The following is a 91,077-nucleotide window of genomic DNA, read 5'->3' as shown; positions in this document are numbered from 1 at the left end:
TACAACCTTGGCGGGACCAATCACACCTTCTACGCTTCCGCGGACATCTGCCAGAATTGCCACACCAACCTCACCGCGGACACAATCCAGGGGCCCGTCGAAGAGCAATTGATTCAGCTGCAGGACATGATCGAGAACGCTCTCTACAACCTGATCGATGAGCTCACCGAGGCGGGCAACACGATCGACGTCAACGGTGACGCGACCATCACCGATGCCGGTCAGATCGCCGAAATCGAGTTCGGCGAAAGCCACGGCCGGCAGGCGATGGCGCTCGAGCTCACCGACGGCACCTCCATCGGCTTGACGCGCATGTCGGACATCGACGTCGTGCCGCCGATGGGCGAAGCCCTCGATCTCTACCGCCACGCCAACCCCTTCCTGATCAAAGCGGGGTGGAACTACAACCTGCTGCACTCCGACGGCAGCCTCGGCGTCCACAACCCGCTCTTCACCTTCGAGATCCTCGACAGGTCGACCGCCGCACTCGCGAGCGGGCTCGAACCCTGCGCGCCCGACGCCGACACCATGTGCCTCCAGGGCGGGCGCTTCAAGGTCGAGGTCACCTGGAGAGACCAGGACGGCAACACCGGTTCCGGCATGGTCACGGAGTGTGGCTCCGACGACTCGGGCATCTTCTACTTCTTCAGAGAGGACAACTGGGAGATGCTGTTCAAGGTCCTCAACGGCTGTTCCGTCAACGATCACTACTGGGTCTTCTTCGCCGCCACCACCAATGTCGAGTTCACGACCCGGGTCACCGACACCCTGACCGGGTTCGTCAAGACCTACGGCAAGAGCGGAGAGGAGATCGAGTACAACAACCCGCTCGGGCAACCGGCCAACGCGGTGACTGACACCACCGCATTCGCGACCTGTCCGTAGGGGTCGGATCAATCCATCATAAGGGCCGCCTTCGGGCGGCCCTTTTTCGTGCAGCCGATCCCGGCCCGGCTCGCACACCGCATCAATTGAGATGTCGTCTCGTTCATCGAATTCTCTGCTACGCTCGGGTCATGATTCCCGCACCCGAAAGACATCGGCGTCGGGCGATGCGCCTCTGGTGGTTTGGCGCCCTGATCTCACTTGTGATGCTGCTCGCCCAACCTCTTTGGCGCGACGATCTCGAGCAGTCACAACGCACTCCATTTGACAACACCGGAACGGGGCACGCCGAGCAGTGGCGCTTTCTCCATGAGGCGGCGCCGCTGATCCCACAGAATTCCTCATTCACCGTTGTCGCCGGCGATCGTGATGTCGAAATGAGCCTTGCCATGATGTCGGTCGGACTGCTTGCGGAATCTCGGCTGATGCCGTCGTCGTACTACGGCGAAAAGGTCCCTGCCGGTGCGTCCGCCCGTTTCGTCCTCGTGTACGGCGACTCCCGGGGCACCAGGAAGGGTGAGACGTTCGTCGCGTCGGTTCCTGGAGGGACCCTCCGAGAACGCCTGACATTCCGACCATGACGCTAGCAGTCTTTCTGGCGGCAATCATTGGCGTGCCCTGCGCCGTGGGCCTTCCGGTCGCCTTTCATCGAACTTTGAGAGGCTACTCGTTTGCAGCCAGGACTTCGCTGGCATGGGCAACCGGTTCGCTCGCCGTTGCGGCCATCCTGACGGTAGAATCCGCCTTCGGTTTCCGTTGGTCACCATGGTTCATCATCTTCATTACAGTCCTCACACTCGTGGCCGCTCTTCTGACGACACGAACGGAAACCCCGATGCTTCCCGCTCCTCGGACAACGGTCGGATACGAAACCCGGGTGGTGTCGGTCACCATTCTTCTGATTGCAGCTGCCGGCCTTTTGTCCTTTGCCGCCGGCGCGGCAACGTCCGCCGATCTGTCGTATTTCTGGGGAGTCAAGGCCGTTCATTTCGCGCTCGAGCGGGGCATCGATTTCGATCTGCTGCGGCAGCCGTACATGATTCACCTCCACCCAAACTACCCTCCCCTGTGGCCGGTCCTCCTCGGATGGGGCTCGATGATTGCGGGATCGATGCCATGGCTCGCGATTTCGTCGCTCACCTGGATATGTCTGAGTGCTGCAGCCGCGGTGATCTTCTCCGTTCTCGAAACTCGCCTCGGAATGCCCGCGGCAGCTGTCGTGACCTGTTTCTGGTACGGCGTGCTGATGTCAATGGCGACGGCCTCGTTTTCCGGCGGGAACGCCGACGGTTTTCTATTGCTCTGCGTTTCAATTGCCCTCGTCGTCATTCTGACGGAGCCCGCCAGCGGTCCGCGGCAACTGCGCTGGGTCGCAGCGATCGCTCTGGCGGGAGCCGTCTTCACCAAGAGCGAAGGTGGTGTCGTGGCAGCCCTGATCATCGGCGGCACTACGACGCGAGACCTCATATGGAAGAGGCCGCGAGTTGTCCGAGAGGCGTTGACCCTGATCTCACCGGCGTTTGTGGCCCTGGCGATCTGGGCGGCCGTGCGGGTCACCCACGATCTTCCCCTCGCTGACCCGATTCGTGAAAAGGCCTTCGTCATCAGCTTCGTCAACATCGATCTGGTCCTCCGCGTCTGCGGCCGGCTGCTCGCCACGGGGCCTGCCGCAGTCGGCTGGTTCGTGCCGCTGATCTCCTTGCTGCTGATGGGATGGAGGCCACTCTCTCGGGCGCTACCGGGTCTGGCGACCGCGTTCGGAGTCCCCCTCTTTGCCGTCATCTACTATCTTCATGCCGTCGGCGACCCCTTGGAACTCATCGTGTGGACCTTTCCGCGCCTCATCCAGACCGCGGTTTCGGCCTGGATCCTCGGTCTCGGGGTGGTCGTCTTTTCGGCTGGCAACGACGCGACGCACGGCGCAGGTATCCGCGAGGCGATTTCATGAGGCACCGTCACCTCGAGCTCATTCTCGACCTCACGAGCCGGTGCAACATCCGATGCACGATGTGCTGCTTCTCCTCCACGGACCTGCTCCGTTTCAGACCATACGATCTCGAACCCGGAGCGAACGGTGATATGAGTGGGGCGGTTTTTCGAACAATTGCCTCAGATCTGCTTCCGCTCACCCACACGCTCGGACTCGGCTGCTCTGCCGAACCTCTGCTCCATCCGGATTTCTCGAGGTGGCTGCGCACGTGCCATGGTCACCGCGTTCCGAATATCTGGTTGCAGACGAATCTGTTGGCCCTCACCGAGGCCAAGGCGCGTGCGATCGTCGAAAACGGGGTACGCACTGTTGCCGTCTCGATCGACGGCACGACCCGGCAGACCTACGAGAAGATTCGTGCCGGTGCGTCCTGGCAGCGACTCCATTCACGCCTCGACCTGCTGAAGCGGGTCCGAGCCGCTGGATCACGTCCGCAGCCCGAGCTGCGCGTGACATTTACCTGGATGCGGTCGAACCGGGACCAGCTGAGATCGCTGCCCCGTTTTGCGGCTTCAATCGGAGCGCATGAGATCGACGTCCGATTCGTTGTCCCGACCGAAGGTGTCGACAACCGTGGCGAACTGCTCAGCTATGTTGAGCGAGCAGAGCTCATGGAAGAGCTCTGGCGTGTGGCGCGTGAAGCGACCTCGCGCGGCCTTCGCTTGAGCGCATACCCGGCAATGGACCCGGAGCCAAACACACGGCGGTCGGTGGCTGGAAAGATCACACACAAGATCTGGTTGATCAGTTCCGGAATCCAGGGTGCGGATAGCTGGCGTCGAACCCTCCACGAACTGCTCAACGGGTGCTCGTTTCCCGGCAGACTTCTCCTCATCCGCCCAAACGGGGCCGTTCTGCCGTGCCCATTTTGGGAAGCGGAACCCATCGCCATAGTTCCTCGTGATGGCTACCGGGAAATTGCGGAATCAGACCGTCTCAGGGACATATCGAAGGGGCTCCGAATGGGATGTCCGGTGGGCAGTTGCCAGACCTGTCACATGAAAAAAGACGCGTTCTTCAGACCTTTCGTGAAAGAGAACGCCGGGTTCGCCGGCGTGCGTTGATACGGGGGTCGACGGTTGACCGCCGACCCAGATGACGGACCGGAATCAACGATTCTTCCTACTTCCCTCGTACATCTCGAACTTCAAAAGGCGACACTCGATCGGGCCATTGAAGAGAGGGATGCGCCGAGAGGGCTTGAGTCCGATGACCTTGGCGAGCCGCGGCTCGCCGGCGAGAATCCACGCCGTCGCGCCGGTCGCCTGCTTCTTGAGGCTGTCCCCGAAGCGTCGGTAGAATCCGTACAGCCGGTCGACCTCACCCACCCTCTTGCCGTACGGTGGGTTGGCCACGATCATCCCGCCCGAACCCCACGGCAGCAGCAGATCGAGCGCGTCGCGCTGCTCGACCTCGACCCAGGGGTCCATCCATGCCGCCTTGAGATTGCGCCGCGTCGACCGGACCGACCGATCGGCACGGTCCCGCGCAACAATCGGCTGAGACGCATCACGATGACCGTGACTCGCCTCGTGCTGGACCTCTCCGAAAGCCCTCGAATCGTGTGCAGCCCATTTTTCGAAGGCGAACTCGCGGTGCAGGCCGGGTGGGGTCCCGGTTGCGATCAAAGCCGCCTCGACCGCAAATGTACCTGTACCGCACATCGGGTCGAGCAACGGTTCGGAGCCGTCGTACCCGGCGAGCAAGAGAATCCCCGCGGCCAGAGTCTCCGCAAGGGGAGCCGGCCCACCCCGTGGCCGGTAGCCCCGATGGGACAGCGGCTCGCCGCTGGAATCCAGGCTGAGCGTGCTGGCACCTTTCTCGACCAAACGCAGGTGGAGGCGGATGTCCGGGTTTTCGCGATCAACGTCGGGCCGCCGACCTCGCCGTTCCCGCAGCCGGTCGACCGCCGCGTCCTTCACTACCTGGCCGGCGAAGTTGGTGTTGCGGAAGGCGCGATGCCGCCCGACGACTTCGACCGCCAGGGTCTGGCCGTCGGCAATTACCGCCTCCCAGGCGATCGACGCCGCCAGGTCGTAGAGACCCTCCCGCGACCTGACTTCGCCGCGCACCAGAGGCACCAGCACCCGCATCGCCGTTCTCAACCTGAGATTGACGTCGTAGACAGTCCGCAGATCCCCGGAGAACAGGACCGAACCACGGTCCGGCGCGACACCACCGGCACCCAGGACGCGTAGCTCGTCGGCCAGCACCGTCTCGAGCCCACGAGCGCAAGTCGCAACCAGCGACTGATTCCTGCCGAGCTCGATCATGGCCGCACACTACAGAAGCGCATTGCCGAGGACAAGCGATCAAATACACGAATCTGGAATGAGGAGTTAGGAATGAGGAATTCCCAGCCCCCCTCCCGTTCTCTGGGGGTGAGGATGGAAAATCCGAAATTCGAAATTCGAAATCCAAAATGCGATTTGCCAAGTAGGCGGCATTCCTAATTCCTCATTCCAAATTCCTCATTCCTAATTCCTCATTCCTAATTCCTCTCAATGAACTCGATGGTATACCCGTCCGGATCCTTAACGAACGCAATGACGGTCGTGCCGTGCTTCATCGGACCCGGTTCGCGAGTCACCTCGCCGCCGTACTCGCGTACCCGGTTGCAGGCGCCAACAATGTCATCGGTGCCGATGGCGATGTGACCAAAGCCTGTCCCAAGCTCATACGAAGTGGTGTCCCAGTTGTGGGTGAGCTCGAGAACGGTGTTCGACTCCTCGTCACCGTAGCCGACGAACGCCAGGGTGAACTTCCCCTCCGGATAGTCGTGCTTGCGGAGGAGTTCCATCCCCAGCGCCTCCGTGTAGAAAGCAATCGACGTGTCGAGATCACCGACGCGAATCATTGTGTGTAAAAGCCTCACGTTCACCTCCGGTTTGAATGAGGAATTAGGAACGAGGAATCAGGAATTCCCAACCACCCCCCCCATTCTCTGGGGGCGCGGGTGGGAAATCCGAAATCCGAAATACTGTCGGCGGGTGCGCGGGATTCCTAATTCCTAACTCCTAACTCCTAATTTGGCATCAGTAGTCGCTGGTCATGATGAACACCGGTGCGCCTTCGAAGCGCGTGTACTTTGGCCGCAGGCGTTCGGTGTTGTAGAACTTGCCCACGTCCACGACTTTCTTCCGGCTCGTCACCACATCGATTGGCACGTTGTCGTAGCGACCGTTGCGCACATTTACCAGACGACCGGACACTCCATCCAGAATCAGGTCCATCGCGAGGTTGCCGAAGGCCATGGGCACCACCGAGTCGAGAGCGTCCGGGTCACCCGAGCGCACCAGGTACCCGAGCCGCTGGTTGATGACATTGACCCGACGGCCGTTGTTGAACTTCGGCGAACACTCACGCAGGGCCCTGGCCACACGATCGCCGACGCCGCCCAGCTTCTTGTGGCCGTACATGTCCTTCTCCTGATCCTCGTACACCATCTCTGACTCACCGGTGAAGGTCGCACCCTCCGAAACCAGCACAACGCTGTATTTTGAAGGGTTCTTTTCGCGGTCCCGGGACAGCAGCTCGCACAGGTGCTCGATGTCGAAGGGGTGCTCCGGAATGACGCAGCGGTTGGCGGCACCGGCCATCGTTGGCAACAATGCGGTGAAGCCCGCGTACCTTCCGAAAACCTCGATCACCAGAAACCGCTCGTGACTTCCGGCAGATGTCCGCAGGGCATGGGTCATTGCGATCGTACGGGTGACGCAGGTCGAGAATCCGATGCAGTAGTCAGTGCCTGGAACGTCGTTGTCCATCGTCTTGGGAAGCGCGATCACCGGCACGCCTTTTCTGTGCAGATGGACACCGTAGGAGAGTGTGTCGTCGCCGCCAATCGGTACCATCGTGTCGATCCCGAGATACTCGATGTTGGCCAGCACCTCCTCCGTGAGATCGTTGACGTCCTCCGTGTAACGACTTCTGAGGTGATCCGGAAGGGCAGTCTGCGGCACGTGTGACGGTCGGGTTCTCGAGCTGTGAAGGAAGGTCCCGCCCGTCCGGCCGACCTTGTTCACGACCTCTTCGGTAAGGTCTATAACGTAGTCGGACCCGTTCTTTCGATCACGATCGATTTCGATCAATCCGGCCCATCCGCGGCGAATCCCGAGAACCCTGAAGCCTTCACGAAGGGCCCGCACGGTGACGGCTCGGATGGCCGGGTTGAGACCAGGCACATCGCCACCACCAGTCAGGATTCCGATCGTTCCACGGTACTTCTTCGTTTTCGGCATTTCACTCTCCTTGAGCATCGCGACGCGCCGCCGAACCAATGAAATCGGCTCGCGCATGCTCGAATTTAGCTCGGTTTTTTCCTCTCGACCAGCCGCCAACGCACGGTGCCACCGGCACCAAGGGGCACCACCTCGGCATCACCGAAGTCGAATTCGCTTGGCACGCTCCACTCCTCCCGAACCAGTGTGACGAAGCCTTCATTCCGTGGCAGGCCGTAGAAATCCGCACCGTGAAACGACGCGAAGCCCTCGAGAAAATCGAGGGCACCCGCCTCTTCGAAGACCTCGGCATAGAACTCGATGGCAGCGTGGGCAGAAAACATGCCCGCGCATCCGTGCGCGCACTCCTTTGCATTTCGAGCGTGGGGTGCGCTGTCGGTTCCGAGGAAGAAGCGCGGGCTGCCGCTGGTGGCTGCCCAGAGCAATGCCTCCCGATCGGTGTCCCTCTTCAAAATCGGGAGGCAGTAGTGATGTGGGTTGATGCCGTTGTTGAAGATCGCGTTTCGGTCGAGCATCAGGTGATGCGGGGTGATCGTGGCTGCCACGCCGGAACGTGCCTGGAGCACCCATCCGACCGCTTCTGCCGTGGTGATGTGTTCCAGGACCACCCTGAGACCAGGCACCCGATCGATGAGAGGCGAGAGGACGTTCTCGATGAAGACCATCTCCCGATCGAAGATGTCGACCCCAGAATCAGCGACTTCTCCGTGGACGAGCAACGGAAGGCCGTGGTCCGACATCGCCTCGAGGACAGGCAGCACCCGCTCGAGGTCGGTCACTCCGGCGTCCGAGTTCGTCGTGGCACCCGCGGGATAGAGCTTGACACCCGCCATGATTGCATCCGCCGCGGCCTCGATGATCTCGGAAGGCGGCGTCTTGTCAGTCAGGTAGAGGGTCATCAGCGGTTCGAACGGTAGTCCCTCCGGAATTGCATTGCAGATGCGTCGTCGGTAGGCGCGAGCATCGGCGACGGTGGTGATCGGCGGTCGCAGATTGGGCATCACGACAGCACGGCCGAAGGTCCGCGCGCTGTGAGCGACGATGTCCTTCATCGGCTCTCCATCACGAAGATGGAGGTGCCAGTCGTCCGGGGTGGCGATCCGAAGCTCCATTAAAGCCAATCCTCCGGCATGATCGCATATTTTGACAGAGGAACCGATAGAATGCAGAATCCACAAGAAGCGGGTGCAACATGGCGGGTATCACGATCGACGAACTCGAGAAGGCGGCGCGGAATATCGAGCGCATTTCCACCTTCATCGGCGAACGTCGTGACTGGAAGGTCGGGGATGGTGGCGAGACCATGGCCACGGCGATCAGAGCTCGAGCTGGGGCGTTGGCCGAGATTCTGGCGGAAAAGATCGGTGAAGATCCCGATCCCGAGATTCAGGTGGATCTGCCGCCAAAGCTTGCTCCAGCAGCCGAAATTTCAGCCGACCGCCTGGCAAAATTCGACCAATTCCTCGGACAGCTCACGGGGTGGTTCGCCGCCCAGGAACCCGCCAAGGCGCCGGGAGACTGTAGAGAAGCCATCCACTCGATCCACAGCTCGCTCGCCTTGATGTGTCGTGTAACGGACGACCTCCTGGAGTCGATGGCCGCCGATGAACCGATGCCGGCCATCGCCGGCAGATACGTCGACGGTATCGGCTCGTCCCAGGACCTGAAAATCGATCCGAGCGCACGGTTGGTGCTCGAGGACACTGAAAACAAACCGCTCCTGCAGACTTTCAAAGGCATCTCAGAGCTCACCGACGAGACCAAGGATCTGCTCGGAGATTTCCTCGCTTCGCAATCCATCGAACTGGAACCCGACGATCTGCGACGTCTGCATGACAGGCTCCTGAAATGGATCGAGGGAGTCCCGCTGAACCAGGTCCTGGTCGTCAAGGCATCCGGGTTGTACGGCAAGCCCAGCATTTTCTCTTCCTACCAGCCAAAAGGGAACATCGACGCGGCTGACGAAGAGGACAGCACGTAAGACTGGAGAAGAAACTGATGTCACCACGCATCTCTCCAATCACGACGTTGATCAACCGCTATCTGCCGCGGATGCGATATCCCTACCTCTTCTTGATTCTCGGAGGTCTGTTTCTGGTCGATCTCGTGGTTGCGGACCCTATACCTCTGATCGACGAACTGACGCTGGCCATCCTCACCTTCATCGCCGCCACCTTCAAGAAGCGAGGTGAGCCCGACCCAGAGCCGCGGGACATCACCCCTGCTGATGAAATCGACCCAACTCTCAGTTCAGGTGAGAACTCGCGCCCACCGGACGACGGGTAGGATCACCTTCCTCGACCAGCTGCAACGACGAGATCACCAGAGAAGCGTCCGCCCCCTCAAGTTGGGCCCGAACTCTCACGACGTACAGGCCCCGGCGGCCGTGGAGCGGTATCCGGATGCGACCTGACGCCCCTTGCGCAGCATCCATCGTTCTCCGTGGCGCATCGACGGTTCCGGCACCGTCTTCGGCGTTGCGTGAAACCGACACCTCTGCACGGCCGGCGCCGGATGGAAACCGGAAGCGCATTTGAAGTGCATCGGTCCGCTCCTCCAGGCTGACTGGAATCTCGAGGATCCCCGATCGCCTGATCGTCGCTCGCCCTGTTTCCAGATCGACCAGGACCTGGCGGATGTTGTCGAAAGCCGATGTGCCGGCTTCGTGTTCGAGGAAGAGTCCGAGCTTGCGAACCAAAAGCGCCCGACGTTTCCGCGGCACCCCCGCTCGATCCGGAAATGTCAGTGCAAACCGGTTGGATCCCGGCGGCACGGCCCCGACCGGAAGCTCGAATCGGAGCCATTGCCAGCCGGTGACTGTGTCAAGGGTTCCGCAGTCGGTCCCATTGACAGTCAAATGCAGCGAGCGGACGGGCCGTCTACCGCCCGCCGGCAGGCACTCCAATACCAGGGCTCGATACCCACCAGAATGGAGGTCGAGCTCGATCTCGGCCGATTCTCCCTTGGCCCACACACCACGCTTTTCCGGGCGCATCCAGGCGCCTTCCTCGAGCACCGGCGCCGGCAGCAGCTCGACCGAAGGGTCCGAGCGGTCCGGTCGGAAATCGATGACCGGTTCCTCTGCTGTGAATCGCGCATCACCCGGCTCTCCGAGCTGCGGGGGCGGAAGAGGCTCCTCACGGACTGAGTGAACAAGGTCGACGATCGCCACCCCGAGGAAGAGCGCGATCAGGATGAGCGGTAAGGGACGGCACAGCGGGCGAAGATCCATCACCCGTTCGACTTCGCGATGTCGTCGGCAGCCGCCAAGATTTCGAGGAAGTCGGCCAACTGATAAGCGGAGGCTTCCGCAGCCTCAGCGAGGGTTTCGAGAACGGCCGCAGCAGCTGTGACCGTCGCCGGGGCCGTCGCACTGTCCTCCACGACAGCATCGGAAACCCATCCCAAAAGCACCCACAGGAGCAGCTCTTCGAACGACTCGCGATGGAACCACAGGACATCGTCGTGGCGATTGACGCGCAGCTGGCGGCGGCCGGATTCACCGTCCACAAGCGTGGCCAGGACCGAACCCAGACCCTCCAGCCCCGACCCCCGCGGTCTCCGTTCGACAGATTGGATCATAAGATCAACTATTTCCGCCACGCGCCTGGCATCGCCCTCGGAGCGACCGAGGGCCACCACGACGTCGACCAATGTCGAACGCAGGTGCCAATCGGCGTAGAGCTGACGGGTCGCTTCCGACCTCTTTCCGACGCCCGCGATTTCTCCCAGGTGGCGGGCGATGACCCAGGTCACGACCATCGCCCAACTCGCCGGATCTTCGAGAGCATCCCCGAGCTCGCCAATCCAGCCGTTGTCCCGTCCGTGATCCTCGTCGTCCCGAGCAAACCGTGCAAGATCGAACACGGTCTCAAGCTCGGTGAGGATGCGGCTTTCGGTCAGCGCTCCACCTTTCGCGTCATCCTTGCCGGCCTCTTTCTGGACAGCCTCGAGCAGCTCGCCGACCTCGGTGCGTGCGACATCGAAGAACTCGGACTCCGCACTCTTCGAGTGTTCGCTCGAGGCCAATCGCTCGAGCGTCTCCGGGGAGAGCATGCGTCGAAATGGCTCGAGGATGGCTGCCGCCCGCCACTGTCCTAGGGCGTCATCGACGCTTCGCACGCCGCGGTTCTGCAGATGACCAGCGAGTTCGCCCCAAGGGTGGTCATCATCCTCAGCCACCTCACGAAAATCGACAAGGCAGTGAAGGCGATACGCGTCGAGCTCGAACCGGAAACCGGCCCGTCGGAGTTCGCAGCACGACTTCACGTGTTCGAGACCCGAGATGGCATCTTTGAATATCACCCAACTGCCGTCGCCTTCGGGCAGCCGCAGACCGTCCGCCAGAGATCTCCGCACCAGGTTCTTCTGCTCGGAATCCGTGCTCTCGACAACGGCAGTGGATTCGAGCAGCCGTCCTCGCGTCTCACCGAAACGGTTGTTGTACACGACCAGGCTTCGCTCTCCACCGATGTCGTTCGAGTAGGCAAAGACGTTTTCGTCGACCGTCCCGTCTTCGGTCAGGAAGTCGTACAGCAGGAAGCGATCAACCTCCGCAAAAAAATGACGCCGCCGCAGAAGCGGGAAGAGCTGGAGCTCGTGCCGCCAGACAAGCCCGTCATTCGTCGACTCGTCCCAACGCGGTCGCTGAAATTCCATCCCGTACTTTTCGGCCAGGCCTTCGATCTGGCCGTGGCCGAACATCGGCAGTCCCGGCATCGTGGCCATCAGGGTTGCCACGCCGAAGTACTTGTCCTCGGTGCCGAACTGGTCAATCGCCGTCTTCTCGTCGGGATTCGACATGAAGTTGACGTATCGCTTGAGGATCCGAGGGTCGAACTCGAGAGTGGATTTGATCAGCTGCCGGTATTCGGCGTTGCGCTCGTCGCGCAACATGTTCATGAATGCCGAGTTGTATACCCGGTGCATGCCGAGGGTGCGCACGAAATATCCCTCGAGGAGCCAGAAAGCCTCGGCCAGTAAAAGGGTGTCGGGCGCCTCCTCGGCCACCCGATCGACGACCTCTCGCCAGAATTCGCGAGGCATCGCTTGGTCGAACTCCGCGCGAGTAAGGGAAAACTGGGCCCGCGAGGGCACCGCGCCCGCGGCTCCGGGCTCCGGGAACCACAGGCGATGGTAGTGCTGTCGCGCCAGCGTCATGGCTGCATCGAAGCGTATGACTGGTGATCGCCGGGCCACCGCCAGGATGGTCTGGATCACCGCCTCGCGAACCTCGGGCTTGAGGTAGTCGAGCTGAGCGGTGTCGTTCCACGGCATCGAGGTGCCGTCATTGCCGTGATAGACGAATCGTTCATCGCCTGTCTCGCGGTCCACCCGCTTGAAGACCACCGCCGCATCGGAGCGGTCCCAGTAGTGGTCCTCGATGAATATCCCAACCCTGGGATCGTCCGACAGATCCGGCCCGTTGAAGCTGTACGTCGGATAGGGTGAGTGGTCGAGCGACAGGAACCAGTCCGGGTGATTGATGACCCACCGAGAATCGATGCCCATGTGGTTGGGGACCATGTCGGTCGAGAGGCGGATGCCGTACCGCCACGCCCGCTCGCTCAGGTTTTCGAAGGCGGCTTCACCGCCGAGCGCATCTGCGATCCGGTAGTCCTCGAGTGAGTACGCGGATGCGACCGCGTCTTCATCACCCATGCGGCGCTTGATTCTCTCGGACGCCCGGCTTCGCTCCCACACCCCGATCAGCCACAAACCTGTAAATCCCCAGTTCGCCAGACGCTCGAGCTCGGAGTCGGGGATACCGTCCAAGGTGGTGATCGTGGCCCCGCTGGAGCGGCTCAGCTGCGCCAGCCAGACATGGGCGTTCTTCGCCAGCAATACCAGCCGAGGCATCCAGTCGCGGTCTGCCGAATATCTCTCGCCGGTCTCCGCGAGAATGCCGTAGTCCGGCGGTTCGACCACCCCGGGTCCGGCCGGAAACCACGCCCGATGCTCCTCGGCCAGGAAGTCGAGGCCACCGAGAATGCGGGCGAGGTCGGGACCCAACAGCTCCGCCCAGGAAGTGCGGATGAACTCGAGCTGCCCCTGCAGGGAGTCCGGGGCGGCCCGAACCGGCGCCAACAGGAGGTCCAGCAGACTCTCGCCTCTCGGGCCAGAGGATTCCGCTGCCGAGAGAAAAGAATCGAGACGCCGGACGGCCTCGCCATACGCGGTGGACTCTCGGAGACTGCTGTCGTCAAAAAACTCGCGGTAGGGCGCAAAGGCCGGGTTCCGGTTTGCGAGCGACAACAGAACCAGCTCTTCGAGGACCGCCTCCCGGTGAGACTCACCGGCCGTCTCGCCCTCGAGGAATTCTCTTGCCGAAATATCTCCGCCGTACACGGCCGTCGGGGGGAACTCCTCGACGAATGCCCACAACAGCTGCTCCAACGGGCCGGCCCCAATACTCCCGGTCAACAGTTCGACTGCCTCGGTCCAGAGTTCAGGAGATCTCTCTCGGCGATGGCGGGCGATCAGGAGGTGGAGGGCCTCGTCGATCAGGCCCAGAGCGTAAATGTCGCTCGCGCCGACCGCGTGCTCCGGCGGCCGCCGTTGGTTGATGCGATGGGCGAACTCCCTCGCAGCGCGGAAATCGGCGAACACCACGTTGCCGGTGGAAGAGAAAAGTGTGTCGTCAAGTCCATATGCATCGCGCACTGCACGCGCGACGTGGAATTCTCGAAGGGCGCCGTTCCAGGATCGGTTCAAAAGGGTGTTCATCTCAGAATCCGCGCACATCATACAGGCGCACGGAGATTTCGGAATTCGGAATCCCCGCCCACACCCCCAATGAGAAAGACGCGTCGCCTGATCGACATTCAGAATTCAGAATTCAAAATTCAGAATTCTGACCTTCGAGATTTGCATCGCGAATCTCGAAGGTCAGCGGGCAATGATCGGACACGTCCCAGAAAGTGCCGTCTTCTCCTCCGGGCCGGGAAATGAACTCACCGCACTGCCATCTCGAGCAATGGAGCCACACCTCGAGGGGCGCGGCAATCATCTCCGGCCCGAAGCCACGGACAAACACGTGATCTATCAGGGAAGGCGTCTGGACACCGTCGCGGTCTCCCGGACCTTCCCAATACGAGGTGCAGCCGAGCGAATTCTCCAGTCGTTCGAGTCCGACTCGGCCGAGTACTGCGTCGACCGACTGGAGTTCTCCCTCGACACCGCCGCGGGGTGAGCCGATCGTGTTGAAGTCACCGAGGACGACGAAGTCCGGATCGCCAATCTCCTCGATCCGGCCCTCGATCCAGGCGGCCAATGCCCGATTCTGGCTCCTCCGCTGGCCGAAGTTCCCGGGCCCGGACTCCAGATGAACGACCACGACAGTGAAATCAACGCCACCGGCGCGGCGGCTCCGCAGATATCCGGCGAACGCCGGCCTCATTCCGGGATCGAGCGCGAGCCCAACGATGTCAACCGGGGTTCCAACCAGCTCGAGGGCCGAATCGTCCCACGCGATTGCGAGGTGCTGACCGAATCTCCCCCCGCGGGCGGAGTATCTGACCTGCATCGGCCTCCCAGCGCAGGCGCGCTCGAGGATCGGGCCGAAACGACGGATGTCGTTGACCTCCTGGAGGCCGAAGAGATCCGCCTTCAGGCCACCGAGCACAGCTTCGAAATCACAGATGTTCGTGCGGCGGGAATACCCGAGATCAGCCTCCTGAGGACGCTCGTCGAGGGGAAAGTTGCGCACGTTCCACGAGGCGATGCGGAGTGTTCCCTCCGCGGCGGCTTCGGCGGGCACCTCATTCGCCGATACGGATGGACCGGGAAATCCCGCGCACCGCAGCCGATCCCGCATTACGATTGCAAGAGCGACGATCAGAAGGATCGTGGTTACGACGCCTACAACAAGTGTTTTTGAACGGCTCACCATAGGAGGCAGTTTCACCGCCCCCCTCCTCGGGTGCAAGGTTCAATCACCTTGGACTCCAAAAGATGCTCAATCTCAATTTGATACTGACAATGCGAATTCGAGTTCGAGCATCCGCAAGAGTTTCAAACACTTGTAAACAAAGCATGAATCATGTTCTGATCTTGAACTAATATAACTAATTGTCTATTCGATCATTTGTATTGACAATCAATTGAAAAAGCTTCACTCTGTCACAGTCATGCAATGGTTGAGACTCCCGTTTCCCGATCTGCATAAACTCGATTCCACAATCAGTCAATCTCAAAACGCACGATTGTCGCACTCCACTGTTGACGAGTGCCCCGAATCGTGTGCACGACAGATCGAAACGACCCCCACACGGCGCAGAAAAAACCACTCTTCTCATGTGTTTCTACGCAGTCAGATGTCGGCGAGCCGGCGCGATTGTGTGAATCGTGCGGAGTACAGCAAGGAGGCAGAATGATGTTTACGATCACAAAGACCCTGGTGATTCTGGCGACGGCGGGAGTCACGACAGTACCGATGGGCCAGAGCCCGGGGATGGTGAAGGCGCACGAGTCGATCAGAGCGCCCGCGTCGGCCAGGAGATCGTCGGGTCGCCTGGCACCCAGTCATCCGAGGGTCCAATACACCAAGAATCAGAAAGAGTTCTACCTCACCGAGAAACAGCTCCAATACATCCGGCCGGGAATTCACGTCACGGTGGAGGACATCCAAATCCCGGCGGATCGCCACCCGGTGGTCGAGATCAGCTTCGCTGACGACATGGGAGCGCCGCTCGATCGTGCCGGTGTCCAGACGCCGGGGCCGATCAGCTTCAGCTTCATTCTCGCCTGGTACGACGCCGTTCGGCGCGATTACGTCGCCTACACCACGCGGGCCCAGACCAGCCCGATCACAGGTGACACCGCCGATCAGGCCTCGACCGACCGAGGCGGCACTACCGAAGACCTCGAGATGGGCCGCCTCCGATATATCTTCGCCACCGAGCTGCCCGAGGGCTACGACATGTCGGTGACCCACACGCTCGGCATCTACGCAACCCGCGATCTGAGGGACACACCGCTCGAGACCCGACAGTACGACAACGTCGAGTTCGACTTCGTGCCTGACGGGGGCGACGTCGTCGACCAGTGGCAAGGCATGCTCGACGCCACCTGCAACGGCTGCCACGAGCAATTGGCGTTCCACGGCGGGACCCGCCGGGAAGTCAAGCTCTGCATGTTGTGCCACAACAAGCAGACCTGGGATCCGGACACCGGCAACTCGGTCGACTTCAAGCAGATGATCCACAAGATCCACACGGGAGCCGACCTGCCGAGCGTTCAGGCCGGTATCCCCTACCAGATCATCGGCCACAACCAGTCGGTGAACGATTACTCAGAGGTGGAGTGGACGCAGGACATTCGCAACTGCGACACCTGCCACGCTCCGGACACGCCCGAGAGCTACATCTGGTATGCCCGGCCCAACCGCGACGCCTGCGGCTCGTGCCACGACGATATCGTGTGGGAGACTGGCGAGAATCACCCCGTGGCCCAGACCGACGACAGCCTGTGTGCCGCCTGTCACGTGCCCGACAGTGGAACCGAGTTCGACATCTCGGTCATGGGCGCGCACACGATTCCGGCCCAATCGATGCAGCTCGCCGGCCTCAACATGGAGATCACCGACGTGACCGATGTCGCTCCTGGCAGCGCGCCGACCGTGTACTTCCGCCTGACCAACGACGACGGGACGCTGGTCGACCCGATCTCCGGCCTCCGCACCCTGACCCTGAGGATGGCCGGTCCCATCGGTGACACCATCGACCACTCGATCGACATCTCGGTCGACGGGCGCGACGCGACCCTGGTCGGTGACGAGTACATGATGGCCTTCGAGGACCCGATCCCCGAGGACGCGACCGGCACCTGGGGCTTCTCCGCCGATGTCCGCCGAACCTCGGTGATCGACGACCTCTCGTTCGAGGGTCTCGAAGTGACAGAGGGCGCGATCAACCCGATCTTCTACGCCGCGGTGACCGACAACGAGGCGATGCCGCGGCGCGAAGTGGTGGCGATCGACAACTGCAATGTTTGCCACGGCGCGTTGTCGCTGCACGGCGGCCAACGCTTCAGCATCCAGGAGTGCGTCTTTTGTCACCGACCTAACAACAGCGACGAGGAGGTCCGCCCTGAGGAAGAGCTGCCGCCTGAGTCGATCGACTTCCGTTGGCTGATCCATCGTCTCCACACCGGCGCAGAGCTGAGCGCAGATTTCACGGTCTATGGCTACCGCGGCTCTGTGAACAACTACAACCACGTCGAGTTCCCCGCTGACCGACGGACGTGCACGATGTGCCACCTCGACGGCACCTACAACGTGCCTCTGCCCGCGGGAACGATGGAGGTGACCACCGAACGCAGCTTCTACTCGCCCACTCAGCCGGCGGCCGCCGCCTGCCTGGCGTGCCACGACAGCGTCGACGCCGCGGCCCACGCCTACACCCAAACGGCGCCTTTCGGTGAGTCCTGTGGCTCGTGCCACGGAGAAGATCGCGAGTTCTCGGTCGACAGCGCCCATGCTCACTAGGAAACCCGTGTCCGCGCGACCCGCCGCAGGAGCGGTGGGTCGCGTGCCAGCTGGAAAGGAAGAACGGGTATGAAAAAACTCACGTACATGGTGGCCGGGGCTGCGATAGCGGCTGCGTTCGGCCTCGGTACCGGAGCGACGGCGGAGGCCCAGGGGAGCGATCCCTCGGAGGACTGCGCCGTCTGCCACGAAGAGATCGCAGCCGATTTCCAGACGACGGTGCACGCGATCAAGGAACGAGGTGGGCCGTCCTGCGTCACCTGCCACGGTCACGGCGAACGTCACATGGAGGAGGGCGGCGATGCGTCGCTGATCGGCAAGCCCGAAGGTGCGGATGGCGAGATGCTCTGTCTGTCCTGCCACGGCAACACACGGACCATGTTCTCCAAGAACTCGGTGCATTCCGGGGCCGCCGTCACCTGCATCTCCTGCCACAACGTGCACGCGAGCGGCACGTCACAGCCGAAGATGCTCGAGGATGCGGCCAACGAGCTCTGTGCGAGCTGCCACCCCTCACCTGCCGGTTCGTTCGAAAAGGCTTTCGGACACAAACTCGATCGCGGCGGCTTGCAGTGCGTTTCCTGCCACAACCCGCACGGCGGCCGGGGCAGGCACAGCCTCAAGGTGGATCGCTCGGGTGAGATCGCGTGCCTCTCCTGCCACGCCGAGAAGCGCGGTCCCTTCGTTTATCCGCACGTGACCGGTATGACCGGCGACTGTCTGAGCTGCCACGAGCCGCACGGCTCGGTCAATCCGATGTCCCTGACCAGGGCCCGTGTCGCCCATCTGTGTCTGGAATGTCACAGCCCGATCGAGGGCGGCACGCTCGGCTCGCAGCCCCCGTCAATCCACGACCTGCGAAGCCCGCGATACCAGAACTGCACAACGTGCCACGTGAAGATCCACGGGTCCAACACGTCGCCGTTGCTGACCAGGTAGGAGGTGAATCGATGAATATATATCGCCTGTCGATCACCGCCTGCGCTCTGATCCTCGTCGCCTCCTGGGTGCCGTCGGCGGCCGCACAATCGACCGGCTTCGACATCGAGTTCGGGTATCAGTCGATCGATGTCAGCGGCAACGAGGACATGTACCGAACCCAGATCGACGAGGACGACGGGTTCGTGCTGCGCAACTTCACCCTCAACTTCGTCGATGCTTCGGGAGAAGCGGGCATCGCCGACCGACTCCGGATCGACGCTTCCGGTTTCGGTGGCAGCCCAGCCGGCCGTTTCCGGCTCGACATGGGACTCGGTGACGTCTATCGCCTTCACCTCTTCTACCAGGAGCTGCGCGCATACAGCGCGTTGCCCGCCTTCGCCAATCCGTTTTTCGGCGACGGTGTGGTTCCCGGTCAACACACCTGGGACCGCAAGAGGAACCTCCTCGATCTGCGGATCGAGATCCTCCCGGGACGGCCACTCACTCCGATCGTTGGCTACCGTAGGAACCAATATGACGGACCGGGCCGGACCACGTACAGTGTCGGCGGCGACGATTTCCAGGTTGCATCCAACCTCGATGAGACGGAAACCGAGTACTACGTCGGACTGGATTTCGCGACCAACTGGTTCCAGGGAACCCTCATCCAGGGATGGCGTGACTTCGAGGGGACGGATCGTCAGACCCTCGCCCCCGGCGAAAGTGCCGGCAACAATCCTGGAACCATCCTCGGACAAGAGATCGCGCTCGACGCCTTCGACCGCACCAACAGGACAACAGCCGACACACCCGTCACCACCTTCCACATCACCGGGAGGGTGACCGAAACCAGCCGCTTCGTCGCCTCCTACGTCCGCGCCGACGCCGAGGGCGACACCACTATGGACGAATCGCTCACTGGAAGCCTGGTCTCATTCCAGCTGTCCCGATTCTTCCAGGGACTCGACCAGTCGGTGCGGAGCCGGACTGACAACCCCTTCTGGCGCGGCGAAGCGCGATTCGATTGGGACATCAGCCAAAACGTGGGGATGCAGGTCGGCTACGAGATCCGTGACCGCCAGCTCGAGGGCTGGTCGATGATCACGAGCCTGTTCTCGGACACCCTGAACTTCGGCGGACTCGATCCCGAGGACATCGAAACCCTGGTCGAAGCGGAATCTGGCTACGAGCGGGAAGACAGCATTGCCAATCTGAGGTTCGACTTCCGCAACCTTGGCGCCTTCTCGCTGTGGGCCGAGGCCGCGATCAACGATCAGGACCTCGACCTCTCGGCTGATGTGTCGCAGATCGTGCTGCCGGTAGGGCAGGAAGGCGAGTACGAGCGCAGCATCACGTCGTTCGACGTCGGTGGCATGGCCTCCTTCGGAGATTTCAAAATTCTGCTGGATGTGGTCGGACAGGACGCTGACGACGTCATCGTCCGCACCGATTTCAACGACCGCCTGCGCATTCGCGGACGGTTCGACTGGTCGATCAGTCGCGTCTTTCGGGTGTTGCTGACGGCCGAAGCGATAAGCTCCGACAACGACGCATCTGACATCGGATACGAGGCCGAGACGGAACGATACGCCGTCGACCTCAACATCAACCCGACCGACAACCTCGCGCTGCGCCTCGCGTATGACAGTTACTCGACCGATACCGAAATGCCGATCCGCCTTCCGCAGAGCTTCGAGATCGTGCCCTCGACATACGTCGAGGAGGGCGATCTTTTTGACGGTGGATTGACGTGGAAGATCTGGCTGCTCACGATCGACGCAGCCTATTCGACGTTCGAGAACTCCGGGAGCTTCCCGTTCGAGATGGATCGGGCGATGGCGAGGGTCGCCGTCGATATCACCAAGAGCATCGGAATCGCCGGCGAGTACGAGAACTGGGATTACAGCGAGGATATGTTCCCGATTGCCGACTACGATGCCGACCGATACGGCATCTACCTCCGCTGGAGACGCTGAGAGCATTCCTTCGGATATTGGTTTTACCAAGGGGGCCGCAAGGCCCCCTTTTTCGCGCCCCCTCCCACCCGCCCGATACTGGAAACTGGATGCTCGATGCTGGACATCCCCCTTCGGGTTGGGTGGGCAGATCGAGCATCCAGTATCGAGCATCCGCAGAATACGAGTCGTTCCAGATTCGTCGTTCTGCTGTTATCCTCCGCGTCCGATGAGCGAAGGATCCTTGACCCAGGACCGCATCTTCCGCTTCTGGCTGCCGCTTGCAGCCACCTGGCTGATGATGGCGGTCGAAGGACCTTTTCTCGCCGCCGTCATCGCTCGTCTGGCCGAGCCCACCTACAACCTCGCGGCCTACGGGGTCGCGTTCTCACTCGCCTTGGTGGCCGAGGCGCCGGTGATCATGCTGATGTCCGCGGCCACTGCCCTGGCTCGGAACCGCCGGTCCTACATCCGGCTACGCACGTTCACCCTCGTGCTCAATGCTGCGGTGACCGTTGCGATGGGTGTGATCCTTCTCCCTCCGGTTTTCAACGCCATTGCGGACGGGCTCATCGGGCTTCCAGCAGAGGTAGCCTCACGGACCCACGTCGCTCTTCTGATCCTCCTCCCCTGGCCCGCCGCGATCGGAAGTCGCCGGCTCTACCAGGGAGTGCTCATCAGGTCCGGTCTCACGCGGCGGGTTGCCTACGGAACGGTGATTCGCCTTGGCGCCATGTTCGGCACCGCCTTCACGCTTGCCCGCCTCGACCTCGTCGAGGGCGCCTCGGTCGGCGCGGCAGCTCTTTCAACGGGGGTGATTGCGGAAGCGATGACCAGCCGCTTGATGGTGGCCGGCGCTCTACGAACCCTGCTGGGCACCACCGGAGATGCCACCGGTGCCGCAGCGAGCTGGGCCTCTCTGACACGGTTCTACTACCCTCTCGCTCTCACCACCCTGCTGAGCCTCGGCATCCATCCGGTCGTGACCTTCTTCGTCGGCAATTCTCGGATGTCCCTCGAATCACTGGCCGTCCTGCCGGTGATCGGTTCGCTGGTGTTCATCTTCCGAAGCCTCGGGCTCGCCTACCAGGAGGTCGTGATCGCCCTGGTCGGAGACGAGCAGGAGGGATACGTCGCGCTCCGTCGCTTCGGGTTGTTCCTGAGTTTTGGCGTGGCTGGAGGGCTTTCGGTCATCGCCTGGACACCTCTGGCCTCATTCTGGTTCGAGGGGATTTCGGGTCTTGCCAACGAGCTCGCCACCTTTGCGCTCCCCCCGACCCGGATCCTCGCGATCATGCCGGGCCTGACTGCGCTGCTCAGTTTTCAACGCGCGGTCATGGTGGTCCGAAACACCACCAATCGCATTACGTGGGCAACCATCGTCGAGGTCGTCGTCGCCGTGCTGATCATGGCTGTGGCCATCACGATCTACGATGCAATCGGCGCGATAGCCGCCGCAGCGGCGCTGTTGATCGGACGGATCGGCGCGAATACCTACCTCGCTCCGGCGATGCGGGCTTGAGGCCTGGGGCTTTGGGCTTGACGGCTCGACGGCAGAACGGCCCGGCGGGCCAACAACCCAACGTTCGAACCGCCAGTAGGCGCGGTGAGCCGTCCTGCCGTGGTCGGGCGGGTGGGGGAAGCCGTTGGGCCATGGGTGGGTGGGTTGGCGGGCTTTGCGCCTCTGCGTTGAAGGATGGGAGGGTGGTTGACGCTTCACGCTGAACTCTCATCCGTTATTTCGGGATCGGGATCGGGATCGGATTCGTTATCATCTGAGATCGCGAAAGGAGCAAACATGGAATATCGCTTTCTCGGTGCTTCGGGTCTCAAGGTCTCGGCTCTCAGCTTCGGCGCCTGGGTCACATTCGGCCCGCAAATGGACGAATCCAAGGCTGCAGAGTGCATGCACGCGGCGTGGGATGCCGGGGTCAACTTTTTCGACAACGCCGAGGTCTACGCCAACGGAGTGGCCGAGCAGATCATGGGTGCGGTGCTCGCAAAATCGGGGTGGAAACGGTCTGACTACGTCATTTCGACGAAAATCTTCTGGGGCGGTGAAGGGCCAAACGACCGCGGACTCTCGAAAAAGCATATTTTCGAGGGTACCGATGCGGCCCTGGCGCGACTTCAGCTCGACTACGTCGATCTCGTCTTTTGCCACCGTGCCGATCTCCACACCCCGGTGGAGGAGACGGTTCGCGCAATGAATCACCTCATCGACCAGGGAAAAGCCCTCTACTGGGGCACCAGCGAGTGGCCGGCCGATCGCATTCTCGAGGCCTACCACGTCGCCCGGCGTGAGCGCTTGGTCCCGCCGCTGATGGAGCAGCCGCAATACAACCTCTTCCACCGCGATCGGTTCGAGCGCGAGTATGCACCGCTCTACGATCGCATCGGCCTCGGCACCACGATCTGGTCGCCGCTCGCGAGTGGTCTCCTCACCGGCAAGTACAGCGACGGCATCCCCGAGGGCAGCCGCAGCACGCTCGAAGGTTACGAGTGGCTGCGCTCGAGACTCGAGGGACCAGAAGCCGAAGCCAAGATCGCCAAGGTGAAGGAACTCACCGTGATCGCCAAAGAGCTCGACTGCACCATGGCTCAGCTCGCGATTGCCTGGTGTCTCGCCAATCCCAACGTGAGCACGGTCATCACCGGCGCCTCGCGCGTCGAGCAGGTGCGCGAAAACATGAAGGCGTTGGACGTTTTCCAGAGCCTCGATCCAGAGATCCTCGACCGCATCGAGGAGATCATCGACAACAAGCCCGAACCGGAGCCCGACTGGCGTTGACCGCACCCCGGGGATCCTGCGCGCGAGTTGGAGTTCCAACTGAGAAGGTCTTGAAGTGGCCGAGCGGGACGAATCTCAATATTCGAAAATCCTATATCCATGGTCAGGCGGTTTGACGAGCGGATCGCCTACCGAGAATTTTTCTCACGATCCCTTATGCGCGATGAGGCGGCGTTTCCAACCTCTTACTCAGGCATCCGCCGATTCTGTTGACGGCCTGAATTCGCCGCCGTAGCATGGAACGGCTTTTGAAGCATCGATAGCTGCAGCAGCGGAAGGAGGTTCGATGTGATCCCCAAGAATCGCAGACGCGTTCTTCTGGTGGCGGCGATGGTTCTGGTGGCGCCGGCTCTCAGCTGGGGCTCCGGATTCGCCCTCTTCGAGGTCGGCGGCCGGCAGGCCGGTATGGCCGGTACCATGGTCGCGGTGGGCGACGATCCTTCGACTCTGTTCTGGAATCCGGCCGGTATGGCCTTCCAGACGGATGAGGGGGTTCAACTACTCTTCGGCGGCGCGTTGATCTGGCCCGAGCAGACGTTTTACGGGTCCTCGCCGTATCCCGGCGAGGGTTACGTCGCGGAGCAGGTGGAGCAGACCTTCTTTCCACCACACGTCTTTCTCGGCATCCCGATCAATGATCGTCTCGAAATCAGCGTTGCCCTCATTACCCCGTTCGGACTGGGTACCGAATGGGAGGACGATTTCCTCGGGAATTTCATCGCGAAGAAGACCGATCTGATGGTCTTCGACGCGGGCGTCAGCCTCGCCTACCAACTGAGCGAGAACTTCGCGTTTGGAGTCGGCGTCGACTATATGATGGCGACCATCGAGTTGTACCAAAACGTGGGTCTCATCAACCCCTACAACCAGCGACTCACGGAAGTGGCCCAAGCACACCTCAAGGGCGACGGGATCAACTCGGACTGGGCGTGGAACGCCGGCATTCTGTGGAAGATCGGTGGTGGTTTCAGTTTCGGCGCCTCCTACCGCTCGGAGTTCAAGATCGTCGGTGACGGCCTGGCGACGTTCACCCAGATGCCGACCGGATACCCGGATTTTGACGGGCTCCTCGGCACCGTCTTTCCGTTCGAGGACGAAGTCCCTATCGAGGCGTCGATCGCCTTCCCCGACTTCTGGAATGTAGGCCTGGCCTGGCAAAACGAGAGGTTCATGATCTCGGGCCAGTACGGCGTCATGGGCTGGTCCGTGTATGAAAGCCTGCCGATCACCTTCCCGGAGAACCCGGAGTTCGACACGGTCCAGGAAGAAAATTGGGAGGACGCATACCAGTGGCGCGTCGGTATCGAGCTACGGGCCAGCCAACACTGGGATCTTCGACTCGGTTACCTCGAGGACGAAACGCCGCAACCGGTCGAAGCCATGTCCCCTATGCTCGGTGATGGGAGTCGCAAATCCTACATGGGAGGGTTCGGTTACCACTCCGACAGCTTCCGGTTCGATATTGCATACGAGTACGTCAAACTCGAGTCTCGGTCGACCGGTGGCAATCAGCACGATGGCTTCAACGGCACGTATGAGGGCAACTCGCCGCTGCTCCACATGAGCATGGGCTTCAAGTTTTGAAAAGGAGGACGCCAATGAAAAAGACAATTCTCGCAACCTGTCTGGTCGCCCTCCTCGCGCCGCCTGTCGCGGCGCAGGTCGACCTCACGAATTACGTGGCCCTCGGTGACAGCATGACCGCGGGCTTGGCCTCGGCCTCGCTCATGGACTGGTACCAGGACCGCTCTTTCCCGGCGGTGTTGGCCCGACAGGCTGGGGCAAGCACCTTTGAACAACCGTATATTTCCGAGCCGGGCATTGGACCGATGTTGGAGCTCGTCAGCCTGGCTCCGGCTCCCGTGATTCAGCCGGTAAGTCTCGAACCCGGCATGCCCTACAACTACGAATACCCCTACCCCTACAACAATCTCGGCATTCCGACCGCGACGCTTTACGACATGATCTTCCAGACCGGCGACCTCACCAACCTCGAGCAGGGCAACTTCGACACCGTCTTCTTCGATATCGTCCTCCGCAACGGGATCAACACCGCGCTCGAATTCGCCATCGGGGCGCAGCCCACCTTCATGACCGTATGGATCGGCAACAACGATGTGCTCGGTGCGGTGATCGCCGCAACCGCCGCCGACGGTATAACCATGACGCCGGTCGAGCTCTTCGCCGGGCTCTACAACAACGCCATCGGCGCCCTGGCGGCCAACACGACGGCCGACATCGTGCTTTTCAACCTGCCTTACTCCACCCAGACTCCCTTCGTTACAACTGTCGATCCCTACGTTGACATCCCCGACCTGGGACGCTGGTACCTGGTCGCCGATACCGGGCCGCTGACCGACGGCGACTTCGTGACCCTTGGCGCGAGCGCGTTGATCGCCCAGGGTTACGGCCTGCCCGGTGGACCGCCGCTGCCGGACGATCTCGACTTCCTCACCGGCGAGCCCGGTGTGGTATTGCGGGCCGCCGAAGTCGAGGCGATCGACGCGCAGATCGACGGCCTGAACGCTGTGATCGAAGAGACAGCAGCCGCCTTCGGCTATCCGGTCTTCGATGCCAATGGCCTTTTTGCCGGCCTCGCGAGCGGCGAAACCGTACCGACGTTCGGTGCAACGACGACACTTTCGACCGATTTCCTGCTCGGTGGCATCTTCTCGTACGACGGCCTTCACCCGCAACGCATCGGCTATGCGCTGCTGGCCGATGAGCTGATCCGGTTCATCAACACCGAGTTTGGAAACCAGATTCCGCGCGTCGATATGGGCTCGGTGCTCTTCGAGGGTGATTGGCAGTCCACAGGCGTCTCACCGCGCAAGGTCAAGGAAGTCGTCATGTCGAAGGAGGCTTTCAAGACACTCAACGATCTCTTCGTACCGAAGCTCGAACGGACACCTCGAATTCGCCGACCGAGTACGGACCGATCGGATCGTCCACGCGGCGACGTGAGGCGCAAACCGGTAGGTCGACGCTGACACCAATTCGGAAAGAACTCGCCCGGGTTTTCACCCGGGCTTTTCTTTGGCACTTGAAGCATCCGATCCGCGCAACTGTGTTTCACCGCAGAGGGGAAGAGGGGCGGAGGAGAAAAGGAAAATTCGCCTCTTCCCCTCTGCTCCTTTTCGCTTTGTCGGCCTAGTGAATGTAGTCGTCCTTTTTGCCGTCGATCACATCAAACCGTCGCTTCCGCTTGAGGTTGTCGAGGCGCCGTTCGAGGATGAACCGTTCCGCTCGCTTGCGCCAATCGTGATAGACGCCACCGGCACCGCCAATCTTGAGGCCCGAGTAGGTCAGGAACACGGCCATCGAGATGCCGCAGAAGCCGGCAAAGTCCTTGGACTCGAGGAACCCGATGAAGGCGAAAAGAATCTCGAGCCAGAGAAACCACCTGGCCTTGAGCGGCAACACGAAGAAGAGCAGAATCGTCGCCTCTCCCCAGAGAGTGGCAAAGGCGGCGATCACGATGGCGAGCAGAATCCGTTGGCCCTGCATCAGCTGGAACGCACCGAAACCCGCCGCACCGACCCCGGCCAGGTTCTGGAACAACTGCACCGCAACCGCGACGATCGCCGCGCCAACCGCTGCTCGCACCAATAAGAGCCAGAAGCGCTGCCGACCGAGGCGCCAAAAAACATCCCGGCCGAACCAGAAGAGGATCAAGAGCGAAACCAGGAACCACAGGCCGGATCTCCCGAATCCGACCGCGGGATAGGTGAAGATCTGCCACACGAATCCGCGAAAAACTGCGGGCGTGAGCCTCAGGATCGCCGGAATTGCGGCCGTCGCCTCGAAAAACTGGAGCGAAAACGTGACGAAAAGGGCGACCAGGATGCCGACGAGGTCCTTTGGCACAGGCAGGCCGGATCCTGCGAAACCACCAAACGCCACACCACCCTTTTGTTGTTGTCGATAAATCAACCAAACCTCCGCTCGCGAATGGTATCAGCCCATCCCAACCACCTGTTCAGATTTGCGTTTCCGCACTGAGTATTGAGTTCGGACCGACCCTTTGGAACAGATCGGGTGGCGTCTCAACCCTCAGAAGGCAACAGTCAAAAAATCAGTCAAATTCCGGGAATATGATAAGACTATACTCAGGTTTAGGATAATACACGCGTTCAGGGGCTTGACCCATGGGACGCGGCGTATCATCTTGAACACACGGTGGTGGGAGCACACCACAGGAGGCATTCATGACAGAAATCACGACCCTGCCGGTCATACCCCTGCGGGAGGCGGTCCTTTTCCCCGAGGTCACGTCGCCCATCGCTGCCGGACGACCAGGAACCCTGCGTGCCATCGAGGCCGCTCTGCGTACCGAAGACAAGCAGATTTTCGTGGTCTCCCAACGGGAAAACCTCGAGGAAGTCACACCAGAAATCCTCTACAACATGGGAACGGTCGCGACCATCGGACCGGTCCAGCGCGGACCTTCGGGGATGCGGCTGCTGCTGAACGGCGACTACCGAGCGGTCGCGGTGCGCTACGAGGAGCAGGACGAATACCTGGTGGCATCCGTGCACCCTGCGGAAGAACTACCGCCGATCGACTCCGAGGCACCCGCCTTCACCGCTCTCTATCACGAGACTCGAGAGCGGGCCGCCGAGCTTGGCCGCCGGGCCGGCATGCCCAAGGAGGCAGTGCAGCAATTTCTCGCCGAAACGACGGAACCAGGACGATTTGCCGACCTCGTTTCCGGTCATCTCGATCTCAAACCTGCGGAAGCACAGAAGCTGCTCGAAGCATTGTCGGTGGAAGATCGGCTCCGCTCCGTTCTGCTCCTCATTCAGAAAGCCGTCGCAGTTCTCGACGCGCGGGAGGACATCAAGTCCCAGGTCCAGGAGGAGCTGGGTGACCGTCAGCGGGAAATGTTTCTTCGGCAACAGCTCAAGGCGATCCAGCGCGAGCTAGGCGAGGACGGCGGTCGCGAAGACCTCGAAGGGCTGCGCCAAAAGGTGGAAGCTCTCGAACTTCCGCAGGCTGCTCGCAAGGAGGTCGACCGCGAACTCGGGCGTCTCGAACGCATGGGGCCCGAAGGCATGGAGGCCCAGGTCATCCGCACCTATCTCGAAACCATCTGCGAGCTGCCCTGGACGGGACGCTCCGAAGAACGGATGGACGTTGCGCGAGCGGCGGAGATCCTCGAAGAGGACCACTACGCCCTTGGCGACGTCAAGGACCGGATTCTCGAGTTCCTGGCGGTCCGGATTTTACAGAAGAAGGCCGAACAAGCGGAGGCCGATGCAGAGCTCTTCGAGGTGGAGGAGGAGTCCGAAGAACCTTCGATCCACGACACCGCGAGCCGAAACCCCATCCTGCTCTTCGCCGGGCCTCCCGGAGTCGGGAAGACCTCGGTTGCGAAGAGCATCGCCCGCGCGATGGACCGCGAGTATGTGCGCATATCGCTCGGCGGCGTGCGCGACGAGGCCGACGTGCGGGGCCACCGTCGCACCTACGTCGGCGCCATGCCTGGCCGAATCATCCAGGGCATGAAGCAGGCAGGCTCGAAGAACCCCGTCTTTCTGCTCGATGAGGTCGATAAGCTCGGTGCGTCGTACCAGGGCGACCCGGGTGCAGCGTTGCTCGAAGTTCTCGACCCGGCCCAGAACGACAGCTTCACCGATCACTATCTGGGCGTGCCCTTCGACCTTTCGGATGTGCAGTTCATCTGCACCGCCAACTACCTGCAGAACATCCCGGGCCCGCTGCAGGATCGTATGGAGGTGGTCGAGTTCGCCGGCTACACCGAAGCCGAGAAGCTCGAGATCGCCAGGCGTTACCTGACACCGAGACAGATCAAACAAACCGGACTGACCAACGGGCAGATCGTCATCACGGACGACGCCGTGCACGAGGTCATTACCGGCTATACGCGCGAGTCGGGCGTGCGCCAACTCGAACGCGAGATCGGTCGCCTCGCCCGCAAGGTGGCGCGCAAGATTGCGGCGCAAGAGCTCGAGTTCGCCGAGATTTCAGCCAAGGAGGTCCATGAGCTGCTCGGCCGGCCCAAGGTCCACCCCGAGCAGGCGGCGGACAGCGATCAGATCGGCGTCGCAACCGGGATGTTCTACACCCCGGTCGGTGGCGACATCATGTTCGTCGAAGCCTCGCCGATGGCGGGCAAGGGCAACCTCGTTCTCACCGGACAGCTCGGCGACGTCATGAAGGAGTCCGCACAGGCTGCCTGGACCTATGCCAAGGCACACGCCGATGAACTCTTCATCCGGGACAAGGCATTCGAGCAGGATGTCCACATCCACGTGCCGGCCGGCGCCATTCCGAAGGACGGGCCATCGGCCGGAGTCACCATGGCTACCGCTCTGGTGTCGGCGTTGTCCGGGCGACCTGCGCGCAACGATGTAGCGATGACCGGGGAGATCACCCTCTCCGGACGTGTTCTGCCGATCGGCGGCGTCAAGGAAAAGATCCTGGGTGCAGTTCGCGCGGGCATCACGACCATCGTCCTGCCAAAGGTCAACGAAGCCGACCTCGAAGACCTGCCGGAGGAAGTCCGGGACCGGCTGACCTTCCACATGGTGGAAGAGCTCGGGGAGGCGCTCGCACACACCCTGCGTGGCGGCGAGTTCCGCGAAGGCAGGCTGCAGTTCACCAACTCGGATCCGAAGAAGGGGTCGTCCCCCGGCCTTCAGCACTGATCGAAGTAAATTGAGAATTGAGAGTTGAGAGTTATCCCCCGCCCACCCGCCGCCTTGTGAGGGGCGGGCGGGATCTCTCAACTCTAAACTCCTAATTCTTAACTATTTCGACGCGATCGATTTCGACGTAGCGCTCAATGGGATCGACGACGGTGGGTGGTGGGTTTTCGAAGTCGAGCTCGTAGGTCCGGTCGTCGGCGGTGCGGACCGGTTCGCCCGACGGATCGAAGACGTGATTGCCCGCCCCGGCGAACTCGCCCCCCCCGATCGATCCGGCGATACAACAGCCGAGTACCCAGAGCTGGTTCTCGGCCGCCCTCGCCTGCAACAGAGTGCTCCAGATGTGGTCGCGCCGCCACGGCCACCAGGCCGGCACGATGAGCGCATCGCAAAGCGCCCCGAGCTTGAGCGCGCGCGCCTGTTCCGGAAAACGGATGTCGTTGCAGTTCATCAAACCGATGCGAAGATCCCGCCACTCGAACGCCACGTAGCTGCCGCCAACTTCCCACAGCTCGTCCTCGCCGTTGGGCTGAAAGAGATGAACCTTGTCGTAGAAGGCGAGCTGGGACCCTCGCGTCCACACCGTGACCCGATTATGCCGGGCCTCGCTGATTGACCCGAAGACGAACAGCGCACCCGGCACTGCATTCGAAATCTCCTCGAACACCTCCCTCGCCTTCTGCGGATCGAGCGGCCGCGAATACCCCGTCAGGAAGAGCTCGGGAAAGACGACGATTTCTGCGCCGCCCGTTGCCGCTCCAACAGCCTCTTCTCGAAAACGGTTCAGATTCGATTCGACATCAGTGCAGACCCAACGTGAAAGGTGAATCTTCATGGGGGACATTTCACCACACTCGAGCTTCCGCTCAGCCTTTCCGATCCCGCGCCCGTTCCCGATTCCACTCCCGAATATCCCCCTGCAGCAGCCGGCAGGTTCAATCCAATAGGGTTATTCAGCAGATTTCGCTGCCGATTCTCGGACCGTCAACCCGCCCGGCTCCAATTCATATTGTCTGCCCGTTCCAGATATCGTCGGGAGCGGGAGCGGGCACGGGATCGGGATCGACGGGGGAGGAATATGTTCACCGTTTTCACGATTCTAGAAGGTGCCGGCGTGAAACCGGGTCTCAACGAGGCGGGGTCGGCGATATGAAGACGTCACCGCGAGCATTTGTCGCGTCGTATCGAGGGGAAGATGGCAACCCAGGACAAGCTGATCGAGGATTTCGCGAATCGCGAGTACGAGCACGGCTTCGTCACCGAGGTCGAGCAGGAGACCCTGCCGCCCGGTCTGGACGAGGATGTGATCCGCCAGATCTCTGCCCGCAAGGAAGAGCCGGAGTGGATGCTGGAGTGGCGGCTCAAGGCCTACCGGCACTGGCTGACCATGGAGGAGCCGCGCTGGCCGAACGTGAGCTATCCGAAAATCGACTACCAGGCGATCTCCTATTTTGCAGCTCCCAAAAAGCAGGTCGAGAGCCTCGACGAGGTCGCCCCGGAGATCCTCGCCACCTATGAAAAGCTGGGCATCCCCCTCGAGGAGCAGAAGATTCTCGCGGGCGTGGCGGTCGACGCGGTCTTCGACAGCGTCTCTGTTGCAACCACATTCAAAGACAAGCTGAACGAGCTCGGTATCATCTTTTGCTCCTTCTCCGAGGCGGTTCGCGAGCACCCCGAGCTGGTGCAGAAATACCTCGGCTCGGTGGTGCCAACCACTGACAACTTCTTCGCCTCTCTCAACTCGGCGGTCTTCTCGGACGGCTCCTTCGTGTACGTTCCCGAAGGCGTACGCTGCCCGATGGAGCTCTCGACCTACTTCCGCATCAATGCCGCCAACACCGGGCAGTTCGAACGCACGCTGATCGTCGCCGACAAGGGTTCGTACGTCAGCTACCTCGAAGGCTGTACGGCGCCGATGCGAGACGAAAACCAGCTGCACGCGGCAGTCGTCGAACTGGTCGCCCTCGAGGATGCAAAGATCAAGTACTCGACGGTTCAGAACTGGTACCCCGGCGACAAGGAGACCGGCGAAGGAGGGATCTTCAATTTCGTTACCAAACGGGGCATCTGCAAGGGCGACCGATCGAAGATCTCCTGGACCCAGGTCGAGACCGGTTCCGCCATTACCTGGAAGTATCCGAGCGTCATCCTCAAGGGCGACGACACGGTGGGCGAGTTTTACTCGGTGGCGTTGACCTCGGGCTACCAGCAGGCCGACACCGGTTCAAAGATGTTCCACCTCGGCAATAACACCTCATCGACCATCGTCTCGAAGGGCATTTCGGCTGCCCGGGGGCAGAACACCTATCGAGGGCTGGTCAAGGTCGGAAAGAAGGCGTCCAACGCCCGCAATTTTTCGCAGTGCGACTCGATGCTGATCGGCGACCGCTGCGGAGCCCACACCTTCCCGTACATCGAGATCGGCAACCCCTCCGCTCAGGTCGAGCATGAGGCGTCCACCTCGAAGATCGGCGAGGACCAGATCTTCTACTGCAATCAACGCGGCATCGAGACCGAGGATGCGGTGTCGATGATCGTCAATGGCTTTTGCAAGGAGGTCTTCCGCGAGCTGCCGATGGAATTCGCGGTGGAGGCTCAGAAGCTTCTGGGTGTGAGCCTCGAAGGCAGCGTCGGATGACCACTCCGCTCCCGATCCCGTACCCGACGTGTGGCATGGAAGGCAGTTTTCGGGATCGGAAGAACGATTCATTTGTTACGGAGAACTCATGAGCCTACTTGAACTGAAAGACCTCCACGTCTCAGTGGACAGAACAGAAATCTTGAAAGGCATCGACCTCACGGTCAATCCCGGTGAGGTGCATGCCATCATGGGCCCCAACGGTTCAGGCAAAAGCACTCTCGCCAGCGTGCTCGCCGGCCGTGAGGAGTACGAGGTCACCGGCGGCGAGATCCGCTACGCTGGCCAAAACCTGCTCGAGCTCGACGCCGAAACCCGCGCCCGCGAAGGACTTTTTCTCGCCTTCCAATACCCGGTCGAGATTCCAGGCGTCAGCAACACCTACTTCCTCCGCACCGCACTCAACGCGATCCGCACCCACCGTGGCGAGGAGGAGATCGACGCGATGGATTTCCTCGAGCTAGTTCGAGAAAGGGCCAAGGTGGTCAAGCTCGACGACTCGCTGCTCAAGCGCCCGGTCAACGAAGGTTTCTCGGGCGGCGAGAAGAAGCGCAACGAGATCTTTCACCTCGCGGTGCTGGAGCCGAAGTTGGCGATCCTCGACGAGACCGACTCCGGCCTCGACATCGACGCCCTGAGAATCGTCGCCGACGGCGTCAACTCGCTGCGTAACACGGAACGTTCCTTCGTCCTCATCACCCACTACCAGCGCCTGCTCGACTATATCGAGCCTGACTTCGTCCACGTCCTGATCAACGGCCGCATCGTGAAATCCGGCGATCGCGAGCTCGCCCTCCGGCTCGAGGACCAGGGCTACGAGTGGCTCGATCTCGAGCCAGCTCAGGCGGCGGGCGCATGACACAGACGACTGCTTTTTCGGACGCTCTCGACGCAGCCGCCGCTCTGCCGGCGCCAGAGCTGTTACAGGGGCTGCGGCTCAAGGGCCGCGAGAGCTTTGCGGAACAGGGCCTGCCGAACAGGCGACAGGAAGCCTGGCGATTCACGCGCCTCACAGGGATCGGTGATACAGATTTTGTCGCTCCCAGAGCGGTCGCACCCCGCGTGGATGTGACTCAATGGCAGCTCGCCGATGCCCACCTGTTGGTCTTCGTCGACGGCATTTCCTCGCCAGATGTATCCCAGATCGGCGATCGTCCAGACGGCGTGGTCGTTTCCAATCTCGTGATCGGCGCCACCTCGGGATCAGAGACCGTTGCCCAGCACCTCGGGAGCCTGGCGCCCCTCGATCAACATCCCTTCGCAGCGCTCAACTCCGCTCTCATCGCCGACGGCGCGTTCATCCACCTGCCCACCGGCGTCGAGCTGGAGCGCCCGATCCAGTTGATCTTCGTCTCCGGCACCGATGCGCGACCAACCCTCAACGCGCCTCGAATCCTGATTGTCGCCGAGGCTGGCAGCCGGGCAACCGTGGTCGAGCATCACGTCGGCAAAGTTTCTTCCCTCAGCTGTCCGGTAACCGAGGTGGTTCTTGCCGAGAACTCCACTCTGGATCACGTCATCGTCCAGGAGGAACACCCATCGGCCCACCACCTGGCGGTGCGCCAGGCTCGACTGGCCGCCGGCAGCCGATACTCCGCCCAGGCGATCTCTCTCGGCGGTGCGTTGGCTCGCACCGATATCGGTGTGGTGCTCGAGGGTGAAGGCGCGAATGCATCCCTCGACGGCCTCTATCTCGGAGATGACAAGCAACAGGCCGACACCCACCTGACGATGCGCCACGCCTCGCCAAACTGCGAGAGCCATCAGCTCTACAAAGGCATCCTCGGCGGTCGAGCCAAAGCGGTCTTCAACGGCCGGATCATCGTCGACCAGGACGCCCAGAAGACTGACGCCAACCAGTCGAACCGAAACCTGTTGCTTTCCGAGGACGCGGTCGTCAACTCCAACCCGCAGCTCGAAATCTTTGCCGACGATGTCCGCTGCACCCACGGATCCACAGTCGGTCAGCTCGACGAGGAGGCCGTCTTCTACCTGCGCTCACGCGGCATCGGTCGCGACGAGGCGGCCCAACTCCTGACGCTGGCCTTCGCCGGCGAGATCCTCGACCGCATCCCGGTAACCGACCTTCGGCAACGCCTCGAAGACGTGGTCGCCGAACGCCTCGCTGCGATGACCGACAAGGCGAACTCCGAGTGACCATATCAACCGCGACCGCGGCCGGCGCGACGACCCTCGATGTCGAGAAGATTCGTTCCGACTTCCCGGCGCTCCACCAGGAATCGCACGGTCACCCACTCGCGTATCTCGACAACGCTGCCACAACCCAAAAACCGCGGGCAGTCATCGATGCCGTTCGCAGCTTCTACGAGCGTGATTGCTCGAACGTGCATCGAGGCGTTCACCTGCTGTCGCAACGTGCCACGGTCGCCTACGAACAGGCCCGGACAACGATCAAGACTCACCTCGGGGCGGCCGACAGTCGCGAGATTGTCTTCACGCGTTCGACCACCGAAGGCATCAACCTGGTCGCCTGGAGCTTTCTTCGCCCCCGACTCGAGGCTGGCGACGAGATCCTGATATCCCATATGGAGCACCACTCCAACATCGTGCCCTGGCAGCTTCTGTGCGAGGAGAAGGGCGCCAATCTCAAGGTGATCCCGATCGACGACGACGGGGACATCGTGCTCGATGAGTATGAGAAGCTACTGTCAGAGCGCACCAGAATCGTCGGAATCGTCCACGTCTCCAACGCCCTCGGAACGATCAACCCGGTGCGCGAGATCATCAAGATCGCCCACCACCGCGGCGTACCGGTTCTGGTCGACGGTGCTCAGGCGCTGCCTCATCTATCGGTCGACGTCAGGGACCTCGACTGTGACTTCTTCGTCTGTTCGGCCCACAAGGCCTACGGGCCGACCGGTATCGGCGCTCTTTACGGCAAGCGCGAGCATCTGCTCGACATGGTGCCCTATCAGGGCGGCGGCGACATGATCCTGTCGGTGAGCTTCGACCGCACCACCTACGCCGAGCCACCTCACCGCTTCGAGGCCGGCACGCCCAACATCGAAGGCGCAATCGGCTTCGCGGCTGCGCTGATGTATCTCGAGGATATCGGGCTCGACGCGGTTGCCGCTCACGAAGCCGAGTTGCTGGCCGCCGCCACCGAGGCGGTGCTCGAGGTGCCCGGCGTCCGGCTTGTTGGAACGGCTCGCGACAAGGCGTCGGTCCTGTCCTTCGTCGTCGACGGTATCCACCCTCACGATATCGGGACCATCCTCGACAGCGAGGGCGTCGCCGTCCGCGCCGGCCACCACTGCGCACAGCCGGTGATGGCTCGCTACGGATTGTCGGCGACCGTGAGGGCTTCATTCGCTCTTTACAACACCGAGCGCGAAATCGACGCACTCGTGACAGGGCTGAAAAAAGTCCAGGAGGTCTTCGGCTGATGTCCGACATGCGCGAGCTCTACCAGGAAATCATCCTCGATCACAACAAGAAGCCGCGGAACTGCTACGTCATGGACTGCGCGACACGAACTGCCGACGGCCACAACCCGCTCTGCGGCGACACAGTCAAGGTTTACCTGCGGATCGAGGACGGGGTTATCGAGGAGATCAGCTTCCAGGGTGAGGGCTGCGCCATCTGCACCGCCTCGACCTCGCTGATGACCGAATCGGTCAAGGGCAGGTCAGTGGCCGAGGTCAAGGAGATCTTCGACGGCTTCCATGACATGCTCACCGGCGTCGCCAAGGAGCAGGGGGTCGAACTCGGCAAGCTGCAGGTCTTCGAGGGCGTGCGCGAGTACCCGGTCCGAGTCAAGTGCGCCACCCTCGCCTGGCACACGCTCAACGCTGCTATGGATGGCGACGACGAGTCGGTGACAACAGAATGAGGAATGAGGAGTTAGGCATTAGGAATTACGGACGCCCTTCGGGCGTCGTGACTCCCCGCCATCGTCTCGGGTTTGTGGGCGGCATTCCTAATTCCTCATTCCTAATTCCTAATTCCTAATTCGGGATCAGCACGACAATGAGTTCTACCCTGCGCGATCAAATCATCGGCGTTTTGAAAACGATTTTCGACCCCGAGATTCCCGTCAACATCTACGAGATCGGTCTGATCTACGAGGTCAACGTTGATGACGAGGCCAACATCCACGTGCTCATGACCCTGACCTCGCCGATGTGCCCCGTTGCTGAAAGCCTGCCGCCCGAGGTCGAAGAGAAGGTAGCGGCGATCGAGGGTGTCACATCGGCCACGGTCGAGATCACCTGGGACCCGCCTTGGGACCCGGACATGATGTCCGAAGCCGCCAAGCTCGAGCTCGGCATGTTTTGAATTCGGATTTCGGAATTCTGAATTCGGAATTCTGAACTCTCCTCACCATCGCGCGTCACGAGTGGGTGGCCCTTCGACTTTCTGATTCTCAATTTCCAATTAGAGGCTGCGGTGTTTTAATAGTCATTCAATGAACACGAAACAGTTCAAACTTCGGCTCTACGGCCACCGAGGAGCACGCGCTCGTCTACCGGAGAACACCCTGCCGGCCTTCGAGCGGGCGCTGGCGGACGGCGCGAATGCACTGGAGCTCGATGTCCACCCGACGGCGGACGGCCACTTCGTGGTCGCACACGACGATGATGGCCAGCGAATGGCCGGCGTCAGCGAGCAGATCAGAACCTGTACTCTGGCCCAAGTGAGGAGTTGGAATGTAGGGGCCGGGTTCGAGTGCGCCGATCTCGTCGACCATAGCGTGCCGACCCTGTCGGAAACATTGGAGGCCTTCCCGGACGTGCCGATGAGCGTCGACCTCAAGCCGAACGATCCCCGGGTGGTTCCCGGCCTGCTCGAGGTAGTGGCCCGGCACAACGCTGAGCAGCGAGTGACGCTGGCAAGCTTCAGCACCCCGGTCGTCAACCGAATCCGCGCACTCGGCTATCCGGGGAGAACGACCCTGTCGAAGCAGGAAGTCGCGTTGGTTCGTTTTCTCCCTGGCGCGTTGGCGAAACGCCACATCAAGGGCGATGCCGCTCACATCCCGGTGGCAAGGGGCGGAATCCGACTCGATGGCGGGTCGTTCATCAGACGTTGCCGGGATCTCGGTCTACGGGTCGAATACTGGGTGGTGGACGATCCAGACGAAGCGCGCCGGCTACTGGACCTCGGAGCGACCGGAATCATGAGCGATGATCCGGCGCTGATCGCGCCGGTTTTCCATGATCGCCGCTGATCCGCCCGTTCGATCCCGCACCCGATCCCGATGGCCAGCCAAAGGACTCACTCGCCTCTTCATTCGGTCGGAATCGGGAGCGGAATCGGGAGCGGATAAGATACGGGCGTGGGAAAAGTCAACGAGCCTCGAGGCGAAACCGACCCAGATGCCGGGATCTGGCGGGGGAAATCGGTCGCTCGGGTAGCGAAAAGCCCGGACGGTATGATCATCCTTGTCGGCCGGACAGCCCGCGACAATGATGTCTTGTCACTCAAGCTCGCGGCCCCAGGAGACTTCTGGTTTCACGTCGCCGGCGAGTCCGGCTCGCACGTCGTGGTTCGTAACCCGGACCGACTCGATGCGCCGCCGCGCGAAACCAAGCGCTTCGCCGCCGCGTTGGCCGCCGCATACTCCAAAGCTCGTCGCGGCGGCAAGGTTGCGGTCCACATGGCGCGCGCCGGGGACGTCAGCAAGTCGCGTGGCCTCGCACCGGGCAAAGTCCGCCTGCGGCGCTTCACGACCATATATGCCAGACCCCGACGGCTCGATGAGGAGGAAAAACCGTGAAAGCGTACGGATGTCAGAGCATGGTCGATCCGCTTCGACGGGTCCTGGTTCGACGCCCCGACGAAGCCTTCGGAAATGCGGACCCGGATCAATGGCATTACATATCGCAGCCCAATCTCCCGGAAGCGCAACGAGAGCACGACGATCTGGTCGCCACACTCCGCCAAGCGGGCTGTGAAGTGCTCTATCACGACACCCCCTTGCCCGAGCTCGCCGACAGCATCTTCACCCATGACCCGGTGATCATCACCGACGAGGGGTCGATCATCCTGCGCATGGGCAAGAAGCAGCGGCGCGGCGAAGAAATCGCGATCGGAGCGACTCTGGAAGAACTGGGAGTGCCGACCCTTACCACCCTCGAAGGCGAGGCCACAGCCGAGGGCGGCGATCTCATGTGGCTGGACCACGACACCCTGGCCGTCGGCCGCGGTTACCGGACCAACACAGAAGGTCTGCGCCAACTCACCGCCGCTCTCCGGCCGCTCGGCGCCGAAACCCTCGAGGTGCAGCTGCCGCACGGAGACGGACCCGAATCCTGTCTCCACCTGATGTCGTTCATTTCCATGCTGGACCTCGATCTGGCGGTGGTCTATCTCCCCCTGCTGCCGGTGCCGTTCGTCGAGGCTCTCGCGGAACGTGGCATCGACCTGGTCGAGGTCCCCGACGAGGAGTATCCAACCATGGGCCCGAACGTGCTCGCCCTGGCGCCGCGAAAGTGTCTGATGATCGAAGGGAATCCAGTCACCAGGAAACGACTCGAAGCCGCCGGCTGCGAGGTGCTCACTTACCGCGGTAAGGAGCTTTCACTCAAGGCCGAGGGCGGAGCCACGTGCCTCACGCGGCCGATTCTGCGTTCACACATTTGAACGCCTAACGTTTGACGTTTGAACGTTCGACGTTGCAACGTTCGAACGATTCACGACCAAAGGTCCACGCCGATCTTGGCGGGTGCGCCCGGGACCTCCCGCACCAGCTTCGGCACCAGGTAGCCCGGCAGCCTCGCGGTCAGCTCCCCGTAGAGGTTCTTCGCCGCCTCGTCCGGCACCCGAAAGTGGGCTGCTCCTTCTACCGCGTCCAGCATGTGGAGGTAGTAGGGCAGCACGTCGGCGTCGAAAAGTGATTGGCTGAGGTTCGAAAGCACATCCGCCGTGTCATTGACGCCTCGGAGCAGCACCGCCTGGTTGAGCAGGATCGCTCCGGTCGCAGCCAGCGCGGCAAGGGCGCGCCGCACGTCATCATCGATCTCGTTGGCGTGGTTGACGTGCACCACGACGATTGCCGGCACCTCAAGGCCACCAATCCAGGTCGTGAGTCTCGTGTCCACCCTCTGTGGTAATACGATTGGCATCCTGCTGTGGATCCGCAGCCGCCGGACGTTCGGCAACGCTGCCAGCCGCATCGCCAGCACTCCAAGTTCGGTATCGGGCAGGGTCAGCGGATCTCCGCCGGAGAGGATGACTTCGGCGATCGTTGGATCTGCGGCGATCCTGCGGATCGCAGCATCGAAAACCCGTGCAACTGTTTCACGGTCGGCACAGGGAGAATGGCGCCTGAAACAGTAGCGGCAGTGGACTGCACAGGTGCCTGTGACCATGAGCAGCGCGCGCCCGCGGTATTTCTGGAGCACGGCGTCTCGAGGCGGCGACACCAACTCGCCGACAGGATCGGTGGTGAAACCCGGCACTTTGCGATCCTCCTCGAGAATCGGCAGGACCTGTCTCAGCAACGGATCAGCAGGGTCACCTCGCCGCATCCGATCGACGAACGCACGTGGTACCCTGAGCGGGAATCTGCGCAGGGCGGAGGGTATTCCCGTCGGAGTGCCGCCTTGGAGCTCGAGGATCTGCAGCAGCTCGCCCACGTCGGTAATGACATCGGCGAGCTGCTTCCTCCATGCGCCGGTTGACCAGGGGGCTTCATGCTTCCGTTTCATCCGGCTCAGTCTCGCAGCTTCGGTATGATCGGCGCAAGCAAGGAGATCGAAATATGGCTTCCTACAACATGAATCAGGTCAAGGTCGGACTCAAGATCATGGTCGACGGAGACCCGTGCGTGATCGTCGGCACCGATTTCGTCAAGCCGGGCAAGGGCCAGGCCTTCACCAAGGTCAAGTACAAGAACTTCAAGACAGAGCGAGTCAACGAAAAGACGCTCAAGGCATCTGACTCCTTCGAAGGCGCCGACGTGATGGAAAAAGAGATGCAGTACCTTTACACGGACGGACGCACCTGGACCTTCATGGACCAGGAGTCCTACGAGCAGGTCGAAGCCGACAGCAACGCGGTCGGTGATTCTCAGCAGTGGCTCAAGGAGGAGGATCTCTGCATGGTGACCTTGTGGGAAGGCAATCCGATCGTCGTCACGCCCCCCAATTTCGTCATCCTCGAGATCACCGAAACCGATCCCGGAGTCAAGGGCGATACCTCTTCCGGCGGCAATAAACCCGCGACCACCGAGACGGGTGCGGTCATCCGTGTACCGCTTTTCGTCCAGATCGGCGAGAAAATCAAGGTGGATACTCGCACCGGGGAATATGTCTCTCGCGCCTAACGGAACCAACGTTGGAACGTTTCGGCGTTTGAACGTGAGAACCTTTCCTACCGTGAGCATCAATGGTCGACCTGCCGCCTGATTGGCGCCCGACAGCTTCCGAGGATGCTCTCCGCCTTCGCGCCCAGATCCTCGCCAAGATCCGCACCTTCTTTTCCGAACGAGGTGTGATGGAGGTCGAAACGCCGCTCCTCGGCTCGGCCCCGGTCACCGACCTCCACCTCCACGCCCTGAGCTGCCAGTACAGGGGGCCTGGAGCCGCTGACGGCCGCACGCTCTACCTCCAGACCTCACCCGAGTTCGCGATGAAGAGGCTTCTGGCTGCTGATAGCGGTCCGATATTCCAGGTCTGTAAGGCATTTCGTGATGGCGAGGCCGGAAGCCGCCACAACCCGGAATTTACGATCCTTGAATGGTACCGCCCCGGATGGGACCACTATCACCTCATGGATGAAATCGACGCACTGTTGGCGTTTCTCCTCGGTAGTAGATCGTCTGAACGCATCACCTACACCGAGGCCTTCGAGCGCTACGCAAATGTCAACCCATTCGCCGACACGGATGATGCACTTCGGCGACTGGTCGAAGAGTTCGGCGTCGAGAACTTCGCTGATCTGTCGAGGGACGATTTGCTCGACCTCGTGTTGACGCACGTCATCGAACCCAGGCTCGGCCACTGCCAGCCGACGATCATTCATGACTACCCGGCATCGCAGGCGGCCCTGGCCAGGGTGCGGGACGGCGACCCACCGTTTGCGGAGCGCTTCGAGGTCTTCGTCGAGGGCGTCGAGCTCGCAAACGGCTACCATGAGCTGACGGATCCGGCGGAGCAGCAGCGCCGATTCGAGGCGGACCTCGAGGCGAGAACAGGGCGAGAACTGCCCGAGATTCCGGTAGATGGGCGCCTGCTCGCCGCTCTCGCGCACGGCTTGCCGGAATGCGCGGGCGTGGCTCTCGGCGTCGATCGCCTGCTCATGGTGGCCTCCGGCACCCGCGACCTCTCAAAGGTCGTATCGTTCCCGATCGATCGGGCCTGACTCCTCTCCGCCTCCGACTTCCGTTACCATTGAGTCGTCGTGAACGGAGAATCCCCCCTCTCGCAACGCCACATCCGCTGGGCCGTCTTCATTGCCGTGATCGCTGTCTTCGCCTGGCTGGTGATCCGCGACGCGTGGCTGTGCGATGACGCCTTCATCACCTTCAGGGTGGTCGACAACATTCACAACGGCTTTGGGCTCCGATGGAACGTTGTCGATCGTGTTCAGGTCTTCACCCACCCGCTCTGGTGTCTTGTACTGGTTGTCGTCGGCGGCGTCTTTTCGAATCTGCCGCTGGCCGCAATATGGCTATCCGTCTTCCTTTCGATCATGGCCTTCGCCCTCATCGTGCCCAGACCCCACCGCAACGAGCTCGATCTCGTGCTCCTCGCGCTGTTGATTCCGGCCTCGAAGGCAGTGGTGCAGTTCGCAACCTCCGGTCTCGAGGGCCCTCTCGCCTATCTCCTGCTCGTCCTGTTGATCCTGGCGTGCGGAGGCCTTCGACCCGAATGGAGTCGTTGGGACCGCTGGGTGCCCCTGCTGGCGGCCACCGTGGTACTGACCCGCCAAGACTTCGTGCTCATCGTGGCCCCTCTTTGCATTGCCTGGGTGTGCAGGAAGGGCATCCGTCGGGCAACGGTACCGGTGGCCGCAGCAGCAGCAGTCTTCGCCCTCTGGGAGACCTTTTCGTTGGTCTACTATGGCAGCCTGGTCCCGAACACCGCGCTGGCAAAACTGAACACGGGTCTGCCGTTCTTCGGCAGGGTCCTCCAGGGGCTTCAATACGCCGTCGACTTCGTTCTCCGTGACCCGGCCGGGGCGGTCGGGCTTGTCACCTGCCTCCTCATCCTGATCGTTCGCCGCGGGGATCTCCAAGCCCGTCTGGCTGCCGCCGGAATTGTCCTTTACCTGGTCTACATCGTCATCATCGGCGGCGATTTCATGAGCGGGCGGTTCTTTGCGGTCCCTGTGTTTCTCGCCGTGGTCGAGTCGATCCGCGCCAACGGTAAAGAGGAGAGGCCGCTGTCCGACAGATTCCCAGGCGTGTGCGCCGCAGCTGTGATCCTGGTCTTCTTTCACGTCATCGGATTCGACGGGTTTGTGAGGGACAACATCAGCCGCAACGGAATCGCCGACGAACGACGAGTCTATGCGCCTGCACTCTCCCTCGCGGCACTCCACGACGGCCGCCCGATCCAAAGGGTTTCCTGGGTTCGCGCTGCGCGGGGGCTCGGTGAGACCGGCCATTCGGTCATGCGGGCGATCGCGGTTGGAGTGGTCGGTTACTACGGCGGGCCGAACGTTCACGTTCTCGACGTCAACGCCCTCGGCGATCCCCTACTGAGCCATTTGCCTGCGATGTCGGAGTCGAGGATCGGCCATTTCGAACGACGCATCCCGAAGGGCTACGAGGACAGCCTCCAGTCCGGGCATCTGTCGCTCGAAGACCCCGACCTCGAGGAGTACTGCCGGGTCGTGTGGTCGGTGACCCGGGGCCCGGTGTGGTCGGCCTCGCGCGTGGGTCAGAGCATCCGCTTGATCGGTGGCGCCTACGATGAAGCACTCGACACGTACCTCTCGAAATCGGGCAACTGGCATCGCGAGCCGGGAGTCCCCGCTCTCCCACCCCCTGACGCCACAATCGAAATGCTCTTCCTCCCGGAGGAATCGGACTGAAGCGATTTCTTCCATTCCTAATTCCTAATTCCTAATTCCTAATTCAACAAAGCTATACTCCCCCCATGACCCTCACACTGGTCGTCCTGTTCTCGGCCCTTTTCGTGGTGACCCACCTCGGGCTGTCGCACGACCCGATCCGGCACGGTGTGGTGGACACGATCGGCGAGTGGCCGTTCCGAGGACTCTACTCGGTGGTGTCCTTCCTGACCCTCGGTCCGGCCGCGGTTCTCTGGTGGCAGAACCGGCACCTCGGTGCGGTGCTGTGGGAGCTTCCGTTTTGGACCGAGAGGACCATCGCGGGCGTGTTGGTGTTCTTCGGGCTTTTCCTCCTCTTCCAGCTCCTGGCGACACCGAGCCCGGCCGGCATGATGCCGGCCAAGGCCGAGGCCCGCGGCATCCTCCGTGTCACCCGCCACCCGATGAACATGGGCCTCGCCCTCTGGGGCCTGGCCCACCTCCTGGCCAACGGGACAGTCGGCGACATCGCCTTTTTCGGGTCGTTCGTCGTCGTCGGGATCATCGGCCCGTATCACCTGGACGCGCGCCATAAACGGAACAAGGGTGAGGAGTTCACCGAGTTCTGCAAACAGACCTCGGTGCTGCCCTTCGGTGCCATACTCCGTGGTCGCAACCGCCTCGCTCTCGACGAACTCTCGTTCCCGCTCGCTCTCATTTCGACGGCCGCTTTTGTCGCTCTCCTCTTCTTCCACGATCGCTTTTTCGGAGGCGAAATCTTCTAATAGCGATCTACGTCCACAGATATGACACAGATGATCGATTCTGTGTGGATCTGTGCATATCTGTGTCATCTGTGGGCAGTCTTGGGCGGGTGGGCAGCGTTATACTCGCTGGATGACCACGGCAGCGGCGATCATCATCGGCGACGAGATCCTCAGCGCCAAGGTTCGCGACGTCAACACCCCGCTGCTGATCGATTTCCTCGCCGATCTCGGGATCGATCTCGAGCGGATCGTCATCATCGGCGACGATCTCGAGTCCATCGCAGCGGAGGTCGCAGCCTGTTCGGAGAAATTCGACATCGTCATCACCTCGGGAGGTGTTGGCCCGACCCACGACGACCGCACGGTACAGGGCGTCGCCCAGGCGTTCGGGATCGGCGTGGTCAACCACCCGAACATTGCGGAGATGATCCGCGGCTATTGGGGCGATCGCTTCACAGAGTCCGCCCTCCGGATGGCGGACGTGCCCGAGGGCTCGCGGCTCTTCCATGGCGACGACGGTCTCCTGCCGTTAGTCGTCTACGAGAACGTCTACCTCTTCCCAGGGGTGCCCCGGCTCTTCGCAGCCAAGCTCCCGAGCCTCCGTGGAGAGCTCAGCGGAACACCCAAGGTGGTACACGGAGTCTTCCTGAACTCGGACGAGAGCCGGATCGCCCCGTTGCTCGCCCAAGTGGCTGAGGAATGCACCGAGGTCAAGATCGGCTCCTATCCCCGATTCGGTGAGGGGTTCGACCACCGGCTCTGGATCTCGATCGAGTCCGTCGACGTCGAATGCGTGAAGACCGCCACCGACCGATTGCTCGACCTCCTGGACGACGAGGAGGTCGTGCGGGTGGAACGATCTTGACGGATTTCGGCAACGATCCACAGGCGGAAAACTGGCAGCGGTACCTCGAGACCGTCCAACGAGATCCGGAAATCTCCTTTCACGAGCAGTGGGAACGTTTCAACGAAATCTTCGCGAATCGCGATCTCTCTCTCCCCCCACCGCCGGTCTGGTTGCCTGGGAACGACCGCGTTCGTCACGCCAATCTCACCGCGCTGATGAACCAGCTCGGTTTTGATGACTACCGCGCATTTCACCGCTGGACCTCCGCCAACCGAGCCGAATTTTGGCAACGAGTCATCGATCGGCTCGGCGTCGTATTCTCCCGGCCGCCGAGTCAGGTTCTCGATATCTCCGCAGGCGCCCGGCAGCCAAGATGGCTCCCAGGCGCAGAGCTCAACATTGTTTCCAGCTGCTTCCCGGACGACGGATTCGAGATCGCCGTCGTCATCGGACACGAGGCATCCGAACAGGTGGAAGCGGTCACCTACGATGAACTCGACATGCTCTCCAATCTGGTCGCCAACGGCCTCGCGGCTGCCGGCTTCTCACCCGGCGACGCCATCGCTCTCTACATGCCGATGAACCTCGAGTGCGTCGCCGCATATCTGGGAATCATTCGCGCTGGATGCGTTGTCGTTTCGATCGCCGACAGCTTCGCCGCTCCAGAGGTCGCTCGCCGTCTCGAGATATCGCATGCCGCCGCTATCATCACTGTTTCGAGCTTTGAGCGCGGCGCGCGCACCATCGGGCTCTATGACACGGTGCGTGACGCGGGTTCCGTGCGCGCGATCGTGATCGCGTCCGAGGACTTCTCGGTGGCGTCCCTGCGCGACGGAGACATTCTATGGTGGGATTTCCTGAGCGACGAAACCGAGTTCGAGGCACTTACCGCACATCCTGAAGCAATCACCAACATCCTGTTCTCCTCGGGCACGACCGGCGACCCGAAGGCCATCCCGTGGACCCATCTGACGCCGATGAAGTGCGCAATGGATGGCCACTTCCACCATGACATCCAGCGTGGCGACGTGGTCGCCTGGCCGACCAACATCGGCTGGATGATGGGCCCGTGGTTGATCTACGCCACCCTCATCAACCGTGGCTGCATCGCCCTCTACGAGGGTGTTCCTACGGGACGGGGCTTCGCCGAATTCGTCGCGAAAGTCGGCGTCAGCATGCTCGGCGTCGTGCCGTCATTAGTGCGCGCCTGGCGCGACTCGGGCGCCTGTGACGGCATCGACTGGTCCCGCATCAACGTTCTGAGCTCGACCGGAGAGCCCTCCAATCGGCAGGACTACCTGTGGCTCATGAGCCGCACCGGTTATCGCGCACCGATTATCGAATACTGCGGCGGCACCGAGATCGGCGGCGGCCACCTCACCGGTACGGTTCTTCAGCCCGCCTCCCCCGCCAGTTTCACGACCCCGGCGCTCGGTCTGGACCTCGTCGTGCTCGACGATGATGGACAGCCCGTAGCCGCGCGGGAGGAGGGCGAGCTGTACCTGGTTCCTCCATCGATCGGGCTTTCGCAGACATTGCTCAACCGCGACCACGACGAGGTGTACTACGAGGGATGCCCGGCCGGACCCGACGGAGAGGTCCTGCGCCGCCACGGAGATCTCGTGGCCAGATTCCCGGGCGGGTATTTCCGCGCCCAGGGCCGCGCCGACGACACCATGAATCTCGGTGGCATCAAGGTTTCGTCGCTCGAGATCGAGCGGGTCATCGAGAGTCACCCATCGGTATACGAAGCGGCCGCGATAGGCGTGCAGCCGGGAGGCGAAGGCGCTGAGCAGCTCGTCGTCTTCGCGGTCCTTGCCGATGACCGTGCACCGGACGATTTGCAGAGAATCCTCGGCACAACCATCGCGCAGGAACTCAACCCCCTGTTCAAGCTGCACGATCTGGTGGTAGTTGAATCCCTTCCCCGCACCGCCTCCAACAAGCTCGTGCGCCGCGAGCTGCGCCGAAAGTACCAGTAACTGCAATGCCCGAGATAGGGCGACCGCCGAGGATTCCACGAGGGAAACGTTTAAACGTTTTGACGGTCAACGTTCGAACGTCGCCGCGCTCTGATACTCTCCGCCAATGCAGGTTGACGCGCTGTCGACACCGTGCGCGCTGGTCGACCTCGATCGGCTCGAGGCGAATGCCAGGAGAATGGCGGAAAAGGCTCTGCGGCTCGGCGTGCGGTTGCGTCCCCACGTCAAGACCCACAGGTGCGTGGAGATCGCCCGAATTCAAACCGGTCTCCATTTCGGCGGCATCACCGTGTCGACTCTGGCCGAGGCCCACGCGTTCGCCGCGCGAGGCTTCAGCGACATTACTTATGCGGTGCCCGTCGCTCCACAGAAGATCAACGACGCGGCGGATCTTCACGCCGAGATCCACAGCCTGAATCTACTGGTGGATCACCCCGAGACCGCGCGAGCGATCGAAGAGATTGCATCCTCGCGACGAACACACCTTCCGGTCCTGCTCGAGGTCGATTGCGGCGGTGGACGGTCAGGCGTCGACCCTGCGACCGATGTCGCACAGTTCCTGGTACGCCGGCTGGCGGACTCCGACCACATCGATTTCCGCGGCCTCTTGACTCACGCCGGCCACGCCTACTCCGCGCGCTCTCGATCGGAGGTGTACGACATCGCCTGCGAAGAGCGAAACCTGATGGCCGCATTCGCGGCCGAGATTCGCGACCTTGGGGTCGATATCCCCGAGGTCAGCATCGGCTCGACCCCGACTATTCGTGCAGTCGACGACCTCACCCAAATCACAGAGGTCCGGCCCGGAAACTACGTCTTTTTCGATGCCTTCCAGCTCGCAATCGGCAGCTGTGATGTGGATGACGTGGCCTTTTCGGTTCTGGCGACCGTGATCAGCGTCGATCCGGACCGCTCGCGTGCCGTCATCGACGCCGGTGCGCTCGCCCTGAGCTTGGACAGGAGTCCGACCCATGTCGATCCCGAGTGCGGTTACGGTCTGCCGGTGACTGTCTGGGACCAACACCCTCTACCCGGCCTCCGCCTCGTCGCACTCACCCAGGAGCACGGGACCCTGGCTGGCCCCGGTGTCGAGGCCCTCCGCCCCGGAACTTGCATCCGCGTCGTCCCCAACCATTCCTGCCTGTCTTCAGCCTGCTTCGGCCGCTATCACGTCCTGCGCGGTACCGAGGTGGTGGACGAGTGGCAGCCGGTGAGAGGTCGCTGAGAGCTTCGCGAACATCGGTTCTTGATCCTCGATTCTCGTTTCTCGATACTCGATCGTTCGAGTTGACTCGCCATATCGGGTCAACACGGGTGGATGGGCGGATCCAGCATCGAGCATCCAGCATCGAGGATCCAATGTTCGGACGGGTGGTCAGAATCGCTGCGTGAACGCCGCGTGCCACCCGAAATCAGGGCTCCCGTCAAAGGGCACGCCGTTCTGGAGCATCCCGACCTCGATCACCCCGGATTGACGCACCTCCCATTTCCAACCGAAAATGATCTGATTGGAGATCTCGGGGAAGAAATCCGTGCTCGTCTCCTCGTCCTTCATCCGTAGCCACTCGAAGACCAGGGACATGCGTGGCTTGAACCGCCACTCCGCGGCCGCGAGGATGGTGAGCTGTGAGCCGGGAAGCTCGATTCCGTAAAACGTGTCATCCGAATACCGCTCATAGCCGGCGGCGATATAAAGGTAGAACTTCCCGAAACGACGGGACGCTCCGGCCGACAGCGCTGCGGCCCATCCCGAGCCGCCATCCGAGTCAGCATCCGAGTGACGCGCGGTCACGGCATACGAGATCGCCGGCCAGTTGCCGGTGCCCTGGCTGATCTCGTGGTTGAAGGTCACGAGGACGTTGCGTGCAAACGACCCTTTCGAGCTATCGTTGAGGTGGACCGCGCCGTTCCCATCGAGGGGATCCAGGTAGATTTCGAATCCGTTGCGCGGAACCAGATCCCGACCGTTCTGGTTGATTCCGATCAGATCGTGAAAATTTTCGACAAGTCCGTCCAGGCTGCCGCCGAACCGCCACCGCTGTTCGTACGCCACTTCGAGCTGCACCGTTTCGCTGACGCCGTAGGCGTAGGCAACATGAGCATCGAGCGTCTCATGATCGAGGAAGTAGTCGCCGTAGCTCCCGTTCTGCGGGTCGAACCACTCTTCGTCGATGACCCAGATATTGGACCAGGTCGCGCCGATCTGCAGCTGGTGTTCGCCGTGCCTCTGGTTGGATGGCAATCTCGGCAGGATCCCGAGCCGCAGTGCCTGGAAGGCCGACTGACCGCGAAGGCTGAAGGGCCCGTAGCCGATATGACCTGCTCCAGCTGCAGTGCCGTCCCCTTGACCCTCGGCCGCTGCCGTTGCGGCAACCGCCAGCACCAAAATCAAGGCGAACATCCTGCGGTGTCTTCGAGTGGGCTTCATTGCTTCCTTTCGAGGGGTCCGTCCTGAGAATCAGGCGTCCCTATTCCACGGTAGGCTATCATTGGCGACGCGCACGGCGTGTGCGTTCATTCTCAGAACCGGCTACGTCCATCAAAACTCTGTCGAGCCAATGGTCGTGGTGCTATTCTAGGCACAGGCGAGGGGTGTAACTGAGGCGAAATGGCGAATTCCAAACAGGAAATCATTTACGACGAGAAGACCATCCAGACCCTGGACGCTCTCGAGCACATCCGGCTACGCACCGGTATGTACATCGGCCGCATCGGCGACGGATCGAACCCGGCCGACGGCATCTACGTGATGCTCAAGGAGGTCATCGACAACGCCGTTGACGAGTTCATCATGGGCCACGGTAAGCGCATCATCATCAAGCGCCATGGCCCCGAGGTGTCGGTGCGTGACTACGGCCGTGGAATTCCACTCGGCAAAGTCATCGACTGTGTCTCCAAGATCAACACCGGCGGCAAGTACAACGACGATGTGTTCCAGTTCTCGGTCGGACTCAACGGAGTCGGCAACAAGGCGGTCAACGCCCTGTCGTCCGATTTCGAGGTCATCAGCTATCGCGACGGCAAGTTCAAGCGCGGCCTCTTCAGCAAGGGCAGGAAGAAGGAGGAGAAGGGCGGCTCGAAGGCCAAGGAGAGAAACGGCACCTTCATCCGCTTCATCCCCGATCCCGAGATATTCGAGGACTACGGTTGGCAGGAGGAGTATCTCGAGCATCGCCTCCGCTATTACGCCTTTCTCAACAGCGGCCTGACCCTCGACTACAACGGCGAAAAATATGTGTCGAAGAACGGCCTCGCCGACCTCCTGGCCTACGAACTCGGCGGCGAGCCGACCGTCTACGACGCCTTCCACTGCAAGCTCGACCGGCTCGAGTTCGCCTTCACTCACACCCACGCCTACGGAGAGACATATTTCAGCTTCGTCAACGGCCAGTACACCAAAGACGGCGGTACCCACCAGAGCGCATTTCGTGAGGGCGTGCTGAAGGGCGTCAACGAGTTCGCCAAGAACGGCTTCGCGGGTGAAGACGTGCGTGACGGCCTGGTTGGTGCGGTGGCGGTCAAGATTCAGGACCCGGTCTTCGAGTCCCAAACCAAGAACAAGCTCGGTTCGACCGAGATCCGTTCCTGGATTGTCAACTCGGTGAAGGACCAGGTGGTTCTGTGGCTCCACAAGGAGCCCAAGGAGGCCGAAAAGCTTCTCGAGAAGGTCAAGAACAACCAGAGAGTGCGCAAGGAGCTGTCGGCAATCAAGAAGGAGGCGAAGGAGCGGGCGAAGAAGGTCGCAATCCGCATCCCCAAGCTGATCGACTGCAAGGTTCACCTTTCGGACGTCAAGGGCGACCGGCGTGAGGAGACGACGATCTTCCTCACCGAGGGCGACTCGGCCGGCGGCGCCATGATCCAGGCCCGGGACGTTCAGACCCAGGCCATCTACTCGCTCAAAGGCAAGCCCCTCAACACCCACGGTCTCGGCCGTGAGGCGGTCTACAAGAACGAGGAGCTCTACAACATCATGCGGGCGCTCGGTGTCGAAGAGGACATGGAGGGCCTGCGCTACAACAAAGTGGTCATCGCCACCGACGCGGACGTCGACGGGATGCACATCCGCAACTTGCTGCTCACCTACTTCCTGCGCTTTTTCGAAGAGCTGGTTTTCACCGGCCACGTCTTCATCCTCGAGACCCCGATCTTCCGGGTGCGCAACAAACAGGAAACCGTTTACTGCTTTTCCGAGGCCGAGCGAGACGAGGCCGCCGAGCGCTTGCGCAATCACGAGATTACGCGCTTCAAGGGACTCGGCGAGATCTCCCCTGCGGAGTTCAAGCAGTTCATCGCCGACGACGACCACATGAAGCGGGTCACGACCGGCTCGTTGGGCGACGTCAAGCGGGCGCTCGACTTCTTCATGGGCAAGAACACTCCGGCCCGTAAGGAGTACATTATCGACAACCTCATCGCGGACATCGCGTGACGTCGCAAGTTGAGAGTTTTGAGTCTTGAGTTTTGAGTTTCAGAATGATGTGGGGTACTGCCGGGGGGAAGTTCGGGAATTCCTAATTCCTAACTCCGAATTCCGAATTCGTGTCCGCACAAGGGGCACGCTGTCGCCGAAGCCGACCACCTGGAACCACCCACAGCAAATGCCGGAGCCGAAATGACACGCATCGCCCCACTGATGGGCCAGAACTTCATCGAGTACGCGAGCTACGTGATCGTCGATCGTGCGATTCCTGATATCCGTGACGGGCTGAAGCCTGTTCAACGCCGCATCCTTGCCACCCTTTCGAAGATGGATGACGGCAAGTTCCACAAGGTCGCCAACGTCATCGGTGACACCATGAAGCTCCACCCCCACGGAGATGCCTCGATCGGCGACGCGCTTGTCGTGCTCGCGAACAAGGATTACTTCATCGAAAAACAGGGGAACTTCGGCAATCCGGTGACCGGGCACTCGCCGGCAGCACCGCGCTACATCGAGTGCCGGCTCACCGATCTCGCCAAGGAAACGCTCTTCCGCAAGGCTCTGACCGAGTACCGCCCGAGCTACGACGGACGCAATGAGGAACCGGTGGCGCTTCCCGCCAAACTGCCGGTGTTGCTGATGCTCGGTGCCGAGGGCATCGCGGTCGGCATGTCCACCCGCATCCTCCCGCACAACTTCTGCGAGCTGCTCGAGGCGCAGATAAGGATCCTCAAGAACGAGCCGTTCGAAATCTATCCCGATTTCCCGACCGGCGGGATCATCGACACCGGCGACTACGACGACGGTGTCGGCAAGATCAAGGTGCGGGCACGGGTCAACAAGCGCGACAAGAAGACGGTCGTGATCCGCGAGATCGCCTTCGGCACCACAACCGAGAGCCTGATCGCGTCGATCGAGTCCGCCGCGCAGAAGGGCAAGGTCAAGATCAGCGGGATCAACGACTTCACCACTGACGAGGTCGAAATCGAAGTCGAACTGCCGCGCGGTGTCTACGCGGACGAAGTCATTCCCCAGCTCTACGCCCACACCGACTGCGAGATCTCACTGACTTCCAACATGGTGATGATCAAGGATCGGCAGCCCGTCGAAATGGGGGTTTCCGAAGTCCTCTGCTATCTCACCGACCAGCTGCGCGGCCTGATCAAGGCCGAGCTCCAGTACGAGCTCGATCAGCTCGGCGACCGCAAGCACTGGCTCGACCTCGAACGGATATTCATCGAGAACCGGGTCTACAAAAGGATCGAAAAAGCCAAGACTGCGAAAGGAGTCGTGTCAGCTGTCCGCACGGGTCTCGAGCCCCACCTCGAGGAGCTTGAGCGCGAGGTCACCGACGAGGACATCGACGGACTTCTCAAGATCCAGATCCGGCGAATCTCCCGGTACGACATCGACAGGAACCGAAAGGACCTCAAGACCACGGTCAAGGCCATCAAGGGTGTCCGCGCCAAGCTCCGCAAGCTCACACCGACCACCATCGTCTACCTGGAGCACCTGCTGGAGACCTACGGCGAGCTCTATCCCAGGCAATCGGAGATCGGGACATTCCAGGCGGTTGACGTGCGGGCGGTTGCGCGCCAGAACATAAAGGTTTCGTACGACCCGGACACCGGCTTCTTCGGCTCGGCGGTCAAGGGCTCCAAGTATCAGTTCACGGTCAGCGAGTATGACCGCATCCTGATTGTCAGCCGCGACGGGTCGTTCCGGATTATCGGCCCCGATGACAAGGTGCTGATCCCGGACAAGGCCATCCACGCCGAGGTTTTCGACCAGGAGCAGGGCGCGCCCTTCACCGTCGTGTACCGCGACAAAGACAAGATCGCCTGGGGCAAGAAGATCCACATCAAGGCATTCATTCGCGATCGCGAGTACGAGCTCATCAAGGGCAAGAGTGGCCGCGTCGATTATCTGATCCCGGGCGACTGCAATGACGTCATCCATGTGACCTTCGTGCCCAAGAAGAGACAGCGGGTGCACGAGGCGGAGTTCGACCTGTCGATCCTCGAGCCAACCGGCGTCTCGGCCCGGGGACGGCGCCTCGCGTCCAAACCAGCTTCCAAGGTCAGACGGATCAGGAACGGCGACAACGGAGGCAACGGCGGAAATGGCTCGAACAGCGGAGAATCACGGCCGGCAATGGACGGCGAGGACGTCGCGTTGCCGTTCGAGGATTAACGTTCAACCTTGAAACGTTCGAACGTTTAAACGTTCTGGCATAACCACGTGAATCGCAGCTCAGGGTTCGACTTCTTCGAGCAATTTCAGGAAGTCGTCGTACTCCAGCGCCTGCCAACTCTCGGCCGAGACCGCTCCCTCGGCCCGGGTGATCAGCGAGACCTTGTGGGCCGTTTCGATCGACGGAGCATCGTAGACGTCCATGAAGTCATACGGGCCCAGGATGGCGTAGTGTGCCACCCAATCGACCTCAGGACAGGCGGCTTCGACCTTCTTCAGCCACGCCCTACCCATGGCGCGACGCACATCTGCGTCCTTCAGGCTCTCCGGAGCGAGACGGGTCATGAGGACGAATCGCGGCATCGGGCACCTCCTGTTCGGTTTTCGTTTCAAAGATAATACCTTGGTCGTCGTGATGCACACTTCAGTGGCGAAAACTCGTCGGGATTCTGGATGCTGGATGCTCGATGCTGGATACTCGATACATGAGAAAGCAGTTCCTTTCAAAGATCTCACAAGGGGGTGGGCGGATCCAGCATCAAGCATCTAGCATCCAGTATCGTTCTACTCTGGACGCCGACACGGACTCCTTGGAGGCATCATGCAGCAACGGAAAACAAAGATCGTCTGCACCCTCGGCCCGGCCACGGATTCGGTAGACGGGATCTCCGCACTGATCGAGGCCGGGATGGACGTCGCTCGTTTGAATTTCTCGCACGGTGACCGTGAAGCCCACCGCGAAACGATTCGGAGAATTCGCGAGTTCTCGCGCAACGCCGGACGGGAGATCGGCATTCTGCAGGACCTCGGTGGTCCCAAGATCCGGGTCGGACACCTCCCGGAAGAGGGTGTTCACCTCGAAGCCGGTTCAACCGTGGCGCTAGGCGTCGGGGGGCGCGTGGCGGACGGTGTCATCCCCGTCAGCTATCCGTACCTGCTCGAAGATGTGGGCGTCGGCGAACGGATCCTCCTCGCCGATGGCCTCGCCGAGCTCGAGGTCCGCGAAGTGGCGGACGACCGTCTCCTGTGTGATGTGGTCATCGGCGGTACCGTGACTTCCCGGAAGGGCGTCAACTTGCCTCAAGCACACCTTCGGGTCGATGCGTTCACCGGAAAGGACCGTGAAGATCTCGAGGTCGGGATCGAGGAGGGTGTGGATTTCGTCGCCCTCTCCTTCGTTCGGCACGAGGATGACCTCGCCCCGGTTAGGAAACGTCTTCTCCAACAGAGCCATCCGCCGCTGCTCATCGCCAAGATCGAGAAACCCCAGGCGGTGGAACGACTGAACCACATCCTCGAAGCGGTGGATGGCGTGATGGTCGCGCGAGGCGACCTCGGCGTCGAAATGCCCCCGGAGACCGTACCGATGATCCAGAAGGACATCATCGCTGCCTCTCGCCGCGCCGGGCGGCCCGTGATCACCGCCACTCAGATGCTCCGCTCGATGGTCGACAGCCCCCGCCCGCTGCGTGCCGAGGCGTCTGACGTCGCCAACGCGGTCCTCGATGGAACGGACGCCGTGATGTTGTCCGAAGAAACCGCGATCGGGCGTTATCCTACCGAAGCGGTGGGCGTCCTACATCGGGTCGCTCTGCAGGCTGAAGCGAAAATCGACCACGACCAAATGCTCGCCGACTCCACCTCACCCTTGGTGCCGGAGTTGACCGGCGCAATCAGTCGCGCGACCTGCGACCTAGCTGCCTCGATCGGTGCAGCAGCCATCGTGACCACGACCTCGACCGGCAGCACCGCACGTTTGGTCGCCCGCCACCGCCCGGCTGCGCCAATCCTCGGAATCACGACTTCCGCAGAGGTCGCTCGTCAACTCGACCTCTCCTGGGGCGTGATCCCGGCAGTCGGCAGGACGATCGACGACACCCTGGACCTCGGTGACATGGTCCTCGAAGAATTGACGAGGCATGAGATCGGCAAATCGGGTGACCGGATCCTCGTGACCGCCGGACTGCCTCTCGGATACTCGGACAGGACCAATTTAATCCGGGTCCTCGAACTCGATTGAACCTTTTCCCTCGTTCTGCGTTGTCCAGATCGGGTAGGAGGTCAAATGCCAAAGGTATGTCGATGCAGCCACATCTTGATTATTCTGATGGTCGTTGCGTTTTCGTTCTCGTGCGCAAGTTCTGAGCCCAAGTCCGACTTCGAGCTGGCTGTCGATGACGACGAGATCTCGGTCGCGATCTCGGAGACCGTTGCCCGTGGTCTGGTCGAGGATCTGATCGGCGCCAACCTCGAGTGCGAAGGAGGGGCTGATGGTCAGATGAGGGCCCTCCTCGAAACGCTGGACGGCCGAGGTCCGCGAAGTCGCGCCAGCTATCGCGACGGTGAGGCCACGGTTGAAGGTCGAAGGCGCGGCCGCAAATTCGATCTCGTGATCCGTGGTGCGGGCTCCGGGAAGATCGAGGCCACCATGCCCTGGGCGGTCGCGGAGTGCATGCTCGGCAACACGACGTCGACCGACGAGACCATCAACTCGTCCATCAGAGTGACGGTCACGAACGACACCGGCCGCAACTTTTCGTTCAAGTTGCAGTAAAAGGCCGTGACGGCAGAGGACAGCCCCCGTTTCGGCGAACGAAGGAGGTATGTGACATGCGAGTACGTTCCATCTTGATCGCAGCCGCTGTGTGTTTCCTGCTGGCCGGCAGTGCCGCTGCCGACATCGATATCCATAAAAAGCACCGCTTCGACGCCAGCCCGGGAGACACGGTAGTAGTCGACGTGTCGTTCCACAATGTCGAGGTGCGCACTCAGCCCGGCGGATCGGTCGACGTGACCGTCGATATCACCGTCAAGGGCGACGGAAGTTCATCGGCCAAGGCGGCCCAGGACCTGAGTCCAGTCTTCGAAGACCAGGGCAATCGTCTCCTCATCCGCTCGACGCGCAGCAAAGGCTGGAGCTGGAAGAACGTCAAGGCGAAAGGCCAGGTGACCGTCCTGATGCCTCCTGACGTCAACCTACTCATCGACTCTTCATCTGGGGAAGCCAAGATCATCGGGGATTTCGGAAACTCCAAAGTCACGTTCGATGCCTCTTCGGGGGGCTTGATGGTCGACGGCGCAATGCGAGAGCTGCACTCAGACCTCTCGTCAGGCTCAATCCACGCCAACGTGACCCGCCCGCTGGCGGAATTCACCGCTGATGCTTCTTCGGGCTCCGTACGCCTCGAAGGCGGCGCGGCGCTGGCAAAGGTCGACACCTCGTCTGGAAGCATCGACGTTTCCGGTCTGACCGGAGTGGGGAAGTTCAGCGCGTCCTCGGGCAATATCAAGGCCCAATGGGACGAGATCCCTCCCAACACCACCGTCCGTGCAAGCGCGTCGTCCGGAAACGTGACCCTGACCTTCCCGGAATACACCAAGATCTCGGGTCTGGTAGAGGTGAGCTCCGGGGGGATTCACTCGGACTTCCCCGCCCTGATTCGGGGAAAGGACGAGCTCAAGCTCGACGGCGGACCGAACGCAATCGATGTGCACGTCGACACGTCGTCAGGAAACATCAAGTTGCTGTCGAACTGAATTTCGAATTTCGAATTTTGGATCTCCCACCCCTCAGGTTGGATGAGGAGGAGTGGGATTCCCGATTGCCAGACTCCTGCTTCCTCATTCTTCCAGCATCGCAGGGGTGTCGGGATGCGCGAGAGGCACTCGTCGCGGAGCTGCCCGTCCTTGCCGATGCCATCGGTCAGATCATAGCCCGGCTACTTCTTTGTTGATGCCGCATTCTACGCTATAGTGAGCTTTCTCTCTCGAAGCCTGCATACACAAGGAGGATAATGATGAGGAAAGAGGCAATGGGCATCGTGATGGTGGTGGTCGTCGGGCTGCTCGTTCTGCCCGGACTGGGCTGTTCGAAGGAGGAGTCTACCGAGGTCGCCCGCGAGGCCGAGGCCGTGAAAAATGAAGCGCCAGCGGCTCAAGCACCGGCCCAGCAAGCACCCGCCGACGAGCCGGAGTGGGAGACGATGAAACAGGAGGCCAAAGCGGCCAAGATCGATGCGATGGCCAAGGAGAGCCTCGACGAGCTCTTCGCCGAGAACAGCAAGGCGAAAGATCTCTACTCCCACGCCTATGGCTGGGCGGTCTTCGACAACCTCAAGCTCGCCTGGGGATTCTCCGGCGGTGGCGGCAACGGGGTGGCTGTGAATAAGAAAACCGGCGAACGCACCTACATGAAGATGGGCACCGGCGGCGTTGGATTCGGGGCCGGCATCGACAAGTACCAGGTAGTGTTCCTGATGGAGGACCCGAAGACATTCGACAGCTTCGTCAACCAGGGCTGGCAGGCGGACGCCGGGGCCACAGCGGCGGCTGGGAAGGCTGCGACCGAGGTGAGGACCGACTTCGTCAACGGCCTCGCCATCTACCAGCTCACAGAGAAGGGTTTGATGCTCAACGCCGACCTGTCAGGCACCAAGTACTGGAAGAACAAGAAGCTGAACGACTGACCGACAGATCGACACACTGTCGGGGAAAATCAAGCTTCTCTCGAATTGGGAATTCGGAGTTCGGAATTCTGAATCTCGCCCTCCCCCCACCTTCCGGGTCGGGGAGAGGGTGGGTGGGAATTCAGAATTCCTATTTCAGAATTCCGAATTCACTCTTCGGGCTTGGTCGGCATCGGTTTGCGCGGGAGCAGCTCGTCGCGGTTGGCCGCGTGCCAGAGGAATGAGGCGAGCACCACTGCAGACTGCTTCAGGTCATCCCCATCGAGATGATCGTAGGTGTCGACGTTCGAGTGGTGCGTACGACCCATGTAGTCCATGCCGTCCTGGATGAATTGAAAGCCCGGGATGCCAACCCAATCGAACGGCTGGTGATCGGTCCCGCCGGTGTTCTCCATCGTCACTGTGTCCGCTCCAACGTCTGCGAACGGCTCGAGCCAGGCCCTGAAGATCGGCACGACGCCGGCGTTCTCCTGGGCGTAGATGCCCCGAATCCGGCCACCGCCGTTGTCGATGTTGAAATACGCCGAAACTTTGGCATGCTCAGCCGTCGGTTGGATGGGCCACGTCTGCTCGCGGGCGAACTCTGGCAGAGCGAGCTGTTCGGGGTCGGTATGCTCGGGTCGCGTGGCGAGGTGGCGCTCGATGTACTCCCTCGAACCGAGATAACCCTGTTCCTCGCCGCTCCACAATCCGACACGGATCGTTCGACGCGGTTGGAGTCCCGCATCCTTGAGGATCCGCAGTGCTTCCATGACCACCGCGCAGTTGCCTCCGTTGTCGGTGGCGCCGGTGCCGGAGTGCCAGGAGTCGAGGTGGCCGCCGACCATCACGGTTTCGCCGGCGAGGTCCGAACCGCCCAGCTCGGCGATTGTGTTGTATGCCTTGCCGGGCTCCTCGAACCAACGCACCTCGACGTCGATCTCGATCTCCGGCTCGATTTCCCGATCCAGCATCCGAATAAGACGGTTGTAATGTTCGGTCGTCATCACCAGTCCGGCGACCCCGAGCGGTCTCTCGCTCTCGCGATTGGACCTGTTTCCGGTAACCCGGACCAGACCGTTGTCGCGGGAGCTCGGCTCGATGGTCGCCACCACGCCCTCGTCTTCGAGGAACGTCGCATACCTCTTCCAGAACGTGAACCGCTTGAGCATCCGCTTGCGCCATTGGCTCCGCCGCTCGCTCGGAATGTCGTACTTCGAAAGCTCCTCGAGTCCCTCGTCATTCCAGCGCTTGAAGAGCTGGGAATCGATTTGCTTCGGTTCGGCGGCATCTTCCAGCAGCACGATTTTGCCCGCCAGCTTGCCGGTCCATTTCTCGAGATCCTCCTCGGATTCGAGGGTTGCGCGGACCACTTGCCCACGGACCGTTCCATCGGTTCCCGGAGTCCACGCCTGGGGCAAGGCCTCGAGGGGCTGGATGTAAGGGCTCGTCATCCGAACCTGAACCCGATCCACGACCCAGCCACGACCGAAGTCATAGTCCTCGACCCAGGCATCCATCCCCAACTCGGCGAACGCACCCTTGGCCCACTCATGGGCCTCGAGTTCCTGAGGCGTCCCGGTGAGTCGCGGACCGACTCCCTCGGTCAGGTGCCACGCATAATCCATGACCTTCGAGTGGCGAAAACCCTGGTCTCGGATCTTCGTGACGGCATCGAGATCGACGGTTTCTTCTGCCGAAACGGCGGGAATGATGAAAGACAAAACAGAGACGAGAGCGAAAACCCAGATATGGCGCATGCGGCCCCCCCAAATTCAACCAAGGGAGTGTAGCACCGCAATTCCTGAATCCAGTCGACAGCCGCTGGCGGTCACCGAACGTCAGGAATTGCCGTTCATCTTCTCGACCTTTCGACCGATCAGGATCGCCATTTCCAGCGCCTGTTCGTAGTTCAACCTCGGGTCGACCCTCGATTCGTAGGCGCGGTCGAGATCGACCTCCGAGAGTCCTCGGGCCCCACCGATGCACTCGGTGACGTTGTCACCCGAGAGCTCGAAATGAACGCCGCCCAGATAGGACTCGAGTTGAGCATGGATGTCGAAGCTCTGTTCGAGCTCGGAAAGAATGTTGTCGAACTTCCTGGTCTTGCGGCCGCTTGCCGTCTTCTCGGTGTTGCCGTGCATCGGGTCGCAGCACCACAGGACCAGCCGTCCCGCTCGCTGAACCGCCTCGATCAAGGGCGGGAGCCTTTGCGCCACCTTGTCGTATCCCATGCGATGAATCAGCGTGATACGACCCGGTTCGATATCCGGATCGAGGATGTCGAGCAAATCCAAAAGCCATTCCGGCGTCATCGACGGGCCGACCTTCACGCCGATCGGATTGCGGATGCCGCGAAAATAATCGACGTGCGCGCCGTCGACCTCCGCAGTCCGCAGTCCGACCCAGGGTAGATGGGTGCCGAGGTTGTACCAGCCCTCCCGCCGCGGCACTTGGCGCGTCACCGCCTGCTCATAGGGCAGGAGCAGCGCTTCGTGGCTGGTGAAGAAATCGACCCGACTGATCTCCCCGGCCTGGATCCCCGCCAGCGTTTCCATGAAACGAAGCGAGTCGGAAAGATGGGCCACCAACTCCTGGTATTCCTTGGCTCGCGGAGAGTGATTGACGAAATCGAGGTCCCAATACTCGGGATGGTGAAGATCAGCGAAACCGCCATCCACCAACGAACGAATGAAGTTGAGGGTCAGGGCGGCGTGCTCATAGCCGATAAGCATTCGCCTGGGATTGGGCGTCCGAGCTTCGGCGGTGAATTCCGGTCCGTTGACGATCTCGCCCCGATAGCTCGGCAGCGTGACGCCGTTTCGCTCTTCGCTGTCAGAACTTCTGGGTTTCGCGTACTGGCCGGCGAATCGCCCGACCCGGATGATCTGGCGTTTGAGCCCGAAGGTCAGCACCAGGCTCATCTGCAAGAGAATCTTGATCTTATTGGTGATGATGCTGGCGTTGCACTGATCGAATCGCTCCGCGCAGGCGCCTCCCTGGAGCAGGAATCGCTTGCCGACAGCCGCGTCGGCGAGCTGGGCTCGCAGCCGTTCGATCTCCCACGAGGTGACGAGCGGCGGAAGAGATGCAAGCTGCTCGACGGTGGCCGTTAGGTTTCCCTGGTCCGGGTAGACCGGCTGCTGTCCCGCAGGCTTGCTCTTCCACGAATCGGGTGACCATTTCGCCATAAGGTCGGAATAGTACACCCAAACCCCTATAGCTGAAACCTGCGATGGGCCGGGAGTCCAGAGTTGCGAGCCGTGAGCTCAGAGTCGAGATTTGAGGACCGAGGGCGGAAATAGCTTTCGGCGGAGCGAGCGGAATCGTCTCTTCTGATCTTTAAACCCTTACACGTGAACACTTACAGCATAAATCCAGTTCTATCGAAAGAATAGCGACTCACCCTTGACAAGCTTATATTTGTATTATACAAATAAATTCCGTGAGCGAGATGGCTGAATCCTTCACACTGGCAGACATCCAGGCACAGCGGCTGCGCGAGATCATCCGTGCTCTCGTCCGCCGCTTTTCCCTCGCCGAGCGGGCCGACATGAACTGTTGCGGCATGACGGTCGCCCAGGCTGCCACCCTCGACGCGCTGTCCGACGGCGCAATGAGGCTGCGTGACCTCGGAAACCGGCTCGGCATCGCTCCCAGCACGTTGAGCCGCAACCTCGCTCGCCTCGAAGAGCGCGGGTTGATTGAGAAAGAACCGGATCCGGTCGACGGCCGCGCCCAGACGGTCGCTCTTACCGCAGCGGGTGAGACGGCTGCAGGAGACGTCAGGCGGCAGGAGCAGGCATTCGCCCGTTCTGTTCTCGATTGCCTGCCGCTGAGCACGGCATCCGAAACGCTGTCGGTGCTCGAGGATCTGCTATTGGCGGTACGAGGCGCGACCGAAGCGTGTTGCCCCGGCGCCTACGACCACCTCATGCCCACGGTAAATTCCTGTTCCCCAGGAGGAAGCGATGAGTGAAGAAAATTTCCAGCCCGACAACATCGAGACCGACGACGAATCGGTGGTGAAGAAGGTGCGTGAACGATACGGAGTCTTTGCGACAGCCGGCACTTCGTGCTGCGGGCCGCAGCCAACCAGTTGCTGTGGAAACACGGTCGAGATCGCGACCACCCTCGGATACGACAAGGTCGATCTCGATCTTCTTCCTGATGGCGCCAACCTTGGACTTGGTTGCGGCGCCCCTCTCGACCATCTCGATCTGGAGCTCGGTGAGACCGTCCTTGACCTCGGTTCCGGAGCGGGCATCGACGCGCTGATCGCCGCCGCCAAGGTCGGGCCCGAGGGCAAGGTCATCGGCGTCGATATGACGCCGGAAATGCTCTCAGTTGCGCGAAAGAACGCGATAGCCGTAGGCGCCAATCAGGTCGATTTCCGCGAAGGCAGACTCGAGGACCTGCCGGTGGAAGATGCCTCCGTGGACGCCGTGACCAGCAATTGCGTCATCAATCTGGTGCCGGACAAGGCGCTTGTCTTCGCCGAGATCGCCCGTGTGCTTCGCACCGGCGGTCGGCTGGTGATTTCCGACGTCGTGCTCGACGGCAGACTGCCGGACGCCATCCGTGACAACGTGCTCGCGTACGTGGGATGTGTGGCCGGCGGCGAACGCAGGGAACGGTACTTCGAGATGCTCGATGAGGCGGGTCTTGGCGACGTCGAGGTCCTCAAAGATGTCGATTTCCTCGACATGACTGAAAGGGCATCCCCGGCAGAGATCATCTCGATCATGGAATCGGAGGGGATATCGAGGAACGCGGTTGCGGGGATCGTGCGGTCGGTGACCTATCGCGCCCGAAAACGTTAGAACGTTGAACGTTCGAACGTTTCGAAGGTCTGAAGTAGACTGCCACGGTGAACCTGGAGCTCGAGCTCGCCCTGCGCTTTCTCCGCCGGCGGACCGGGGTGCTGCTTCGCGGGACCTCCCTGGCGGCCTTCATCAGCGTTGCCGTCGCCGTCGCGGCGCTGGTGATCACACTGGCCCTGATGAATGGCTACTCGAGTGCGATCGCAACTGCCCTCCAACGTGGGAACGCGCACATGGTCGGATTCGCCCTCGGTTCGCTGGAGCCCGGAGAGGCCCATGACCTTTCCCTGCAAATCGCCGAGGAGGATGGAGTCGTGCGGGCAACTCCGGTCACCTATCTGACGGGTCTCCTGGACGACCCCGCAGAACCCACCAGTCCGATCCCCGTCACCCTCAAGGCGGTGGCTGACCCACCCTCCTACACCGGCTTCGAACACTGGCCGAAAGGCGACGGCCTGGTTGCAGTCCTTGGCGAGCGACTGTCACAGAAGGTGGGACTCGGGACCGGAGACACCGCGCTTGTTCGGCTCCCTCCCGCGGGAAACTCCTGGATTCTGCCCGCCCTCCGTCTCCAGGTGGTGGGAACTTTCAGTCTCGCATTCGCTGAGTTCGACGAACAATGGATCACGATCCCGCTGGCGGACACCCTGTTGTTGCTGCCGGATACGGCTGTTGCCGGGATCGAGATCGAGCTCACCGACCCGATGGCTGTGGGTGAGGCCAGGGAGAAACTCAGCGACCTCGACCCTCGTCTACTGTTCACCGACTGGCAGGAGATGAACAGCTCTCTTTTCGCCGCCCACCGATGGCTGACTCTGTCCCTTTTCGTGGTCCTCAGCCTGGTCATAGCGGTGGCCTCGTTTCAGGTCAGCTCAGCGCTGGTGGTACTCGCCATCGACAAGCAGCGCTCCTCGGGGATGCTGCAGGCGCTGGGGGCCACGCCCGCACGCATTCGCCGTATCCTGGTCTATTCGGGTCTTCTGCTCGGTGGCGCCGGCGTCGTCGGTGGCATCGTTTTCGGATGTGTCGTCAGCTGGATCATGACGGCCACCAGAGCAGTCCGGTTTCCACCGGACCTCGCACGTGTCTACATGGTCGATTCGATTCCCCTGATCCCAACCACCCTCCACATCGTGGCTATCGCCGCCGTCGGCTTTCTAATCGTATTATTGTCCTCGTTCTGGCCAGCCTGGAAGACTTCTCGTCAAGACCCGGTCTCTTCGCTGCGCGCAGCGTAAGATGCCCAGCCGACAAGAAATCGAATCCACTGAAATTGCGACGCAGTTTTATTCCACAGGTTGAAACCCCTGAAAACCCGCGAGATCACATGATAGGCTCTCAGGGCTGTGAAACCTAACCGTGGTCCGGCGTGAGCACCGCCACAGCCGGCAGCGGAAGGTCACACCATCATTGGAATCTGGAATGTACGAGATTCAACTCCACCCGGCGGACATTCGCAAGCAGGTCCGCTATTACTTTCTGAGCCGAAAGGGCTTTCGTCGCCTTGTCGCGCTCGGTGTCGTGCTGGCCCTCGTGTTGGTGGCAGGCATTGTGCTCGCTCCCCTCGGGATCCAGTCACTCCTTTTGACCGGCAAGCTCCACTCGTTGAGCCAACAGCATGCACTCCAGCACGAAATCCTCGACCAACGAATCATGACTCTGGATCGATTGGACCGAGAGGTTGCTCAGGCTCGGGCACTGCAGCAACAAATGAGCCTGATCCTCGGCTCACCGCAAGGATCCGAAGGTCCGGGAGGGTACCCCGAGCCAAACCCCGGCGATCTGCTTCTGCCCGAGACGCAGATTGCGGTCCGCCGCGGACTCAAACTCGATTCGGACACCAAGGCCCTTCTGACCCTGGCGGATGAGCTGGCGAGCTTCGCCCGTTCGAACGCCGATCTGTCGCTCGCCGTGCCGTCCATTTGTCCCCTGCCGATCGGCTCCTTCGTCCTCACCTCGCCATTCGGCAATCGTACATCTCCTTTCACGAACACAGTCGACTTCCATTCGGGCATCGACCTTGCCGCTCGTGAGGGCACACCGGTGCTTGCGTCGGGCGGCGGCCGGGTGGTATTTGCGGGTCGATATCCGTTGCGCAGGAATGTGCGCTGGTGGCGATACGGCAACGTTGTCGTCGCCGCCCACGGCGACCGATATCTCACCATTTACGCCCACCTGCATGAAATTTCGGTGCGGCGAGGCGCGACGTTGCGAAGGGGTGAAGAGTTGGGCACCGTCGGAAATACCGGATGGAGCACATCACCTCATCTCCACTACGAAGTCCGGGTGAGGACCGAGGGCGATGAGGAGCCGGTGCCCGTGGATCCACGCATCTATATCCTCAATTACCAGTGGACCGGTCACGAGGAACTTCTGATCCAGGCGCGCACCGCACCGCCGCCGGCGTTTGACCCGCTGCCATCGCGGATGCGAGGGAGATAACACGATGGAAGAGGCAAAGAACTTTCCAACCATGATCATCCCCAATGGGACCGACGTATCGGTCAACGAGAACGGCCAGTTGTCGATCAGAACCCCCGGGAACCTTGTCATCCAGAACTCCGGGGTGTACTCGGTGATCGAGTCCGGCAGCGGTTCGGTGCGTATTGACCCCGAAGTCAAAGTCGAGGCGATCTCGGTACAGGCTGCCGATTCATGTTTCGTCGCCGGCGAGCTCACCGCATGGAGGGTGCGCGCAAAAACCATCACCTTGGAACGGGGCGCACAGGCAAATATCATGCTCCAGGAGTCGGAATCGCTCGAGCTCGACCGCAACGCTCGCCTGGTCGGGAATTTCTCTTCCGAGAAGGAGCTTTACCTGATGCTCGGCCGATTCAGCCGCGAGCTTCGCGATCTCCCCAACGGCATCTTCGCAGGTCAGGAAGCTGGTGCTCGAATACCGAGCCAGGTCCCCGCGGCCGGTCCCGCCGCCACCACATCGGAGGAACCGTTCGTGAACCAGAATGGTGGAAACGAACCGACGCCGCAGCGTCGCCAGGAACAGAGCGAGGTCATCTCCCTGGTTCGCGTCATCCTCGAACGGGAAATCGGACGGGTCGGTTCCGAGGGCGGTGAGCGCCAGGCTCTTGAACGCCTGCTCGAGCTCGTCCGTGCCGACGACCTCGAAGAGTTGGGCGAGGAGTACCTCTACCTGATCTCCCAGATTGCGAGCCCGACCGATGAGCTGGAAAGGGCACGAGAGATTCTCGGCAGACTGTTGGCCAAAGCATAGCCCCCATTATTCATGACTCTTCCGCTGCAAGGCGCGATTCACTGCGCGTGGCTGTGCTTTCTCGATTCGCTCGCTCGACGTACCGCAAGTACGCCTCCGCTCGCTCGTCTTGCGAAATCACAGCCACGCTTGTACCTCACGCCTTTCGCGTTGAACCCTCATGAATAATGCGGGCCAGTTCTCAGGCGCGCGAATCCGCAAATTCTCTCGGTGGTGGTAATCTTCACCCTGATGCGAGCAGGGAGGAATGCGGGCCTATGAGCAAGTCCGGTTCGGCGGCAAAAACACCCCTTCATGACGAACACATCGCAGCTGGCGGCAGGATGGTCGAGTTCGCCGGTTACGAGATGCCGGTTCAATATGCGGGCCTCACCGAAGAACATCACGCCGTGCGTCAGCGGGCAGGGCTATTCGACGTATCCCACATGGGCGAGATCGTGGTTCGGGGACCTGCCGCGCTCGAATTCGTGCAGAAGGTTTCGTGCAATGACCACCAGAAAATGACAGTCGGTCGCGCCCAGTACACCGGCCTGATGTATCCGGAGGGAACATTCGTTGACGACGTGCTGGTGCACAAGACGGCCGATGACGAGTTCCTCCTGGTGGTCAACGCCGCCAACCGTGTCAAGGACTTTGCCTATTTGACCGAGGTGGCCGGCGGGATGGATGGGGTCGCCGTAGAGGATCTTTCCGACATCTACGCTCAGATCGCCGTTCAGGGACCGCTCGCTCAGCAGATCCTGCAACCCCTCACCGAAGAGAACCTCGGCGAGCTCAAGTACTACCGTTTCACCAACGGTGAAGTGGCCGGAGCGAGCGCCATCATCGCCCGGACCGGTTACACGGGTGAGGACGGCTTCGAGGTCTATATTGCTCCCTCGGCCGCTCCGGGCCTGTGGCGTTCGCTTTTGAGGGAGGGCGCGCCGCACGGCTTGCAGCCGGCCGGTCTCGGCGCTCGTGACACCCTCAGGTTCGAGGCCGGAATGTGTCTCTACGGCCACGAGATCGACCACACTACGACACCGCTCGAAGCCAACCTCGGTTGGATCGTCAAGCTCGGCAAGGGTGATTTCATCGGTCGAGATGTTCTCGAACGTCAGAAAGAGGAGGGCATCGAGCGAAAGCTGGTCGGATTTGAGTTGCGCGAGCGAGGCATCGCCAGACACGGCTACCCGGTGTTTTTGCACGAGGACGACTCGGAACCGGCTGGCGTTGTCACCTCCGGAACGCAATCCCCGACCCTCGGTAAGGCCCTCGGGCTGGCCTATCTTCCAATCGAGGCAACAAAGGTCGGCACGGAGTTTTTCGTTCGAATTCGCAAACGCATTGTACCGGCTCGCGTTGTCGAGGTGCCGTTCTACTCGCGGAAAAAAGAATGAGGTTTATGGGCAACCGATCAAGGAGGAGCTTCTGATGACTGTTCCTGAGGAACTCAAGTACGCACGTACGCACGAATGGGCCAGGGCCGAGGGTGAATCGGTCGTTATGGGCATTTCCCATTACGCACAGGACCAACTCGGCGAGGTCGTGTATGTCGAGCTGCCGGAGGTCGGCAACGGTTTCGATGCCGGGGACGAACTGGGCACCCTCGAATCAGTCAAAGCCGTCGCCGAGTTCCTGTCGCCGGTCGCCGGTGAGGTGATCGAGGTCAACGAACGGCTCGAAGACGAGCCTAACCTCGTCAACGACGATCCCTATGGCGATGGCTGGCTGGTCAAGCTGAGCGGGTCCATCGATGACGACAATCTGCTCGACGCAACCGCCTACCAGGAACTTCTGGAGCAGGAGGACGATTGATGCATCCGTGGATCGGTGCCGGTCCCGAAGATCAACAGCACATCCTCTCGGTGCTGGGTCTGAGCTCGATCGATGGTCTCTTCGGCTCGATACCGTCCGGGGTGTGCGTCGACGGGCTCGACCTGCCGCCGCCGCGCGACGAGGGTTGGCTCCGGCGCGCGTTCGACGAGATGGCATCGGCCAACGTCGCGATGGACTCACTCCCGTGTTTCCTCGGTGCGGGCGTATATCGCCACATCCAACCGAGCGTCGTCGACGCGGTCTTGTCGCGGGCCGAGTTCTTTACCTCGTACACCCCGTACCAGCCCGAGATCTCGCAGGGCACCCTGCAAGCGATCTTCGAGTTTCAGACCCTGATCAGCCGTCTCACGGGCCTCGATGCGGCAAATGCTTCACTGTACGACGGAGCTACCTCGCTCGTAGAGGCGGTGCTCTTCAGTCACCGAATTCTCCGCGGCAAGCACGATCTGGTGGTGGTCGCGGAAACCGTCCACCCGATGTATCGCGCAGTTCTCGACACCTACGCCCACGCCGCAGAGATCGAAGTCATGGTGGTCGCGCCGGGCGACGACGGCCGGCTCGATTCGAACGCGGTGCGTGAGGCAGCTGGTGATGGGGCCTGCTGCGTCGCTGTTCAGTCGCCGAATTTCCTCGGAATCGTCGAAGACTTGCCATCGCTGGCAGAGGCCGCCCACGAATGTGGTGCGCTGGCGGTCGAGGTCGTGACCGAGGCCGCGTCTCTCGGCCTGCTGAAAGGCGGAGGCAGCTTCGGTTTCGACGTCGTCTGTGGTGAGGCACAGTCATTCGGGATCGCTCCCGGATTTGGAGGACCGCACCTCGGTTTCTTTGCCTGCGCCTCGAAGCATATTCGCCAGATGCCTGGCCGACTGGCTGGAGAGACGGTGGACGAGGGCGGGAACCGCGCGTTCTGCCTCACGCTCGCCACCCGCGAGCAACACATCCGACGCGCCAAGGCGACCTCCAACATCTGTACCAACCAGGGATTGATGGCGCTCGCCGCCACCGTCTGGCTCGAGGTAGTCGGCGGAAGCGGGCTGCATGATGTCGCCACGGCGAGTCTCGCGGGTGCCGAGGAGCTCAAGAGAAGGGTTCGGGCGATCGGTGGTTCGTGGACAATTGCCTACCCCACCAGTCCGACCTTCAACGAGTTCCTGTTGACCGGGCCGGGGACCGGTCGGGAACTCGTGGAGAAGCTGTTCGCCGAGGGGGTACTTGCGGGCGTTCCAACCACCGGTTGGGCCGGCTCCTGGCCCGACGGTATTCTGGTGGCGGTTACCGAACGAAACTCGGCGTCTGATATCGAAGCCTTCGCCAAAGCCCTGGAGACACTGAGATGAAGCGGCGCGCGATCCGGTCCGAGCCGCTCTTTTTCGAACGCAACCCGCACCGCGTACGGCGGCAAGGCTACTTGTTGCCATCTCTCGAGGTGCCTGAGGTCGACCCTACTGCCCTGCTCCCGGTCGAACTCCTTCGCGAACCGGACCCCGACTACCCTGACATCGCCGAGATGGAGGTCGTCCAGCACTTTCACCGGTTGAGCCAGCTCAACTATGCCGTGGACGAGGGCCTCTATCCCCTCGGCTCGTGCACCATGAAGTACAACCCGCGCATCAACGAGCAAATCGCCCGTTTGCCCGGCTTCGCCTCGCTCCACCCGCTCCAGCCCGAGTCGCAGATCCAGGGTGCGCTTCGGCTCATCTGGGAACTCGAGGAAGCGCTCAAGACGATCACCGGGATGCCCGGCGCGACCCTACAACCTGCGGCCGGAGCTCACGGAGAGCTGACCGGCATCCTCATGATTCGCAAGGCCCTCGAAACACGGGGGGAAGACCGCGAAATCGTTCTGACGCCGGACTCCGCCCACGGCACGAACCCCGCGACAGCAACCTTTGCGGGCTATCGTGCGCAGGAAATCCCTTCGGCTGAAGACGGCACGGTAGATCTTGGAGCCCTGGACAGCATGATGGACGACAAAGTTGCCGCCGTCATGCTCACGGTTCCGAACACCCTCGGTGTGTTCGAGCACCACATCGTCGAGGTTGCCGACCTCGTGCACCGCCGTGGCGGCTTGATCTACATCGACGGCGCCAACCTGAACTCCTTCGTGGGCCGCGCACTGCCCGGATTGATGGGCGCCGACGCGATGCACATCAACCTGCACAAGACCTTCTCGACACCGCACGGCGGCGGTGGGCCGGGCGCCGGGCCGGTCACGGTATCCGACACGCTCGTTGCGCACCTCCCGCTGCCCAGAGTCCGGCGTGAGGGCGACCTGTTCGGACTCCAATGGGAAGACACGTCGTCGATCGGGCACATGCGAGGCTTCTACGGGAACTTCCTGGTCCTGGTGCGGGCGCTCACTTATATCTGGGGCCTCGGCGCCGATGGCCTGCGCACGATGTCCGAGGTCGCGGTTCTCTACGCGAACCTGATTCGCCATCGCCTCTCGGGCGCGTATCACCTCAAGTTCGATGCTCCAAGCCTGCACGAGGTGGTCTTCGACGACAGCAACCAGACCCGCCACGAGGTGCACAACGTCGACATCGCCAAGCGCCTTCTCGATTTCGGTTTCCATCCGCCGACGATGTCCTTTCCGCTGATCGTTCACGGAGCGCTGATGATCGAGCCTGCCGAGAGCGTTTCCCCGGAAGAGATAGAGGCCTTCTGCCAAGCCATGCTGGCGATCGCCCACGAGGTCGAGACGGACCCGGAGCTGGTCAGATCGGCCCCTCACGACACGCCGATCGGACGGGTCGACGAAGTGCGGGCTGCACGGAACCTGAAGATCACTTGGACGCCCGACGAGGAGGGCTGACGGCCCGACGGCGGCACGGCTCAACGGCGCATTATCGAAACCACCAATTCACTCAGGCGATTCGAAACCAAGGGCCGGTGATGCGGCGGTCTCGGCATGCCGGACAACGGCCAGGTGGATGCAAGGCGGTGCTTTTGAAATCGAAACCACAGGCTTCACACTGTGCCGGCCTGACCTTCAGACGACGTCCCTCCGGCCGAACGCTGCGTTCGATGTGGCGGAGGTCTTCTTCGAGGACACTGACGGTCAGGCCGAGATCCCGGCGCAGATCGTCGAATTCCCACTCGCCTTCTTTCAGCAGAACGACGATTCGCTGACGGCGGGTTCGGCCCATCTCGGTGTCACTCGGTGGACTCGGCGTTCTCGGCCAGCCACTGGTGGACCGGAACGTCGTCGATGTACAGCTCCTCGATCACGCCGATGCCGTTTCGCACTCGAACGCTGACGGAGGCCTGGCGACGACCGCCAGAAACACCCCACACGGCGCGCTCTGTTTCCGGCGCCAGATCCTCGTCCATGTAAAACCGTTGCGACGGCATCGACACCCAGGCATGACGAGTGCCATCCTCGTCCGGCGCGATGATTCCGGCCCGCAGACGCAGGTACGCGCCGTTCGACGGCGGTTCCACGTCGACCTGTCCCAGTCTGGCGAACCCGTCGATCCCGACCTCGATCGGTACGAAGACACGCTTGCCGGAACCGATGTCGAGATCATCCGCCACCGGCGCACGGTCTTCCGCGAAACGGATCGCCACATAGCGGCCGCGGAAGGCATCCACCGGGTCGACCGGCTGGATGCGGAAACGGAACGCCTCCCCGTAGCGCAGAGTGAGCTCGTGCTTCACGATCGCACCACCCGCCACGGCCAGCTGTACAAGCGCGACCAGAACGAACAGGGCGAGCCTCGACGATTTCATGGCCCACTCCCCCCGACCGCGCGATTGCGCCGTGACAGGAGCATGTTGGCGACCAGGAAACCGATGCCAACGAAGATGAAGGCAAGGCCTTTGAAGATGAAACCGAGGTCGGAGTCGAAGAACCGCACGATGATGAGCAACGCCACCACCGCCATTCCGAGATTGACCACCGCCAGGTTCTGGCCTCTCACGCCTTCTGAAAGGGTCGCGACACCCACTACGAAGAGAAGGAGGTTGAACGCCAACGCTCCCAGCCAGTCGATGTCTGTCGCCGCCGTCACCGGCCACACGACCGCGACCAACGGGACCGAAATTACCCACAGGAGGACGAGGCGATCTCGCTGGCGGTCGATGATGAACGCGATCGCCACCATCGCTGCAGTTGGCAGACCGACGGCAAGGAGCACATCAACCCACGAGGCAATTTCGTTGAGCTGTTCCGCCGTGATGATGTGCTGCCAGCCTATGTTTTTCCAGGGCTCTTCGAAACTCAGGATGGTCCAGAGAATGACGCTGCCGGCGACACCGACCACTTCGAACGGTCTCCGCCACAAGCTCTCCTCGTCGCGCCGGAATGCGGTACCGAGTGTGATCAAGAGGGCGAAGAGCCCAACGTAAATCAGAATCCACAGGCCAGGCACCCTGTGCTCGAGTCCGAGGCCCGCGGCAACACACACGAACAGGGCAATTGCCCACTGGAGATTGGCGGCGCGCAGACCGCGCCGATCAGAGCGCAGGACCTGGATCAGGTGCGGGACGACTGCCGCCGCCAGCGGCCAGATCACGAGAATCTGCGAGCCCTCAGCCTTTGCCGCACCCGCCCAACAGGTGAGTGCAGCGAGGAATATCACCGCCACCGCCGTCGAGTCGAGCAGCCACGGCAGTGGTGCCAGGAGGAGGGCCCAACGCCATAGGAAGGACGCGAGATCCCCGCCGGTGTGGTAGGTCTGGTCGACCAGGGCAATTGCCTCGGCCACCGTCAGCGCGAGCAGGGTCGCCGAGCCCTCCCGCCACGCCGTCGAGCCGAACCTCTTGACGATCATCCAGCCAACAAGCACCTGGGTCGCCACCAGTGGTGAAAGGGCGATGGCGGCTCGCGTTCCACGGCCGAACGACTCCCAGTTGTGCGCCAGCAAAAGAATCACGCCTCCGCCGATCAGCACGGCACCGAAGACCGCGAAGATGGCGACCATGAGTTGGCGGCCCGTTTCAGAGGTGTCGGTGTAATGGGCGCGCAGGCGCTCGGCGGCGGCAGCGTCAACAACGCCCCCGGCCTCCAGCTTCGGCAGTTCGCGCAGCAACCATTTGACAGACAGCTGTCTCATGACCGCCTCAGGTTATCACCTGATACGTCCAGTCGTTCGTATCTGAGGTCCCTACCTCACTGGGTATTCGGGCCGATCAGGTCGAGACGGCGGGTTCTCCTCCAGCGCCCGGAGGACTTCGGCGATCGCCCGATCGAGCTGTGGATCGCCACCGTCCAACATCAACGACGGGTCATCCACCACCTCGATGTCGGGCTCGACGCCGTGGCCCTCGACATCCCACTCACCGTCCAGGTTGTAAAAGGAGAATGTGGGCACGGTCACCCGTCCGCCGTCGATCAGGGCAGGAAAGCCCGAATAACCGATCAGCCCGCCCCACGTGCGAGTGCCGATCAGAGGCCCGGCTCCCGCTGCGCGGAAGTAGTAGGGAAAGGCATCGCCGCCCGAGCCACTCCAGGCGTTGATCAGCATCGCCTTGGGTCCAGTGTGAGCGATCGTCGGCGTCTGCCAATCGGTGCCCGACCGCACGGCCCAGAAGTTGTAGAGCGGACGATTGAGGAGCTCGACGAAACGGTCCGGTACCTGCCCACCGTTGTTGAAGCGTTCGTCGATGATGAGGCCCTGTTTGTGGTACTGGGCGCGGAACATCCGGTAAAGCTCGGTCTGGCCGCCGCGGCCGGTGCTCGGCACATAGATGTAGCCGACCCTTCCGTCGGAGACCTCGTCCACCTTTCGGCGGTTCCGCTCGATCCAGGCGAGGTTGCGAAGCCGCGCCTCGCTGTCAATCGTCTCGACGAGCACCTCACGCGCGCCGTCAGGAGTCGGCCGGTCGTTGACCGTGAGCAGAACCGTGGACCCGGCCAGCCCCTCGAAGGCAGCCCAAGGGTCTTTTGAAGCATCGATTGGCGCACCGTTGACCGCCAACACCCAGTCTCCCTCCGCGATATCGACGCCGGGCTCTGCCAGGGGCGACCGGACGTCCGCATCCCACGCAGCCGAGGTCACAATCCCGGAGATACGATACGCCCCGTCAGCGAGCTCCCAATCGACGCCGAGCAGGCCAACACCGCGGCGCTTGCCCCGTTCGAGATCACCGCCGCCGCGGTACGAATGCGAGGTGTTCATCTCTCCGATCAGTTCACCGATGATGAAGTTGAGATCCCAACGGGTGACTGCATCGTCGAGAAGCGCGCCGTAGCGCTCGCGCATCGCCGGCCAGTCGACCCCGTGCATGTTGGGGTCGTAAAAATAGTCGCGCTCGATCCGCCAGGCATCGTTGAAGATCTGGCGCCACTCTTCAGGCGGATTCACGACCATTTCCATCGACGAAGTGGCCAGCGGTTTGTCCATCTTCTGTTTCTCAGCGACGCCGACGATCGCCACCTTGCCGTTGGCGATCACGAGCATCTTCTTCCCGTCGGCCGATATGACATACCCGTCGGCGTTGTCGAGGATCGTCTTTTCCTCGCGATCCTCGAGATCCCAATACACGATCGGCGACGACTCGTCAGCCGATCCGGTGTTTGGCTGGCGGTGGTAGATCACCTTGCCCTCGGCAGCATCCAGGCTCGAGTAATTGCCCGCGTCAGGCGGCAGGATCACCGCCCGGGCCTCGAAACCCTCGAGATCGATCTCCACGGCCTTCGTGTCGTCGCCGCCTTCGTCGCTCTCGCCGTTGTCGTCCTCCTTTTCGTCGTCCTCGTCCCCGTTTTCCTCGACATCGTTGCGAGGAGCCAGCGGCGAGGGCACGTCTTTCCTCAGCGGCACGGCCATAACGTTGGTCGAGTTCGCGTAGATCCAGGTGGCGTCGAAATCAGAGTAGCTGGGCGTGAAGGTGCGATCGGAAAGAAAGTAGAGATACTTGCCGTCGGGATCGAACACCGGATTGGAGCAGCTGACGAAGCCCGATGTCACCTGGTGGCTCGTGCCGGCACTGGAGTCAAACAGGAAGATGGCCCGCTGCCGGTTATCGAGGCCACGCGAGTAGGCGAACCAGCGGCTGTCCGCGGACCAGCTCACCTTGAAATTGCCCAGAGGTGGGTGGGTCATCCAACGCCCACGATCTACCTCGGTCAATCCGCCAGTGCCGACGTCGAGCAGATGAATGACCTGCATGTTGTCGATGAAAACTACCTTTTTGCTGTCCGGCGACCACATCGGCGTGTAGCGATACCCGGATCCGAGTTCGGTGATGGTCTTCTCTTCGCCCGACCCGTCGGCCGGGCGGATTGTGAGCTCGTACTCCCCGGTACGATCCGAAAAATAGGCGATCGTCTTACCGTCCGGCGACCAGGCCGGGTGGCGTTCAGCAACACCGGAGGTCTGGGTCAGGTTTCGCACCACGCCGTGCTCGGCGGGCAGAGAAAAGACCTCGCCGCGAGCTCCAAGCAGCGCCCGCATGCCGCTAGGCGAGATGTCGCCGTCACTGATCTGTTCGCCAACGTTGACCGGCCGCGGGCGGAGGGTGGCGCGGTCGGTCACCACCTGGATTTCCACCGGTTCCGCGGTCTCGGTCGCCAGGTCCATGACGTAAAGCCTGCCGCCGTACTCGAAGACCATGTCCTGAGGGCCGATGGCCGGGAAGTGGATATCGAAGTCTTCGAAGAGCGTCACCTGACGAACCGTGTCGGTATCGAGCTCGTAAGCCCAGATGTTGGCCCTCATGTTGGCGTCACGATCAGACAGGAAGTAGAGGGTCGAACCGTGCCACATCGGCTGGCTGTCGTTGGCCTCGTGATGGGTGAGATTTCTGGCCTCAAGGCTCTCGAGCCCGAAGAGCCAGATCTCCGGCGCGTAGCCGCCCCGGTACCTCTTCCAGGTTCGGAAATCCCGCGACAACGGCATGTAGGCGAGCGTCGCCCCATCCGGCGAAATGGCGCCGAACTCGCCGTAGGGCACCGGCAGGACCTCGGGCAGGCCGCCGCTCACCGGCACTCGGTAGAGCTTTCGGAAACGCTGCTTCTCACTCGTCATCGGGGTGGCGAAGAGAATGTCCGTCCCGCCGGGATACCAGTCGATCATGCGATCCGGATCTGGATGGTGGGTGAGACGGGCCGGCAGGCCGCCCCCCGTCGGCATTACGAAGATGTCCTGGTTGCCGTCATAATTCCCGCTGAACGCAATGTGCTGGCCATCCGGAGAGAAGCGTGGGAAGCTCTCCTCTCCCTTCGGTGTGCTCAGTCGGTTTGCGATTCCGCCCTGCTTTGAGACGACCCAGATGTCGCCACCGTATACAAAAGTAATATCGGTCGCCGAGACGTCGGGTTGGCGCAGGAGCCGGGCGTCGATCTGGGCGCCGGCCGAGCCGGCGATGAGCAGAATGAAGCTTCCGAGGACGAGCCAACGGGCCAGGTTGTGCATAAAATCCCTCCAAAAACGGGTCGGCCGTTCGGGCCGGACGCCTATTCTACGGGATTCCCTGAAAGAGATTCCCCGTCTGCGGTATAAACGCCTCCGGGAGTAAGCAGTGCAGCGACCCGAAATGGACCTCGACAGTTTTCAGCGTCTTCTGTGGTCATTCGCCAGCCACCGCGTGATCACCGTGGCCGGTCGAACCGGCATTCTCCGGCTGCTGGCGGAAAAGCCGCTTACCACAGAGGCGATCGCCGCGGAACTCGGGCTCGACGAGTTCGCCACCGGAAAGGTCGTTCGAGCTCTTGCAGCCCTCGGTGTCGCGACTCCAGACGGCGACCGGTACCGCGCTGCAGACGGCATCCGCGACCACTTCCTCCCCGGAGCCTACGACGTCGTCCCGTTCCTCGAACACTCGCACTCGATGTACGAACGATGGGGCGACACGCTCGAACCGTGGTTACGCGGGGAAGATTGGCCGGTCGCCAAGCGCACGCCGGAGGAAACCCGCCGTTTCGGCGCGGCGATGCGCGCCATGGGGGCGCAGATGGCGCGTAGGGCCGCTGACGCCCTCGATCTGGACGGAGTAGAACGGGTGCTCGATGTCGGCGGGGGCTGGGGCCAGTTCGCGCAAGCCATGTGCCGAGTTAGGCCGGGACTTCACGCGATGGTCCTCGACCGACCGGAAGTGGTCGACCAGGCCAGGGCCGAACTCGAGGTATCCGGGCTCGAGGACGCGATCGAGTTCCTTCCCGGGAACTATCTCGAGACCGAGTATGGATCCGGCTACGATCTCGTGCTCTTCGCAAATGTTCTGCACCAAGAAACGGCCGACCGGGCGGCGGAGCTGATCAGGCGCGGTGCCGAAGCCGTGACCCCCGGGGGGCGTGTGACGGTTGTGGATTTCGCCATAGACGACGACCGCCGCGAGCACCTGCTCGGCGCTCTCTTCGCCATCAACATGCGTTCCTTCGGAGACACCTGGACCGAGCCCGCTATCCGCCGCTGGATGGAGGACGCGGGGCTTCAGGAGATCGAGCGCACGGATCTCGGCTCCGATCGGTGGATCATCAGTGGACGAAAGCCAGAAGGTTGAAAGTTGAGAGGCGTCTCTTCTCTTCAATTCCGGGGGGTGTGGGAGGAACTCTAAACTCTTGACCGTTTCACGCCGCGTCCGGCAGAGCTTCGTCGAGCAGGACTTCCTCGCTGCCGTCGGTGTAAATGGCAGAGTAGGTCCCGTCCTCGATCACCAGCGCCGACGGGCGACCACCCTGATACACCGAGGACAGCATGCCGGTGTCGATCAGTATGACCCGGCCACCGAATCGGACCTCGATCCGTCCCTCATCCTGGACGGTGTGGCCTTCAACCACTCTCTTTGCACCAATTCCGTCCAGGATGTCGGCCATTCTTGTGGCATCTACCTCCTCGTCCCACCGCGCACCGCCGCGGAACCAGAGTGGCCCACCGGGAGATTGGATCAGCCAATCGTTGGCACCTGCGAGCGCAGCATATTTCGGGTCGGGCGGATCCTGCTGACCGTACGCTTTCACCAGCGAGATGAGGCTTGCGGTCGACGGCACCAGTCTCTCGGCAACCATTTCCTCGCGCAGACGATCGTAGGTGGCCAACTCTTGCGCGACTTCCTGGTTGATTTCAGCCACACTGAGGCCCGCGAGATCCGGGCCGATGCCGCCGTGAACGAAGAGCACGTCGCCGATCATCACCGCAACCGGTCGTCCGCGAAGCCAGGCCCCAAAGCGCCCTTCCGGACCGAGCGCGTCGTTGTACTCAAACCAGCCAGGAGGGAAGGCCTCCATCCAGGCGTTCTTGACCTCGGCCGTGATCACCGGATTCTCGACGCCCAGCGCCTCGGCCTGCGCACGCCAGTACCTCTTGAAATCCTTGAATTCCCGCTTGCGTCGCTTCTCGGAATCCTCGTCGGCAAAGGTCGCGAAGACCTCGGGATTGACATCCCGGTAGAACCCGATCAGATTCATGCCCTCGTGATTCCCGAGCAGAACGACGACCTTGCCGCCATCCCCTGCGGCCTCATCTTCCAACCGCATCAGGAGGTCGAGGACCTTCCGCACTTCGACCCCGCGATCAAAAATATCGCCGGTCTGGACGAAGGTCGTGGAGCCACCAACCCAGTGAAGGTCCTCGTCGATAAGTTCTGCGCGTTTGAGAATCGATACCAGGCCATCGAAGTTCCCGTGGATATCACCCACCGCCACGACGCGCTCTCCGGCGCCGGCGGCCGGCAGTGCGCTCAGAGCCGACAGAATTACGGCAACAGCCAGGGTTTTGAGTCTGATGGATCGTTGGCAAACCGTCATGTGTCTACTCCCGAAGTAGATAACCCGTTCCCGCCGGAAGCTGTTCCAGCCCGACCACGAGCTGCCAGAACACCAACGCCGAGGATGAGCGTGCTGACCGCCAACGCACAGGTCGCCGGCACCGCCGGGTTGTTGTGATAGGGAGTGATGCCGCCGTAATACATGCCGAAGTGAACGATCAGGGCTGAGATCGCAGAGAGGAAGGCGAGCGGCGCCGTAGCGCGTTTGGAGAAAATCCCGAACAGAACTGGAGCGAAGGTGGCGGCAAACAGGCCGTAGATACCGTTTTGGGCGAAGATCGCCACCGAGAGTGAAGGCGCGACGATCTGCCGCCACGCCAGAACGAGAGTGATCGGCGCGAGGGCCACCAAGAATATCCTGCCGACCTGCAGGAGCTGACCGCGCAAGCGGTCCTCGTCCACGCCGCGCGACCTGGCGATAGTCCCGAAGAAATCATTGCCGAAGATCGTCGACAGGGCGAGGATGACGCCCTCGAGGGTCGAGAATCCCGCTGCCAGCACCCCGACCATGATGAACGCCCGCAAGCCGGGGGTGAAGCTGGAGGCGATGTAGGTCGCAACCACCCGGTCCGGTGGCAGGTCGCCACCGAGCTCGATTCGCGCGTAGAGCCCGACCAGCAATACGGCTGTGAATATCGTGCCAGCCACCATGGCGGTGACGAGATAGGTGTTGACGTCTCGCTCCGACCGCAGGTAAAGCGATTTCGAGATGATGTGTGGTTGCATGATGATGGCGAGACCAATGACAAAATTGGCGACAACGACTTCGAAGAGATCTCGGAAGAGCAGGCTCTGAGGGTTGGTCATGCTGCCGTAATGAGGCGCCACGGCATCGAGTTGGCCGAAGAAACCCGACAGACCATCACCGAAGAGCGCCGCGCCAGACACCACCAGGATCACCGCAACCGCCAGCATCGTCATCGCCTGCAGACTGTTCGACCAGACGTGGAGGCTGGCGCCGCCGAAAAGTATGTAGCCGAAGGTGAAAATCACGACCATCAGCAGCGCCGGCCACATCCCGATCTGCAACACGCTCATCAGGACCAGCACCAGGGCGGTGACTATGAGGACCAGAAAGGTGACCTGCAGCATACTGGCGATGGCAAAGAAGACTGTCAATCGCCTGTCTCCGTAACGCTCGCCCAGCCACTGCGGCACCGTCAATACGGTGAAACGGTCGCCAACCCGGCGGAACCGCTTACTGGTCACGACCAGGCCGATGAATATTCCGAGCGGTGCTGCCATGCCGTAACCGACAACGCCCGACCACCCGTAGGCGTGGATCAACCCGGGGTTGATGACGAAGGTGGCGACCGACGTCATGTTGGCTGCCAGTGAAAGCCCCACGAAGAATGGCGGCACACTCCGACTGCCGACCGAAAAGGATTTGATGTCTGATGCCCGTCTGCGGTTTCGCCAGGCGAGGAAGATGATCACAGCCGCGTACGCGATCAAAAGAACCCAGGACAATAATGTCTCGTTCAACGCGATTTCCTTCCGTTGTTGCTGGATACTCGATGCTCGATCCTGGATGTCCGTACACCGATGCCGCTTGCGAGGTGGTCAGGCGGATCCAGCATCCAGAATCCAGCATCCAGAATCGGGAGGGAGGGAGGGCGCAAGCTCACAGCTCCCGGTACCAGCGCAGGAGGCACGAGACCATCTGCGTGCGCGGGTTCAGGTTGAGGGCGCGGCTGCGGCGCTCGACCTCAAGCAGATCAGTAGCCAGCAGCGCCAACTCCTCGCCGTGTGGTTCGTCCTCCGCCTCACCGGCCATTTCCAGTGCAACCGCCGCCACCGAAGCGAAGGGTGAAACGTCGTTCGGCAACACGTGGGGCAGACGTAACAGGCCCCGCATGTCACCCGTTTTCCCGGCTTCGAGGGCCGCGCGGATGCCTGCAAACGATTTGTCGGCATCATCCGACATCATCGAGAAACCTGCCAACTCGGGCACTGGGAGGTCGCCATCCAATTGCCTCGCGACGGCCACCGCACCCGGCAGCGAGAGCTGTTGGCAACGTGATCGGATGGTCGGCAACACGGCGGATTCGTTGTCCGTCATGAGGACGAACATCGCATGCGGTGGCGGCTCCTCGAGGGTCTTGAGAAAAGCGTTTGCGGCCTCGGCACCGAAGGTTCCGGCCCCGACACCGTCGAAGATCCACACCCGCCGTTCACCCTCATAGGGCCTGCTCCGAGCGGTTCGCACGACCTCACGCACCTGATCGATCTTGATGACGCCCTTCGCTCCGACCGGCTGGACGGCCACAACGTCCGGATGCACCCCTCTCCGCACCCTTTCGGCGCACGGGTCGTCACTCCAAAGGACATTCACACCGGGACACACCAGCAACGCCGCCGCCTCGACCGCCGCCAGCTCTCGCCCGAGGCCGGCCGGCCCCACCAGCAGCAGCGCGTGTGGCAGACGATGACGATCACGAGCCAGAAGGAGAAGATCGAGGGCTGGTTCGACGATCGCCCCCCAGCGATCGCGCTCGAGCTCATTGCCGTTCCACCAGAAAACAGGGGCGTCACTCACCTCAAGGCCTCAGGGAGAAGCGGATGGACGCGCGCGAACACCTCCTCCGGCGAACCGCTCGCATCGACCACCTGCACACGATCCGGTTCACGTTCGGCGAGTTCGAGAAACCCCTCGCGAACCCGGCGGTGGAACGCGGCTGGTTCGTCGTCGAGCCGGTTCTCGCGCGATGACCCCTCGGAATTCCGGGTGCGGGCCCGGGAAAGCGCAGCCTCCGGATCCATGTCGAAGACCAACGTCAGATCCGGCTCGAGCCCGCCCGTTGCCAGCCGATTGAGAGCCGCCACCTCGTCCCAGCCGAGGCCGCGAACCAGGCCCTGATAGACCAACGACGAGTCGGTGAATCGATCGCAGAGCACTACCTTGCCGTCATCAAGGCCCGGTCGGATCACCCGTTCGACGTGGTCGTGGCGGGCCGACTCGAGAAGGAAGATCTCACTCAAGCCGCCAGGCTCGAGCTCGGGGTCGAGGAGTAGCGCACGCACCGCCTCGGCGAGCCTGGTGCCACCGGGTTCACGGGTGACGATGGTCTCATGACCGATGGTGCTCAGCCAGTCGTTGAGCAGGACCAACTGCGTGCTCTTTCCGGTCCCCTCGCCGCCCTCAAAGGTGATGAAATAGCCGTTCGACATCCGGGTGAGTATAGCTGCGCCGGCCACTGTCCGATCCCGCTCCCGCTCCCGACGACCGCGTTGTGACATCGAACACCGAATTTTCCGGGGTTTCGCACCAACAGATTGCTCATACCGAGCACAGGCGTCCCTTTTTCTTCACGTGCGGGATCGGGATCGGGGTCGGGACGGGGATTGGTAGGAATCAGCCCTGCCCGACAACGCGGAGGAAGGCCTCCTCGGCGCGGTAGGAGGAGCGGACGAACGGCCCGGCAAATACCTCCAGCCCGATTTCGGATCCAGCCGATTCGAGTCTTTCGAACTCCTCCGGTTTCCAGTAGCGTGCCACCTCGATTTGCTGGGGGGTCGGCCGAAGATACTGGCCTACGGTCACAACCTGGCAGCCCGCATCGCGAAGGTCCGTCAGCACTTCGACGATCTCCTCCTCGGTCTCGCCGAGCCCGACCATCAGACCGGACTTGCGGATCATCTCCGGAGCGCGCTCTGCAACCCTGGACAGAACTTCGATCGCCCATTCGTACCGCCCAGACCGACGCACCCGGCGGTAGAGCCGCGGTACAGTCTCGACGTTGTGGTTGTAAACATCCGGACCGGCATCGATGATCAGATCCACGGCCTCCGTATCGCCACGGAAATCCGGTGTCAAAACCTCCACTGTCGGCGGTTTTTCGAGCTCGTTCAGGCGGCGAAGACAGCTCACGAACCCACCGGCTCCACCATCGGCAAGGTCGTCCCTGTCAACTGCGGTGATGACGACGTGCTCGAGATCCATCTCCACGACTGCGTCAACGAGCTGCTGCGCCTCTTCGGGATCCAGGGGTGATGGTCGCCCGTGGGCGATCGAGCAGTAGGAACAGTTGCGCGTACACACCCTGCCGTTGATCAGAAAGGTCGCTGTGCCGCGCGAGAAACACTCGGATCGGTTGGGGCAACGTGCCTCCTCGCAGACCGTGTGCAACCCTCCCGAACGCATACGCGTTTTGATCTCGTGAAGCTCTCCCAGCCGCAGCCGCCGAGACCGAATCCACTCCGGCAACGCCGGCCCGGGAGCACGACCGCCGAACGTCATGGGACGACGACCCAGGCGTCGGGGAACCCGGCGGCACTCATCCGTTGCGCCACACGGTCGGCAGAGGATCGGTCCGGGAACGGTCCCAACCGGATTTTGAAAAGGGTCGGCGCACCGGCATCCTGCACTGTGATCAGGTGCTGGTGATCGCGAGGAAAGCCGAGTCCTTCGAGTTTTTTTCGCGCCGCTTCCACGGACTCTCTCCTGGCGGACGCCAACACCTGCACGAAGAAATCAGACGATGCCTGAACTGCGGTCGGTGCCGGCCGGGTCGGAGTCGGGGGCAGCGGTGTCGCTGTTGACGTCGGAGTCGATGTCGGTTTCGGTGGTTCGGTGGCTCGAGCCACGGTGGTGGGTATCACGACCTCGGGGATGTCGGTTGGCGTCGCGGCCGCCTGCAGGGCGGTCATCTCCTCCCCACCGGTCTCGCTGGAACTCAACACTGACCAGGCTGCCCCGTAGCCGAGCGCGAAGGCCAGGACCATGACCAACGCCAACGCGATCAGGAGCACGGTCAACCAACGTGCGCTCAACTCGATGACGTAGTAGCTACGACTCATGTCTCGCAGGATACGTTATCCACGACGAATTTCTCTCTCCGGGGTCCGCGCTCGCGCGATCTTCTCACTCTTTCCTATTTGGCGTCACCGTGAAGCCTTCAAAAAAGTCGATCGGCATCGGGAAGACGATCGTCGAGGCGTTTTCGGTGGAGATCTCCGAGAGCGTCTGCATATACCGCAGCTGGACCGAGATCGGGTTCTTCGACATCACGGCCGCCGCTTCCGCCAGCTTGGTCGACGCGACAAGCTCGCCTTCGGCATGGATGATCTTGGCCCGCTTCTCGCGCTCCGCCTCGGCCTGCCTGGCCATCGCGCGTTGCATATCCGGGGGCAGATCGACGTGTTTGACCTCGACCATCGAGACCTTGACTCCCCACGGGTCAGAGTGTTCGTCGATTATCGACTGCAAACGAACGTTCAGCTCCTCGCGCTTGGTCAGCAGGTCATCGAGCTCCACCTCGCCGAGCACCGAGCGCAAGGTAGTCTGGGCAAGCTGGGAGGTCGCGTAGACGTAGTTCTCGACCTCCACCACCGCCTTGACCGGGTTCATCACTCGGAAGTAGACAACAGCATTGACCTTGACCGACACGTTGTCGCGAGTGATTACGTCCTGCGGCGGAATGTCGTGTACGACCGTTCGCAGGCTGATCTTGACCATCCGGTCAACCGGCCAGAAGACGAACACGAATCCGGGCCCCTTGGGTTCCTCAAGCACCCGCCCGAGCCGGAAGATCACACCCCGTTCATACTCGTTGAGGATGTTGATCCACTTGAATATCACGAAAATGCCGAAGAATACGGCGATCCCGAGTCCGGGTCCGAGAACCTGCAACATCATCCACTTCCTTCCTCGTCATCACCGACAGCGACGACGTCGATCACGCGATCATGTACCCTAACCACGCGCACTTTACTTCCGGCCGCTATCGCTTCACCGACCGACCGACCGTCCCAGTATTCACCGTGCACTGCGACCTTTCCGTTCGGTGTTAACTCGCTGATTGCCCGCCCCACATTGCCAACCAACCCCTCTCGCCCGGTCAGAGGTCGGGCGCGGTGGGCGCGGAGTACACGGGTGAGGAGGAACCCGGTCAGGATCGCCACGACTACAGCGGTCGGCAAAACCACTCCAAGACTCACCCGCATGTCCGGGATCGGCCCGTCGAAGAGCATCAACGAGCCAAGCACGAATGAGATCACACCGCCCACCGTTAGCAGTCCGTAGCTGGTCACCTTCACCTCCAGGATGAAGAGCATCATGGCCACGAAGATCAACGCGATGCCCGCCCAGCTCACCGGCAATACAGACACCGAGTACAGGCCGAGCAGCAGGAAGATCACACCCACCACCCCCGGCAGGATGCCACCCGGATGGGTGATCTCGACGTAAAGGCCGAGCGCACCCAGCGCCATCAGCAGGTATGCGATGTTGGGGTTGGCGAGAACCGAGAAAAGACGTTCGGCAAAGCTCGGTTCGATTTCAACCATCTGCGTCCCACTCGTTGCGAGAGTTTCCGTTTCTCCGTCGAATCGTTCGATCTCCAGACCGTCGAGCTGTTCCAGCAGATCGTGGATATCGTCTGCGATTAGGTCGATCAACCCCTCTTCGAGCGCTTCCTCGGCGGTCAGCGAAATGCTTTCAAGGACCGTCTTCTCGGCGGTTTCCGGATTGCGTCCGCGATGCTCGGCAAGCGAACGCACCATCGCCGCGGCGTCATTGGTCACCTTGTCGCGAACGTCCTCCGGCAGATTCTCCCCCTGCCCACCGACCGGATGTGCAGCACCGGTGTTGGTGCCCGGAGCCATCGCCGCCACGTCTGCCGACAGCAGAATAAAAAAGCCGGCCGACGCAGCGCGGGCGCCCGGCGGATTGACAAAGACGACCACCGGCACCGAACAGGTCGTGATCGCGGTCGTGATATCCCGCGTGGTGTCGACCAACCCACCAGGCGTATCGAGCTCTAGCACGACCAGCGAAGCATCTCGTTCGACGGCTTCGGCCAATCCCCGTTCGATGAACTGTTGTGACGCCGGCTGGATCGTGTCCTCGACCCTCAGGCGGACGATCTCCGCGCTCCACGCCGGAGCCGCGAACACCAGCATCGTCAGCATCGCTACGGACCATCGCAGGGGGCATCGCATAACGAAGATGATAGAGCCGAATGTGGCTCGCGACAAGCGATCGCCGCCGCTCGGCAAATTCTGAATTCTCACCCAACCACCCGGAGAAACGGAATGCGACAACGGTTTCCTCACTACACGGCCTCCAAGCTCCTCAGTGTTGTCAACATTCTTTACGTGGGAACGCCTTCCCCCATTCCGAATTCCGGGTTCAGAATTCCGAGTTCAGCGTGTGTTGCGCATGCCCTTTTGCGCGCGCTTCCACAGGTTTCGAACCGAAGCGCGATCCGATTTCCTCGGTCCTCCACGGGCATAGAGCTCTCTTTCCGCCAGCCAAGCCAGGTCGCTGATCGCTGCGCCAGCGCCCGGCCACTCGCTCCGCGCTGCGCTCGAGATCCAACGAATCGTCGCACCGGGTGGCACCGTGAGGCCGTTCCGTTCGAGACGGCGCGCAATCCGGTCCACCATATCCGCCGCCGGCCCCGAAAGTGTTCTTGCCATTCGGCCCGACGGCGTCCGGCGCCTGACCGTCGCCCACCACCCGACGGCAAGGACGACTATCGCGACCAGGATCCACACCGCGTATCGCCAGGCCGAAGGTCGGAGCACCGCCTCGAACCCTCGTGTCATCGCCGTCACCAGTTGCACCTGCTCGCCGAAACCGAAGGTCAGTACATGTCGGTCCCATGTAGACTGCACCCAATCCGCAGCCCAGCGGATCCGCTCAGTCCCGCTCGGTCTTGCGAGCGCCGGGATATCTGCCTCGGGCGTGGGATCGAAGGTGGACCAGGTGTCGCCGTCGCCGATCCAGGCCTCGACCCAGGTATGCGCGTTTGCCTGCCGAATGACGGCCTCTTCACCGTCGAGGGAAAGGTTCCCGCCGCTATACCCTGCGACCATCCTCGCCGGCACGCCGACATCGTTGAGCAGGGCCACCATGGCTCCGGCAAAGTACTCGCAGTGGCCCTGTCGCTCGTGCAGCAGGAACCACGACACAGGATCGGCACGTTGCAGGGTCATCCCGCTCAATGAATAACCGAAATTCTTTCTCAGGAACGCTTCAATCGTCGCCGCACGTTCTGCGTCCGACCGGCTCTCGCTGACAACATCCAATGCGAGCCGGTGAACGGCTGGGTCGAGCTCGAATGCAGGGGCATTTCCAGTCGGGGGGTCGGCAAACCTCGGCGGGTCATCTCGAGCCACCCACACCCGGTAGGTCACCGGCCCGGACGGGCGAGACGCAAGCACCACACCCCCCGTCGGGTCCATTTTCACTGCCACCGGGCATTCCAGGGCGACGGCTCCTTCCGGCAGAAAGAGATAGCGCCGCGGCCGAACCAGCTCGATTTCCAGCTCGGCGGCATCGGCAAGCCGGCGGTCGTCTCCGTGCAATCGGATCACGCCGTTTACCATTTTCGGTTCCTGGTACGCACCTCGCGGCGCCCACGAGTCAAGGGTCACCCGCTGGAGCGCCGTCGCCCTGAGGCGCATCCAGTCGGGGCTGATCGCCTCGCCAGACACCGATCGGACCACCATCGCCACTTGATGGGATTGCCGGATGGTGCCCACCCCCGCAAGGTCCACGTGGCTCGTGAAGCCGGTGACACTGCTGACACCTCCGCGACCTGCGATCCAGGGTGATCGCAGCCGAGGCAAGGCCATGAAGATCGGCACCGAGAGCAGTAGCGCCACAACCGCAGCTGCCGCGACGTGACGGATTCTGGGGGCCGGGATCCGTCCTTGCGTGGCGAAACCGAGGCCGTCGAGGTGGGCGGTGACGCCGATCCACCACCAAAGAGCTGCCGAGGCCGCAAAGTAAAGAACCACCGTCACATGAGTCGACGAGGTCAGGGCTACCACCCACACGATGAATACCAGGAGGAGAGCGCGCAGAAACGACCGTCTGTCCGATACCGTCAGTACGCGGACCGAGGTCAGAAGCACCAACAGATGGCCCAGCGGTCGCAGTGGTCCGACCCGGATGCCGCCGGCGACCAGGACCAGCAGAACAACCGCCACCCCGATCAGGTTGAGGACCAGCCCCGAGGGGCGGAGACTCACCGACGGCTTCAGCACGACCGTCAGAGCCACCGCGGCAGCCGTGATCCAGAACGGCGGCATCAGGATGTAGAGAAAGGGAAACGGCAGAAGAGCCCACAAAAAGGCGCAGCCGAGCAACATCCGGTAGTTCTCGACCGTCATTTGGACCCTGCCCCTTCAAAACCGAAGGCAATAGTCCGACCATTTCCCATCTCGGCAGGCGCCTTTCCATCCTTCGCCACGCCCTCCACCTCGGCTAGGGGCCGCAGGAGGGCCGGCGCCCTGCGAAATCCGCGGACGGGAGGTACGACCAGTTGACCCACAACTAATCCCACCCGAACACCCTCGCGCAGTCTCTGGACGACCCCGGTTGCCACCTCCGACACGAGTCGCTCGAACCGATCGACCTGGTGCGGATCGGCCGGATCATCGACCCTCGGATCCAGCACGTAGAAGACCGGTTTTTCGGCCACCTGCTGTCGTTCAACGACTACCAGGTGCTGCTGCCGCGCCGTCTGCTTCCAGTGCATCGCACGGACCTCGTCCCCCTCCCGAAAGTCACGGAGCTGGGTGACATCGCCCTCGCGACCCCGCGACTCGAGCGCATCCGGAGACCTCCGCCCACCACCGCGACGCACGGATGCAGCCGACGAGGCGAGGAGCTTCGGGTAGACCAAAACCCTTCGACCTTGGATCAGGCTCTTCGATTTCAGGAAGAAACCCAGTGGCAGCAGGATTTCCAGTCGCCACGGTCCGATCTCGTGCCAGCCCCGGCGAGGCATGCTGATTTCTACCGAACGCCGCCGCGTTGCACCGCCTGCCAGCAAGAACTCCTTGAGAAGGACACTTCCGCCGGCATCACGGACCACCAGTCCGTAGGCGGGAAACACGTTCGAGGTGTTGGTGAGTTCCACATCCACGACGACCGGGCGCTCTGCGTGGATATCCGGAGGCAGAAAAAGCTTCGCCTCGATTGCGCCGAGCACCTGGCGCGACCAGGTCCCAGACACCACATAGCTGCCGAGTGCCAGGCCGAGCAACGCCATCAGCGAGTTATTGCCCGTGTTCACCGCAGCCAGGCCGAGGATGACGCACGCCACCAGGAAGGCGGCACCCCATTTCGTGAGTCGGAGACGAAAACCGGGAAAGGAGTCGGCGAACGCCATGAGGCTTTGAATGAGGAGTTAGGAATGAGGAATGAGGAATGATCCCCCACCCACCCGAAGAGTTTCACGAAAACCGGGGGAGCGGGCGGGAATTCCTAATTCCTCATTCCTCATTCCTCATTCCTCCACGTCATCGCGGTACCGGAATCGACTCAAGGATCGCCCGAATCACCGCGCGCTCGGAGCGGCTCCGTTCCCAGCCGTCGCCGACCAGAGGATCCGCGTGCAGGAGGCGGTGGGCGAGCACCATCTCGGCAGTGTCCTGAAGATCGTCAGGCAACACAAAGGCGCGGCCCCTGACCAGAGCCAGGGCTTGGGCCGATCTCTGCCACGCGAGGCACCCCCGCGTTGAGACACCGAGCGCGAGGGCCGGGTGCTTGCGGGTTGTTTCCACGACCTCCAGCAAGTAGTCGAGGAGCACCGAGGACACATACACCTCGGGCACCAGATTCTGCATCTCGAGGACCTCTCCCGCATCGACTACCGGTTTCAACTGCTCCAGTTCCGGCTCCGCACCGCTCGCCCGCAACAGCTCGCGCTCCTCCTCGCGCCCCGGGTAGCCCATCGACAATCGCATCAGGAATCGGTCGAGCTGCGACTCCGGAAGAGGATAGGTCCCTGTCGACTCGACCGGGTTCTGGGTAGCCACGACGAAGAACGGCTCGGTCAACCTGTGGCGCGTCTTTTCAACCGTCACCGAGTGTTCACTCATGGCTTCGAGCAACGCCGACTGGGTACGCGGCGCCGCGCGATTGATCTCGTCGGCGAGGACCACGTTCGAGAACAACGGGCCCGGAATGAATTCGAAGTCTCCGCGGTCCTGCCGGTAGACCGAGATACCGATGATGTCCGAAGGCAGGGTGTCAGACGTGAACTGAATACGGTTGAAATCGAGGTCGAGCGAGCGCGCGAGGGCCTGCGCCAGGGTCGTTTTGCCGACACCGGGCACGTCTTCCAGGAGCACGTGGCCGCGGGCGAGAAGCGCGGCGATCAAGGCATCGACGATCTCCGTCTTGCCGCGGATGACGCGCACGATGGACTCGTGCAGCCGTTCCAGGCGTTCGAGTATGGTGTCCGAAACAGGATTCATTCTCTCTCCGACGAAACAGGGCGGCCTCGCCGCCCCACTAACCAGTATACGGAACTGTCTCGCCATCGTTGCCTCGGAAGCAAGAAACGGAGCCGCTGGTCTGCGTTAGTTTTGAGTTTTCAGATTTGAGGTTCGAGTTACCCCCACACACCCAAAACACCTCCGGGGGAGGATCGGAACTCAAAACTCGTAACTCAAAACTCAACACTCGGGGCTCCCCATACGGAATCAGGATGCGGTTACGATATTCACATGGCTCGTTCCGCAGAACACCATCTCCACGAGTACCTCGCCCATCTGGCGGTGGAGCGAAACCTGAGCCCGCGCACGATCGAGTCCTACCGGCGCGATCTCCTGCAGTTCATGGCGTGGCTCGAGGTGCAGGCCATCGATCTCGCCCGGGTCGATCGCACGACGATTCGCTCCTATCTCGGACACCGCCGCGATCAGGGTCTTTCAGCCCGTTCATCCGCCCGAGCTCTCTCCACGCTGCGCGGCTTCTTCCGGTTCCTGGTCAACACCCAGGTTCAAACCACCGATCCGACTGCCAACCTTCGCTCACCGAGCCTCTGGAAAACCGTGCCCCACGCCCTCTCTTCGGGGGAGATCGAGTCCCTATTGGCCGCACCGGACACCTCCACCACGCTCGGCTTGCGCGATCGGGCCATGCTCGAAACTCTGTACGCGACCGGCTTACGGGTCTCCGAGCTCGTCGGATTGACGCTGGAGCGGGTGCGCCTCGATCCGGGCTACGTGAGGGTGATCGGCAAGGGCCGCAAAGAGCGGCTCGTACCCCTCGGCGAGAGCGCAATCTCATGGATCGATGAGTACCTCGAGCATGCCCGGCCCGACCTCAATTCCAAGCGCCTATCGGTTCTGTACCTCAACCACCGCGGGGGTCCCCTCACCCGCCAGGGCTTTTGGAAGATCCTCCGCGGCCACGCCGCGAAAGCCGAGATTACTTCGCCTCTGAGCCCGCACGTCGTCCGCCACTCCTTCGCCACCCACTCGGTCGAGAACGGCGCCGACTTGCGCGCGGTGCAGATGATGCTCGGCCACGCCTCGCTCACCACCACCGAGATC

At 61.8% G+C, this 91,077-nt stretch carries 76 protein-coding genes; 47 read left to right on the top strand and 29 right to left on the bottom strand.

Going from position 1 to position 91,077, the window contains the following annotated elements:
- The 4 genes from LJE93_02195 to LJE93_02180 form a co-directional block, all read left to right on the top strand.
- The coding region (locus tag LJE93_02195; protein MCG6947712.1) for a hypothetical protein at nucleotides 1–885 on the top strand (885 nt) is incomplete at its 5' end.
- Nucleotides 886–1,016: 131 nt separating this feature from the next.
- Entirely contained in the window at nucleotides 1,017–1,466 is a 450-nt protein-coding gene (locus tag LJE93_02190; protein MCG6947711.1) for a hypothetical protein, read from the top strand.
- Nucleotides 1,463–2,833 carry a hypothetical protein gene (locus LJE93_02185; GenBank protein MCG6947710.1) on the top strand — a complete coding sequence of 457 codons (1,371 nt, stop codon included), beginning with the start codon at nucleotides 1,463–1,465 and terminating at the stop codon, nucleotides 2,831–2,833. Before LJE93_02190 ends, LJE93_02185 begins: the two co-directional genes overlap by 4 nt.
- On the top strand, nucleotides 2,830–3,939 hold the full coding sequence (locus LJE93_02180) for a radical SAM protein (GenBank protein ID MCG6947709.1): 1,110 nt from the start codon (nucleotides 2,830–2,832) through the stop codon (nucleotides 3,937–3,939). The genes LJE93_02185 and LJE93_02180 overlap by 4 nt, the downstream gene beginning before the upstream one ends.
- A gap of 45 nt (nucleotides 3,940–3,984) precedes the next feature.
- Here the strand turns inward: LJE93_02180 and LJE93_02175 are convergent, their stop codons facing one another.
- The 4 genes from LJE93_02175 to pyrC all read right to left on the bottom strand — a co-directional run bounded on the left by LJE93_02175 (nucleotide 3,985) and on the right by pyrC (nucleotide 8,228).
- On the bottom strand, nucleotides 3,985–5,148 hold the full coding sequence (locus LJE93_02175) for a THUMP domain-containing protein (protein ID MCG6947708.1): 1,164 nt from the start codon (nucleotides 5,146–5,148) through the stop codon (nucleotides 3,985–3,987).
- 218 nt (nucleotides 5,149–5,366) lie between these two features.
- Nucleotides 5,367–5,750: a lactoylglutathione lyase gene (gene gloA, locus LJE93_02170; protein ID MCG6947707.1), complete on the bottom strand. Its 384-nt coding sequence runs from the start codon at nucleotides 5,748–5,750 to the stop codon at nucleotides 5,367–5,369.
- A 160-nt stretch (nucleotides 5,751–5,910) separates the two neighbouring features.
- Complete coding sequence (locus LJE93_02165) at nucleotides 5,911–7,116, bottom strand: ATP-dependent 6-phosphofructokinase (GenBank protein ID MCG6947706.1); 1,206 nt, start codon at nucleotides 7,114–7,116, stop codon at nucleotides 5,911–5,913.
- Between the two features lie 65 nt (nucleotides 7,117–7,181).
- Nucleotides 7,182–8,228: a dihydroorotase gene (gene pyrC, locus LJE93_02160; GenBank protein MCG6947705.1), complete on the bottom strand. Its 1,047-nt coding sequence runs from the start codon at nucleotides 8,226–8,228 to the stop codon at nucleotides 7,182–7,184.
- An 80-nt stretch (nucleotides 8,229–8,308) separates the two neighbouring features.
- Here pyrC and LJE93_02155 point away from each other — a divergent pair, with 80 nt between their 5' ends.
- Nucleotides 8,309–9,097: a hypothetical protein gene (locus tag LJE93_02155; protein ID MCG6947704.1), complete on the top strand. Its 789-nt coding sequence runs from the start codon at nucleotides 8,309–8,311 to the stop codon at nucleotides 9,095–9,097.
- Between the two features lie 17 nt (nucleotides 9,098–9,114).
- The gene (locus LJE93_02150; GenBank protein ID MCG6947703.1) at nucleotides 9,115–9,402 is read left to right on the top strand and encodes a hypothetical protein; all 288 of its coding nucleotides are present in this window, start codon (nucleotides 9,115–9,117) and stop codon (nucleotides 9,400–9,402) included.
- On the opposite strand, the gene LJE93_02145 is transcribed toward LJE93_02150, so the two are convergent.
- From LJE93_02145 to LJE93_02135, 3 genes are all read right to left on the bottom strand, one after another.
- A complete protein-coding gene (locus tag LJE93_02145; protein MCG6947702.1) occupies nucleotides 9,362–10,351 on the bottom strand; it encodes a hypothetical protein in 990 nt (329 codons plus the stop codon). The genes LJE93_02150 and LJE93_02145 overlap by 41 nt on opposite strands.
- Nucleotides 10,348–13,842 (bottom strand): alpha-amylase, encoded by a 3,495-nt coding sequence (locus tag LJE93_02140; GenBank protein ID MCG6947701.1) that lies wholly within the window; start codon nucleotides 13,840–13,842, stop codon nucleotides 10,348–10,350. Before LJE93_02140 ends, LJE93_02145 begins: the two co-directional genes overlap by 4 nt.
- 112 nt (nucleotides 13,843–13,954) lie before the next feature.
- Nucleotides 13,955–15,022, bottom strand: a complete 1,068-nt coding sequence (locus LJE93_02135; GenBank protein MCG6947700.1) for an endonuclease/exonuclease/phosphatase family protein — start codon at nucleotides 15,020–15,022, stop codon at nucleotides 13,955–13,957.
- A gap of 465 nt (nucleotides 15,023–15,487) precedes the next feature.
- On the opposite strand from LJE93_02135, the gene LJE93_02130 reads away from it, so the two are divergent.
- The 7 genes from LJE93_02130 to LJE93_02100 all read left to right on the top strand — a co-directional run bounded on the left by LJE93_02130 (nucleotide 15,488) and on the right by LJE93_02100 (nucleotide 26,259).
- Nucleotides 15,488–17,602 carry an OmcA/MtrC family decaheme c-type cytochrome gene (locus LJE93_02130; GenBank protein ID MCG6947699.1) on the top strand — a complete coding sequence of 705 codons (2,115 nt, stop codon included), beginning with the start codon at nucleotides 15,488–15,490 and terminating at the stop codon, nucleotides 17,600–17,602.
- 69 nt (nucleotides 17,603–17,671) lie between these two features.
- Nucleotides 17,672–18,541: a DmsE family decaheme c-type cytochrome gene (locus LJE93_02125; protein ID MCG6947698.1), complete on the top strand. Its 870-nt coding sequence runs from the start codon at nucleotides 17,672–17,674 to the stop codon at nucleotides 18,539–18,541.
- A gap of 11 nt (nucleotides 18,542–18,552) precedes the next feature.
- Nucleotides 18,553–20,499 carry a hypothetical protein gene (locus LJE93_02120; GenBank protein MCG6947697.1) on the top strand — a complete coding sequence of 649 codons (1,947 nt, stop codon included), beginning with the start codon at nucleotides 18,553–18,555 and terminating at the stop codon, nucleotides 20,497–20,499.
- A 208-nt stretch (nucleotides 20,500–20,707) separates the two neighbouring features.
- Complete coding sequence (locus LJE93_02115) at nucleotides 20,708–22,000, top strand: hypothetical protein (protein ID MCG6947696.1); 1,293 nt, start codon at nucleotides 20,708–20,710, stop codon at nucleotides 21,998–22,000.
- A gap of 276 nt (nucleotides 22,001–22,276) precedes the next feature.
- A complete protein-coding gene (locus LJE93_02110) occupies nucleotides 22,277–23,269 on the top strand; it encodes an aldo/keto reductase (GenBank protein MCG6947695.1) in 993 nt (330 codons plus the stop codon).
- A gap of 288 nt (nucleotides 23,270–23,557) precedes the next feature.
- On the top strand, nucleotides 23,558–24,853 hold the full coding sequence (locus LJE93_02105) for an outer membrane protein transport protein (protein ID MCG6947694.1): 1,296 nt from the start codon (nucleotides 23,558–23,560) through the stop codon (nucleotides 24,851–24,853).
- A gap of 14 nt (nucleotides 24,854–24,867) precedes the next feature.
- Nucleotides 24,868–26,259 (top strand): hypothetical protein, encoded by a 1,392-nt coding sequence (locus LJE93_02100; protein MCG6947693.1) that lies wholly within the window; start codon nucleotides 24,868–24,870, stop codon nucleotides 26,257–26,259.
- A 160-nt stretch (nucleotides 26,260–26,419) separates the two neighbouring features.
- On the opposite strand, the gene LJE93_02095 is transcribed toward LJE93_02100, so the two are convergent.
- Nucleotides 26,420–27,202, bottom strand: coding sequence for a hypothetical protein (locus tag LJE93_02095; GenBank protein ID MCG6947692.1), 783 nt, complete (start codon nucleotides 27,200–27,202; stop codon nucleotides 26,420–26,422).
- A gap of 275 nt (nucleotides 27,203–27,477) precedes the next feature.
- Here LJE93_02095 and lon point away from each other — a divergent pair, with 275 nt between their 5' ends.
- Nucleotides 27,478–29,940, top strand: coding sequence for an endopeptidase La (gene lon, locus LJE93_02090; GenBank protein MCG6947691.1), 2,463 nt, complete (start codon nucleotides 27,478–27,480; stop codon nucleotides 29,938–29,940).
- 91 nt (nucleotides 29,941–30,031) lie between these two features.
- Here lon and LJE93_02085 read toward each other — a convergent pair whose 3' ends face one another.
- A complete protein-coding gene (locus LJE93_02085) occupies nucleotides 30,032–30,775 on the bottom strand; it encodes a hypothetical protein (protein MCG6947690.1) in 744 nt (247 codons plus the stop codon).
- Nucleotides 30,776–31,135: 360 nt separating this feature from the next.
- Here LJE93_02085 and sufB point away from each other — a divergent pair, with 360 nt between their 5' ends.
- The 9 genes from sufB (at nucleotide 31,136) to LJE93_02040 (ending at nucleotide 39,184) form a co-directional block, all read left to right on the top strand.
- Complete coding sequence (gene sufB, locus LJE93_02080) at nucleotides 31,136–32,578, top strand: Fe-S cluster assembly protein SufB (protein ID MCG6947689.1); 1,443 nt, start codon at nucleotides 31,136–31,138, stop codon at nucleotides 32,576–32,578.
- Between the two features lie 88 nt (nucleotides 32,579–32,666).
- Nucleotides 32,667–33,437 carry a Fe-S cluster assembly ATPase SufC gene (gene sufC / locus LJE93_02075; GenBank protein MCG6947688.1) on the top strand — a complete coding sequence of 257 codons (771 nt, stop codon included), beginning with the start codon at nucleotides 32,667–32,669 and terminating at the stop codon, nucleotides 33,435–33,437.
- Complete coding sequence (gene sufD / locus LJE93_02070; GenBank protein MCG6947687.1) at nucleotides 33,434–34,735, top strand: Fe-S cluster assembly protein SufD; 1,302 nt, start codon at nucleotides 33,434–33,436, stop codon at nucleotides 34,733–34,735. The genes sufC and sufD overlap by 4 nt, the downstream gene beginning before the upstream one ends.
- Before the next feature lie 2 nt (nucleotides 34,736–34,737).
- A complete protein-coding gene (locus LJE93_02065) occupies nucleotides 34,738–35,985 on the top strand; it encodes a cysteine desulfurase (GenBank protein MCG6947686.1) in 1,248 nt (415 codons plus the stop codon).
- The gene (locus LJE93_02060; protein ID MCG6947685.1) at nucleotides 35,985–36,431 is read left to right on the top strand and encodes an SUF system NifU family Fe-S cluster assembly protein; all 447 of its coding nucleotides are present in this window, start codon (nucleotides 35,985–35,987) and stop codon (nucleotides 36,429–36,431) included. Before LJE93_02065 ends, LJE93_02060 begins: the two co-directional genes overlap by 1 nt.
- Nucleotides 36,432–36,568: 137 nt before the next feature.
- The gene (locus tag LJE93_02055) at nucleotides 36,569–36,877 is read left to right on the top strand and encodes an SUF system Fe-S cluster assembly protein (protein ID MCG6947684.1); all 309 of its coding nucleotides are present in this window, start codon (nucleotides 36,569–36,571) and stop codon (nucleotides 36,875–36,877) included.
- Nucleotides 36,878–37,007: 130 nt separating this feature from the next.
- Nucleotides 37,008–37,769, top strand: coding sequence for a hypothetical protein (locus tag LJE93_02050; protein MCG6947683.1), 762 nt, complete (start codon nucleotides 37,008–37,010; stop codon nucleotides 37,767–37,769).
- Nucleotides 37,770–37,877: 108 nt separating this feature from the next.
- Nucleotides 37,878–38,318: an NFACT RNA binding domain-containing protein gene (locus LJE93_02045; protein ID MCG6947682.1), complete on the top strand. Its 441-nt coding sequence runs from the start codon at nucleotides 37,878–37,880 to the stop codon at nucleotides 38,316–38,318.
- Nucleotides 38,315–39,184 (top strand): amidinotransferase, encoded by an 870-nt coding sequence (locus tag LJE93_02040; protein MCG6947681.1) that lies wholly within the window; start codon nucleotides 38,315–38,317, stop codon nucleotides 39,182–39,184. Before LJE93_02045 ends, LJE93_02040 begins: the two co-directional genes overlap by 4 nt.
- Before the next feature lie 50 nt (nucleotides 39,185–39,234).
- Here the strand turns inward: LJE93_02040 and epmB are convergent, their stop codons facing one another.
- Nucleotides 39,235–40,251: an EF-P beta-lysylation protein EpmB gene (gene epmB / locus LJE93_02035; protein ID MCG6947680.1), complete on the bottom strand. Its 1,017-nt coding sequence runs from the start codon at nucleotides 40,249–40,251 to the stop codon at nucleotides 39,235–39,237.
- A 53-nt stretch (nucleotides 40,252–40,304) separates the two neighbouring features.
- Between epmB and efp the strand changes: the two genes are divergently transcribed.
- The 7 genes from efp (at nucleotide 40,305) to LJE93_02000 (ending at nucleotide 48,361) form a co-directional block, all read left to right on the top strand.
- Nucleotides 40,305–40,868 carry an elongation factor P gene (gene efp, locus LJE93_02030; GenBank protein ID MCG6947679.1) on the top strand — a complete coding sequence of 188 codons (564 nt, stop codon included), beginning with the start codon at nucleotides 40,305–40,307 and terminating at the stop codon, nucleotides 40,866–40,868.
- A gap of 62 nt (nucleotides 40,869–40,930) precedes the next feature.
- Nucleotides 40,931–41,905: an EF-P lysine aminoacylase GenX gene (gene genX, locus LJE93_02025; protein ID MCG6947678.1), complete on the top strand. Its 975-nt coding sequence runs from the start codon at nucleotides 40,931–40,933 to the stop codon at nucleotides 41,903–41,905.
- A gap of 39 nt (nucleotides 41,906–41,944) precedes the next feature.
- Nucleotides 41,945–43,582, top strand: a complete 1,638-nt coding sequence (locus LJE93_02020; protein MCG6947677.1) for a hypothetical protein — start codon at nucleotides 41,945–41,947, stop codon at nucleotides 43,580–43,582.
- A 65-nt stretch (nucleotides 43,583–43,647) separates the two neighbouring features.
- Nucleotides 43,648–44,325, top strand: coding sequence for a hypothetical protein (locus LJE93_02015; protein MCG6947676.1), 678 nt, complete (start codon nucleotides 43,648–43,650; stop codon nucleotides 44,323–44,325).
- Nucleotides 44,326–44,437: 112 nt separating this feature from the next.
- Entirely contained in the window at nucleotides 44,438–45,172 is a 735-nt protein-coding gene (locus tag LJE93_02010; protein ID MCG6947675.1) for a competence/damage-inducible protein A, read from the top strand.
- Complete coding sequence (locus LJE93_02005; GenBank protein MCG6947674.1) at nucleotides 45,169–47,136, top strand: AMP-binding protein; 1,968 nt, start codon at nucleotides 45,169–45,171, stop codon at nucleotides 47,134–47,136. Before LJE93_02010 ends, LJE93_02005 begins: the two co-directional genes overlap by 4 nt.
- Before the next feature lie 106 nt (nucleotides 47,137–47,242).
- Nucleotides 47,243–48,361, top strand: a complete 1,119-nt coding sequence (locus LJE93_02000; GenBank protein MCG6947673.1) for an alanine racemase — start codon at nucleotides 47,243–47,245, stop codon at nucleotides 48,359–48,361.
- 150 nt (nucleotides 48,362–48,511) lie between these two features.
- On the opposite strand, the gene LJE93_01995 is transcribed toward LJE93_02000, so the two are convergent.
- Nucleotides 48,512–49,564 (bottom strand): DUF3187 family protein, encoded by a 1,053-nt coding sequence (locus LJE93_01995; protein MCG6947672.1) that lies wholly within the window; start codon nucleotides 49,562–49,564, stop codon nucleotides 48,512–48,514.
- Between the two features lie 180 nt (nucleotides 49,565–49,744).
- Between LJE93_01995 and LJE93_01990 the strand changes: the two genes are divergently transcribed.
- Nucleotides 49,745–51,568 (top strand): type IIA DNA topoisomerase subunit B, encoded by a 1,824-nt coding sequence (locus LJE93_01990; GenBank protein MCG6947671.1) that lies wholly within the window; start codon nucleotides 49,745–49,747, stop codon nucleotides 51,566–51,568.
- A 183-nt stretch (nucleotides 51,569–51,751) separates the two neighbouring features.
- Nucleotides 51,752–53,752, top strand: a complete 2,001-nt coding sequence (locus LJE93_01985; GenBank protein MCG6947670.1) for a DNA topoisomerase IV subunit A — start codon at nucleotides 51,752–51,754, stop codon at nucleotides 53,750–53,752.
- Nucleotides 53,753–53,812: 60 nt separating this feature from the next.
- Here the strand turns inward: LJE93_01985 and LJE93_01980 are convergent, their stop codons facing one another.
- Nucleotides 53,813–54,115, bottom strand: a complete 303-nt coding sequence (locus tag LJE93_01980) for a GYD domain-containing protein (protein ID MCG6947669.1) — start codon at nucleotides 54,113–54,115, stop codon at nucleotides 53,813–53,815.
- Nucleotides 54,116–54,353: 238 nt separating this feature from the next.
- Between LJE93_01980 and pyk the strand changes: the two genes are divergently transcribed.
- The 4 genes from pyk to LJE93_01960 all read left to right on the top strand — a co-directional run bounded on the left by pyk (nucleotide 54,354) and on the right by LJE93_01960 (nucleotide 58,218).
- Entirely contained in the window at nucleotides 54,354–55,772 is a 1,419-nt protein-coding gene (gene pyk / locus LJE93_01975) for a pyruvate kinase (GenBank protein MCG6947668.1), read from the top strand.
- Nucleotides 55,773–55,817: 45 nt separating this feature from the next.
- The gene (locus LJE93_01970; protein ID MCG6947667.1) at nucleotides 55,818–56,306 is read left to right on the top strand and encodes a hypothetical protein; all 489 of its coding nucleotides are present in this window, start codon (nucleotides 55,818–55,820) and stop codon (nucleotides 56,304–56,306) included.
- 56 nt (nucleotides 56,307–56,362) lie between these two features.
- Complete coding sequence (locus LJE93_01965) at nucleotides 56,363–57,289, top strand: DUF4097 domain-containing protein (protein MCG6947666.1); 927 nt, start codon at nucleotides 56,363–56,365, stop codon at nucleotides 57,287–57,289.
- 260 nt (nucleotides 57,290–57,549) lie between these two features.
- On the top strand, nucleotides 57,550–58,218 hold the full coding sequence (locus LJE93_01960; GenBank protein ID MCG6947665.1) for a hypothetical protein: 669 nt from the start codon (nucleotides 57,550–57,552) through the stop codon (nucleotides 58,216–58,218).
- 149 nt (nucleotides 58,219–58,367) lie between these two features.
- Here the strand turns inward: LJE93_01960 and LJE93_01955 are convergent, their stop codons facing one another.
- Both LJE93_01955 and LJE93_01950 read right to left on the bottom strand, forming a co-directional pair.
- The gene (locus LJE93_01955) at nucleotides 58,368–59,957 is read right to left on the bottom strand and encodes a M20/M25/M40 family metallo-hydrolase (GenBank protein ID MCG6947664.1); all 1,590 of its coding nucleotides are present in this window, start codon (nucleotides 59,955–59,957) and stop codon (nucleotides 58,368–58,370) included.
- 81 nt (nucleotides 59,958–60,038) lie between these two features.
- On the bottom strand, nucleotides 60,039–61,388 hold the full coding sequence (locus LJE93_01950; GenBank protein ID MCG6947663.1) for a 3-deoxy-7-phosphoheptulonate synthase class II: 1,350 nt from the start codon (nucleotides 61,386–61,388) through the stop codon (nucleotides 60,039–60,041).
- Nucleotides 61,389–61,651: 263 nt separating this feature from the next.
- Between LJE93_01950 and LJE93_01945 the strand changes: the two genes are divergently transcribed.
- From LJE93_01945 to gcvPB, 9 genes are all read left to right on the top strand, one after another.
- Nucleotides 61,652–62,176 (top strand): MarR family winged helix-turn-helix transcriptional regulator, encoded by a 525-nt coding sequence (locus tag LJE93_01945; GenBank protein ID MCG6947662.1) that lies wholly within the window; start codon nucleotides 61,652–61,654, stop codon nucleotides 62,174–62,176.
- Nucleotides 62,169–63,020, top strand: a complete 852-nt coding sequence (gene arsM, locus LJE93_01940; protein MCG6947661.1) for an arsenite methyltransferase — start codon at nucleotides 62,169–62,171, stop codon at nucleotides 63,018–63,020. The genes LJE93_01945 and arsM overlap by 8 nt, the downstream gene beginning before the upstream one ends.
- 47 nt (nucleotides 63,021–63,067) lie before the next feature.
- The gene (locus LJE93_01935) at nucleotides 63,068–64,258 is read left to right on the top strand and encodes an FtsX-like permease family protein (protein ID MCG6947660.1); all 1,191 of its coding nucleotides are present in this window, start codon (nucleotides 63,068–63,070) and stop codon (nucleotides 64,256–64,258) included.
- 184 nt (nucleotides 64,259–64,442) lie between these two features.
- Entirely contained in the window at nucleotides 64,443–65,462 is a 1,020-nt protein-coding gene (locus LJE93_01930; protein ID MCG6947659.1) for a M23 family metallopeptidase, read from the top strand.
- A gap of 4 nt (nucleotides 65,463–65,466) precedes the next feature.
- A complete protein-coding gene (locus tag LJE93_01925) occupies nucleotides 65,467–66,252 on the top strand; it encodes a hypothetical protein (GenBank protein ID MCG6947658.1) in 786 nt (261 codons plus the stop codon).
- Between the two features lie 257 nt (nucleotides 66,253–66,509).
- Nucleotides 66,510–67,631 (top strand): glycine cleavage system aminomethyltransferase GcvT, encoded by a 1,122-nt coding sequence (gene gcvT, locus LJE93_01920; GenBank protein MCG6947657.1) that lies wholly within the window; start codon nucleotides 66,510–66,512, stop codon nucleotides 67,629–67,631.
- A 34-nt stretch (nucleotides 67,632–67,665) separates the two neighbouring features.
- Nucleotides 67,666–68,049 (top strand): glycine cleavage system protein GcvH, encoded by a 384-nt coding sequence (gene gcvH, locus LJE93_01915; GenBank protein ID MCG6947656.1) that lies wholly within the window; start codon nucleotides 67,666–67,668, stop codon nucleotides 68,047–68,049.
- The gene (gcvPA, locus tag LJE93_01910; protein MCG6947655.1) at nucleotides 68,049–69,407 is read left to right on the top strand and encodes an aminomethyl-transferring glycine dehydrogenase subunit GcvPA; all 1,359 of its coding nucleotides are present in this window, start codon (nucleotides 68,049–68,051) and stop codon (nucleotides 69,405–69,407) included. Before gcvH ends, gcvPA begins: the two co-directional genes overlap by 1 nt.
- On the top strand, nucleotides 69,404–70,885 hold the full coding sequence (gene gcvPB, locus LJE93_01905; GenBank protein MCG6947654.1) for an aminomethyl-transferring glycine dehydrogenase subunit GcvPB: 1,482 nt from the start codon (nucleotides 69,404–69,406) through the stop codon (nucleotides 70,883–70,885). Before gcvPA ends, gcvPB begins: the two co-directional genes overlap by 4 nt.
- Before the next feature lie 52 nt (nucleotides 70,886–70,937).
- Here the strand turns inward: gcvPB and LJE93_01900 are convergent, their stop codons facing one another.
- Genes LJE93_01900 through LJE93_01885 form a run of 4 tightly spaced genes read right to left on the bottom strand, consistent with a single transcriptional unit; the run spans nucleotide 70,938 to nucleotide 76,427 of the window.
- Complete coding sequence (locus LJE93_01900; protein ID MCG6947653.1) at nucleotides 70,938–71,219, bottom strand: transcriptional regulator; 282 nt, start codon at nucleotides 71,217–71,219, stop codon at nucleotides 70,938–70,940.
- Between the two features lie 7 nt (nucleotides 71,220–71,226).
- Nucleotides 71,227–71,802 carry a GDYXXLXY domain-containing protein gene (locus LJE93_01895; protein MCG6947652.1) on the bottom strand — a complete coding sequence of 192 codons (576 nt, stop codon included), beginning with the start codon at nucleotides 71,800–71,802 and terminating at the stop codon, nucleotides 71,227–71,229.
- Nucleotides 71,799–73,127 carry a DUF2157 domain-containing protein gene (locus LJE93_01890; GenBank protein ID MCG6947651.1) on the bottom strand — a complete coding sequence of 443 codons (1,329 nt, stop codon included), beginning with the start codon at nucleotides 73,125–73,127 and terminating at the stop codon, nucleotides 71,799–71,801. The genes LJE93_01895 and LJE93_01890 overlap by 4 nt, the downstream gene beginning before the upstream one ends.
- A 51-nt stretch (nucleotides 73,128–73,178) precedes the next feature.
- A complete protein-coding gene (locus LJE93_01885; GenBank protein ID MCG6947650.1) occupies nucleotides 73,179–76,427 on the bottom strand; it encodes a PDZ domain-containing protein in 3,249 nt (1,082 codons plus the stop codon).
- Nucleotides 76,428–76,533: 106 nt separating this feature from the next.
- On the opposite strand from LJE93_01885, the gene LJE93_01880 reads away from it, so the two are divergent.
- Complete coding sequence (locus LJE93_01880) at nucleotides 76,534–77,514, top strand: methyltransferase domain-containing protein (protein ID MCG6947649.1); 981 nt, start codon at nucleotides 76,534–76,536, stop codon at nucleotides 77,512–77,514.
- 67 nt (nucleotides 77,515–77,581) lie between these two features.
- Here LJE93_01880 and LJE93_01875 read toward each other — a convergent pair whose 3' ends face one another.
- From LJE93_01875 to LJE93_01825, 11 genes are all read right to left on the bottom strand, one after another.
- A complete protein-coding gene (locus LJE93_01875; GenBank protein ID MCG6947648.1) occupies nucleotides 77,582–78,757 on the bottom strand; it encodes a metallophosphoesterase in 1,176 nt (391 codons plus the stop codon).
- On the bottom strand, nucleotides 78,754–80,262 hold the full coding sequence (locus tag LJE93_01870) for a sodium:solute symporter family protein (protein ID MCG6947647.1): 1,509 nt from the start codon (nucleotides 80,260–80,262) through the stop codon (nucleotides 78,754–78,756). Before LJE93_01870 ends, LJE93_01875 begins: the two co-directional genes overlap by 4 nt.
- A gap of 139 nt (nucleotides 80,263–80,401) precedes the next feature.
- Nucleotides 80,402–81,316 (bottom strand): hypothetical protein, encoded by a 915-nt coding sequence (locus LJE93_01865; GenBank protein ID MCG6947646.1) that lies wholly within the window; start codon nucleotides 81,314–81,316, stop codon nucleotides 80,402–80,404.
- Nucleotides 81,313–81,948: a dTMP kinase gene (gene tmk / locus LJE93_01860; GenBank protein MCG6947645.1), complete on the bottom strand. Its 636-nt coding sequence runs from the start codon at nucleotides 81,946–81,948 to the stop codon at nucleotides 81,313–81,315. Before tmk ends, LJE93_01865 begins: the two co-directional genes overlap by 4 nt.
- Before the next feature lie 184 nt (nucleotides 81,949–82,132).
- On the bottom strand, nucleotides 82,133–83,017 hold the full coding sequence (gene lipA, locus LJE93_01855) for a lipoyl synthase (GenBank protein ID MCG6947644.1): 885 nt from the start codon (nucleotides 83,015–83,017) through the stop codon (nucleotides 82,133–82,135).
- Entirely contained in the window at nucleotides 83,014–83,577 is a 564-nt protein-coding gene (locus LJE93_01850) for an SPOR domain-containing protein (GenBank protein MCG6947643.1), read from the bottom strand. The genes lipA and LJE93_01850 overlap by 4 nt, the downstream gene beginning before the upstream one ends.
- Before the next feature lie 64 nt (nucleotides 83,578–83,641).
- Nucleotides 83,642–84,415 carry a slipin family protein gene (locus LJE93_01845; GenBank protein ID MCG6947642.1) on the bottom strand — a complete coding sequence of 258 codons (774 nt, stop codon included), beginning with the start codon at nucleotides 84,413–84,415 and terminating at the stop codon, nucleotides 83,642–83,644.
- A complete protein-coding gene (locus LJE93_01840; GenBank protein MCG6947641.1) occupies nucleotides 84,412–85,719 on the bottom strand; it encodes a nodulation protein NfeD in 1,308 nt (435 codons plus the stop codon). Before LJE93_01840 ends, LJE93_01845 begins: the two co-directional genes overlap by 4 nt.
- 204 nt (nucleotides 85,720–85,923) lie before the next feature.
- Complete coding sequence (locus LJE93_01835; GenBank protein MCG6947640.1) at nucleotides 85,924–87,900, bottom strand: DUF3488 and transglutaminase-like domain-containing protein; 1,977 nt, start codon at nucleotides 87,898–87,900, stop codon at nucleotides 85,924–85,926.
- Nucleotides 87,897–88,904 carry a DUF58 domain-containing protein gene (locus tag LJE93_01830; GenBank protein MCG6947639.1) on the bottom strand — a complete coding sequence of 336 codons (1,008 nt, stop codon included), beginning with the start codon at nucleotides 88,902–88,904 and terminating at the stop codon, nucleotides 87,897–87,899. Before LJE93_01830 ends, LJE93_01835 begins: the two co-directional genes overlap by 4 nt.
- 130 nt (nucleotides 88,905–89,034) lie before the next feature.
- Nucleotides 89,035–89,994: a MoxR family ATPase gene (locus LJE93_01825; protein MCG6947638.1), complete on the bottom strand. Its 960-nt coding sequence runs from the start codon at nucleotides 89,992–89,994 to the stop codon at nucleotides 89,035–89,037.
- Between the two features lie 252 nt (nucleotides 89,995–90,246).
- On the opposite strand from LJE93_01825, the gene xerD reads away from it, so the two are divergent.
- Nucleotides 90,247–91,077, top strand: an 831-nt coding sequence (gene xerD / locus LJE93_01820; protein ID MCG6947637.1) for a site-specific tyrosine recombinase XerD, incomplete at its 3' end; no start/stop codon positions are given.

The organism is Acidobacteriota bacterium, assembly GCA_022340665.1.
In the GTDB taxonomy this organism is placed as follows: domain Bacteria; phylum Acidobacteriota; class Thermoanaerobaculia; order Thermoanaerobaculales; family Sulfomarinibacteraceae; genus Sulfomarinibacter.
Note: the sequence above shows the minus strand (reverse complement) of the source record. Positions and strands in the feature narration are given on the sequence as shown.

Coding starts and splice junctions, on each gene's coding strand:
- LJE93_02130 (MCG6947699.1), top strand. CDS start 15,488: ATGATGTTTACGATCACAAAGACCCTGGTGATTCTGGCGACGGCGGGA.
- LJE93_01990 (MCG6947671.1), top strand. CDS start 49,745: ATGGCGAATTCCAAACAGGAAATCATTTACGACGAGAAGACCATCCAG.
- LJE93_02085 (MCG6947690.1), bottom strand. CDS start 30,775: ATGAAGATTCACCTTTCACGTTGGGTCTGCACTGATGTCGAATCGAAT.
- LJE93_01980 (MCG6947669.1), bottom strand. CDS start 54,115: ATGCCGCGATTCGTCCTCATGACCCGTCTCGCTCCGGAGAGCCTGAAG.
- LJE93_01895 (MCG6947652.1), bottom strand. CDS start 71,802: ATGAAATCGTCGAGGCTCGCCCTGTTCGTTCTGGTCGCGCTTGTACAG.
- sufB (MCG6947689.1), top strand. CDS start 31,136: ATGGCAACCCAGGACAAGCTGATCGAGGATTTCGCGAATCGCGAGTAC.
- LJE93_02185 (MCG6947710.1), top strand. CDS start 1,463: ATGACGCTAGCAGTCTTTCTGGCGGCAATCATTGGCGTGCCCTGCGCC.
- LJE93_02180 (MCG6947709.1), top strand. CDS start 2,830: ATGAGGCACCGTCACCTCGAGCTCATTCTCGACCTCACGAGCCGGTGC.
- epmB (MCG6947680.1), bottom strand. CDS start 40,251: ATGAAACGGAAGCATGAAGCCCCCTGGTCAACCGGCGCATGGAGGAAG.
- LJE93_01945 (MCG6947662.1), top strand. CDS start 61,652: ATGGCTGAATCCTTCACACTGGCAGACATCCAGGCACAGCGGCTGCGC.
- LJE93_01835 (MCG6947640.1), bottom strand. CDS start 87,900: ATGACGGTCGAGAACTACCGGATGTTGCTCGGCTGCGCCTTTTTGTGG.
- LJE93_01885 (MCG6947650.1), bottom strand. CDS start 76,427: ATGCACAACCTGGCCCGTTGGCTCGTCCTCGGAAGCTTCATTCTGCTC.
- lon (MCG6947691.1), top strand. CDS start 27,478: ATGACAGAAATCACGACCCTGCCGGTCATACCCCTGCGGGAGGCGGTC.
- LJE93_01995 (MCG6947672.1), bottom strand. CDS start 49,564: ATGAAGCCCACTCGAAGACACCGCAGGATGTTCGCCTTGATTTTGGTG.
- LJE93_01985 (MCG6947670.1), top strand. CDS start 51,752: ATGACACGCATCGCCCCACTGATGGGCCAGAACTTCATCGAGTACGCG.
- LJE93_01955 (MCG6947664.1), bottom strand. CDS start 59,957: ATGCGCCATATCTGGGTTTTCGCTCTCGTCTCTGTTTTGTCTTTCATC.
- LJE93_02010 (MCG6947675.1), top strand. CDS start 44,438: ATGACCACGGCAGCGGCGATCATCATCGGCGACGAGATCCTCAGCGCC.
- LJE93_02125 (MCG6947698.1), top strand. CDS start 17,672: ATGAAAAAACTCACGTACATGGTGGCCGGGGCTGCGATAGCGGCTGCG.
- arsM (MCG6947661.1), top strand. CDS start 62,169: ATGAGTGAAGAAAATTTCCAGCCCGACAACATCGAGACCGACGACGAA.
- LJE93_02015 (MCG6947676.1), top strand. CDS start 43,648: ATGACCCTCACACTGGTCGTCCTGTTCTCGGCCCTTTTCGTGGTGACC.
- gcvPA (MCG6947655.1), top strand. CDS start 68,049: ATGCATCCGTGGATCGGTGCCGGTCCCGAAGATCAACAGCACATCCTC.
- gcvPB (MCG6947654.1), top strand. CDS start 69,404: ATGAAGCGGCGCGCGATCCGGTCCGAGCCGCTCTTTTTCGAACGCAAC.
- LJE93_01930 (MCG6947659.1), top strand. CDS start 64,443: ATGTACGAGATTCAACTCCACCCGGCGGACATTCGCAAGCAGGTCCGC.
- LJE93_01960 (MCG6947665.1), top strand. CDS start 57,550: ATGAGGAAAGAGGCAATGGGCATCGTGATGGTGGTGGTCGTCGGGCTG.
- LJE93_02190 (MCG6947711.1), top strand. CDS start 1,017: ATGATTCCCGCACCCGAAAGACATCGGCGTCGGGCGATGCGCCTCTGG.
- tmk (MCG6947645.1), bottom strand. CDS start 81,948: ATGTCGAACGGCTATTTCATCACCTTTGAGGGCGGCGAGGGGACCGGA.
- LJE93_01840 (MCG6947641.1), bottom strand. CDS start 85,719: ATGCGATGCCCCCTGCGATGGTCCGTAGCGATGCTGACGATGCTGGTG.
- LJE93_02110 (MCG6947695.1), top strand. CDS start 22,277: ATGGAATATCGCTTTCTCGGTGCTTCGGGTCTCAAGGTCTCGGCTCTC.
- LJE93_01845 (MCG6947642.1), bottom strand. CDS start 84,415: ATGATGTTGCAGGTTCTCGGACCCGGACTCGGGATCGCCGTATTCTTC.
- LJE93_01965 (MCG6947666.1), top strand. CDS start 56,363: ATGCGAGTACGTTCCATCTTGATCGCAGCCGCTGTGTGTTTCCTGCTG.
- LJE93_02100 (MCG6947693.1), top strand. CDS start 24,868: ATGAAAAAGACAATTCTCGCAACCTGTCTGGTCGCCCTCCTCGCGCCG.
- LJE93_02055 (MCG6947684.1), top strand. CDS start 36,569: ATGAGTTCTACCCTGCGCGATCAAATCATCGGCGTTTTGAAAACGATT.
- gcvT (MCG6947657.1), top strand. CDS start 66,510: ATGAGCAAGTCCGGTTCGGCGGCAAAAACACCCCTTCATGACGAACAC.
- LJE93_02120 (MCG6947697.1), top strand. CDS start 18,553: ATGAATATATATCGCCTGTCGATCACCGCCTGCGCTCTGATCCTCGTC.
- LJE93_01925 (MCG6947658.1), top strand. CDS start 65,467: ATGGAAGAGGCAAAGAACTTTCCAACCATGATCATCCCCAATGGGACC.
- LJE93_01900 (MCG6947653.1), bottom strand. CDS start 71,219: ATGGGCCGAACCCGCCGTCAGCGAATCGTCGTTCTGCTGAAAGAAGGC.
- sufC (MCG6947688.1), top strand. CDS start 32,667: ATGAGCCTACTTGAACTGAAAGACCTCCACGTCTCAGTGGACAGAACA.
- LJE93_01875 (MCG6947648.1), bottom strand. CDS start 78,757: ATGACGGTTTGCCAACGATCCATCAGACTCAAAACCCTGGCTGTTGCC.
- efp (MCG6947679.1), top strand. CDS start 40,305: ATGGCTTCCTACAACATGAATCAGGTCAAGGTCGGACTCAAGATCATG.
- lipA (MCG6947644.1), bottom strand. CDS start 83,017: ATGACGTTCGGCGGTCGTGCTCCCGGGCCGGCGTTGCCGGAGTGGATT.
- LJE93_02150 (MCG6947703.1), top strand. CDS start 9,115: ATGTCACCACGCATCTCTCCAATCACGACGTTGATCAACCGCTATCTG.
- LJE93_01850 (MCG6947643.1), bottom strand. CDS start 83,577: ATGAGTCGTAGCTACTACGTCATCGAGTTGAGCGCACGTTGGTTGACC.
- LJE93_02140 (MCG6947701.1), bottom strand. CDS start 13,842: ATGAACACCCTTTTGAACCGATCCTGGAACGGCGCCCTTCGAGAATTC.
- LJE93_01970 (MCG6947667.1), top strand. CDS start 55,818: ATGCCAAAGGTATGTCGATGCAGCCACATCTTGATTATTCTGATGGTC.
- genX (MCG6947678.1), top strand. CDS start 40,931: ATGGTCGACCTGCCGCCTGATTGGCGCCCGACAGCTTCCGAGGATGCT.
- pyk (MCG6947668.1), top strand. CDS start 54,354: ATGCAGCAACGGAAAACAAAGATCGTCTGCACCCTCGGCCCGGCCACG.
- LJE93_02155 (MCG6947704.1), top strand. CDS start 8,309: ATGGCGGGTATCACGATCGACGAACTCGAGAAGGCGGCGCGGAATATC.
- LJE93_02060 (MCG6947685.1), top strand. CDS start 35,985: ATGTCCGACATGCGCGAGCTCTACCAGGAAATCATCCTCGATCACAAC.
- LJE93_02175 (MCG6947708.1), bottom strand. CDS start 5,148: ATGATCGAGCTCGGCAGGAATCAGTCGCTGGTTGCGACTTGCGCTCGT.
- sufD (MCG6947687.1), top strand. CDS start 33,434: ATGACACAGACGACTGCTTTTTCGGACGCTCTCGACGCAGCCGCCGCT.
- LJE93_01825 (MCG6947638.1), bottom strand. CDS start 89,994: ATGAATCCTGTTTCGGACACCATACTCGAACGCCTGGAACGGCTGCAC.
- LJE93_02165 (MCG6947706.1), bottom strand. CDS start 7,116: ATGCCGAAAACGAAGAAGTACCGTGGAACGATCGGAATCCTGACTGGT.
- pyrC (MCG6947705.1), bottom strand. CDS start 8,228: ATGGAGCTTCGGATCGCCACCCCGGACGACTGGCACCTCCATCTTCGT.
- LJE93_02115 (MCG6947696.1), top strand. CDS start 20,708: ATGAGCGAAGGATCCTTGACCCAGGACCGCATCTTCCGCTTCTGGCTG.
- LJE93_01890 (MCG6947651.1), bottom strand. CDS start 73,127: ATGAGACAGCTGTCTGTCAAATGGTTGCTGCGCGAACTGCCGAAGCTG.
- LJE93_01950 (MCG6947663.1), bottom strand. CDS start 61,388: ATGGCGAAATGGTCACCCGATTCGTGGAAGAGCAAGCCTGCGGGACAG.
- LJE93_01830 (MCG6947639.1), bottom strand. CDS start 88,904: ATGGCGTTCGCCGACTCCTTTCCCGGTTTTCGTCTCCGACTCACGAAA.
- LJE93_02050 (MCG6947683.1), top strand. CDS start 37,008: ATGAACACGAAACAGTTCAAACTTCGGCTCTACGGCCACCGAGGAGCA.
- gcvH (MCG6947656.1), top strand. CDS start 67,666: ATGACTGTTCCTGAGGAACTCAAGTACGCACGTACGCACGAATGGGCC.
- LJE93_02000 (MCG6947673.1), top strand. CDS start 47,243: ATGCAGGTTGACGCGCTGTCGACACCGTGCGCGCTGGTCGACCTCGAT.